We start from the raw sequence: 115,343 nt of genomic DNA, 5'->3' as shown, positions 1-115,343 counted from the left end.
TCCGCAAGGCCGTAGCCGAGGAGGACGCCGAGATCATCTTGATCTCCGCCGGCATCGAGGCCGACATCGCCGAACTGGAAACGAAAGAAGAGCGCGCCGAATTTATCGAGGAGATGGGCCTCACCGAGCCCGGCGTCAACAAGGTGATCCGCGCCAGCTACTCCCTGCTCGATCTGGTCACCTACTTCACCGCCGGCGAGAAGGAGGTCCGCGCCTGGACCATCCGCCGCGGCACCAAGGCCCCGGGAGCGGCCGGCGTGATCCATACCGACTTTGAAAAAGGCTTCATCCGCGCTGAGGTCATTCACTACCCTGACTTCGTGCAGTACGGCTCCGAATCCGGTGCCCGCGACAACGGAAAGCTAAATGTGGAAGGCAAGGAGTACGTTGTGCAGGACGGGGACGTGATGCACTTCCGGTTTAATGTTTAGGTTGTAGCGTGTAGCACGTGCCGTTCCGGACATCGGATGTGGCCTCCTGCGTCGGCGCGCATCCGATGACCTGCGCTACCTGCTACGAACTACCTAACTATACTGCTGGCTTGCGTTCCGGACATCGGATGTGGCCTCCTGCGTCGGCGCGCATCCGATGACCTGCGCTACCTGCTACGAACTACCTAACTATACTGCTGGCTTGCGTTCCGGACATCCGATGTGGCCTCCTGCGTCGGCGCACATCCGATGACCTGCGCTACCTGCTACCTGCTACCTGCTACCTGCTACCTGCTACCTGCTACCTGCTACCTGCTACCTGCTACCTGCTAAACCCTAAATCACCCCGTCCGTTACGTGAGAAACCATAACATCATGTCCAAGCAACTCTACCTCACCGCCAAGTTCAATCTTGACAAGCCCGATGAAGTTGAGCCCATTTTCCGTGAGCACGCAAAGGCCAGCCGCGCCAAGGAAGGCTGCCTGTTCTTTTACCTGATCCGCGACCGCGACAACGACGCCCACTTCGCCACCATGGAGTGCTGGGACACCTACGCCCACTTCGAGCAGCACGTCGCCGATGACGAGCATACCAACTTCCAGAGCAAACTGAAGCCGCACCTCAAGGGCGATCCCGAAGTGATGGAAGGGGACCTGGTCTCCGGCATGGAAGGGTGATAGCGAGTAGCGGGTAGCAAATAGGTTACTTGCTACCCGCTAACTGCTATCTGCTACTGCGCCTTATTAACGATAGCATCTTGGTGGTCGATACTCTCCTGGTGGATCGCCCGCAGGTACCCGTGCATGAATTCTTCGCTCAGGCCGTGGTCCTTTCCGCGCTGGCTGGCTTCCTTGAGAACTTCGTCCCAGCGACTTTCCTGAAGAACGGCAATGTTGCGCTCGGCCTTGAAGTGACCGATCTGGTCGGCGAGCTTCATGCGGCGGCCGATCATGCCGATAAGGTCGCTGTCGATCTCATCGATCTGCCGACGCAGCTCGGTGAGGCGCTCCATTTCTACTTCGTTGGCTGACGGCTTCCGCAGGCGTAAACCTTCGAGCAATTCGCCAAACACGGCGGGGGTGATCTGCTGGGCGGCATCGGACCAGGCCTCGTCCGGGCGCGGGTGTACCTCGGTCATGAGACCGTCGTAGTTGAGGTTCAGGGCTTCCTGGGCCACCTCGGCCAGCATGTGGCGGTTGCCGCAGATGTGGCTGTTATCGACCACCATCTGGAGTTCTGGGAAGCGGCGCTTCATCTCGATGGCCATCTGCCAGCGCGGCACGTTGCGGTATACGGTCTCCCCGTGGTAGCTGAAGCCGCGGTGAATTAGGCCGATCTTGGTTATGCCCGCCTTGTAGATGCGCTCCACGGCGCCGATCCAGAGCCCGAGATCGGGGTTGATGGGATTCTTGATCATTACCGGAATGTCCGTGCCGTTCAGGGCGTCGGCGACTTCCTGCACGCTGAAGGGGTTGACAGTCGTCCGCGCTCCGAGCCAGACGACGTCGATGCCGGCCTTAAGGCAGTCGTATACGTGGCTGGCCTTTGCCACCTCGGTGGTCGTTTTCAGGCCGGTTTCCTCCTTGACCCGCTTGAGCCACTGCAGGCCCTCCTTACCGACGCCCTCAAAGCTGCCGGGACGGGTACGCGGCTTCCAGATGCCGGAGCGGAAGAGGTCGACCTGATTGAGTTTGGCCAGGTCCTTGGCGCACTGCATCACCTGTCCTTCGGTTTCGGCGCTGCAGGGGCCGGCGATCACGATACCGCGGCCGGGAGTAGGTTCGATGACCTTGTCGATTTTCATTTCCATGGTGTACTTCGTTTTAAATTTTTGTGTGCCGGCGCAGGGGTTAGTACCCTTGCCGGCGATTCAGGTTAAGATTTTGGTGATCTGATTGGCTTTCCGGATCCGCTCGTGGAATCCTTCGAAGTCGCGCTTGATCAGCTGGGTACGAAACCGGGACAACTGTTCGATATGCTCGTCGAGTACGTCCAGAACGTGGTCGCGATTCTGCCGGAAGATGGGCACCCACATATCGGGCGAGCTCTTCGCGAGACGCACCGTGGAGCTAAATCCGGAGCTGGCCAGCTCAAAGATGCGCTGTTCGTCCTTTTCCTTTTCCAGCACCGTCAGCGCCAGGGCGAAACTGGCGATGTGGGATATGTGACTCACGTAGGCGCAGTGCAGGTCGTGGGCGCCGCTGTCCAGGTGGGTAAAGCGCATTCCCGCGCTGCTGAAGAGTTGTTTGGCGGTATCCACCGCGTCCGGGGCACTGTCGTGGGCATCCACGATCACGCAGGTCTTGTCACGGAACAGATCGGGTACGGCGGCTTCTGGTCCGCTAAACTCCGTGCCGGCCATCGGGTGGCAGGCCACGTAGCGCGCGCGGTTCGGGTGATCGCGGACGGTAGCGAGGAGCGTTTCCTTGGTGGAGCCTACGTCGACCAGCGTCTGGGCGGGCGTAAGCCGGTCCAGCAGATCGGGGAGCAGGTGCAGCATGGCGTCCATGGGCGTGGCCAGGACCACGACGTCGCACTGCGGTATGCCGGCGTCGAGCGACAGGTCCGCATCGATCAGCCGGCGGCGGACGGCCTTGTCCAGGTTCTCCTGGCTGGCGTCCATACCGATCACCCGGGCACCCAACCCGCTCTCCTTGAGGCTGATGGCCAGCGATCCGCCGATGAGTCCTATGCCTACGATACCGACTACCATGAGGCACTTTCTTGATTGTCCGGAGCAGAGGCCGCGTCTACCACGCCCCCGAAGCGCCGGAGTGCTTCTTCCAGGACGGGGACGGGGCTGCACAGGCTGATGCGGACGTAGTTCGTACCGGCCGGGCCAAAGATGCCCCCCGGGGTAAGGAATACGTCGTGTTCGTAGAGGGCGCGGTCGCAGGTGCGGTAGCCGTCCGTGCCGTCGGCGCAGCGGGCCCAGACAAAGAGGCCCACCTGGTCCGTCCGGTAGCGGCAACCCAGCGCGTCCATGATGCGGTAGGCGGCGGCACGTCGCTCGCGGTATACGGTGTTGAGGTCGTCGTACCATTCCTGTCCTAACCCCAGGGCCACGGTAGCCGCTTGCTGGACCGGCAGGAACATACCACTGTCCATATTCGATTTAAAGCGCAGAACGGTTTCCAGGTAGGGTGCCGCACCCGCCAGTACGCCAACGCGCCAGCCGGCCATATTCTGTGCCTTGCTCAGGCTGGAAAGTTCGAGGGCCACCTCCTTGGCGCCGGGGACGGCCAGTATGCTGCGCACGGCGTCGGTGAGGATGAAGGCGTAGGGATTGTCGTTGACGATCAGAATGCCGTTGCGTCGGGCGAAATCGATCAGCCGCGGGTAGAAGTCTTCGGGTGCCGCGGCGCCGGTGGGCATGTGGGGGTAGTTGATCCACATGATCTTGACGCGGTCCAGCCCCTCCCCTTCCAGACCGTCGAGATCGGGCAGCCAGCCGGCTTCCTCGGTGAGGGCGTAGGAGCGTACGCTGCCGCCCGCCAGCTCGGTGGCCGAACGGTAGGTGGGGTAGCCGGGGTCGGGTACGAGTACTTCGTCCCCCAGGTTCAGAAAGGCCATGCTGACGTGCATGATACCCTCCTTGCTGCCCATGAGCGGAAGCAGTTCACTGTCGGGGTCAAGCTCCGTACGGAAGTAGCGCGCGTACCAGTCGGCAAAGGCCCGCCGCAGTTCCGGCCGGCCCGTATAGGGCTGATACCCGTGGCTACCCGGCCGGGCGGCGCTCTCGGCCAGGGCGTCCAGCACCTCGGGGGCGGGGGGCAGGTCCGGGCTGCCGATGCCCAGGTTGAGAATGTCCTTGCCCGCGGCGCGCAGGGCGGCGATCTCCCGCAGTTTCTTGCTGAAGTAGTACTCCTCGGTCTCACCGAGGCGATCGCTGACGGGAATTATGGGCTGGAATGCGGTGGAGGGCGTCATGGGGATATGCTTAGGGTTTTTCGCCGGCGGGGTACACGCCGAGAATGCGCAGTTCCTGGGTGATGGGCTGGATACCGGCCAGGGCTTCGGCTACGGTAATGTGGCCGTTGAGCAGGAAATCCACGTAGAAGCGATACTGCCACGGCCGCCCCACGATGGGAGTACTCTGGATCTTGGTCAGGTTGATCTTGTAGGCGTCGAGCACCATGAGCACGCGGGAAAGGCTGCCGGCTTCGTGGCTGACGGAGAAACTCATGCTGACCTTGTCGCCGGCCTCGTATTCGACCTCGCGGCCGCGCTCCAGCACGAGAAAGCGAGTATGATTGAGCTTGTTGGTTTCGATGCCCTGGGCGAGGATGTCCAGTCCGTAGAGCTCGGCGGCCAGGGTGTGAGCGACGGCCCCGCGCGTACGGTCGTTGCACTCCATCACGTGGCGGGCACTGAGCGCGGTATCGGCCGACTCGACCAGCTTGATCCGCGGCCAGGCCTTGAAGAACTCCCGCACCTGCATGAGGGCGATGGGATGGGAATACACCTCGCGCAACTCTTCAATGGCCACGCCGGGCAGGGCCATCAGGTTTTGGCGGATACGGAGGTATACCTCGCCGGTAATGCGCAGTTGCGACCGCTGCAGCAGGTCGTAATTTTCCATCAGGCTGCCGGCCAGCGTGTTCTCGATGGCCATTAGGGCTACTTCGCTCTCGCCGCGCTCGACCTGGTCGACGACCTCCGCGAACGTGTGGCCGGGTACGGTGACTACCTCCCGCTCGCTGAAGTGCATCCGCGCGGCGGCCTCGTGGAAGGCGCCGGCGTAGCCCTGAATGCTTACGCGAAGTTGACGGGTGGCGGTGGTTGAGGTCATAAATTGGGAAATAAAAAAAGCGGCTCCCGAATGTGGGGACCGCTATTGCTGTTACTTTCTATTAGTGTGTTCAGCGTCCCCCTACTCGCGTAGGCCATAAAAGCTAAACCAGAAATAGAAGGTGGATCGCATCATCGTGCCACAAACCTACGGCCTTGTTTCTGAAACACAAAATGTTGTTATGGCAACGGCCGCAACTTACTGGCCGCTCAACCATAGGGCGTACCACTCGTTAGTATCCTACCCGGCTTAGTTTCAACTTCCGGTGCCCTAATTTTACCGCATGGATACTTTGATTACCGTTGGGCAATTGGTCCTTAGCCTGTCCATCCTCATCGTGCTACACGAGTTTGGCCACTTTTTGCCGGCCCGGCTCTTCGGTACGCGGGTGGAGAAATTCTACCTATTCTTCGACCCCGGCTTCAGCCTGTTCAAAAAACAGATCGGAGAAACCGAGTACGGCATCGGCTGGCTTCCCCTCGGAGGCTACGTCAAGATCAGCGGCATGATCGACGAAAGCTTCGACACCGACCAGATGGAGCAGGAGCCTCAGCCCTGGGAATTTCGGTCCAAACCGGCCTGGCAACGCCTCATCATCATGCTGGGCGGGGTCACCGTCAACTTCATCCTCGGATTTTTCATCTACGCGATGGTCCTGTTCGCCTACGGCGAGGAGTACTTCCCGGCCGAGAACGTTACCGCGGGTATCGCCGTCGATAGCCTGGGTCAGGAAATCGGCCTGGAAAGCGGCGACCGGATCCTCAGCGTGGGCAACGTACCCTTCGAGCGCTTCAACGACCGGATCGTGCTGCGCGAAATCGCCATCAACAACGCCCGTAGCATCGAGGTCGAACGGCAGGGAAGGGAGGTAACCGTTCCCGTCGACCCGAAGTGGACCGATCTCCTCACTCGCTACGAAAACAAGAACGCCCGACTGTTCACCTACCGGATGCCGCTCGTGATCGGCGAGGTCGCTCCCGACAGTCCCGCCGACGAGGCCGGCCTGCAGAAGGAAGACCGGGTCGTCAGCGTCGACGCTACGCCCACCCCCTATTTCGACCAGTTTACCGAGATCATTCAGGAGCACAAGGGAGAACGGGTCACCCTCGGCATTCAGTCCAAGGGCAGTAGCGACGTACGCCAGGTGCCCCTTACCCTGACCGACGACGGTCGCATCGGCGTGGCCGTGGCCCCACCGGAGTACTTCTACGATACCGAGCGGCAGGAATACACCCTCGGGGAGGCTCTGCCAGCCGGGGTCGACCAGGGAGTAAGTTTCCTGGGTGACCAGTTCAAGGCCTTCGGGCAAATGTTTGCCGGCAACATAAAGGTCACCGAAAGCCTCGGTGGATTCGCCAGCATCGGCTCCATGTTCGGAAGTACCTGGAACTGGGAGCGCTTCTGGTACATGACCGCCTCGCTCTCCCTTATTCTCGCGTTCATGAACCTGTTGCCGATCCCCGCCCTCGACGGGGGACACGTAATGTTTCTTCTCTACGAGGTCGTCACGGGCCGTAAGCCCAGCGACAAGTTTATGGAACGCGCTACTATGGTAGGCTTCGTTATCGTCCTGGGCCTGGTGGTCCTGGCGAACGGACTCGACATCTGGCGCTGGATTAACAACTAATGACTGACTATTTCTCCTTCTTCGGGCTCACCCCCTCCCCTACCGTGGACCGGGCTGCTCTGAAGAAAACCTTTTACGCCAACAGCAAGCGGTACCATCCCGACTTTCATACGCTACAGGACGACGTTACCCAGCAGGACGTCCTGGAAAAGAGCACCCTCAATAACCAGGGCTACAAGGTGCTGGCCGACGACGACCTGCGGCTGCACCACCTGCTGGAACTGAAGGGCGCCCTCGGCGAAGAGGGCACCAACCAGGTACCCCAGGATTTCCTGCTCGAGATCATGGAGGTCAACGAGGCCCTGATGGAACTCGAATTCGAGGACGACCCCAGCGTTCGCCAGAAGGTGACCGGGTTGATCGACCAGTTGGAAGGCGACCTGGACCGGGAAGTAGAGGATACCCTGGCTACTTACGACGACGCTACCGCTGGCGAAGCCGAGCTGGGCGTGCTCAAGGATTACTACCTGAAGCGCCGATATTTGCTGCGCCTCCGCGAAAAAATTTAACCATGCTTGTTCTGTTGTCTCCGGCTAAAACGCTGGACATGTCGCCCGTTGACCGGCCGGCTACTGATCCTCGTCTGCTCGACCATACCCGTCAGCTTGCCGGGGTTCTCAAGAAAAAATCCCCGGCCGACCTCTCGGAGCTGATGTCCATAAGCGACAAGCTGGCGGACCTGAATTTCGAGCGGTTTCAGGCGTTCCAGCCCGCCCCCGTGGGCAAGCCCGCGCTGCTGGCCTTCAAGGGCGATGTCTATCAGGACCTCGAGGCGGCCGACTTCAGCCCGCAGGAGTTTACGTTCGCGAACCAGCAGCTACGCATCCTTTCGGGATTCTACGGCATCCTGCGCCCCGCCGACCTGATGCAGGCCTACCGCCTGGAGATGGGCACCCGCCTGACTACCGTTCGCGGCGCCAACCTCTACGAATTCTGGGGCGACCGCCTTACGCAATTGCTGGACCGGGACCTGCAGGAAGAGGGTTCGGGACTCATGCTCAACCTGGCCAGCAAAGAATACTTTCGCAGCCTCGACCCCGCGGGCATCAACGGGCGCATTCTCAATATAGATTTCCGCGAAAAGCGGAAGGGCAAGTACCGCTTCATCACCTTCAATGCCAAACGGGCCCGGGGCCGCATGGCCCGGCTGATCACGCTCGAAGGTATCCGTACCGCCGAGCCACTCAAAGAACTGGTAGTCAACGACTACGTATACTCGGACGAGCAGAGTGCCGGCGATAACTGGACGTTCGTGAAGGATTAGTCAGCTATCTCGTTCAGGAAGCCCAGCAGTTGCTGGGCACGCCGGGCCGTAGTGTGCTCCGCCAGTACGCGCTCGCGTGCCTTGGTACCGACCCGCCGCCGGAGGCTCTCCTCGGTTCCGTAGAGAATGTCCAGCACGTCGTTTCCTTCGGTGACGCAGAACACTTCGGTCTTGTCTTCGAAGAATTCTTCCAGCCCCGCCCAGTCCTCGGTCAGGATGGGTACCCCGCAGGCCGCCGCGGCGAGGAGTTGCCGGGACGGGGTAAATCCGTGCATGCGGCGCAGGCTGTGGGAGAGGATAAGGGTACAGGACTGCCGGTTGTAGAAATCCACCCGATTGGTTTCGGGGAGGTGGTCCAGGTAGATCAGGTTATCGGGCCACTCCCGCGGCTCGGGGTAAGCGTCGCCGGCCAGTACGAAACGGCGGTTGGGGGTCACGCGGGCCGGCCCAATGAGCAGCTCATCGAGTAGCGGCTGGCGTTCCGGCTTGTGGGTCCCGATGAAGCCCAGATCGTACGTCTTTTCGATGTCCATCCGGTAAAAGGAAAAGGCATCGATACTTTCGTAGAGGGCGCGGGCGCAGCGTACGCCATAGTGTTCACATAGCCGAGCGAGGGCGGGGCCTCCGGTGGTCGACAGGTACAGATTGAATACGCCTACCGAGGCGGTGGAGAGGGTATCGCAGCAGTCGTCATCGGCATCCAGGTGCCGGAGGGTGGTCGTGAGGTCGGTATCGTAGTATAGCTTGATGCCGCGCGCCTCCTTGCCGATCCACTGGGCGATGCGGTCGGTTTCCGGCACTCCCGAACCCAGCATGACCAGGTCGGCCGAAGCGATGGTCGGTGTGTACTCCCGCAGGAGGGTATCGACGTTTTCGTAGGGCCACACTTCGCAGTAGGGAGATCGCAGCATATCGCGGGGACCGGAGGTCGGGGCGGTACCGGACGGCTCAAGGTAGGTAGTGCGATGACCGTAGTGGGACAACTCATTGATCAGTCCACGGTACAGTTGGGCGGCCGGGTTCCCCTGGCTGCTAAGAATGGACTGCCCAATAATGACCAAGTCCAGCGTTTGCTCGGAAAAATTCACCGGTCGAAGGTACGATTACCCACCTCCGGACCAGGTACAAAATCGGTAGACGACCGAAAATTTCGGTCGGATGGCCGTCAGGTGGCGTAAAACAAAACGTCCCCGAATAGTGACATTCGGGGACGTTTCAATGAGGTGTATTACCGGATTAGCGAACCAGGACCGGAATGGTCTTACGACGCCACTCGTCGCCCTGCCGTACCATCACGGTACAGAGGAGGTATTCCGCTCCGCCACCCCGGACGAGGGTGTTGGTGAAAATCTCCAGGCGGTGGGAAGCTCCGTCCAGGTTGTACTCCCGGCGCAGGCGCTCACGGCCCATAAGGTCGGTGACACGCAGCAGCACGTCGCCGCTCAGTTCGGGGGCCAGCTCCACGTAGAGCAGTCCGTTCGCGCTGGGGTTGGGGTATACGGACACCCCGGTCAGTTCGGTGATGGGCAGGCGTACGGCCGTGGAGCTGGTGTCGCTGCCGCAGAGGGTATCGATCTGCAGGGCCGCGACCCGCTCGAACAGGATACGGTGGCCAGCGGCGTTGAGGTGGGTACCGTCACCGCTGCCTAGCTCTTCCCTGATGAAGCCATTCTCGGCGGCGATGCCCGTCCAAAAGTCAATCGCGCGGTCGCCGTAGATCTTCAGGATGCTGTCGCGTACCTCGATCTGGATAGGTATTTTAGTTGCGTCGCTGAAGTTACGGGGTTGGGTGGTGGCGATGTAGATGGGCACCCCGTAGGCGGCTGCGCTATCGGCAATGGTCCGGTAATTGGCTAGCTGCTCCGCGACGGAAATGTTCTTGGCGGCGTCGTTGGACGGCATGTTGACGATGATCGCAATCGGATCGTAGGATAGTGCTTCCGTGATGTTGCGATTCTCGTCGACCTCAATGTTGACATCACTGGGGCGGGAAGCTCCGTCGGGCAGGATTTCGTAGGTCGTGTACCCACCCAGGGCGAGGTTGACGATGCGAATGCTGGTGTCCGAGGCCAGGGATGCCGCGTAGCGGTTGACCCAGGCACTGTCGCGGTTGGTGGGGCCGACACCCTCAGCGGTCGAGGAGCCCAGGACCACGATGGTGCAGCTGGGGTCATCGACGACGATCGGGGGCGGGGGGGTTTCTACCAGCGGGTACGAAATGATCACCGCGCCGAGGTAGTAGAAGCCCTGTGGGGTCGTGTTATTGGGGCCGGTCGTGGCGGAGAGCACGATGGTGCCGTCGGTCGCGGGCCGCAGGGTGACGGTGGCCGTCTGGCTGACGTTGTTCGCCACGTCGAGGTCGGTGGTTTCTTCCGTGGCTCCCGTAGCGGTGTAGACGGTCTGCCGGTTGTCCTGCGGCTCGATCATGCGCGAAGCGAAGATCGTGAAGGTGTAGTCCAGTTCGGGGTCCAGATTGCTGATGGTGACCGCGCCGGTGGGTTCCCGGCGTTGGTTGAAGGTGGTCTGGCTGCCAAAAAAGCTATCGCCGCTGGCACTGGCCGGCAGGTCTATACTGGCCGAGGCCTCCGTGGTCCCGTTGCCGTTCCGGCCACCGAAGGGGTCCGTCACTTCGATGCGGTAGTTGGACATCACCTCGCGTTTGTTGATCAGGGAGTTGATGGCTCCCTCCTGGGTGTCTGTCAACGAGTTCCAGAGGCCGGTGGTGGCGGGCTCACCGAAGTCGATCTGGATGGTATCCATTGCTTCCTGGGCTGCAAGAGACCCCGGTAACAGGCCCAGCGCCACGAGGCCGGCTAGCAGGTAAAGGGTAATGGTTTTGTTCATACATGGTCGGATTAGGGCTGCGGGAAGAAATTCCATCAGCGAAGCAAAACTACGAAATTGTTGAAATTTCTGCCGGATGAGAAGTGTATTCCCACGGACCTGCCCTCGGTCAATCACTGGAGTGCGCGGACGAAGGTGTCGAGCGTAGCGCGTGAAATACTCCAGTCGGGCGGCTTGATCTCTCCCCACGCCTGCGGCAGATCCGACATATTGAAGTAGTTGATCCCTACTATCCGCGGATCGTCCTGCAGCGTTTCCGCCGCGCCGAGCATCCAGTCGGTCTGGTAGGCTTCCGGCCCCTTTACCCCAAATTCGGTAATGAATATTGGTTTGCCTACGAAGCGCATCCGGTACACCTTGCGCTGGAAAATGGTAGCGAACTGCTCCTGCTGCTCGGGATCGGTGATGTTCTTGTCTGGCAGTCCGTATATGGCGATGCTGATGAGGTCTACCGCATCGTCGCCCGGGTACCATTCCAGCGATCCGCGGTCGCCGGCCGGTCCCCAGATCCGCTGCACGCCCTTTGGCAGGCTATCGTGGAGCATAACGTGGCGGAACGACCGGATGTAGACTTGCGGATCCTGGCTCTGCCAGGGGTACCGGTAGATCGGGATCTCCATCTCGTGGGCATAGCGCAGGTATACCGGGTGATCGGCTTCCCCCAGTATGCGATACAACTGCAGCAATACCGCGTCCAGTTCCCCCGCGCCGATCGCGCCGAGCAACTCGCGGTCGGTGCTGTCCACGGGGGGCCGGTAGGGCTCGAAGGTGACGATCGCCGCGTGCCCCCGCTCCATGATGCCGCGGAACTGCGTCTCGAACTCCCCATTCTCCAGTTGGTCCAGATCTAAAAAAATGTGCTCCACCCCGACGTTAGGATCGTCCAACAGGCGCTGGTTGGGATCGTGAAGCCCGAAGACGGTCGGTACAACCGGGAATCCCGCAATGGTTTCCGTAACTTCCGTGAGGGTCGGAGCCCGTCCGTACAGCTCCGGGCCACCAGCGCGCAGCAAGTCCGTTACCGACTCCATGTCGGGCTGCTCCGCCGCGTCCGTAGCTCCCAGCACGTACACGGGTACGCGCAGGAAGCGCAGCCGGTGCAGGCGCCGGTACACTTCATAGTCGGCGGTGTAGTCGGTCGGGTAATCGTCCAGGCGATGCTCCCCGGCGTAAGCGTAGGTGACGGTTGCCGCGTCAACCACGTCGTCGCCGGGATAGTACTCGAGGGCACCCGGGTAGCCCGCCGGCCCCCATACCAGTCGGGCCCGGGGCGCGAGTTCGCGGCAGAGGTCCGCAAAGTGACGATACGAACCGATATAGATACTGGGATACAGTTGCCAGGGGTACTGGTCCACCGGGACTTCCATTTCGGGGTTCAGGCGTAGAAACGTACCCGCACCCGCGTCCGGGAGTTTGGCCAGAAATTGTCGGAGCAACGCATCGTAGCGCCCCTCGATCACGTCGCGCAGCGGATTGTTGTCGTAGGTACGGCCGCCCCCGCTCCACGTCTGCACGGTGATCATGCGCCGGGGGGCCTGCCGCAGTTGTTGCCAGTCATCGGAGTCGGTGTCCAATTCGGAACGGTAATTCAGTTGCAGGGTAAACTGGGCAAGGGCGGGCGCGTCCATACGGGTCAGGGAGTCCGTCCAGTCGACGGCTCCGACGACCCGGTTTTCGGGGGCGGTCGTGAGCTCGCTCGGCCCGCCGAGAAAGGCCCCCAGCCCCCAGCCCAGGTAGGGTGCGGCGAGGTAGATCAGAATACCCGTCACGGCCAGTCCTAAAAACGTGTAACGCCAGGCTACCTTGCTCAATTGAGTTATTTTATCGCGTTGTAAAATGCTTCCTGCTCCTGCACCCAGGCCGCGACCCGCAACCGGGCGGAGTCGATGGCGGCGGAGGAAACGATAGCCGAAAGATCATGTTTTTCCGCGGGGTCATTCTGTAGATCGTAAACCTCTACCGTACCCGCCGTTTCGTTGAAGAGGTACTTCTTATCCTCGCGCCGGTAACCGAAGTAGACCTGGGTATAAGGAGAGAAATAGAAAGCCTCCTGCGACCGCTCGTGCAAAAGGTTGTGCCCCTGCCAGGCGTGAGGGACCGGCTGCCCGAGAAGCGAAAGAATCGTCGGGGCCACGTCCTTGTTGCCCCCCAGCGCTGAACTTCGCTCGCCACTGAAGAGGAGGGGGTTGATCAGGTACATGGGAACGCGGACGCTTTCCTCGTAGAGGGTATTGGCGTGCCCGTTGTGACCGTGCTGTCCGAATGCCTCGCCGTGGTCACCGGTCACCACGACCAGGGTGCTGCTGTCCAGGCCGCGTTCGCGCAGGCCCTGGATCATCCGGTCGACCATTTCCGTGCCGTGGCGTACTGCGTTCAGGTAGCGGTTGAAGTACAAATCCTCTTCCCCGTAGGGGTGCTCCTCCCCGGTGAAATAATAGGGATAGTGACCCTGAATTGTCCAGAGTGTAGAGAAGAAGGGCGACTTCCGGTCTTCGTCCAGCCAGTCCAGGAAGCGTTGTCCCAGACAGTCATCGTCCACGCCATTACCCTCCTCGTAGGTGGCCAGGTCCAGACTGTACTGGATACCGCAGGGCAGGTCGGCAAAGTGCTCGACCGTATCGAACCCCCGGTACCGGATGTACTCCAGGCTCCGTTGCCAGTTGATGTCGCCAGACGTAAAAAATGAGGTCCGGTACCCCTGCTTTTCCAGGACGGACGGCAACGACGGAAAGTCCATGCTCGTCCGTTCACGCGTCACGCTGCCGAAGGAGAGGAGAGGATGCACGCCCGAAAGCAGGGAAACCATCGCTACGTTGCTGGAAGGTATGTGGGCGTAGAAATTGTCGAAAACCAGGCTCTGCTCCTCGTACTTTTTCAGGGGTCCACCGGGACCCGACGCCCCGGGGAACTGTTCAAAATACGTTCCCGCCGCCGATTCCAGCACGACAAACAGCACGTTCCTGACGCGATCGTCCGGCCGGTATTGGCGTTCGGAAGGGGCGATCGGCAGCGATTCCTCCCGGAAAGGAGGCGCACCACCGGGGAGGTCCACCTGACTCATGGCCAGGGTTCGGTCTGCATTGACGGCGGACCGCAGCAGTGCCCATACCGCATTGGTACGACGGGTTGGCCGTACCGAATGATGGGAGGCCGTGGTTGCCGCAGCGGCCGACACCAACAGTCCGGTCAGCAGGAGAGGAAGCAGCAGAGCCGGTCCACGCAAGGACGCGCCACCTACGGCCCGCTCAAGAGCAAGCCCCAGCACTACCGCGCCAAGCAGAAAGCCTGCGGCGTTGGCCAGGTCGAAGAGATCCACCTTGGACGTGACCGCCAGTCTGGCGTCCTTGGCGAGCAAAAAATCAGCGTAATACAGCAATTCGTACGTGATCGGCGCCCCGGTAAAGTCGACTACCTGTACGTTGATCAACGCGCTCAGGGTCAGCATCAGAAGCACTACGTAACCTACCGTTGCCGCGCCCCTGCGCTTTGGGCCCGGCGGAAGGACCACCAGAAGTACAGCCGTCAGCAGTACGACCAGGCCGATCACCGTCAGGTCCTCAGCAGCACTGCTCAGAAGGGTCGTCAGCGTCATCAGTGGCTCGCTGCGCCAGTGTTCCGGGGGAAGGTTAAGTATAGGCCAGCGTACGATCACGTGGACCAGCGCAACGCCGATCCCCAAGCCGACGATCCGCCGAAACGACCGGCTGCGCAAAGCTGCGGAGCTGCGATTGGTGGCGAAGGCCAGTAGGTACAGTGCTTCCGCCAACAGCAGAAAAAGAAGCCCCCAGCCGTACCCGGCCAGTTGCCCGAAGATCAATTCCATCCTTTGGGTACCCGCGACGCTGATCGTCCCGCGGTCCGCTACGGTAATCGTCCTTCCGGTGGCTACGTCCCAGTAGTCCAGGTAGCTGCCGGCCTGGTTCCGGGTGATCCAGAAGCAGTAATAGACCATGGCTCCTTCCGGCAGGCGTACGTCGCTCACGTAGTGATCGTCCTCCCTCCGCATGAGTTGGCGCACCAGTCCCTCGTAGTTTCTCGCCCCGGGATTGGTTGCGGCTACTTCCTCCAGCGTGTACGACAGGGGTTTCAGGACGAGGTACACCTCTCCGGCGTCGACGCCGGTGTATTCTATCCGCTGGGTCAGGGTATCCGTCGCCAGGAGGGGGCGGCCTCCCGCCAGCACGAGCAGCAACAAAAGTGTAAGTGTTCTCATAATCCAGACCTCAAACCCGTCACGACCACGGGTATACGTCCACCCGTGGTCGCCTTAGCATAAGCCTGTCGCTAATATACCAAATGGACTACAGGGCTGCCCGCAGCTACCGCACCCGCACACCGCCGCCCTACCCTTCCGGGGTCAGCGTATAGTCGATCGCGGAGAAACGCATGCGCCCGCCCACCGGCAGGGTGCACATATTTTTGATGTGGCCAATGGGCATGCCGTAGGCTACGGGGATACCCAGGTCGCCCAGTCGGTCGGTCAGGGTTTCGCGGAGAGTGAGCGACCGGTCGTTTGCGTCCGCCTCGCAGTCGGCGAAAGTGCCAAGCACGATGCCCGCCGCCGTTTCGAGTTTCCAGGCCTGCCGGAGCTGGGTGAGCATGCGGTCGATCCGGTAGGGCTTCTCCCCCACTTCCTCGATGAAGAGCAAATTACCCGCCACCGGGGGTGAGTAGCCGGTACCCACCATAGCGGCGAGCAGGCTCAGGTTGCCGCCCCACAGGGCGCCGCTGGCCTCGCCGGGGTGGATGATGTAACCCTCCGGAGCGTCGGCGGGGCGTACGATGGGTTGCCAGCTTTCTCCGGCAAACAGGGCGTTACGGAGGTAGCGTTCGGTGTAGTCGGTAAGTTCGGAACTCCCTACCGGTCCGTGATAGGTCTCCAGGCCAGTGTCGCGGGTGATGACGTTGAGCAGCGCGGTGATGTCGCTGTACCCGATAAAAATTTTAGGGTGGCGGCGGATGATGCCGAGGTTGAGCGCGGGCAGCAGCCGGGCGCTGCCGTAGCCGCCACGGGCGCACCATACCGCGTTCACCTGCCGATCGCCGAACATGGCGTGCAGGTCGCCCAGCCGCTCTTCGTCGGTGCCGGCCAGAAAGCCACGCTCGGCCCGGAGGTAACGGCCTGGCTTGACGACCAGTCCGAGCCCTTCCAACTGGGTGACGGCCCGCTGCAGGGACGAGTCGTCGATGTAGCTGGCGGGGGTGATCAGCCCCACGGTGTCCCCCCGATGCAGACGGGCGGGCGCTTCCGGTCGGCGGCGCGCAGGTGCGGTGTGCAGCGGGAAAGGTAAAGCGAGTCCGGCTGCCAGCCGGGTAGTGAAGGTTCTGCGGTCCATACGGGTAAGGTAAGGCAATGCGCGGATGCGGTGACGGACCGAAGCGCTTAGCGGTCGGGCAGGTAGCCAAGGAGGTAGCCCGCCAGGAAGGCCAGCAGGACGAAAGCTAAAACTAGGGGAATACCGCGGCGGGGGCTCGCGGAAGTTAGCGCCAGGGATAGGGATCGGACGGGGAGCTGCACGGTAAGGGGATTAAGTGAATAGGTCCCGCAAAGTTCCCGGCTCGGTGGCGGAATTCCAGGGACGGATTACCGTGATGCGTTCCGCGACAGTATCGGCATTTGTCGCACCTAAAAATGACGCAACCTATTAGCCTTCAATTAATTAGTTATTTCCGTAAAGAAGTGTCCCGCAGCGTTCGAATTCCGTCTACCTCCGCCCTACGTCCGTCGAGAAAACTTGGCCTGGCGGGCCTGCGGGACGATCTTAGACATACAAAATTTGCCCCACCATGAATGTATTCGGTCGCTACGTAATTTATCTCCTGGACTGCCTGGTCATGCTAGCCGTCATCGGGCTGCAGCTTTTCCTGTTCCGGGGAGAGTTCCCGTTCGGGTACGATTCGGACCAGTGGTTATCTATGCTCCTCGGCGGCCACGGCAGCGTGGCGCTCACCACCCTCATCGGCGGCACCGCCTACTGGTACATCGTGGACTACCACGCCGAACTGCGCGAGCTGAGGCGCTCACGCATCGTCATGGAAGCTACCGGTGAGGCCCCGCCCACGGAAACGCGGTTTCTTCGGTCCTTCCTGAAGGCCTTTTCACTCTTTACGGCTCCCGTGCTTCTCCTGTTCGCGCTCTTCAGCGATCGGCACCGGTTCCTGCACGACTACGTGGCCAAGACCGAGCGGGTGCACTAAAAAAGCCCTCCGCGCGGTGCGCGGAGGGCCACAGAAAGGGACTACAGAATTGTAATCTAGTGCGTCTTGGAGCGGATCAGATGCCGTAGCTGATGCCAAAGCTGATCTCCCGGCCGCGCTCGTAGCTCTGGAAGATGTAGGTCTGCCCGTCAAATTCCGAGTAGCTCTCGAAGGCGGGGTTCAGCAGGTTGCGGGCCCGCAGGCTTAGTTTGAAGTTCTGGATCTTCTTGCTTACACTGGCGTCGAGCTGGCCGCGGCCGCGCTCGAAGATGTCGGGGCTACCGACGGCGCCAATGCTCTGCAGGCGGTCGCCGAAGTAGTTGTAAGCGATGATCATATCCCAGCCCGACTCGGGCGTAGCGTAGCTCAGGTTGGCGTTGGCCACGAAGGGCGACTGGCCGTTGAACGGACGCTCGGCGCTAAACGCGGGATCTACGGCTTGCCCCAGAGCAACCTCGGCGTCGTCTATGCGCTGTTTGGAGCGGATAAGGGCGAGGTTGGTGCTGAGACTGAGGTTCTGAAGCTTTTCGCTTAAGAATCCGAGGGACTTACGCGCCTCCACTTCGAGTCCAAAAAGGTCGGCGCTCTCCGAGTTGGTCCAGGTAAATTGCTGGTCACCGGCCTGTCGGAAGGTGGTCACGATCGGGTTCCTGAAGCGCTTGTAGAACGCACTGAGGGCGAGGACCTCTCCGGCCTCGGGGAAGATTTCGAAGCGGAGGTCGTGGTTGTCGATGCTGCTCAGTTGCAGGTTGGGGTTACCGAAGACGATCGGTTCGCCCAGAAAGCCAAAGGCACCGAAGGGCGCTACCTCCCGCATGTTGGGCCGAGCGGTGGTTTGGGTGAAGCTGCTGCGCAGGTTGGCGTTTTCACCGATCTTCAGGACCAGGTTGAGGGCGGGCATCAACGTCAGGGTATCGATGTCGGCGGTATTGTCGTCAATACGACGCTGGTCGACCGCCCGTCCGTTTTCGGCGGCGTTTCGGTACTCATTGGGGACTACGTCGCTTTCCACCAACACGGTGGTTTGCTCGGCGCGGAGGCCGAAGATGGCCTTGAGCCGGGGGCTGATCTCGTAGGTCATCATGGCGTAGGCGGCACCTACGTCAAAAGATCCCGTATAGCTGTTTTTTAGGTTGCTGTTGTCAAAGACGAAAACACCGATGGTATTCCGCTCCGACACCTGCTCTTCGAGTACGCCGAGGTTGCCGGGGCCGAAGTAGGTATCGAAGTCGCCGTTAGCGTCGGTCAGCGACATGCCTTGGTCGTTGTCGTAGGCGTAGATGGACTCGTTGAAGTCACGCGTTTTAGCCAGGTACTTACCGCCGAGCTTGATAGCGTTACCGCGACTCTTATTCTGCAGGACGGGAATGGTAATGTCGAGCGAGCCCTGGTAGCTATCGTCGTTAAGGTCACGGAAGTAGCGGCTCGGGCGGGTAAATTGGCTGGGGTCGTTAATGTAATTCCCGTTTACCTGGATATACTCCAGGAAGCGCAGGTCGGGCTCGAGCTGTTTGCTGTCGATGTAGTTGGCCGACCATTCGATCTTGGTGTTACCCAGACCGGTGAGGGTGTGCTCGCCCTGAACCACGTAGTCGATCAGCTCCCGCTCCAGGAAGGAAGAGGCTTGGCTGCGGTAGAAATTATCGGCCGTACCGGGGGTACCCTTTTGCTGGTTACTACCTTGCAGGATACGCCCCTCCAGGAAGCCCTGGTGGCTGTAGATAGTGTACAGGCTGATGTTGTTGGCCGGGGAGGGACGCAGGGTCACACCGACCATGCCGCCGAGCTTGCCGGACTCCACGCTCTTGCTGTCGCGCAGATCGTAGATCTCCTGGAGCGTACCCGTGCTGCCGCCGAGGTTGAGGTAGTTGCCGTTGATGCCGCCCTGGTACTGGCTGAAGTCGCGGCTGTAAGATGCCGTGGCGAAGAAGCCAATGGGCATTGTACCTACATTGAATTGGTTGCCAATGTTGGCGCTGATGCTGTAGTCGGGACCGGTACGTTTACGGCCGATGTTGAAGGCGTTGCCAAAATCATTGGCTACGTCCTCAACTGCCTGGGCCAGTTGCGGGTCGCGGCGGGCGCGGCGGTCGGCGTTACTGGTCAGTACGCTCATTTCGCTGAGCCGGGGATCATTGAGGACACCGGGACGGTCAAGCGTACCGTCGTTGTAGCCCAATCCGATCTTGTTCCCCCCGTCGAAGGTGAGAAAGTCGTCGCGAAAGTTGCTCAGGTTGTTGTAGGCGCCGGATACTGAAACACCCCACGTGAAGCGCTCGGGCAGGGCCTTGATCTTGATGTTTACGCTGCCGCCGGTGAAGTCGCCGGGCAGATCGGGCGTAAAGGTTTTACTGGCTACGATATTGTCCAGCACAGTAGTAGGAATGAGGTCCAGTTGCGCCGAGTTGCGGTAGGGGTCGATGCTGGGCAGCTGCAGTCCGTTAAGGGTAGTGGCCGAGTAGCGGTCGCCGAGGCCGCGTACGTAGACGTACTTGCCGTCGACCACCGTCGTACCGGTGACCTTGGTTAGGGCAGCGGCAGCGGTTCCGGCACCGAGGCGCTGGATCTCCTGGCTGGAGATTACGTCCTGTACCTTGTCGCTGTTCTGCCGAAGTTTCATCACGGCGACCTCCCCGCGCTCAAGCGCCTGAGCGGTGACAGTTACGTCGAGCTCCAATTCTACGCCGGCGTCCTCACCGAAGGTGATATCGAGAATGGTAGTTTCATTGGCGGCCACGGTTACGCCCTCAATAGTTTGGGGCGCATAACCGACGTAGGTCGCAACGATATTGTAGGTGCCGGGGTCGACCTGAAACTGGTACTTACCCTCGATGAAATCGGTCTGGGCACCGGTGGTGGTACCCTCCAGGACGACGTTGGCTCCCAGCATGGGAAAGCCGTCTTCGTCGTACACGGTACCGGAAATGGCGCCTTTTTGTGCCAGCGCGGTGGCGGTTACCAACAACAGGGTAACCAGGAAAAACATGCGGTTAAGCATAAGTAAGGGGGTTGTGTGCACTAGATAAAAAGAGGGGGCGGGCGGGGCCCGCCCCCGATAATTCTGTTCGTTAGTGGGCTACCACCATCTTCTGGAGCAGGCGGCTGCCGGCGGCATCCAAAACAATGAGGTAGGTGCCGTTGGGCAGCTGGCTGACGTCCAGGTTCTGGATCTGGGTGCCGGCGGTGTAGTCGCGGGCGATCCGCGTGAGCGGCCGGCCCATCAGGTCGAGCACGGTGAGGTTGACCCGGGCGGCGGTGGGCAGCTCGAAGCTGACAGTAGCATTCTGGTAGGCCGGGTTCGGGACCGGGGCATCCAGGAGGAAGCCGTTCCGCTCCACCTGACCGGTACCGTTGGTAAAGTCACCAATGAGCATGTACTCGGACAGGGCCGTCCAGCCACCGTACCAGCCCATGCTGTTGCCGGAGTAAGCTCCGGGAGCAAAGGCACCGTAGTAATCGGTAGTTTCGAAGCCGTCGATGGCTGCGGGAGCGCCGGTTGCCGCGTCGCCGAAGGCGTACACGCGGGGATCCAGACCTGCACCGTCTTCGTCGCGGTCGGTGATGGAATTCAGTTGCGGGTCGGCAATCAGGTTCCCATTGGCGACGAAGTTGGCGGCTACGACAGCAGTTTCGGCTTCCAGTTTCACCTCGCTCTCGTCGTAGGCGATCCAGATGTCGGTAGGCTCGGAGCCTTCACCAAATCCGAAGAAATAGTTATTGTAGAAAGCGAGGTCCCCGGCCTGCAGGCGGGCGTAGGAGTCTCCTTCGTTGTCGGGGAGCGCCTCAACGGCTACGGCCGCGCCGTTAAAGTCGGTAAAGATGGAGTTGTAGTAGTAGCCGGCCGCGTTGTCGCGGAAGAGAATCGCCACGGCGGGGTTACCGCGCAGGGCGTCGCCACCGGAAGCGGTTGCGTCCTCACCGATACCGATGTAGGTAGCGTTGTAAATGGTGGGCTGGCTGAAGGGGGTTTGCCCATCAGGGCTGGCGCCGTCGTGCTCACCGGCCCGGCCGGTGGAGCTGTTGGGAGCCTGCAGGGAGAACCAGTACTGTCCGCCGCCGCGCCATCCGTAGTCGTAGTCGTAGCCGTCGTCGCCGCAGAAGGATACCGCGGCGTGATCGACGCGCACCGTACCACCGAACCATTCGATACCGTCGTCTAAGTTGGCGAAGACTTCGATGTAGTCGATCTCGGTACCCGATCCGACACCCCCAAGGGTAAGGCCGTTGATCTCGTTGTCCGTGCTAAGCTGGGCACCGGCGTGGCGGATCGAAACGTAGTTGAGAACGCCACTGTCGTCTTCGTCGTCGGTGCCGCCGAAGGTCGCGCGCGTTTCGCTGCTCTCGATGCCCTCGATGTTATCCTCGCCGCCCGGGCGGGCAATGGTGGCGTTACCGAGGATGATGACGCCGCCCCACTCGCCGCGGTCGTTGACGGTAAGGTCATTGGGATCGGACAGGTCGTCTCCGGCGGCGGTAAAGATGATGGGGGCAGCGGCCGTACCGCGGGCAAAGATCTGCGCGTCGCGGGCCACGATGAGGGCGGAGGTGTTGTCTCCGGTAGAGATATCGTTAACGTTGAGGCCTCGGATCACCGTACCCGCCTCGATCGTGAGGGTAGCATCGGCTTCCAGGTATACCAAGCCGTCTAGGTTGTAGCAGTCGCCACCACCCCAGGTGTATGTTTCGCCGGGCGCGAGGTCAGCGTCGGTAATGGTAATGCAGTCGTTGTTGTCGATGGGAGTCGTGAGGTCACCGAGGTAACCACCGGACGAGAGCGCGGTCCAGCCGTTCAGCCACAGGGCCGAATTGCCGAAGGCGCCGCGGTAAGAAACGAGGGTGAAGAAGTCGCCTTCGAGGGTCTCCACCGAGCCGCCGCCGAGGGCCAGCCCACCGGCGTTGATGCGGGGGTCAAGTCCGCCGTCGGCCGTACGGCTGATACCGGCGAGGCCCGGAGTACCGATCTCGTTATTCTCAGTCAGGGCCGTGGCGATCGCGGCCGAGGCAGCTTCGTCAACCTGCTCGGTACCATTATAAGCCAGGAAAAGATCGGCGGCGGTGTTACCCTCACCGAAGTCGTCAAAGATGTTGTTGCGGAAGTCCAGGTCACCCGCCTGAAAACGTGCGTAGGAGTCTACGTCGGAATCGGCGAGGTTCTCAAGGGCGATGGCCGCGCCGTTGAAGCCCGTGAAGATCGAGTTCCAGTAGTAACCCGCGGCGTTGTCGCGGAACAGAACGGCCACGGCCGGGTTGCCACGGAGGGCATCGCCGCCGGCGGGGGTCGCGTCGGAACCGACACCGATAAAGGTTGCGTTCGAGATGGTCGGTTGGCTAAAGGGTTCCTGTTCGTCGGGGCTGGCGCCATCGTGCTCACCCGCGCGGCCGGTTCCGTTGGCCGGCTCCTGAATGGAGAACCAGAACTGGCCGTTGCCGCGCCAGCCGTAGTCGTAGTCGTAGCTGTCGTCGCCGCAGAAGGACACGCTGGCGTGCTTTACGTTTACCGTGCCACCGAACCACTCGATACCGTCGTCCAGGTTGGCGAAAACCTCAATAAAGTCGATCTCGGTACCCGACCCGACCCCACCGAGGGTAAGGCCGTTGATCTCGTTGTCGGTGCTGAGCTGGGCACCCCCGTGGCGGATAGAGACGTAGTTCAAGACGCCGCTGTTGTCTTCGTCGTCGGTGCCCCCGAAGGTGGCACGAGCTTCGCTGCTCTCGATTCCTTCGATGTTATCTTCACCGTTTGGGCGGGCAATGGTAGCGTTACCCAGGATAATAAGACCGCCCCAGTCGCCGCGGTCGGCGGTCGTGAGGTCGCCAGGGTCGTTGACGTCGTCGTCGAAGGCGGTGAAGATAATGGGAGCATCGGCCGTGCCGCGGGCAAAGATCTGCGCGTCGCGCGCAATGATCAGGGCGGAGGTCGGGTCACCGGTGGTGATGTCGGCACTGTTTGCCCCCCGGATCACGGTTCCTGCTTCAATGTTCAATACGCCGCCGGCTTCGAGAAACACCAGGCCATCCAGCACATATTCGTTGTCGCTGGTCCAGTCGTAGGTGGTTTCGCCAACCAGATCGGCGTCGGTGATCGTGATGGTCTCCTGGGCCTGCAGCCAGTGCCCCGTGCAGAGGGCAAAGAGTAAAAGGGTAAAACTTGAGCGCATATAAGTCGAGTTGTTGCGGGTTCTAATCTTACCGCAAAAGTCGATCTGGCGCATTACCTGCCTATTAGGATCAGGTTAAGTTATTGTAAAGGGGACACGATCTAGTTATCCCCTTCCGCCAACAGGGCGTACGCGCGCTCGAGGGCGGCAGCATTGGAGGGGGCCAGTTCATCCGCCTCGGTGACTTTGTCCGTCAGTCCGATCAAGTAGCAACCGGCCGCTTTGGCCGCCACACCACCGGGGCCACTGTCCTCGATCGCGATGCAGTCGCTGGCGGACAGGCCCAGTCGTTCCGCGGCGAGCAGGTAGATGTCGGGCTCCGGCTTCATGTTTTCCACGTCGGAGGCCGTCACGCTGATCGCGGTGAACCGGTCGAGCCGGGTGGACTCGATCATGAGATCGGCGTCCGCCCGTCCGCTATTGGTCGCGATTGCGAGGGGGAAGCGGGCGGATAGCTTCCCCAGCCATTCCGTGACGCCGTCAAAGGTCTTTCCCTCCCGGCGTACGTTGTCGTGAAAGCGTCGCTGCTTGTCGCTCACCAGCGTTTCGGCCTCGGTATCCCAGTCGTGTACGCTGACCAGGTGCTCCGAAACCACCCGGTCACTGGTGCCGATCCACTGTTCGAACCAGTGCGCGTCGTAGTCGCAGCCGTATTCTTCCCGTAGCAGGTCCAGCCAGGCGGCACAGTGCAGGGGTTCGGAATCGGTAAGGGTGCCGTCGAGGTCACAGAGAAGTCCGCGGTACATAGCAAAGGGGATGTGCCGCTCCTCGGGAACGACGCGTGGAAAGCTTAGGGAAGGAGTGGTGGGAATAAAGGTTCAATCCCCGGCGGGGGATACATGAACGGACTAGCGCAGGATGACCCGCCGCACTACATCCATGCCACGGCCTACGGCACTGCCGATGTCGACGATCTGCTCGCCGACGTGGGCCATTTCCTCGAATTTCCCTTCCTGCTGTAACTTGACGGTACGGCCGACCAAAAAGCCGGAACAGGTAGCGCTGGCCACCAAGAGGACCAGAACAGCGGAAAGAAATTTGATTTTGGATGGATGCGTCACGCCGCTAATATAGGGAACGCCGGGATTTCTTACGCAAAAAAATCCCGGCGCTGGTCCCTAATTCGACCTAAGCGGCGTACCGATCGACGAACGACGGCTTACTTGAAGTTTTTCATCACGTTGACGAGGGTTTCCACGCCCTCGTACGGCATACTGTTGTAGATGCTGGCCCGGAACCCGCCTACGCTGCGGTGTCCCGTGATCCCGTCGCATCCTGCGGCCTCCGCCGCCGCCAGGAAGGCATCGGTATCGGCGTCGTCGGTGCAGGTGAAGGTCACGTTCATCAGGCTGCGGCTGTATTCGTTTGCTACGGTGCCTTCGAACCTGGGGTTGCGGTCGATCTCGTCGTAGAGGAGCTTGGCCTTGCGCTCGTTGTGCTTTTCCATGGCTTCGAGTCCGCCCTGCTCCTTGATCCAGCGGAGGGTGAGCATCATGACGTAGATGGGGTACACCGGCGGAGTGTTGAAGGTGCTGCCGCCCTTGATCTGCACGCGGTAGTCGAGCATGCTGGGCAGGGGCCGTTGTACGGTACCGAGCAGGTCCTTACGTACGATCACCAGCGTGACGCCGGCGGGGCCGAGGTTCTTCTGTGCACCGGCGTAGATGATGCCGAACTTCTCCAGCGGAATGCGCCGGCTGAAGATGTCGGAGGACATATCGGCTACCAGGGGGGCGTCCGTTTCCGGAAAGTCCCGGAACTGCGTACCGAAGATGGTATTGTTGCTCGTGAGGTGGACGTACTTCAAGCCCTCCGGTACCGAGTAATCGCGGGGGATGTAATTGTAGTTGGCCGCCTCGCTGCTGGCGATGATGTCGACCTTGCCGAAGAGTTTCGTTTCCTTGATCGCCTTGGCCGACCAGGCGCCGGTGTCGAGAAATCCGGCAGTTTCCTCCGGGTTGAGCAAGTTCATGGCCGTGTAGAAGAACTGCGTGCTGGCACCTCCCGAGAGGAAGAGTACCCCGTACTCGTCGCCTACGTTCATCAGTTCGCGGATGAGGGCCTCGGCTTCCTGGAGTACGGCGTCAAAGGCGTCGGAACGGTGGCTGATCTCGAGGACGGAGAGGCCGCTCCCGTCCAGGTTTTCTACCGCGGCGGCGGCCTGGGTGATGACACTGGCGGGAAGGATGGCCGGGCCGGCGCTGAAATTTATCTTTTTCATTTGGGGTGGTTTGCGGGGGCAAAAGTACCTCCGTTTAGCAGTGTCTGGATAGAATTGTTTACTCCCGCATTAGTTTCGGCGGGACCGCGGGTGCGGAGGCGGTATTTACGATGCCGTGACCCTGGTTTTACCGTCCGTCAACATCCCGGCGGTTTGCATCCTTATAGCAGTATTAATTTTTCACTTACCATGATTCGAATTCTAACCCAGACCCTGGTCCTCGCCGCGACCCTTGCGGTGGTCACCGGATGCTCACCGCAGACGGCCGGCGGCTCCACCCCGCCCACTCCCTCGGCCCCGACGCCGACCACCGCCTCCAAGCCGGCCCAGGCGGACGAAACCCTCAGCCCCTGCCCCAAGTTCAGCGACGCTCCCAGCCCCGACGACGCAGAGACCAATTACGTCATTTACCGTAATGCGCTAAAGGCCAACGAGATGGATCGCGCCATGCAAACCTGGCGCAAGGTATACGCCGTAAGTCCCGCCGCCGATGGCCGCCGCCCCACCGTCTACACCGACGGCGTGGCCTTCTACAACAACCTGATCCAGGAGAATCCAGAAAAGCGTCAGATGTACGGCGATACGATCCTGATGCTCTACGAGCAGGCCCGGGAATGTTATGCCGGAGACGGGTACATGGCCGCCATGCAGGCCTTCGATAGCTACTATACGTACGCGGGGTCGGCGACCGAGGACGAGATCTACGCCCTGTTTAAGGAGAGTATCGACATGGACGGACCCGAAGACCTGCAATACTTCGTCATCAACCCCATGTCGCGGCTGGTTGTCGACCAGCACGAGGCCGGAAAGATCAACGACGCCGAGGCCAAGGAAGTAGTGACCGCCCTGAAGACCCGCCTGGAAAAAGGACTGGCCGAATGCCAGGGCACCGACTGCCAGGCGTGGCAGGCCATCCAGGCCTACGCCCCCAGCAGCCTGCAGTACTTCGAAACCGTGAAGGGGTTTTACGATTGCCAGTACTACGTGGACGAGTACTACCCCGACTTTGAGGCGAACCCCACCGACTGCGACGCCATCACCACCGCCTTCTCCCGCCTGCAGTGGGCCGACTGCGCCCAGGACCTGCCCGAATTTGCCCGCGTCCGCAAGGCCTACGAGGATAACTGCCAGGTTGTTGCCGAAACGAGCTCGGGCGGAAGCACCCTGCGCCAGGCCTACGACGCCCTGAAAAACAACCAGTCGACCGAAGCCATCCGCCTCTTCGAGCAGGCCGCCGAGGAAACCGACGATGCCGAACGCCGCAGCCGCTATCTCCTGACGGCCGCCAAGGTCTATTACGGCAACCTGCGCAACTTCAGCCAGGCCCGCGCACTGGCCCGCCGCGCCATTCAGGCCAACGGCTCGAACGGGGAAGCCTACATGCTGATCGGTACCCTGTACGCCAGCAGCGGTCCGCTTTGCGGCCCCGGCACCGGCTTCGACAGCCAGGTGGTGGTATGGCCCGCCATTGACATGTGGCAGAAGGCCAAATCCGTCGATGGTTCCGTGGCCGGCAAGGCCAACCAGCTCATCGGACGGTACACCCAGTATATGCCGTCGCGGGCCGACGTATTTCAGCGTGGTATCGAGGTGGGATCCACCTACACCGTAGGTTGCTGGATCCAGGAAACTACCCGCGTACGAACCCCGTAGGCATGCACTAAGCGCGGGAACGAATAAGTTATATATTTGCAGAAGGCCGGACTTCGGCCTTCTGCTTAGTATATAAACCTATCAGTACGTGAGATCACCGCTTAATGTTCGGACCCGCCGGATCCTGTCTCCCCTCTTCGCCGCCTGTTTGTTACTCACCGCCGGCACCTTTATTCTTTCCGGCCTCGTCGCCTCCGCTCCCGCCCCCGCCGATACTTCCCGCCGGCCCGTGCTGACGCCGGTAGGGTTTCCGATCGTCGAGCCCACGGTTCGCTACGGACTTGCTCTGGATACCTTTTCCATCGACCAGGACACCATCCTGTTCGGTCAGACGCTAGGCGACATCCTGCTCGGCGAAGGCCTCGCGCCCCAGCAGGCCTACACCGCCTCCAGCAACTTCAACGAAATGCTCGACGTGCGCAACCTCCGCGCTGGCCGTACCTACCAGATCCTGGACGACCCCGATACCGAGGGCCCCGACTTCCTCATCTACTCCCCCACCGTGTACCGGTACCTGCGGCTCGACCTGCAGGGCACCGGCCTGGACGAATACCGGGAGCTGCCCGTGGTCATTCGTGAGGGACTGGCCGCCGGCAAGGTGGAGTCTTCCCTGTGGAATGCCATGGTGGGCGCCGGACACAGTTTCGCGCTTACCGATAAGATGGAAGACGCCCTCCAGTGGTCGGTCGACTTTTACCACGTACAGCAGGGCGACGCCTTCCAGCTCGTCTACGAACAGGAATTTGTGGAAGAAAAAGAAGCGGGCTTCGGCCGCGTACGGGCCGCCCGCTACAGCACCGGCGGCAAGGATATCTACGCCCTCTACTTCGTGAGCGAAGACAGCACCCAGACGGGCTACTTCGGCCTCGACGGGCAACCCATGAAGTCTACCTTCCTGAAGGCTCCCGTTCGCTACAGCCGCATCAGCAGCCGGTACAACCTGCGCCGCTTCCACCCGGTACAGCGCCGCGTCAAGCCGCACCTCGGCACCGACTATGCCGCCCCCTACGGTACGCCGATCGTAGCCGTGGCCGACGGCGTCATCAACCGTTCGGGCCGGACCCGCGGTAACGGCATTTTCGTAAAGATCCACCACGACAAGCGCTTCGATACCCAGTACCTGCACATGCAGAAGCGGGCCCCCGGCATGGTCGTGGGCAAGCGCGTGAGCCAGGGCGAGGTCATCGGCTACGTCGGTTCCACCGGCCTGGCCACCGGCCCCCACGTTTGCTTCCGCTTCTGGGACAACGGCAAACAGGTCGACCACACCAAAATGGACTTCCAGGACGCCGAGCCCATGCCCGAGGAGTACCTGCCCGAGTTCTTTCGCGTCCGAGACGATTACCTGGCCAAGCTGAATAGCGTCGGGTCTCCCATTGAGGAGCTGGAGGCTAAGTAGGGGGAATTAGTGAGTTGGTGGGTGGGTGAATTGCTGCGTTGGTTATTGCTGATGCCGCGCCTGGCTTGCGCTGGGCCGGTGATCCGTTAGCTAGCTTGTCAAAGTACCGGCTTCGCGCATGCCCGCGTGTGCGCAGCGTATGCGACGACGGCGTATGCTTCCGCAGTGACGCCTACCGCGTCATCACACTAAATTACCAACGCACCAATCCTACCTAGAGCAGCAGGTCCATATTGATGTGCTGCTCGATAAGCTCCACCGCCCGGCCGATCTTCCAGGGGGTTTTGAGGTTGATCTTCACCTCCATCTGGCTGATGCGGACGGCCGCCCCGTAGGTATCGAGGGGACAGGCCACAACCGGGATTTTGTGTTGCTGCAGAAATTCGGTGTAGGGCAGCTCGGGTGACTCCTCCGAAATACCCGTGACCACCACGCCCGAGATGGTGGTGCCCGGCAGGTTGCGGTCCTCGAGGATAATCTGCAGGGCGGTCAGGGCCTCGTAAAGCCGGCGGTGACTCACGATCACCAGGAGGTTTTTCAGGTTCTCGACCTCCTCTTGGGCGAGCAGGCTGCCACTGGCAATATTCTCTACCTGGTTATTCAGCCCGTCGCGATTCATGAGGGTACGCCCCTGCAGGCTGTGGCGGATGGAGGACATGATCGGGTTGGAAAGGATCTTCTCGAAGGGCAACACGCCGAGCAGGGGGATTCCCGTCTTCTCCAGGTACTTGCTGACGTAGTGCCGCACCTTTTCCAGCTTGGCGGGCAGGGTCTTGTTGACGATGACCCCCCGCACCGGTACGCGCCGCTCCCGGAACATGGCTAGGTTCATATTCAGTTTATCGATGGTGCTGCCGATGCCGCCTTCGACGATCATGACCACGGGGGCGTCGAGCAGCTGTGCCACCTGAGCGTTGCTTACATCGCATACGCTGCCGACGCCGGGATGCCCGGTACCCTCGTAGATCACGAAGTCGTTGCGCGACTGCAGTTTCCGGCTTGCCTTGGTGATGGCGGAACGAAAGTGGTAGCGGGCGGGGTCGTCGAGGTAGTTGGCCGTTACCCCACTGCCGATGATGACAGGACTGTGCACATCCGCCCGCAGTTCGAAATCCATACCCCGGGCGAAGAGCAACGCGTCCTTGTCTACCTGCAGGTCATTAAGTTCGACCCACTCCTGGCCGACGGGTTTACAATACCCGACCTTGTAGCCCCGCTGGCGGATAGCGGTCATAAGGCCCAGGGTACAGGTGGTCTTACCCACGTGCTGGGAGGTGGCGGCAATGTAGAGGCGGTCGATACTCACGGAATTGTGGGATAGTTGTGGATCGACAAGGTACGTCTACGGGCTGCTTCCACCTATTCCAGGAACAGCGGGCCGGAGGTACTGTACCGTACCCGGTACCCGAATTCCGCCGTCCACTCGGTGCCCGGGGCCAGGTTCAGGCGCCACTGCAACTCACCGGTTTCCGGATCGTAGGCTGCCGAATCGTCGATCTCCGATTCCACGCTCACGCTACCGTCGGCGCTTACGGGCACCTGATCGATTACCGTCAGGTCAACCGGTATACCTTTAGTATTGCGTGCCCGCAGCTCCCAGCCGCGCCATACCTCCCGCTTGTTACCGAACAGGCCGCCCCGTTCGACGAAGCGCTCCGCGGGCTCGCGCCGGATCACAACGTCCGGATCTACGCCCAGGGAGAACACCAGGCTGTCCGCCGTCTGATCGACGTCCAGCCGCGAAGACCCCAGGTAGGTGCCCCCTACGATGAGTTGAACGTCCCCGCTCAATAACTCGTACCGCTCCCAGTCGTGCACGGTGGCCGACAGGTATACCCGGGGGTCAACCTTCGGTACCGTTACGTGCCGGTACGTCGCCGGCACCCGGAAACGTTGTACCTCGACGGAGCGTTCGGATCCCCCGTCGGGGATGGTGTAGGTCAGGTCGATGGTGTAGGTCCGGGTGGTCGGACGTTGCTCCACGGTGACCGGCACCGACGGCGGCGCATTGGCGGACCGCGTAGCAAGGCCGGCAACCTGACCGGAGAGTTGTCCGACAAGATTTTGGCTGCGACCGTACCCTACCACTACTACTTCCTCAAGGGACGAGCTCAACTCGAACAGTTGGATATTCATACGGTCGCCGGTTATGTCCACGGTACGCTCGGTATAGCCCGCGTAGGAAACCCGCAATTGCCGGGCGCCTTCCGAAAGCTTTAGGGTGTAGTTACCGTCCAGATCGGTAACGGTACCGCTGCTGCTTCCGACCACCGCTACGGTAGCACCGATCAGGGCAGTACCGCTATCGTCCGTGACGCGGCCGGTTACCTCCGGCAGACCAGTGACCACCAGTCCCGGATCGCTCAGGTCGTAGGTAGGCGGCTGGAGGTAGGGCGCGAGGTGCCAGGTCTGCAGTTCGGGGGTGCGGTTGGACCGGGCCGGATTTCCGGTAGAAAGCGTGAGGCGTACGCGGTCCCAGTCTTCCCCGGATTGCTGGCGTACTAGCGCCCGGTAGCTGAAGTCGAGGGGCTGATCCAGTTCGCTGACGCGCAGATCGTACACGGGATCCCAGCCGGCCGCGGCAACGAGGTACGTGAGCCGGAGGCTGTCCGACACATCGCGGTTCGCCCGTACTTCCACGACGACCTCACTGCCGGCGGTGGTGGTATCGGCGAGCACCAGTGCACGCGCTTCTGCCAGGCTCCGGCGCTGCTCTTCCAGGGTGCGCAGGCTGTCGGTCAGTGCCAGGCGTTCCAGGCGGATCTCGGTCAGTCGACGCCGGTGGTAGGCTACCCCGCGCTCCAGGTCCTCGGCGGCCAGGCCGGTATCGGTACCGCCGAGGTCGCGGTTGGCCGCGAGCACCGCTTCCTCTTCTTCCCCGATTCCGAGTCGGGTGCGGAGTTGCCGCTCGCGGCCGGCCAGCTCCTCCAGTTGCCCTTCCAGACTCCGGCTCTCCTCGCTGGCCTCCGGGGCGGTGGGCAGGAAGGGGCGGTAGCGGACGCTGAGGATGAGCAGATCCGGGTTGGCGGAACTCACCCGGATGCTCTTTTCCACCAGGTGCTCGGTAAGTCCGGTGAACACCAGCGTCTGGCGACCCGGGGCGCTACGCAAGGCAGCGGCACGCGTGATTTCGGCTCCCTCGCGGTACACCGTCACGTGCTCGATTCGGGAGGGAAGGGAAATTTCCTGGGCGAGGGCGCAGGTGCAGTGAAGCAGCAGGAGAAGGGTAATGAGCGCGGGCATACGGGGATCTTTTCACCCTGGATGCACGGTGCGCGTCAATTACACATCCGATGTCGGGAATTAGTGATCGTGTGCCTCACCCGCTCCGGCCGGGATGCGGATCATCTCGACCATATCCTGTACGTCTTCCGGGGGCGGAGCAGAGAGTCGGCTGATCACAAGGGCAATGACCGTATTGACGATCATCCCTACGGAACCGAAGCCTTCGGGGCTGATACCGAACCACCATTCGCTCTCGGGCGGTACGGTATCGACGAACCAGCCAAGGCGGTACACGGCCATGTATCCGAACATGAGCACCGTACCCACCACCATGCCGGAGATCGCTCCTTCCCGGTTCATCCGCTTGTCGAAGATCCCGAGCACGATGGCCGGGAAGAAGCTGGCCGCGGCGAGTCCGAACGCCAGGGCCACCGTTGCTGCCACGAAACCGGGCGGGTTGACCCCGAAGTAGGCGGCCACCAGTACCGCCGCCGCCGCGCCACCGCGGGCCCACCATAGCTCTTCGGCCTCGCTCATATCGGGCTTGATCTGCTTGCGCATCAGGTCGCGGCTTACGGCGGTGGAGATGACCAGCAGCAGGCCGGCTGCCGTCGAAAGGGCCGCGGCCAGGCCACCGGCGGCAACCAGGGCGATGATCCAGGCGGGGAGCCGGGCAATCTCCGGATTGGCCAGCACCATGATGTCGCGGTCGATGTATACCTCGTTGGCATTGTCGGTCGGTGCGTTGTTGAGAAGGGCCTGTCCGTAGTTCCCCTGCACCCGCGCGCCGCCGCCGTCCCGCTGCTGGTCCACGGGCCCGACGAAGGGCGGGCCGGGGTGGTACTGCAGCCGGCCGTCGTCGTTCTTGTCCACCCAGGCTACCAGGGCGGTTTCCTCCCACTTGCTGAACCAGGGGGGCAGCTCGGTGTAGGGGCGGTCGGAGATCGTAGTGATGAGATTGGTACGAGCGAAGGCCGCGATGGCCGGTGCCGTGGTGTACAGGATAGCGATAAAGAGCAGGGCCCAGCCGGCGCTGATGCGCGCGTCGCGGACCCGCGGCACGGTGAAGAAGCGGACGATCACGTGCGGCAGTCCCGCGGTGCCCGCCATCAGGGCGAGGGTGATGGCGAAAACGTCGATCGTGGTCTTGGTGCCGTCCGTGTATTCCGCGAATCCGAGGTCGCTGTGGAGCTGGTCGAGCTTGTCGAGAAGGGCCAGGCCGGACCCGTCGTTGACCTCCGAAATGAAGCCGAGCTGGGGGAGAATATTGTCGGTCATCTGCAGGGAGATGAAGATGGCCGGCACCATGTAGGCGAAGATGAGGACGCAGTACTGAGCGACCTGGGTGTAGGTGATGCCCTTCATGCCGCCCATGATGGCGTAGAAAAAGACGACCACGGTACCGATGTACACCCCGGTGTTGATCTCTACCTCGAGGAAGCGGGAGAACACCAGGCCGACGCCGCGCATTTGTCCCGCCACGTAGGTGAAGCTGACGATGATGGCACAGATGACGGCCACGGTGCGCGCGACGTTGGAGTAGTAACGGTCGCCGATGAAGTCCGGAACCGTGAATTTGCCGAATTTCCGCAGGTAGGGGGCGAGCAACAGCGCCAGAAGAACGTATCCGCCCGTCCAGCCCATGAGATACACGGCCCCGTCGTAGCCGGCGAAGCTGATGATACCGGCCATGGAGATGAAGCTGGCAGCGCTCATCCAGTCGGCGGCCGTGGCCATACCGTTAGCGACCGGGTGTACGCCGCCGCCGGCAACGTAGAACTCCTGGGTGGAGCCGGCGCGGGCCCAGACGGCAATGCCGATGTAGAGCAGGAAGGTGGCGCCCACGATGAGGTAGGTCCAGGTTTGTACGTCCATCAGTGGTTGCTTGCAGAATTACTCCCCCACCCCATATTTCTCGTCTAGGCGGTTCATGAGGTATACGTAAACGAAGATGAGCACTACGAAAACGTAGATGCTACCCTGCTGGGCGAACCAGAAGCCGAGCTTGGCTCCTCCAATACGCAATCGATTGAGTTCGTCTGCAAAAAGTATGCCGCAGCAGAAGCTGACGGCAAACCATATCGTAAGAAGTATTGCTAAGTACCGTAGATTCGCGCGCCAGTACTGGCGGTATTCTTCCGGTGGGGCCATCTCTAAGGCTTAAATTGGGTGTTTATGGCCCGTCGAAAAGTTGCAGGATCGACTAGGTTTCTTAAACGGTTTATACCGTATTCGTGCCCAAGATAGCCGCAGCTGGCGGAACTTCCAAATCCAAATCTGCCGAACAATCGAAACTTTACTTGGCGGGCGTGCTTACCTACCCGTACTAAAGTTGAATTCGCGTTATGACAAATTGGTTTGAGGGCTGGAAAGACGTCACTTACCCCATCTTCGAAGGTATGACGGGCTGGCCCGGACAGCCCGCTACCGACCTCGAGACGTTGAGCTGTATCCACTGCGGCGACGACGCGATGGTTTCCGTGCTGCACATGAGCTTGCATTCCGGTACCCACATGGACGCGCCGAGCCATTTCCTGGCGCAGGGGACGGACATCTCCACCGCCCCGCTCGAAGTGGGTATAGGACCGGTACGCATCGCCGCCCTCACGCCGAAGGCCGAAGTACTTCCGGAAGACCTCGAGGCCTACGAGGCGCGTACGCGTCCCCTGGAGCCCGGGGAACGCCTGATCCTTCGTACACCCAATAGCGACCACCCCTTCTGGCTACAGGACGACTTCAATAAGGCCTACCACGGGATCGGGCCCGCCGCGGCCCGGCTCATAGCGAAGCGGGAACTCCGCCTGATCGGTGTGGATTACCTCTCCGTGGGCCCCTTCGCATCCGGCAACCCGCAGACGCACCGTGCGCTCATGGGCGGCGGCGTTTGGATCCTGGAAGGCATCGACCTGCGCGAGATCGAGGAAGGGGATTACGAGATGATCGCCCTCCCCCTCCGTATCGCCGGTGGCGATGCCTCACCGATCCGCATCCTGTTGCGGCCAGCCGAATAGCACAACCAACTTTTTGTAGGTTATCGTTTGCTATTTACAACACCATGTTGTAAATTTGCTCTGCGTCACCGTCGTGGCGCGGTTGCAAAAAGTAAACGGTATGTCTCGCTCCTCCACCCCCCCGGCCAGCCGCGCCGGTCAAGAAAAAGTTCTCAACATCAACTGGCGGCTGCTGGGCCGTCGCCTCCGTTCCCGTGCCGGTCAGTACGCATCCTCCGCCCGGCACCGGGCAGGCCAGACCGAATACATCCCCCCGGTGTGGATGTCGCGCCTCCACCTCACCTGGTTCCGCCTCGGGCTGATCGGGCTCACGGTATTTGTCTTTACCCAAAAGCAGATCGACTTCACCTTCACCATCGGCTCCGAGGGCGTCGGCCTCACCGACGAGCGCGCCGCGGCCAGCGCCGTGGCCGTATCCGACCACACCTCCGCCCTCAGTATGTTGCCGGGAGGGTCGCCGGCCGCCGCGCCCGCGCCGGCGTGGTCGGTCGACCGCCTGGACGCGGTCACCGTGCGGGCCTACGTGGACCGCTTCGCCCGGGTCGCCCGGACGGAGGAGGAGAAGTTCGCCATCCCCGCCGCCGCCAAGCTGGCCATGGCTATCCTGGAGAGCGAGGCCGGTGAGTCCCGGTACGCCCGCGAAGACAACAATCACTTCTCCGTGGCTACCCCCCGCCACCGCTTCGATAATGCCTGGAGCAGCTGGCGCGCGCACAGCCAGTCCATTGCCGACCGTTTCCCCGAGCTGGCCGACGAAGCCGTGAACTACCAGCAGTGGATCGCCGCCCTCGCCAAAACGGAATACAGCCGCGACGCCCGCTACCCGGCCAGGCTTCTCCAGATCATCGAGCGCTTTGGCCTCGACCGGATCTGACCGCAAGACTATTTTTCTCTAAGTGGTTTTCTCGGCCGCCCCCGGTTCCCGGAGGGCGGTCCTTTTTTTACCCGGCAACACCGGAACCGCAACTACCACCCGCCCCGGGGGTTGAGTACGCATGGAGGCACAGGATGACGTACTGGAGCAGGAATTCGAGCGGTTCATCGCCTTCGGGCAGCTGCTCGACCGGCGGACACGCCGCTACCTGGTCGCCTACCTGCGCAGTAAACTCTCCGGAACGCCATATGCCGGAGAGCTCCTTAACGATCGTTACGCGGAGTATTTTCAGCGGGCCCTCGATGATATCTTTGCCATCGACGACCTGCTTTTCGTCTGCGAACGGAACGCCAGCATCACCCGGCAGATCGTCCTCGACACCCTGTACTGGATGAAGAAGACCTTTGCCCGCTCGGAAACCCGCCACCCCTACGTGCAGGAAGCGGAGTTGCTGCAGGGCTGGAGTGTCACGCCGGCCCGCGCCTTCCGGCCCCGCTACCCCCACCTCATCCAGTTCCTGAGCTCTACCTACGTGCGGGAAGAGCTCGACACCCGTTTCTACCAGGACCGGCTCGACAAGTTCTTTAGTCGCGAGGTCACCAGCTGGACCGAAGCGGACCACGCCGCCTTCGACCGTATCCTGACCGATCTCCTGAGCCAGTGGGACGCTCTCCTGCAGGCCAAGATCCTGGCCCACCAGTTGCGGTCCTTTAACGACGCCAAGGAGAGCTTCACCGAACTACTGGAGCAGAAGGTGACCGAGTACCGGCGACTGACTACCATCCTCTCGCCCTTCACGGAATACCTGGGATGGGACATGAGCCGCGACCTATGGCAGGCCACCAGTTTCGACACCCTCCAGGAATACGACAACCTGCTGGCCGACGAAGACAGCTTGCGCCGCTTGGCGGACCTGCTCGGCAACCTGCGGGAAGCGGAGATCGAGATGGAAGAAGAAACCTTCGAGAAGACGATCGTCCGCCAGGAATGGGTCACCGATCCCCTAAGTCGCTCGGAGATCGTCGGCGTCCACGAGAGCCAGGACCTGAACCACATCCTCAGTTCGGAAGCGGCACTCCTGAGCCGGCGCGACACCGAAACCGCCTTCCTGAAAAAGTACGCCGACCACGGCCTGCTCACCCTCCGCTACGAGGACCGGCACGCGGTACGCAGCGAAGATCAGGTGATGGAGGTCAACCAGCGGATCAAGCAGCGCGAGAAAGGCCCGTTTATCGTTTGTGTCGACACCAGCCAGTCGATGATGGGCCGCCCCGAGGAAATCGCCAAAGTACTTACGTTGGGTATCCTCAAGATGGCCATTCACGGCAATCGCCGGGCCTACCTGATCAGTTTCAGTACCGGGGTAAAGACCCTGGACCTGTACGATATCGCCAACTCGATCGACGAACTGGCAGCCTTCCTAAATATGTCCTTTTACGGCGGGACGGATGCCACCCTGGCCCTGTACGAAGCCCTGCGCCAGTTGAAGTCACACGATTACCGCGACGCGGACGTGCTGATGATCTCCGACTTCGTGATGTACAAGATCGACCGGGAGATCCTGGCGGAAGTCGCTCACTTTCAGCAAAACAACGGGACGGAATTTCACAGCCTGGCCCTCGCCCGGGAAGCGAATGCGGAACTGCTGGCCCGCTTCGATACCAACTGGATCTACGATCCCGCCCAGCGCGGCATCATCCGGGAGCTCACGCGGGGACTGACAACCATCGCGGACCGCTAGGCCCTGCAGAAACTACTGGGTCGGACGGCGGGTACGGCTGCGTAGCACGAAGAGCGCCGCTACCAGACCGGCCGCCAGCACTACCCATAGCGCGGGGTGATCGTACCAGGCCGGAGAAGGCGTAAAATCAGGATTCTCGTCGACCCCGACGGGTTGGGCCAGCAGCAGAAAGGTCGGAATCTGGAGAAGGAGGATCAGCAGAGAGCGTAACATGGGCGGGTTTTCTCTCATAATAGGGAATCCCCCGCCCGGGTTCGGGACGTACCCCCGTAAACGACGGACGTGCCACCGGAGACTACCGGCGGCACGTTCCGAGGGTTAAGCTTGACGTCGATCAGGCGGACTTGCGACGCGTCACGACGATCAGGATAATGAAGAAGGCGGCGACGCCGATCCACAGAATGGGGTTTTCGTACCATTCGGTCTTGTCAATGTCGATGTCGATGAGGGCGTCCTGGGCCTGGGCAACGGCCGACAGGGCGACGATCACCAGAGTGGTAAGGGAAAATGCTCGCATTATAGGAGGATTGGTATAGCAAGCATAATCCCGTGCGGGTACACCTTGTTCGAGCCGACCAACGCCCCCCTCATACTTTAACGAATATGCCTTTTTTGAACAACAAGACGCCAAGGCCCAGGTATAGCCCGACCAGCACCAGGGCATACAGGAGACTGGACAGTTCGGGCGGCAGGAAATCTTGCACGAAGATCGTCTGATAGAGGTACCCGTGCAGGGAGGTATCCCCCACCCCGATACTCCCGAACACCTTGGCAAAGAAGCTCGACAGAAAATACAGGATCAGGGCATTAGCGCCCGCGTACACGAAGACTCGGCCCCACACAACGCCGCGGCGGTCCGTCAGGTAGTAGGTAGCCGCAAGCACCACCAGCGCCCATCCGGCAGTGACCAGTACGAACGAACTGGTCCAGAGTGCCTTATTGATGGGAAAGACCAGTCCCCACAGGTGGCCCACCAGCAGCAGCCCCGCACCGGCGGACAGCAGTCCCGTGGTTTTGCGGGTCCCCGGCGCCAGCAAGTAGCGCCCCGTCACCACGCCGATGAGACAGGTAGCCACGGAAGGCAGCGTGCTGAGCAGCCCTTCCGGATCGTAGTCCGCCTTGTAGGTATGCGTACCCAGTAACCCCGTGTCGACGTACATAGCCCAGTTGTTGGCTACCCGTTCAAAACTGGGTGCGGTGCCGTCGGGCAGGGGGATGAAGCCCATCCAGACCCAGTAACCGACCAATAGTACGGCGGTAACGATCAGGAGGTTACGCGTTCGCAGGTGAAGTGCCAGCGGAGCCGCCAGCAGAAAGGTAAGTCCGATACGCTGCAGGACGCCGGGCAGGCGAATCTCGCTCCACGGCTTGACGAAGGGCGGGTGAAGCAAAAAGGCCCCCAGAAAGATGCCCAGCGCGATCAGCTTGAGGCTCCGCACGACGATCTTTCGGTAGGTGTCGGGTCCCGGGGTGCGGCCCCGGTAGGCGAAGGCGATCGAGCAGCCGACGATGAAGAGAAAGAACGGGAATACCAGGTCGGTCGGCGTATAGCCGTGCCAGTCGGCGTGCCGCAGGGGCGGGTAAACATCCCTCCAGGTTCCCGGATTATTGACCAGGATCATGGCGGCGATCGTCACCCCCCGCATCAGGTCGACGGAAAGAACACGATTGCTATTGGCCAGGGTCATCGCGTCTACTTGAGAAAGTCCATGGCCTCCTTGACCATCTCGCTGCTGCCGGCGAAGAGGGGCACCCGCTGGTGGATGTCGGTAGGTTTAATGTCGAGGATGCGCCGGTGACCGTCGGTAGCCACGCCACCCGCCTGCTCCACGATGAAGGCCACCGGATTGCATTCGTACACCAGCCGCAGCTTGCCGTCCTCCCGCTCGTTGCTCTTGGGATAGATGTAGATGCCGCCCTGCAGCAGGTTGCGGTGGATGTCGGATACCATGCTGCCGATGTACCGCGAGGTATACGGACGGTCGTCCTCCTCCCGCTGGCAGTATTTGATGTAGTCCTTTACCCCCTGGGGGAAGTGTACGTAATTCCCCTCGTTGATGGAGTACACGTGTCCGCGGCGGGGGATACGGATGTTGGGGTGTGATAGGTAGTAGGTACCGATGGCGGGGTTCAGCGTGAAGCCGTTCACGCCGTTGCCGGTCGTATACACCAGGATGGTCGAGGTACCGTAAATGACGTAGCCGGCCGCGACCTGCAGATTACCGGCCTGGATGAAGTCTTCCTTGGTCACCGGTGTACCCTCCGGAGACACCCGCCGGTAGATGCCGAAGACCGTACCCACCGACACGCCCACGTCGATGTTGGAGCTGCCGTCCAGGGGGTCCATCACTACCACGTACTTGTTACGGTGAGCGTTGTTGGCCCCGCTGATGGTGATGAAGTCTTCGTTTTCCTCGGAGACGATCCCGCAGACGATGTTGCGGTTCGTCAGCGCGTTGATGAATACGTTATTGGCGAACACATCCAGCTTCTTTTGCTCCTCGCCCTGCACGTTGACATTGCCGATGGTACCGGTGATATCCACCAGTCCGGCTTGCCGGATCTCGTGGTTCACCACCTTGGCCGCCAGGCGGATGCAGTTCAGCAGCCGGGTGAGTTCGCCGGAGGAATATTCGAAGTCCTTTTGGTTGCTGATGATGAACTCACCGAGGGTCTGTGGATGCTGTTTCATTGTAAGGATTAAGCGCTTGAGAAAGTAAGAAGGTTAGTGGTAGGCTCCGGGTACGAGGTAACGTCGTACGTAGTCGGCTATGCCCTCCTCGAGGGAGATAAAGGGTTCGTGATAACCGGCTCCACGGAGCTTGTCCATGCCAGCCTCCGTGAAGTACTGGTAATTTTCTCTCAGGTCCGCCGGGGTATCGATAAATGTTATGGAAGGTTCCCGGTCCATGGCGGCGAAGGTGGCAACAACCAGGTCGCGGAAGGTACGGGCGTGGCCGGTGCCGAGGTTGTACAGTCCGTTCTCCGGGGGCTGGTGCTCCATCAGCCAGTGGCACACGCAGCACAGGTCGAGGACATAGATAAAGTCGCGGGACTGCTCACCATCGGCCACGTCGGGGCGGTGGCTGCGGAAGAGCTTCATGCCGCCGGTAGCGAGTACCTGGCGGTAGGTATGCCAGACCACGCTGGCCATGCGGCCCTTGTGGTATTCGTTGGGACCGTAGACGTTGAAGAACTTTAACCCGTACCAGTGCGGCGGCGCGCCGGTGCGGTGCAGCGCCCAGGCGTCGAAGTCGTTCTTGCTGCGTCCGTAGGCATTGAGGGGGGCGAGCTGCTCCGGGGGGGTTCCGTCATCGAAGCCGTGTTCGCCGCCGCCGTAGGTCGCGGCACTGCTGGCGTAGACGAGCGGCAGGCCGTAACGGGTGCAGCGTTCCCAGATTTCCCGCGAATAATCCAGGTTGAGTCGTTCGAAGATTTCGGTGTCCGTCTCCGTAGTATCGGTGCGGGCGCCCAGGTGATAGACGCCGCGGAGGGGCCATTGCTCCTGGTCCCAGACGGCGAAGAGGGTTTCGCGGGCAACGCGGACCAGGTAGTGTTTATCCTGGAGGTTAGGGGTCTTGTCGGGGTAATGAACGAAATCGTCCACAAGGATCAGATCACTGATCCCCAGGGAGTTGAGGTATCCGACCAAAACGCTTCCGATAAATCCGTTCGCGCCGGTGATTAAGTACATGCGGGCGGGTTAGTGGGGTAAAGTACGGTATTCGGCGGAAGCCGGTGTCCGCCCCCGTCCTGGAACCCGCCCCGCACCTGCGGCCGCGCCAAACCGGACGAGCGGGCTACCTTGCGCCCAAACGATATACAATGGCAAAGGAAACGGTAGTAAAAAAGAGCCGCATCACGGTGGACGTAGGGCTAGACGGAAAGAACCTTCCCGTGACGATGACGTGGTCGGCCAGCGACAACCCCGCCGGGCAGCAGCCGCAGCCGGCCAAGGCGATGTTGCTATCCCTCTTTGACGAGAAAACGAAGGAAACCCTCAAGATCGATCTCTGGACCAAGGAGATGCAGGTCGTGGAGATGGACCGCATGTTCTACCAGACGCTCCGGGGACTTGCCGATACGTATTTTCGCGCCACCCAAAACAAGGAGTTGGCCAACCAGCTCCAGCAATTTGTCTTCTACTTCGGGCAGGCGACCGGTGCCATTCCCAAGGACGAAGAATAACCTCGCCGCGCGAAATCGATTGCGTCACCCTGTCGGTTCCCGATTCCGTAATTAACTTGCGGCCACAATTACACCAATCTACCATGGCTACCTACTTCGATTCTATTCCCACCATCCCGTTCGAGGGCCCCGACAGCGACAACCCGCTTGCCTTCAAATACTACCGCAAGGACCAGGTGGTAGCGGGCAAGACCATGGCCGAACACTTCAAGTTCTCAATGGCGTGGTGGCATACCCTGCGCAACACCGGCGGCGACCCCTTCGGCCCCGGCACCGCCAACTACCCCTGGCTCGGCGACAGCGATCCCGTGCAGGAAGCGAAGAACACGGCCGACGCCGGTTTCGAGATCCTGGAGAAGCTGGGCCTGGACTACTTCTGCTTCCACGACGTCGACCTGCTCGAGGAGGCCGGAGCCGACCTGGCCACTTACCAGCAGCGGCTGGACGAGGTCACCGACTACGTGAAGCAGAAAATGGACGCCACCGGTATCAAGTGCCTGTGGGGTACGGCTAACCTCTTCAGCAATCCGCGCTACATGAACGGCGCCAGCACCAATCCCGACTTCGGCGTGGTTGCCTACGCGGGCGCCCAGCTGAAGACGGCCATCGATGCCACCATCAAGCTCAACGGGGAGAATTACGTGTTCTGGGGCGGCCGCGAGGGCTACATGAGCCTGCTCAACACCGACCTGAAGCGGGAGACGGAGCACCTCGCCCGCTTCCTGACCATGGCCCGCGACTACGCCCGCGGCCAGGGCTTCACGGGTACCTTCTTCATCGAGCCCAAGCCCTTCGAGCCGAGCAAGCACCAGTACGACTTCGACAGCGCCACGGTGGCCGGCTTCCTGCGGCAGTACGATCTGCTGGACGATTTCAAACTCAACATCGAGGTCAACCATGCTACCCTGGCCCAGCACACCTTCGAGCACGAGCTGGCCGTAGCGGCGAGCCAGGGACTCCTCGGCAGCATCGACGCTAACCGCGGCGACTACCAGAACGGCTGGGATACCGACCAGTTCCCCAACAGCGTACAGGAGATCACCGAAGCCATGCTCGTGATCCTGCAGGCCGGTGGCCTACAGGGCGGCGGCGTCAATTTCGACGCCAAGTCGCGCCGTAACTCTACCGACCTGGAAGACATCTTCTACGCCCACGTCGGCGGCATGGACGTCTTTGCCCGTGCCCTGCTGGCCGCGGACCGCGTGCTCAGCAAATCCAAGTACAAGGAGATGCGTACCGAGCGCTACGCCAGCTTCGACGGCGGCAACGGCAAGAAGTACGAGGAGGGCCAACTGACGCTCGAGCAGCTGGCCGAGATCGGCCGCTCCCTCGGCGAGCCCGCCCAGACCAGCGGACGGCAGGAACGCTACGAGAACCTGGTCGCGCAGTACCTGTAGGCACTACGCCATACCAGCCTTGATGAACGGTTTCCGGGATTAAGTTCCCGGAAACCGTTATCTTTTTGGAATGGTACTATTCCAAGAAGAACAGAAATTCAACCAGTGGTGGCTCTGGGCGATCCTGCTGGGGTCCGGCGCGGCGACGCTGATCGGTATGTGGCCCCTGCTGGTCGGTGGCGAACTTTGGCCACCGGTTCTCATTCTGGGGATCTATCTGGCCATCCTGATCGGCTTCGCCACGGTAAGTCTGCGGACCACGATCCATCCCGATCGCCTGTCGGTGGGATTTCCGCCCTTCGGGGCCAAGGTGATCCGCAAGGAAGATATTTCCCGTGCCTACGTCCGCACCTACTCCCCGCTCGGCGAGTACGGTGGCTGGGGCTACCGTATGGGCAGGAAGGGCAAAGCCTACAATGTGTCCGGCGACCAGGGCCTGCAACTTGAATTGCGAAACGGAGAGCGCATCCTTATCGGCACCCGGGAGCCGGAACGGCTCAGGATGACTATTGAGCGCTGGGTAAACTGAAGCTCACGCGCCGGCCTGCACGGCACGGCGGATGCGAACTAGTTTCGTAAGGAGTGCCTCGAGTTCGTCGAGCGGCAGCATATTGGCCGCGTCGCTTTTCGCTTCGGTGGGATTAAAGTGGGTTTCCAGGAATAAACCGTCCACGCCCACGGCGACGCCGGCACGCGCGATCGTCTCGATCATTGCCGGGCGCCCCCCGGTTACGCCGCTGCTCTGGTTGGGCTGCTGCAGGCTGTGGGTGCAGTCCAGGATCACGGGGGCGCCGTACGACTGCATCGTGGGGATACCCCGGAAATCCACCACCAGGTCGGTGTAGCCGAAGGTGACGCCCCGCTCGGTCATCCACACCCGGTCGTTGCCGCTGTCGATCACTTTCTGCTGGGCGTGCTGCATGGCGGAGGGACTAAGGAACTGCCCCTTCTTGATGTTGACCACCTTACCGGTTTCCGCGGCGGCGACCAGCAGAGACGTCTGCCGGCAGAGGAAGGCGGGGATCTGTAGCACATCGACGTACTCGGCGGCCATGGCTGCCTCCTCGTCGGCGTGAATGTCGGTGGTCGTCGGCACGCCGAAGCGCTCCCCTACCCCCCGAATGATGCGCAGCGCCCGTTCGTCACCGATGCCGGAGAAACTATCGATACGGCTGCGGTTGGCCTTCCGGTAGCTGCCCTTGAAGATGTAGGGAATGCCGAGACGCGAGGTGATCTCGACCACCCGTTCGGCGATGCGGTAGGCCATATCCTCCCCCTCGATGGCGCAGGGGCCGGCGATCAGGAAGAAGTTATCGGCGGGGAATGTCGGTAGCGGCATGGAGAAGTGCGGTTAATGGGAAAAGATAGCGGTACTAGTTCTTGCCGCCGGTGAGTTCAACAAAGCGCGACTTCACCTCTCCGGCGAGTTCGCGGGCCCGGGCCTGGGTAGCGGCCTCGGCGTAGACCCGTACAATGGGCTCGGTATTGGAGCCGCGCAGGTGGACCCAGCCGTCGGGGAAGTCGAGCTTCAGTCCGTCGATGTTGTTCTTTGGCGTATCGGGGTACAAGCCTTCCATGACCGAGAGGGCGTCCACCAGGTCCAGATCCGGATTCAGCTGGATCTTGTCCTTGACCATTTCGTACTGGGCGTAGCCGTCCCGCAGGTCATTGATGGTTTTTCCGCTGGTAGCCAGGTGGCTCAGCACCAGCGCCAGCCCGATCAGGCTGTCGCGCCCGTAGTGCAGGCGGGGATCGATGATGCCGCCGTTGCCCTCGCCGCCGATGGTGGCACCGACTTCCTTCATCTTGGCGACCACGTTCACCTCACCGACCGCGGAGGCGTGGTATTCCTGTCCGTAGGACCGCGCGATGTCCGCGAGGGCGCGGCTGCTGCTCAGGTTGCTGACCACCGGGCCGGGCTCGCGGCTCAGGACGTAATCGGCCACCGTGACCAGCGTATACTCCTCCCCGATCCACCGGCCTCCGGGGCCGACCAGGGCCAGGCGGTCGACGTCGGGGTCAACGGCGACCCCGAGGCTGATGGCGGAATCGCCCGCCAGCCGATCGATAAGTTCGTGCAGGTGAGCCGGCAGGGGTTCCGGATTGTGGGCGAACTGTCCGTCGAGGGTGCCATTCATCACTTCACAGGCCACCCCCAGCCGCTGGCACAGGGCGGGGATGGCGATGGCGCCTACGCTGTTGACGGCGTCCAGGACGATGCGGTAGCGTGCGCCCCGGATGGCCTCCTTGTCCACGAGCGGGTGGTTGACCACGGCTTCCACGTGCTCGGCGAGGGCGTCCTCGTCCTGACTCAGCCGGCCCAGTTCGTCAACGCCGGCATAGGTGATGTCACCGGACTCCACGGTGTCGATCAGGTCCTGCCCGTCGGCGTGGCTGATGAACTCGCCCTTGCTGTTGAGCAGTTTGAGGGCATTGTATTCCTTGGGGTTGTGGCTGGCGGACAGGATGATACCGCCACCGGCTCCGCGCCAGACCACCGCCATTTCGACGGTGGGCGTGGTAGCCAGTCCGCAGTCGATCACGTCGATGCCCATGGACTGCAGGGTAGCCGCCGTGAGGGATGCCACGACCGATCCGGAGGGGCGACCGTCGCGCCCGATGACCACCAGGGGAGACGCGCCGCTGCGGAGCAGCCAGTCACCGTAGGCGGCCACGCTGGTTACGATGTCTTCCGGAGTGAGGTTGTGTCCGGGGCGGCCGCCGATGGTACCGCGGAAACCGGATATACTTTTTATGAGGGGCATGGAGAGGAGCTGAGCCCTGTGCGGGCAACGGGGTTAGAGAGGGGGCAAGTTTACGACATCCGCAGGGAAGCGGCTACCTTTGGACCATGTCGCACCCCCTCAACGATCCGAAGACGCTCACCGGCTGGGCGCTCTTCGACTGGGCCAACTCCGCCTTTGCCCTCGTGATCACCACCGCGATCTTCCCCCCCTATTTTGAGGAGATGGTCGACCCGGAATTTACGGTCCTCGGGGTGCCCTTCACCAACAGTTCGTGGTTTGCCTACCTTATCACCTTCAGCTACCTGGTGATCGCGGTACTTTCCCCCTTCCTGAGCGGCATCGCCGACGCCGGGGGCCGCCGGAAGACCTTCCTGCGTGCCTTCACGATCATGGGCGGCCTAGGCTGCCTGAGCCTCTTCTTCTTCACCGGCATGGACACGATGTGGATCGGCAGCCTTGGCTTTATCGTCGGCCTGATCGGCTTCGCAGGCGGACTGGTGTTTTACAACAGCTTCCTGCCCGTGATCGCCACGGAGGACCGCTTCGACCGCCTTAGTGCCCGGGGCTTCGCCATGGGCTATATCGGTAGCGTGATCCTGCTCTTGCTCAACCTGGCGATGGTACTGAAGCCCAGCTGGTTTGGCCTTCCGGTCGAAGGTAATCTGGCGGTACGCATGGCCTTCGTCACAGTGGGTGCCTGGTGGCTCATCTTCGCCGCGATCTCACTGGCGCGCCTGCCCGACGACGTACGCCTGCCGGGGACCGGGCTGGCGGACATGGCTAAGCGCGGCGTACGGGAACTGACCGGGGTCTGGCGCCGTATGCGCGACTACCCGCAGGCCAAGCGCTTCCTCGCCGCCTTCTTCAGCTACTCGGCGGGCGTACAGACGGTGATCTTCCTGGCCAGCATCTTCGCGAAGAAGGAGCTGGGGTTTGCGACCCAGGAACTTATCGTGGTCGTCCTGATCCTCCAGGTGGTCGCCATTGCCGGTGCTTACCTGGCCGCACGTATCAGCGAGTGGCGCGGCAACAAGGTCGCCCTCTACTTCGAGTTGACGATCTGGACGCTCATCTGCGTACTGGCATACTTCGTCAACGGTAAGTTGCAGTTTTACCTCATCGCCGGCGCTGTCGGCCTGGTGATGGGGGGGATTCAGTCCCTCAGCCGCTCCACCTACGCCAAGGTGATTCCCCGGCACTCGTCCGATGCCGACGGGCCGGCGGACACCACCTCCTGGTTCAGTTTCTACGACGTGCTGGAGAAGGTCGCCATCGTCGTCGGTACCTTCCTCTTCGGTTTCCTCGATGCACTGACGGGCAGCATGCGACTCAGCATCCTCATCCTGGGCGGCTTTTTCTTGCTGGGTATGTTACTGCTCGCCCGCTTCCACCTGCCGCGGGCGGAACCGGAGTAGAGCAAACCTCGGGAGCCGCAACGGGTTACGGTCAGCATGCAAGAAGGCATGGAAATCATCGCCAGCCGGAAGACCGCGCTGCTCCTCGGCGCTACCGGACTGGTGGGCGGAAAGTTACTCGACCGGCTGCTTGAGCACGGCGCCTACCGCACCGTGGTGGCCCCCACGCGCCGGCCGCTGAATATTCGCCACGACAAACTCGACAACCCGGTTATCAAGTTCGAGCAGCTCGACCGTAAACCCACCATGTTCCGTTGCCAGGATATCTACATCGCCCTCGGCACAACCATCAAAAAAGCCGGTAGCGCCGATGCCTTCCGCCGGGTCGACTACGAGTACGTCGTCCATGCCGCCGCCCTCGCCCAGCGGCAGGGCGCCAACCAGTGCCTGGTGGTCAGTTCGGCCGGGGCTAATTCCGAAAGTCGGTTCCTGTATAGCCGCACCAAGGGCGAGATGGAGGAAGCGGTCTCCCGCCTCGATTTCTGGGCGGTGCACCTGTTCCGGCCGGGGGTGCTGTTGGGCGACCGCGAGGAGCTGAGGTTGGGCGAGAAGGTGGCCGCGGGCCTCACCCGCCTCGTGCGCCAGGTGTCGCCCGATATTCTCGGCGACTACAACCCCACCGAAGCCGACCTGCTGGCCCGCCGCATGATCGAGGCGGCGCAGACCATCTCGCCGGGGGTCCACTTTCACGGGGCGGCCGAGTTGCTGGAAGACTGATCATTCCTCCTCGTCGGGGGGAAGGGGCTCGGCGGCGTCGTCGCGTGCCTGCCCCTTGGCGTCCGGATACGCGATCCGCAGATGGTGGGAGCTCTTCAGGACCGACCGGAAGATCCGGCGCAGCGTCTCGAGTTCGTGGAAGCTCAGCCGGCTCTGTACCAGCTGACCGTTGGTGAGTTTCCCGCGGATGATGGCGTCGATCAGCTCGTAGAGTTCCTCCTGCGTGGGTTGCTTGAGCGACTTCGAGGCCGCCTCCACGCTGTCCGCCAGCATGAGTACCGTCTGCTCCTTCGTGGTGGGTAGCGGTCCGTCGTAACGGAAGTAGGGCTCGTCCACCTCACGTTCCGGGTGGTCCTTGATGTGGTTGCGGTAGAAGTATTCGGTGCGCGTGGTTCCGTGGTGGGTCCGGATGAAGTCGATGATCGTTTCGGGCAGCCCCGCTACCCGCGCTAGCCGCACCCCCTCGTTCACGTGGTCGATGATGATCTTGGCGCTCTCCAGGTCGGTGATCCGGTCATGGGGGTTAGGCCCGTTCTGGTTTTCGATGAAGTACTCGGGGTTCTTGAGCTTGCCGATGTCGTGGTAGAGGGCGGCGGTGCGCACCAGCAGCGAATCGATTCCGATCTCGCTGGCTACCCGCTCGGCCAGGTTGGCCACGTTCAGGCTATGCTGCCACGTGCCGCTGGCCTGCCGGGCCAGCTTTTCCAGCAGGGGACGGTTCATGTCGTTCAGCTCCATGAGCGTGATCGGCGATATAAGACCGAAGAAGCGCTCCAGCATCGGGATCAGCGGATAGGCCAGCAGCACCAGGAATACGTTGAGGCCCAGCCACAGCAGGTCCACGTAGTTAATGCCCGACCAGCCCGACCCCTGCACCAGCTGAATGCCCACGTACCCGAAGAGATAAAAGGCAAACAACAGCAGCAGGCTACTGAAGAACCGGCTCCAGTCGCGGGTGTCGATGTCCATGAAGATTACCACCACCCCGGCCATGATGCTGAGAAAGGTGAAGGGATACCCCAGGGACGTGAGGAAGCTGGCGATCAGTACCACCGCCACGTGTACGAAGAAGGCCAGGCGCTCCGCGAAGAAGATCCGCATCACGATGGGCACGATACAGAAGGGAACCACGTAGGCACTCCAGCCCGGCGCCAGCTCGATGGACCGCACCATGATGGCGTACAGCAGCGGCCACATCAGGATGAAGACCAGGTTTTTGATCCGCACGTACACGAAGGGGAAAAACGTCCGCAGGTACAGGTACAGCAGGAGAATGACCAGGCCCACGATGAGGGTATAGCCCGTGAAGACCGACAGGTAGGTCGTCGAGCCCTGCAGGTTGCTGTTGTATAGCCGGCGGTAGCTGATGAGTTTCTGGTAGACATTGTCCGAGATCACCTCGCCCTGCCGCACGAGGATGTCTCCCTGCTCCACCAGCCCGTCGAAGGGGCTCACGGCCTCCAGCGATTGCTCCCGCAGGCGGTTGGTCAGGCTGTCGTTGTAGAAGACGTTATACTGCAACTTATCCTCCAGCAGGGGCAGCAGGAAGTCCGGCGCCGACAGGCGGGTGTACAGGATGCTGTCGGTAAGCCACTGCCGCGCACGACCGGGCGCGGTGAATACCTGGCCGATGGTACGGGTATTTACCTCGCTGCCGTCCACGATCTGGATGACGGAAGCCATCCCGGCACTGGCCTCATCCTGCGGCCGCAGGTTTACGATGCCCCGCTGATAGATGCGGTCGAGCAGGCGCAGCCCGTACTGCCGGTGCGCCTCGTCCTGCCGGATCAGTCCGGGGTACGTACCCCGGGCCCGGGCCGAATCTAGGGCTACCTGGAAATCGTCGAAATACTGCAGCCGCGCCTCCCGCGCCACCTGGGCGTCGCGGCGATACACCGGGGTCAGGTTGCGGAGCACCGCCTGGCGGTCCGCGGTCAGGCGTTCCTCACGCTTGAGGACCGGCACGGCGTAGGGGGCCGTCAGGTCGGCGTATTGCCACGTCTGGTTGAGCTCGAACTGGTAGGGGAAGGTCAGGTTGTTGGGGTACAACAGGCTGATCAATACCACGGCTACGACCCCCAACAGGATGCGGGGCAGCCTTCTCGTCCAGGTGGAACTGGTCTTAATTCCTTCCATCGCGCGCCAAGTTAGGCTTTATTCCCGCTTCAGCAGCGAACGGCGTCCGTAGCGTGAGCAGATGGGGCAGTCGCGCATCCGGTGGCCGCGGGCCGGACAGTACTCCCGCCCGAAGAAGATGATCTGCAGGTGCAGCTTGTTCCAGCGCTCGCGCGGAAAGAGTCGCTTCAGGTCGGCTTCGGTTTTGGCCACGTTCTTGCCGGTGCTCAGCGCCCAGCGGTACGCCAGGCGGTGGATGTGGGTATCTACGGGGAACGCCGGCACGCCAAAGGCCTGACTCATCACCACGCTGGCCGTCTTGTGCCCCACGCCCGGCAGCGCCTCCAGCGCGGCGAAGGTCTGCGGCACCCGCCCGCCGTGCTCCTCGTCGATGATCCGGCTCAACTCCTTGATGGCCTTGCTCTTCGCCGGGGAGAGGCCGCAGGGTTTGATGATCTCGCGGATGTCCTCCACGGGCAGCGTCTTCATCACCTCGGGGCGGTCGGTGACGGCCCACAGGGATGGCGTCACCTGATTCACGCGTACGTCGGTACACTGGGCGGAGAGCAGCACGGCCACCAGCAGGGTGTAGGGGTCGGTATGGTCCAGGGGCACGGGCACCTCCGGGTACAGGTCGTCGAGGATGCGCTGGATATCCCGGGCTTTCTCCGCTTTGGTCACGTGGGTGGGGTTTGCGGTAAAGGTAGGGCGGGGCCGCCGGTGCAGCGAACTTCGGCCGGTACGGGGAAGTTGGGTAGCAAAACTCCCTCTCCATGGCCGGATTCACCGTCAGCAGCAACCAATTTATGGGCCAGGTCCCCGCCGTCAACGTCTTCAACGGCATGGGTGCCGGCGGCGACAACCTCAGCCCCGACCTGACCTGGCGCGACGCTCCCAAGGGCACCAAGTCCTACATCATCGTCATCCACGACCCCGACGCCCCCACCCCGGCCGGATTTACCCACTGGTGCGCCTTCAACATTCCCGCTTCCGTCACTTCCCTCCCTACGGGTGCCAGCAGCGAAGGGATGCCCGCGGGCACCCTCCAGGGCGCCAACTCATACGGCATGAATGGCTACGGTGGCGCCTGCCCTCCTCCCGGCGACCCGGCCCACGCTTACCACCTCACACTTTATGCGCTTGATACCGAAGCGATCGACCTTCCCGAGGGCGCTCCCATGCCTAAAGTGGTCTTTATGGCTTCCCAGCACATTATCGGCAAGACGGGACTGGTAGCCCACTACGCCCGCTAAACTCAAGCTTCTAGTCGGTTCATCACCCCCGGCGTTGATTATCTTCACGGCAAGACTCACCCCCCCGCCGGGGCCGTTCCGTGGCGGGGTAATCAACGCCCCCATGAACCGCAAGCTTTTCCTACCGTCACTAACATTCCTGTGCCTGTTACTCCCCCTCGGACTGTGGGCCCAGGCCACCACCGCTTCCCTGGCCGGACAGGTTACCGATACCTCCGGTGAGGGCCTTTACGGGGCCACCATCCTTGCCGTACACGGTCCGACCGGCACCCAGTACGGCACCACGGCCCTCGATGACGGATACTACAACCTGAATAACCTGCGGATCGGGGGCCCCTATGTCCTCACCATCAGCTACGTAGGCTACGCTACTGAAACCGTTACGGATGTCCAGTTGAAGCTGGGCGAAAAACGGCTTCTCGACATCAGCCTGGGTGCCGACGGCGAAACGCTGGACGAAGTGGTCGTCAGCGCCGGCCGCAACAACGTCATCAACAGCGACCGCACCGGGGCCGCTACCCAGATCGGCACCGACGAGCTGCAGCGCCTGCCGACCATCAGCCGTTCGGCGAGCGATTTCACCCGCCTCACGCCGAGCGCCGACGGCAACAGCTTCGGGGGCCGCAACGACCAGTACAACAGCTTCACCCTCGACGGCTCCATCTTCAACAACCCCTTCGGACTGGACGCGGCCACCGCCGGCGGCCAGAGCAACGCCCAACCCATCTCGCTGGACGCCATCGAGCAGATCCAGGTCAACATCGCCCCCTACGACGTAACGCAGGCGGGCTTCACCGGTGCCGCCGTTAACGCCGTGACCAAGAGCGGCACCAACGACTTCTCCGGTACGGTCTTCGGGTTCTTCCGCAACCAGGACCTGACCGGCGACCGCGTGGCCGGCGACGATATCTTCGTACCGGACCTGCGGCAGGTGCAGGCCGGGGCCAGCATTGGCGGGCCGATCCTCCGCGACAAGCTCTTCTTCTTCGCCAATGTTGAACTGGAGCGGCGGGAGGATCTCGGCAGCAATTTCCTGGCCGCCCGGGGCGGCCTGTCGGGCAACCAGGTGAGCCGCGTGGAGGCCGCCGACCTGGATGCGATCTCCGCCGCTCTCCTCGATCGCTTCGGATACGTTACCGGCCCGTACGAGGGCTACTTACAGAATACCGACAACGAAAAGGGGTTGCTGAAGCTGGACTGGAACATTGCCCCCGGCAACACCCTCACGGCGACCTATAATTTCCTGAACGCGAGCCGCGACAACAATGCCCACCCCAGCGCGCTCGGCCGCCGCGGTCCGGACGCCACTACCCTGCAGTTCCGCAATTCGGGCTACCGCATCAACAACGAGATCCAGTCAGGTATCGTGGAGTGGCGTAGCCTCTTCGCCAAGCAGTTCAGCAACAAGCTGCAGGTAGGTTACACGACCTACACCGACTACCGCGACCCCTTCAGCACCCCATTTCCCAGCCTGACGGTGCAGCGCGACGGCACCAACTACATCGTACTGGGCCACGAACCCTTCTCCATCAATAACCGGCTCGACCAGAAGGTCATGCAGTTCACCGATAACCTGCAGTACTTCGCGGGCAAGCACACCCTCACGGCCGGCGTCAGCCTGGAGCGCTTCGACTTCGACAACAGCTTTAATCTGGGACTGTACCCCGGAATATTCATCCAGGTCGATGCCGCGGCCCAGGCCAGCCCCGAAGCTTTCCTGGAAGGCATTGCCAACGGGGTGTTTGACGAGGCCGTGGCCGGTGCCGAGGCCGCGTATGGGGCCGGAACCGCCCCCGGCAACGGCTACCAGGGCACCAGTTTCGCCCTGGCGGAAACGAACGTCGGTCAACTGGGGCTTTACGCCCAGGACGAGATCAACGTAACCCCCGACCTTACCCTGACGGTGGGCCTGCGCCTGGATAAGCCGCTCTTCTTCAACACCCCTGAAAAGGCCCAGGAAAACATCGACCGCAAGGGCGGCACCATCGAGGAGGGCGGCACCTACGCCCCCGCGGTGGTCTACTACGACGAAAACAACCAGTCGGTCACCTTCGACCAGACCGAAATGCCGGACAACAGCTTTTTGTTCTCCCCCCGGCTGGGCTTCAACTGGGATGTCCGGGGAGATCAGTCCTTCCAACTGCGCGGCGGCTCCGGGCTCTTCAGCGGTCGCTTTCCCTTTGTGTGGATCGGCAATCAGGTCGCGAACCCCGACTTTTTCTTCTACACCGTCACCGCGCCGAGTTTTCAGTTTCCGCAGGTGTGGCGCAGTAACCTCGGCGCCGACCTGGCACTGGGGGAAGGCTGGACCGTAACGACCGACCTCATCTACACCGCCGACCAGAACGCCATGATGGTTCGCAACTACGGCCTGCGGACGCCCGGAGGCACCCTTCCGGGCGTCGACGACCGGCCGGTGTACCGCGCCGAGGACCGCGTACAGGGTATTGCCGGTACCACGAACGCCTACGTGTTCACGAATACCGATATCGGCCACAGCTTCAATGGCTCCGTTGAGGTGAAGCGGAACTTTGCCAGCGGTCTCTTCACCAGCCTGGCCTATAACTTTCTCGACGCCCGGGAAGCCAGCTCCATCGAGGCGGAGATCAGTGGCGATGCCTACGACCGCAACCCGGCCTTCGGCAACGTGAACCGCGCCGTGCTGAGCCCCAGCCTGTACGGCAACCGCCACCGCGTAGTGGGCAGCGCGCACAAGCGGTTCACCTACGGCGCGGAGGACCGCTGGGCCACCACCCTCGCCGTCTTCCTGCAGTACGCCGAGGGCGGGCGGTTCAGCTACACCTACAGCGGCGACCTCAACAACGACGGCTCGGGCCTCAACGATCTGATCTACATCCCCACGGAGGCCGAACTTACCCAGATGACCTTTGCCGGGGGGGATGCCCAGCGGCAGGCCTACGGCGCCTTCATCGCCCAGGACGATTACCTCAGCGGCCGCCGCGGGCAGTACGCCAAGCGCTACGCCATCCTGAGCCCGTGGTACAGCAACTGGGACGTACGCCTGGCGCAGGACCTGCAGCTCTCCGGCAGTAACCTGGTGCAGCTGACCCTCGACATCCTGAACATCGGTAACCTCATCAACAGCAACTGGGGGATAAGGCAGTTTCCGACGACGACCCAGCCGGTAGGCGTGACGGGCTTCGACGAAGACGGCACGCCGGAGTATAGTTTCGATACGGCCCTGACCTCCACCTTTACCAACGACTTCAGCCTGCTGAGCCGCTGGCAGATGCAGTTGGGCCTGCGGTACAGCTTCTAATCGATATACCTCCGCAGCAGATCTCCGTAGGCGTCGATGCGACGGTCGCGGAAAAAGGGCCAGATGCGGCGCACGTCGGCGGTTCGCTTGCGGTCGACGGCCACCACCTTCACGTCTTCTTCGTCACGGGGCGACCGGTAGAGGTACTCCCCCTGCGGCCCCGCCACGAAGCTGCTGCCCCAGAATCGAATTCCTCCGGTGACCCCGCTGGGGTCCGGCTCGAAGCCCGTCCGGTTGACCGCCACCACGGGCAGGCCGTTGTACACGGCGTGGCCCCGCTGACTGATGATCCAGGCATCGCGCTGCCGCTCCTGCTCCTCCTCGGGGTCGGTGCTTTCGTACCCGATGGCGGTGGGATAGATCAACACCTCGGCACCGGCCAGGGCCATCAGCCGTGCGGCTTCCGGGTACCACTGATCCCAGCACACCAGCACGCCAAGCCGGCCCACGCTCGTGTCGATTGGCCTGAACCCCATATCGCCGGGCGTGAAGTAGAATTTCTCGTAATAGGCCGGGTCGTCGGGGATGTGCATCTTCCGGTACCGTCCGGCAATACTGCCGTCGCGTTCGATAACCACGGCCGTATTGTGGCAGAGGCCGGGCGCACGGCTCTCGAAAAGGCTGAGGACCAGCACGAGATCGAGTTCCCGGGCTAGCGCGCCGAAGTATTCGGTGCTCGGCCCCGGTATCGGCTCGGCCTGGTCAAAGACCTGGGTTTCCTCCGTCTGGCAGAAGTAAAGCCCGGTGTGCAATTCCTGCAACACGACGAGCTCCGCCCCCTCTTCCTTGCACCTGCGGATCCCCGCTGCGCTCTTTGCAATATTAGCCTCCCGGTCGCCGCTGTTCGCCTGCTGGACCATCCCGATATTCAACGTACTCATCCTTCTCGTTTACTGAGCAAACAGTACAAAGCCCAGGCCCGGAAGGATGGATTCGGGGACCACATTTTAATCCTTCAGGCAAAAATGAGGGCTCAAACGGCCATGCCGGCCCGATCACTTCCGCGCTACTCCTCCACTCCGGAAGCGGAGCGACCGGCAGATGCCCGCCACTACAGAACTACAGAACTAAATGACTAACTCCCTTCTCCCTCGTAATCGTAGGGAAGCCGCTTCACGTCCTTTACCGTGGAAAGGGTCATCAGCGTTTTCAGGCGCTCGATTTCATCGATCTGTTGCAGGGTCTTGAAGAGCAGCCGCTCGTAGGTGGGAATATCCTGGCAAACGATCTTCAGCAGGAAGTCGGCTTCGCCGGTAATGATGTAGCACTCGGTGATCTCGTCGATGCTTTGCACCTGCTCGAGAAAGTTTTCCCGGGCCTGGCTCTTGCGCCAGTCCAGCGACACGAGCACGAACGTTTTCACCATCAGGCCGATGGCTTCCGGGCTAACCTTGGCGTGGTAGCTCTCGATCACGTCGTTCTGCTCGAGCTTCTTTACCCGCTCCAGGGTGGGTGCGGGACTCAGTCCGATTCGTTTGGAAAGGTCAAGATTGGTGATCTTGCTGTTGTCCTGCAGAATTTTCAGGATGCTCAGGTCGATCTTGTCGAGTTTGTCGGACATATTTGCTTAGGTGAATTGTTAATTGGTGGTGCGGCAAAGATAGCCGCACCAACAATTATTTCACAATTTCCGGTAGACAAGTATATTATTTGCTACCCTGCCGACTAGGGCCAAATTCCCAGGCTGATGTAGTCATTGGATATCTTACTGATCGCCAGTGCAAAAGCAGCCGTCCGGAGGTCGTTAATGCCTTCCTTCTCCTCGTAAAGACTGAAGATTCCCTGGAAGCCGGTGATCATGGTTTCCTCCAGTCCGGAGCGTACCAGGTCGATCTCGTCGGCACCGTGGATGATCATCTGCCGGTCGCGGTCGCTGATCGCCTTGCCGGTGGTCGTCTCGATCTGCTCCACGATGCGGCGGTAGTTCTGCTCGTCAAATCGTTTCTGCAGGCGACCGAAACGCATGTGGCTGAGGTTCTTGAGCCACTCGAAGTAACTCACCGTTACGCCGCCGGCGTTGAGGTAGATGTCGGGCAGGACGACGATCCCGCGCTCGGCCAGAATCTTGGATCCGGCGGCCGTGATCGGACCGTTGGCGGCCTCGGCAATGAGCTTGGCCTTTACGGCGTGGGCGTTGTCCTCGTCGATCTGGTTTTCCAGGGCGGCGGGCACCAGAATGTCACACTCGAATTCCATGACCGCACGGCGCTCGTCCTTGCCGAAGGCCTGGGCTCCGGGGTAGTCCAGGATGCTGCCGGTCTCGGCACGGTGACGGATCACGTCGTGGATGTCCATGCCTTTCGGATTATAGATCGCGCCTTCGACCTCGGATACGCCGATGATCTTTACGCCACCCTCGTCCTGGCTGATGGTTGCCGTGTGGGACCCCACGTTACCGAGACCCTGCACGACCATGGTCTTGCCTTCGATGCCTACGGTGAGGCCGATCTTGTCCATCAGCTTCTTCTCGTTGCAGGCCTCCCGGATGCCGTAGAAGACGCCCCGCCCCGTAGCTTCGGTGCGGCCGCGCACGCCATTCTGGCTGACCGGCTTGCCGGTGACGCAGCCCGCCGCGTTGATGTCGTCGGGGTGAAAGCTCCGGTAGGTATCGTAGATCCAGGCCATCTCCCGGGGGCCGGTTCCGTAGTCGGGTGCCGGCACGTCGATGGCCGGGCCGATAAACTTGCGGCGGATCAGCTCGGTGGTGTAGCGGCGGGTAATTTTCTCCAGGTCGGCCTCGCTGTACTCCCAGGGGTTGATGCGCACGCCCCCCTTGGCGCCCCCGAAGGGAACGTCGACGATGGCGCACTTGTACGACATCAGGGTAGCGAGGGCCACGACCTCCTCCTGGTTGACGTGGTTGGAGTACCGGATCCCCCCCTTGGTGGGACTGCGGTGGTGGCTGTGCTGGGCCCGGTAGGCCTCGATGACCTTTACCTCGCCGTCGATCTTGACGGGGAAGTAGATCTGATAAACGGAGTTGCAGACCTTGATCTGCCGCAGCAGTCCGTCGGGCAATCCGGTGTGGGGGGCAGCGGCATCAAAGTAGGTGCCTACGCTGTCCAGAAAAGAGGTGTCACGCATGATCTTCAATTTGATTTTCAATATCGGTAAGGCGGCGGTCCAGTCTCCAGAGGTAGAAGGCCAGGCCGATAAACACGACGACGATAACGGCCACTACCACGTATATCTTACCGGTACTCCGCATAAAGTCCGCGGGCGGGGCCGCTTCCGCCTGGGCCAGCAGCGGCAGGGCGGTGACGCAGGTGCAGAGGAGAGCAATCAATCGGGGGTAGCTTGGCATCGTGTCGGCTGGTTAGGCACGGGCGAAGGTAAGCATTGCCGCCACTCCGCACTGCCGGTCGTCCGGTATCTGCCGGCGTTCGTCTACCGGAGTGGCGCCGGGCCGGCCGGGGCCGTAAGTTTACTACATCACCAACCCCTTCCGCTATGCGTATTCTCTCGCTGCCCATCAACGACGACCTCCTCGAAATCCACAACAGCATCTGGACCGGCGAGGAAAAGGTGTACTTCAACGGCGAACTCACCAGCTCCGGCTGCAGCATCTTCGGGCGCAACCACTACTTCACGGTCGACGCTCCCGACGGGGAAAGTATTGACAAGTACCGCGTGGAGATCGGCATGAACTGGTTCGGCTTCATTACCGTCGACGTCTTCCGCAACGACCGCTGCCTACTTGCCAGCAACCGCACGCCCATCACCCGGGTCGACCAACGGCTGCAGCGCGACAACGATTCCAAACCATACCACCTCCGCCGCGATGAGCGGCAGCAGACCGAACTGGATGAGGAGTTCTTTGTGTAGCTTGCTGCGGTACCGATTGAATCGCTCTTGCCCGCTCCGCATCCATCCATCGAAATCATCATCTGTACCGAAAGCGGTCCCCTGGAGGGGATGGCCAAGGTATTGGTTTCGAGCATCAGAGAGTTCGGCGGCCCGATCCGGCACGCGAAGGTCTTCAGCTATAGTCCGCGGCCCGATCGTGTTCCCAGTGCCCCGACCCTCCGGTTCTTCCAGAACCATGGTGTCGAAACGGTAGACTTACCCCTCAATGTAGACTATGTTGATTATGCCTTTGCCAATAAGCCGCTGGCCTGCGCCCACCGGGAGAGAGAAAGCTCGGCCGATATTCTGATGTTCCTGGATACGGATACCGCATTCCTCAACCCCCCGGACTTCCTTTCCGAAGTGGTAGCGGGTGACGTCTGGATCCGTCCGGTTGACATACAATTGATCGGAACTACGCCGAACTTCAACGACCCTAATGGCAAGTACTGGGCTAACCTTTATAAACTGCTCGGGGTGCGGAGAGCAAATCACGTCACCACGACCGTAGATCGGAAGAACATTCTCGAATACTACAATTCCGGCATGGTGATCACCGCGCGCGCCAACGGACTTTTCAACGCCTGGCTGAAAAACTTCGAGAGCGTAATGGAGCAAAATTTGCAGCCGGACTCGGGTCGGGGTTTTGTCGAGCAGAGTGTCCTAAGCGCGACGATCGCAGCACTCGACCTAACTGTGCGCCCGCTTCCCGAGGAATTTAATTACCCGGTACACATTTTGGACCAGTGGGAGGATCCTCCGCAGGATTACCGGGACTTCAGCGGCAAATCGCATTTGCACTACCACCGGGCCTTTACGCTTCCCAGGATGGCGAGAGCGTTGCGTAAGGACTTGTCGCGCTTTCCCGCCGGAGCCAGTCTTGCTGCGCTGATACGGGAGCACGGAGTCGACCACGAAGCATACGATTATTTCGGCATCGCCAAACGGCTCCCCCGCCGCTTGCTTAGAAAGTTGGCCAGGCGTTTCTGGTCCTCCGGCTAGCAAAACTAAATGCATCGGCTACCTTTGCCGGCAAATCACAGCCATGTCCGAGCTTCACGCCATCAGTCCCATTGACGGTCGCTACGCCTCAAAAACCGAACCCCTCGCCCCGTACTTTAGTGAGTACGGCCTCATCCGGTACCGGGTACTGGTAGAGGTGCGTTACCTCCAGGCGCTGCACCGGATGGGACTGCCCCAACTGCGGAACGTCGATGCGGAAGCAGTATCCGGTCTTGCCTCGATCGTCGCAGAATTTAGCACCGAGGACGCCCAATCGATCAAGGCCACCGAGCGGGTTACCAACCACGACGTCAAGGCCGTAGAATACTTCGTCAAAGAAAAGCTTCAGGAGCGGGGACTGGGTGACATCATTGAATTCACTCACTTCGGGCTCACCAGCCAGGACATCAACAATACGGCCGTCCCCCTCAGCCTGCGCGACGGGCTCGACGAAGTCATTTATCCCGCCTTCGAGGGACTGCTGGACCGACTGGATGAGCGCGTCACCGAATGGCGGGATACCCCCATGCTGGCAAAAACGCACGGGCAGCCCGCCTCCCCCACCCTCCTTGGTAAGGAATTCGCCGTCTGGACCGCCCGCCTGCGGGAGCAGCTCCGGCAGCTAAAGGAGGTACCCCTGTCGGCCAAATTCGGTGGCGCCACGGGAAACATGAACGCCCACTACGTCAGCTATCCGGATACCGACTGGCACGCCTTCGCTACGGCCTTCGTCAACAATGACCTCGGCCTGCAGCGGAGCTATCCGACAACCCAGATCGAGCACTACGACAACCTGGGGGCCACCTTTCACGCCCTGACGCGCTTGTGCACCATCCTGATCGACCTGTGCCGCGACGTGTGGACCTACATCAGTATGGAGTATTTCCGGCAGCAGACCGTTGCCGGCGAGATCGGCAGTTCGGCCATGCCCCACAAGGTGAATCCCATCGACTTCGAGAATGCGGAAGGCAACCTCGGTATCGCCCGGGCGCTCTTTACCCATCTGGCTGACAAGCTGCCCGTTAGTCGTCTGCAGCGTGACCTCACCGATTCGACCGTCCTACGTAACCTGGGTGTCCCCCTGGCCCACGTCCTCATTTCGATCCAGGCCATGGAGAAGGGCCTGGGTAAGTTGCTGCTTAATCCCGACAAGCTTGCCGCCGACCTGGAGGCCAACTGGATGGTGACCGCCGAGGCCATCCAGAATGTACTACGCCGGGAAGGCTACCCCAAACCCTACGAGGCCCTGAAGGACCTCACCCGGGGAAAGGCGAAGATCGACGAGACGGTCATCCACGAATTTATCGACGGATTGGACGTAGCGGACGGTCTCAAAGCCGAGTTGCGGCGAATCCGTCCCGAGAATTACGTGGGTCGGTTCTGAGCGCATACGCAACCCCACGCTTACCCAACTAATAACTCTAAGGGGCGTGGAAAGGTCTGCGGCATTCAGGGCGGCGCAACACCGCTACTCCCCGACACTGATGCTTCCCGACGACCAAAGCCTCCGGAGCGCGCGTCGTCCCCGCCATGCTGATACGCAAGGCTCCGCCCCCTGTCCCCTGGGTAACCGGTACCAACGGCTGTCGAATTTCCTGCTGGATATTACCGGTTATCTCGAATTCAGGTACAATGGCTACCTGCCCGGGTACTGGCAAGTGTCGGTAAGGACAAACTTCCCTACGCTATACTTCGATCCTGAGCAGCGTCCGCAGGAGCACCGAAAGGGTGTACGTCCACTCGCGGACGCGGTTGAGTGATCCGAGGTTTATCGATCGACTCAATCCCCAACCTGCGTTCTTCCACTGTCGCTGACGAATGCACTGGCGGGTCCAGTGGAGCCGCTGGTGAATCAGCTTATCGGTATAGGATTGGGATTTGATACGCCGGTTAATCGCTGAATGGGAGGCCAACCGCATGAGGACGGCTTCGCGCGCCAGCAAATCCCTCCGCCGGGTGAGGGTTACCGTCCGGTTTTCCGGATGGGTAACGTATACCACCCCAGCGATACCTAGCGTAGAGCAGCCTACCTGACTTAACAGCGTACACAACCACTCGAAATCCTCGATCGGTGAAGGGATACTGGAGGGGGGCCACCGGCGGGCTACCGTAGCCGGAATGACGAATGGCAGTAAACTCACGGGTTGCTCCCAGTATTGCCGCAACACATCCCGTTGCTCATCGTACTTCCCCCCGAGCCGCCGTTCGCCATTCGGCATTTCCGTTAGCATGGCGGTTACCGTCAGGGCGAGTTGTCCCGTCTGCAACTCCAGGTATTCGGCGAGCTCAGTTAGGTAATGCGGGAGATAATAGTCATCATCATCCAGGAAGCATAGAAATCTGCCGGTGGCAAGCTCGGCACCGATGTGGCGGGAGGCCCCGGGGCCCATATTCGTGCGATTGGTGACCAGGCGAACGCGGGTATCACCACCGCTGACCGAAGCAAGGGAGACTGGCTGCTCCGAGCAATCATCAACCACGATCACCTCCCAATCACCAAAACGTTGAGCTTTCACACTAGCTACTGCCCGAAGTAGCAGATCGGGACGGTCGTGGGTGGGAATGACAACGGTAAACAGGGGTGGCATCGCTTTGTGTTAGTCGATCAGTGCGGCGTTGTAGACCTCCTCCAGTTGTTGCAGAACGCGGTGTTCTCCGTAGCGCTTTACGGCCGTGTCGCGGATGGCTACGGGGGAGAAGTCTGGGTAAGCCGTATGCATACGCTCAAGGGCAGAGACCAGCTGGTCCTCGTTCGCCGCCTCGACCCGGTATCCGTTTAGGCCATCTACGATGAGGTCGTCCCCTATTCCGCTTGCGATGCACGGAAGCCCGACCGCCATGGCTTCGAGCAAGACCACACCCTGCGTCTCCCGGTGACTGAAGAGCACGAATACATCGTGCGTCTGCATTAGCCGGGCAACCTCCGCTTCGGAGTGCGGGCCGGATACGTTCACCTCGGCATCCGTTAGGCCGACCGAGGATATCCGTTCCCGGACTTCCTCTAGGTCTCCGTCGCCCGCCAAGGTAAGCCTGTAGCGATGCGGGTGTCGCTCCGAAAGCCGACGGTACGACCGGAGGAGCCCCGTGATATTTTTTGTTTCCTCCCGAAAGTTGGATACGTGCAACAGGCGCATGCGGGAGTCAGGCGGCTTGGACAAGGCGGGGCGGAACAGGCTAGTATCTACCACATTACTGACGACACGGTAATTGCCGCGGAGATGATGCTTGCTCTGCATACTGTCCGCGAGCTGGGCAGAAACCGGTAATACCAAGGCGGCACGACGGCACGCCCACTTCGCAAGGACGCTACGCAGGATTGGCAACGGCCGAGCTTGAGTATAGCGGCTGGCGTGCTCCGAGACTACGAACGGAACCCGGCTCTCAAGCGCATACAAGCCCGCGATCACCCCTGCATCAAGCAGCAGGTTGGCGTGCACCACGTCAGGTCGCCCGTCCAGCCGTTCTGCCAGTTTGATGCCGCGGCGATACGCCAGGAAGCGGGCCTTCAGCCGCCCGAATTGGCCCTGCGCATCACGTTTACCGAAGTAGACAATGATCTCGCGGAATCCTTCGCGTACGGTTTCCATGATCTCCCGTGTGCCCAGGGGTAATTCGTAGTCCTCCTGCACCGCCACCACGGTAAGCTGGTGCCGCCGGGCCACGACCCGCGCGTGCTTTTCCACGAAGTTGCCGTGGGTGGGAAAAACGCGGGTAGGCCACCAGGCGCTAAGGAAAAGAACGTTCATCGCACCTGCGTTCCCCGCCCTAAAAGTCGGGGCTGTTACCGAAGGGATCGTCGGGTAGCAGTTGTCCGTCCTCGAAGAGGTCGTCGTTGCCGCCGTTATAGGCGTCGCAATTCATCTCGATGCCTACTTCGCCGGCGGGCTTGATCCAGTCCTTCTGGGTGTCCCAGGCGATGGTCTCGTTGTCCTGGGCCGCGCTGACGAAGCGGCGGAAGAAGGGCTTGGCCATGTTGGAGCCGGCCCCCAGTGCGAGGCTGCGGAAGCGGATCCAGCGGTCGTCGCCGCCGACCCAGGTACCTACAATCAGCTCGGGGGTGATGCCCATGTACCAGCCGTCCGTCTGGTCGTTGGTGGTACCGGTCTTGCCGCCCACCGGGCCCTTCACGCCGCCGAGGTTACCGACCGAGGCGCGGGAGAGCATGTTGACCATGACGTAGTTGGCCTGCGGACTGATGGCCGGCTGCTCTTCCGGCAGGTACTCGTAGATGACGCGGCCCGTGCGGTCCTCGATGCGCGTCAGGAAGACCGGCCGGATGAATACGCCGTTGTTGCCGAAGGTGGTGTACGCACCGGTGAGTTGCTGCACCGTCAGGTCGACCGATCCGAGGGCGATGGAGGGCGCGTCGGGAATCTGTTCCTTGGGGATACCCATATTGGCGACCATGTTGCGCACGGGCTCGGTCGAAGCCAGCTCCTTCATGAGGTAGGCGGAGATGGAGTTGACGGAGTTCTTCAGCCCCTGGTAGAGGGTAAAATCCTGGTAGCTATAGCCGCCGTTGGAGTTGCGGGGCGTCCACTCCTTTTGCAGGTGGAAATTGCCGTCGCCGGGACCGATGGTCACCGGCTGGTCGAGTACCCGGAGGCAGGGGGTGATGCCGCGCAGGTCGATGCTGGCCGCGTAGACGAAGGGCTTGAAGGTGGAGCCGACCTGCCGCTTGGTCGTGACGTGGTCGAACTTGAACCACTTGAAGTTGCTGCCCCCGATCCAGGTACGGACGAATCCAGTGCTCGGCTCGACGGAGATGCTGCCGATCTGGAGGATCATCTTGTGGTAGCGGATGCTGTCGAGCGGGGTCATGAGCGTATCGGTCTGCATCCGGTCGTTGTCGTAGGTGAAGACCCGCATGTTGGTTTCCTTGTCGAATTCGCTCCGGACGGTCGACTGCAGCTTTTCCCAGGCGGCCTTCAGGTCCGACCACTCTTCGAGATTCATCACCTGCCGGTGCTTGGCGGCGAAGTCTTCGGAAATCATGTTGGTGCGGACGGCCTCGGTGATTACGCCGGGGTTTTCCTCTTCCTCCACCATCCGCTGGATTTCGCGGTCGTTGCGGGAGAAGCGAAACTCCATCCGCTCGGAGATGCGGTCGATGACCGGGATCAGGATCGATCCGCGGTAGGCCTGATAGCGGTCGGACTGTCGCACGGCATTCTCCAGGCTCTCCCGGCGGCGCTCGACGCGCACCTCCGTTTCGCTGCCGGGGTTGGTGTAGGTCCAGGGGTCAAGATTCTTCCAGTGGCGGAAGAATTCCTTCTGCAGGGCCTGCATGTGAACGCGCGCCTGCTCCTCGGCGATGCGCTGCATCTCGGGGTCTATGGTCGTATAGAAGGTAAGGCCGTCGCGGTAGATATCGTAGGGCTGACCGTCGGACTTGAGGTAGGGTTCCTGGCTCAGGATCTGCTTGGCTTCCTTGGCCAGGACCATGCGGAAGTAGGGCGCCAGTCCGTCGTCGTGCTGCTGGCGGGTAAAGCTGATGCCCAGCGGCAGGGCGGAAAGGGAATCGTATTCGGTCCGGGAGATGCGGTTGTTGCGTACCATCTGGACCAGCACCTGGTTGCGGCGCTGCGTGACCCGCTCGGGGTACTGCAGGGGGTTGTAGAAGGAGGCGTTCTTGAGCATCCCGATCAGCATGGCGGCCTGCTCGACGGTGAGCTCATCGGGTCGCTTACCGTCAAAGTAGTTCTCGGCCGCGGCTCGGATGCCCTGGGCGCCGTTGATGAAGTCGTAGCGGTTGAGGTACATCGCGATGATCTCCTCCTTGGTGTACTTGCGCTCGAGGCGGACGGCGATGATCCATTCCTTCAGTTTCTGGAAGCCGCGCTCCATCAGGTTGGCGCTCACCTGCTTGGTGAAGAGGAGCTTGGCCAGCTGCTGGGAGATGGTCGAACCACCGCCGGAGGATTCCTGCCCCAGAATGGCGGTTTTAATTACGACCCGCGGCAGGGACTGCCAGTCGATGCCGCTGTGGTCGTAGTAGCGTTCGTCTTCCGTGCTGACGAGGGCGGCTTCGAGGTGGGGTCCGAGGTCCTTGAAATCGACCATAACCCGGTTCTCGACGAAGTAACGTCCGAGGACACTGCCGTCGCTGGCAAGGACGGGACTTGCCTCATTGTTCTTCGGGTTCTCCAGCTCGGTGACCGAGGGCAGGTCGGTGAAACTGAGGCCGACGAACAGCAGCACGATACCGATGGGAATAGCGAAGGCAAAGAACCAGACCAGGTTGAGGGCCAGGCGGCGCCAGCCCGTGGTGTCGGAAAAGAGGAAAGATTTAAGCTTGGACATCGCGGTGAGGTCTTGTCAGGTAGTCTGTCAAAAAAGAAAGCCGTACTGCTAACGTACCACGCAGGGCGCGTGGTACCGGAAGGTACGCGCCCCGGCCGACGTCAGTCGAGTTTCAGTACGTCGAGGAAGGCCTTCTGCGGCACTTCCACTTTCCCGAACTGCCGCATCTTGCGCTTACCGGCCTTCTGCTTCTCGAGCAGTTTGCGCTTGCGGGAGATATCGCCGCCGTAACATTTGGCGGTCACGTCCTTGCGCATCGCGGAGAGCGTCTCCCGGGCGATCACCTTGGCACCGATGGCGGCCTGGATGGCGATCATGAACTGCTGCCGGGGCAGAAGCTCGCGCAGTTTCTTGCACATGCCCCGTCCGATGTACTCGGCCTTGGTGCGGTGGACGAGTGCCGATAGTGCATCGACGTTCTCGCCGTTGAGCTTGATGTCCATGCGGACCAGGTCCGTTTCCTGGTACCCCTTGGGCTGGTAGTCGAAGCTGGCGTAGCCGCGGCTGATGGACTTGAGGCGGTCGTAGAAATCGAAGACGATCTCGGCCAGCGGCAGCTCGAAGTGGAGCTCGACCCGTTGCGGACTCAGGTAGGTTTGTTTAGTGAGCGTACCGCGCTTGTCGATGCACAGGGTCATGATGGCCCCGATGTAGTCGGTGGTCGTAATGATCTGGGCGTAGATCATCGGCTCCTCCACCATGGAGCGGTGGTTGACGTCGGGGAGCTCGGCGGGGTTGCGGATCTCGGAGACGTTGCCCTTGGTGTCGGTGACGCGGTAGGTCACGTTGGGCACCGTGGTGATCACGTCCATGTTGAACTCCCGGAACAGGCGCTCCTGAACGATCTCCAGGTGCAGCATCCCGAGGAAGCCGCAGCGGAAGCCGTAGCCGAGGGCCGCCGAGGTCTCAGGTTCGAAGACGAGGCTGGCATCGTTAAGCTGCAGTTTTTCGAGGCTGTCGCGCAAGGGTTCGAAGTCGTCGTTATCGAGGGGGAAGATGCCCGCGAAGACCATGGGCTTTACCTCCTCGAAGCCGGAGAGGCGCGGCCCGGGGCGGTCGTCGAGGGTGACCGTGTCCCCCACCTTGATCTCCGAGGAAGTCTTCAGGCCGGTGACGATGTAGCCTACGTTGCCGCAGCTGATCTTGTCCTGGGGCTTGGGCGTGATCTCCATGGCTCCCACCTCATTGGCCTCGTAGACGGAGCCCGTAGCGATGAAGCGAAGGTTGTCGTTCTTGTTTAGCTCGCCGTTCATGACCCGCACGTAGGCGATGACGCCGCGGAAGGGGTTGAACACCGAGTCGAAGATCAGGGCCTGCAGGGGGGCCTTGGGATCGCCGCTGGGGGGCGGCACGCGCTCGACCACGGCCTTCATGATCTCGGGTACGCCGATACCGGTCTTTCCACTCGCGAGGATGATGTCTTCGCGGGCACAGCCGGTCAGCTCGATCATCTGATCGGCCATCTCCTCGATCATGGCCGTTTCCATGTCGACCTTATTCAGTACCGGGATGATCTCCAGCTCGTGCTCGAGGGCCAGGAAAAGGTTGGAGATCGTCTGGGCCTGGATCCCCTGGGTGGCGTCGACGAGCAAGAGGGCGCCCTCGCAGGCGGCGATGGAGCGGGAAACCTCGTAGCTGAAGTCGACGTGGCCCGGCGTGTCGATCATGTTGAAGGTGTACATCTCCCCGTCGGTGTGGGGGTAGTGCATCTGGATGGCGTGGCTCTTGATGGTGATGCCACGCTCGCGCTCGAGGTCCATGTCGTCGAGCTGCTGATCCATTCGCTCGCGTTCGGCGACGGACTGGGTGAAGTCGAGCAGGCGGTCCGACAGGGTCGATTTACCGTGATCGATGTGGGCGATGACGCAGAAATTGCGGATATTCTTCAAGGCAGGGCTGACTTACGGGGTATGAAACGCAAAGATAGCTAACGCCGGGCCGCTGCCTGCGGTTTTCGTCGGCTACCGGTCCCCGGGGCTCCCAGCCGACGGATCTCGCGGTGAATCCGGTATCTTATCGGCATGAACGCCGTTGCCGACCTTCGCGCTGTACTGCAAACTACCCTGCTTATCCTGCTGGTGGCCGTCACGCCTACGGCCCTGGCAGCCCAGTCGGACGAGGTAGTCCTGACCGACGGCAGCGTACTTCAGGTGAACGTGCGGCGGGTGGCTACCGTCGACGGCGCACGGCAACTGACGTACCGCGGACCAGACGGCAAAACGCGCACCCTGGCCCCCGCAAACGTAGAAAGCTACCACCTGGAAGGCGGTGACCGCCACTTCCGTACGGTGGAGGTAAGCCTGCCCGACCCCGAAACCGGCCGGATCACCCGGCAGCGCCGCTTCGGAGAAGTGCTGGCGAGTGGCGACGTTGAACTCGTGAAAGTGGCCCTGTCCGTCAGCGAATATCCGGCGGAGGCCGCCGACAGCCGCCCCTACCTCTACCTGTTACGGCGCGACGACGTGGAACTCGTGCTGAAGCTCACCTCGATCCGGGTGTACGACCGACCGCACGCCAACCCGTCGCGTTTCCGCAACCTGCTGAAGTTCTTCGTCGGCGACTGCTACACCGCCACCGAACTGGCCCGCGACGCCCGCTTTTACGACAGCGACATACTGCAGGTCATCGACGCCTACGCCGGTTGCGGGGCGGGTCGGGAAGTAGCGCTGGACCGCAACCGGTTATCGGGTACGTTGGAGATCGAGCACCACGTCCGGGCGAGTTACCTCGACAGCCGCGACGGCGACTTCAGCGATCAGCAATTCAGTGCGGGACTGGGTTACCAGGCGAGTACCCACTTCGTGGATCGCTTCCGGTGGCTCTCCATCCTGGCCTCGGTCGACTACATCTACCAATCCTTCCGGTGGCAGGAGGCGTCCGACGTGCAGCAGACGATGCTGCGGGGCAACCTCTCGGTGGGCTTCATCCCGCTCGACATCCCGGGCGTACGCCTTCAAGTTACCGGAGGACTCAGCAACTATAATGCCCTGACGTCGAGCTTTCGCAGCTTCTTTTCTAACAACTATTTCCTGCTGAACGGGGGGCTGACCGTGGACCACGGTAATTTTCGGCTGAGCCTGCAGTACGAGCACCTCCCGGGGCAGATACAGCGCCGGCCCGGCAGTCAGCTGCTGACCTCCCTGGGGTACCGACTGCGGTGGTGAAGCCCGGCCGTTCTGGGCTTGCGTACGCTACCTTACACCCGCGCGCCGCCGCCGCCAAAACCCCCGGCCGGGGCGGGGCGTTAAGCGTACGCCAGTACAGTCCATGGAAGAATCCCACGATGCCCTCCCCCCCGAGCAGCCACGGCGGCAGAAACGCCGGTGGTGGCAGCGGGTACGTAAGCTGTTCGTGTGGGTCGTGCTACTGGTCGTCTTTCTGCTCGGCCTGTTGCAGTTGCCCGCCTTCCAGAACTGGCTGGTCGACCGCGCCACGTCCACCCTCAGCGACGTGCTGGAAAGCGAAGTTTCGATCGACTACGCCCGCCTCTCCTGGTTCGACGAACTGACGTTGCAGGGCGTATTCGTAGAGGATAAATACGGCGACACCCTCCTCTACGGCCGCTCGCTGGAGACCAACTTCAACCTGCTCAGCCTGCTGAACAACAGCCTGGAGATCGAGGAGGTGACCATCGCCGACGCCCGCTTCAAGATCCGCCGCGACCTGGGCGACCCCGAGAGCAACCTTGAAACGGCCCTGACACGCCTCTTCCCCCCCCGGGAAACCCCGGGCCGCCCCCTGAATCTGGACCTCGACCGGGTCGACCTCGAGCACATCACCTTCGTACAGAACGACAGCGTGCGGGGGCAGCGCATGGACTTCTACCTGGAATCCGGAGTTATCTTCCTGGACGAACTGGACCTGCCTAACAAGTTGGTTTCCATAGGATCAGCCGAGATCGTCAATCCGGTAGTTAATCAGACCACCTTCCCCCCCACCCCCCTGGCCGCGGTACCCGGGCTGGACGAGGCCATCCGGCAACTAGACAGTACGGCCGCCGAGAGTACGCCCGTGAGCCTGCACGTGATGGCGGGCAGCATCGAGATCATCGGCGGGGCGTTCACGCTCAACAACCTGCGCAAGGACCCCATCGAAGACAGCGACCTGTCCGCGGTGGACTTCGCCCGCCTCGACGTAGCCGACATCGGGCTGGAGCTGACGGACCTGGATTTCGCCAGCGATACCTTCTCGGGCACCCTGCAGCACCTCAGCCTGGAGGAGGGCAGCGGCTTTATCCTCAACCGGCTCAGCGTGCGTGACCTGCTGGCTACCCCCACCAGCCTGGTCCTGAACGACCTCGTACTCACCACGCCCCAGAGCAGCCTGTCGGACTCGCTCAGCTTCACCTTCCCCGGCGGGTGGGAGTCGTGGTCCGAGTTCAACGACCGGGTACGGATGGAGATCAACCTGGAGCCCAGTACGCTGGCCGTGCGGGACCTGCTGTACTTCGCCCGTAAGCTGCGGTTCAACCCCTTCTTCCGCGACAACCGCGACCGCAACATCCAGCTGGGCGGCAACTTCCGCGGCCGCGTCAACAACCTGCGGGCCGAGGACGTGACCCTCGGTCTGGACGACCGCAACGTACTGGCCGGCAGCTTCAGCAGCCGTAACCTCGCGCAGCCGGGCTCGGAGGCGCTGAACCTGAAACTCGACCGGCTGCGGACGAGCGTGGCCACGCTGCGGCGGCTCTTCCCCCGCATGAACCTGCCGCCGAACTTCAGCAAGCTCGGGCGGCTGGCCTTCAGCGGGCAGTTTGACGGCTTCTTTACCGACTTCGCGGCGAAGGGCGACCTGCGTACCGACATCGGCCGGGCCCTGCTCGATATGCGGATGAACATCGAAGGGGGCGTAGCGCGGGCTGAATACAGCGGAACGCTGTCGCTCGACGACTTCGACCTGGGCCAGTGGACGGACAACACCCAGCTGGGAACGGTAGACTTCAGCGCGGCCATCAACGACGGCGAAGGCTTACTGGCGGAAACCGCCAGCGCCAACCTGACGGCCACGGTGGAGCAGCTGGGCTTCCGCGACTACGTGTACGAAAACGCGGTGATCAGCGGCCGGCTGGAGCAGCAATTCTTTAACGGAAGCTTCGAGATCGGCGACGACAACATTGATCTGTACTTCCTGGGGGAGCTGGACTTCCGCGATAGCGTACCCGTCTTCGACTTCGCCGCCAACATCCGCGAGATGGACCTGCAGGCGCTGAATCTGAGCGAGCGACTGATCGTGCTATCGGGCAACGTGGACCTCAACCTGCGCAACACCGTCTTCAGCGACATGGAGGGCCGGGTAGAGCTGGACAGCTTCCGCGTGATCCGGGACACCGCCGACATCGAGATCGGCCAGCTACTGGCGTACTCCATTTTCAACCCGGAGGGACAAAAGGTGGTGAAGCTGGAGAGTGACATTGCCCGGGGCGAGATCATCGGCCGCTTCGATCTCAATGACCTCTCCACCAGCCTTACCCGCTACCTCGTTACCTACTACCCCGGCTGGGCCGACCGACTGAAGATCCGTCCCCCGCGCGTGGTGCCGGAGGCCAACCGCTTCAGTTTCGACCTGACGGTAGTAGACTCCCGGGGACTCAACCGCCTGATCGATCCCAAGCTCGGACCGGTGCGCGACGTACACCTGACGGGCAGCTACGACGGATTCGCCGACGAGTTGCGCGCCGAGCTGGTCGCGCCCCGCTTCCGCTACGACAATATCGAGCTCGTCGACCTCATCGTGCGCACCAAGGGCGACGGCTCCGAGGGGGAGCTCGACCTGGTGATCGACACGACGCTGGTCAACAACAAGCCCCTGCTTGACCAGCTCACGTTGCTCAGCCTGATCGACCGCGACACCCTGACCTTCGGCATCAACTACGGTGGCGCGGGCGGCCTGTTCCTCGACAAGCTCAACCTCAACGGGGAGATCACCCTGCCGGACAGCGCCAATTATGCCATCCGCTTCGACGATTCGGACCTCGTGCTTTTCCAGGAGCCGTGGGCCATCCGCCGCGACAACCGGATCGTCATCGGGCCGCAGTACATCGACACGCGGAACTTCAGCCTCCGCAGCGGCGACCGCAGCATTCAGTTGTCGAAACGGGGCAGCAAAGGCCTCGACCTTAACTTTCGCAACATGGCTCTGGGACTGATCGATTCGGTCTGGGCCTACCAGCCGCTCGACTTCGACGGCCGGGTAAATGTGCACGTCGGCGTGGACGATGCCTTCCTGCTCACGGGCCTCAGTGCCGACATCCGCAGCGATACCTTCCTCATCAACGGCGACGACTACGGGTACCTGCGCGTTGACCTGCGCGCACCCGACCCTAAGGGCCGTCTGACCGCCTACCTAAACCTGAACCGCGATACCTCCCAGCTGATCGCCGAGGCGACCTTCAACCTGGGCCAGCTGGCACCCAATCCCCGGACGGACCAGGAAAAGAACTACCTCGACCTCACGGTCGACGTCAACGGCTACCCCCTCGACCTGGCCAGCTACTGGGTCGGCGGCTCGGTATCCGATATCGTGGGCAAGATCGACGGGCGGCTCAACGTGGTGGGACCAGCCGGGCAACCGGACGTACAGGGCTACATCGACGCCTCGGCCGGGGCCTTTACCCTGGACTACCTGCAAACACGCTACCACTTCAACGAGTCACGCGTACGCATCACGAACACCCTCTTCGACCTGGCGGGCACACGCCTGCTCGATCGCAACAACAACGCGGCGCGACTCACGGGGGGCATCACCCACGACCGGCTCAAGAACCTCGGCATCAGCGCCCGGCTGACCACCGACCGCTTTCTCGCCCTCGACCTGTCGCCGGGGCAGAACCCCAACTTTTACGGGCGGGCCATCGGCAGCGGAACGGTGGACTTCTCCGGTGATTTCCGGCAGACGGACATCTACGTCCGCGCTACCGTAGGCCGGGATTCGCGGCTGTCCATTCCCGTCACCCCGGGCACCGGAGCCGGGCCCATCGACAACGTCCGTTTCGTGGACCGGCAGGTCTACCAGGAGGAAGAAACCCGGACGGCCGCCGAGGACCCCACCGGGGTGAGCCTGGAAATGCAGATCGAGGTGACCGACGAGGCCCTGGGCGAGATCATCTTCGACGAGGAAGTCGGTGACGTACTGCGCGGGCAGGGCAACGGCAACCTGACCATCCGGATCCCGCGCGACGGCGACCTGCAGATGTACGGCACGATCACGCTCACCGACGGGGACTACCTCTTCACGCTGTACAAGGTGGTCAATAAGGAGTTTTCGGTCCGCCCCGGCGGCACCGTAAGCTGGTCGGGCGACCCCTTCGCCGCGCGGATCGACATCGCCGCCGACTACCAGAACCTGAAAACGCCCATCATCAATTTCGTGCGCGAATACCTACCGGTAGATGCCGGCACGCCCGTCATCCAGACGGCCTCCCAGGCCACGGACGTGGAGCTCACGCTCAAGCTGGACGGTATCCTTACCCAGCCCAACATCAATTTCGACATCGCCTTCCCGAGTCTCGACGGCCAGCTCGAAAATTACGCCAACAATAAAAGGCGGCAGCTACTCCTCGACCAGAACGAACTGAACCGCCAGGTATTCGGCCTCATTGCCGTGGGACAGTTCCTGCCCGCCGACCTGAGCTTCAACGTGGCCGACGTTGCGGTCAACACCGTTAGCGAATGGCTCTCGACCTACCTGAGCCTACTGCTCAACGACCTGCTGCGCGATGCCTTCGGCGAGGAGGCCTTCATCAGCGGTTTCGATTTCGACATCGCCTACAACAACTACTCCACCTCCACCAACTTCAGCAACCAGGGTACGATCGGTCGGGGGCAGGCCGTGGAATTCTCCTTCCGCCGTGACTTCAATAACCGCCTGAGCCTGAGCGGCGACGTGAACGTACTGAACAACCAGTTTGCCGGCGGCGGTAATACCGGCACCTTTATCGGCAACGACATCGTACTGGAGTACGTCCTCAACGACAGCCGGTCCCTCAAGCTGCGCGTCTACCAGCGGCGCCAGCCCGACATCGCCAACGGCCGGCGCCTGCAGCTGGGCACGGGCCTGAGCTGGAAGCGGGAGTTCGACTCGCTCTCCGAGTTTTTCGACGGCTTCCGAAGCGACGCTACCCTGCGCCGCTAGTCCCGGCGGCCGAGGCTCCGGAAGTTCTCCCAGATCAGCCGCAGGTCATCGCGGAGGCGGTAGTCACGCGCGTACAGCAGGTTAAGGTGGTGAAGCGTTTCGGAGTCTTCGGCCGCCAGGTTAAGGCCCGGATACACCACGCCGCGGCGCAGGGCGGGCAACAGCTTACGATCGGGATCACCGGGATGGTAGGCCACCCACGTCCGTCGGGTGAAGAGCACCGCCACGAGATTATGCAGGTAGCCCGCCGTGTCGCGTACCGGCCAGACCGTGAGCGGCAGGGTCAGGATCAGTAGCAGGGCCACGCCCCGGTCGAGCAGCCATTTGCCCCGGCGGAGTACGGGATCGTCGATGCGCAGATTGACATCGATGGTGTAGAGGGTTCCCCGCTGGTCGGGCCGGTGGCTGCCGATGATGCTTCGGCTGGCTTCGGGCAGGATGCGGTACTGCACCCGCGGTCCGATCTCACGCATCCACCGCTGGATATCGCTGATGTCCAGGTCGGCACTGCAAAAAATTATTTCCTCGGCCCGGTACAGGGAGGCCAGGGAGGTCAGTCGATCGGTGGTGCCGATGCCTTCGGCTTCCACGTCCGCTTCGGGGCGCGGGGCGCGGGTGCCGGGGTCGACCCGTCCGATGTAGTGGGCGGTGGTTCCGGCCCGCTGGAGCAGACTGAGGGTACGCTGCGCTTCCGCGGCACGCCCGACGATGAGCAGGCGTCGCTCGTCGTGGGCTCCCAGCCTGCCGGTCAGCAGGGCGCGAAACACCACCCTGACGGCCAGCGCATAGCCCGTTGCCCAGGCGGCCCCGAGCACCAGCAGGGCACGGCTCGGCCGCAGGTCTTCCGGGAGGAGTCCGTAGACCGATAACAGAAGGAGGGTCCCCACTCCCAGGCTCCGAAGGAGTCGCCCGTAATCGAAGGGACGGTCGTAGCCCCCACCGAGGAAGATACTGGCCACCCACAGCAGCGAGTAGGCGGGAAAGTGCAGGTAGTCGATGTAGTCCGGAAAGTAGCCCGGATCGTCGAAGTGGTACGCCGACCAGAGTCGCTTGAGCAGCCGCAGGCCCAGGTACATCCCGGCCGCGTCGAGCAGCGGAAAGCGGAGCCGCGCCCACAGGTTGGCCCCGACCGTCAGCACGGCGCGTACGTAGATCGCCAGGCGCATCATGAGCACCAGCCCCCGGGCGCCGGATCCTACGAAGTGCTTTTGGGCGAAGATGACCATGGCCTGGTAGAACACCCGGACGTAATTCAGGCTCCCCCGCTTGGTACTCTCGCCCTTGTAGTGGATGATACTGGTACCGGGATAGTAGTAGTTGCGGTAGCCGCCCTGGGTCAGGCGGTACGACAAGTCGATATCCTCCCCGTACATGAAGAAGGTCTCGTCCAGCAAGCCTACCTGCTCCAGGGCCGCGGCCCGCATCCACATGTAGGCACCGGCGAGGACCTCCACCGCGTGCGTCTCGTCCTCGGCCAGGTAGCCCAGGTGATAGTGCCCGAAGCGCCGGGAGCGGGGAAACAGCCGCGCCAGCCCGAAGGCCTTGGTGAAGGCAACCCAGGGGGTGGGCAGGCCGCGCTTGCTTTCGGGCAGGTACCGGCCGCTGCCGTCGATCATGCGCACGCCGAGCCCCCCGAGATCGGGGTGGGCCTCGGCAAAGGCGTAGCAGCGGTGGAAGGTGTCTTCCTCCACCAGCGTATCGGGATTGAGCAGCAGCACGTAGCGGCCCCGCGCCTGCCGGAGGGCCTGATTATTCGCCACCGAGAAGCCCGGGTTGTGCGGGTTGGCGATGACCTTCACCCAGGGGAAGCGGCGGCGCACCATCTCGACCGAGCCATCGGCGGAATTGTTATCGACCACCCACGTTTCGGCAGTCAACCCCTCCGTGGCGCGGGCAACGCTGAGCAGGCACTGCTCGAGGAAGTACCGCACGTTGTAGCTGACAATGACGATGGAGAGCTGCACGCCCCAAAGGTAGAACGCAAACTTATGGCGGCTGCGGGGTTATATAGGCGCAACCGCAACTATGAATGCTCTTCCCGCCGTCGGGCCGCTACGCCTCCTGCTCATCACGCTGCTCTCTTTTGTGGGCTTCCTTGTCCTGACCAGTTTCTGCGTAGCCGCCCTGAGCGTGCACTACGACCTTTCCCTGGCCACCGCGGACGCAAGCTTCGCCACCATCGCCGAGCGACAACACCTCCGCTTCGTGCTGCTGCTGAATAACCTCGGCACCTGGGGCCTGTCGGCGATCGCAGCGCTGGCCGTCGCCTACGGCAACTACTGGCCCCGCGCCGCCGGCCTGGTGGCTCCCCGACGGCCAGAGCTGATCGGCACGGCCGTGCTGGCTTTCGTCGTGGGTATGCCCCTGATCGCCCTGGCCGCCTACCTGAACCTGCAGCTCGACCTACCCGACTGGATGCTCCGCAGCGAAGACGCGGGCAACGCCATGCTCGCCGGGGTACTCACCTTCGAGCGGGTGCCCGAGCTCCTGCTCGCCCTCCTCACTGTGGCCCTGGTGCCCGCCTTCGCGGAGGAAATTATGTTCCGGGGCCTGCTCCAGGGCCGTCTCCTCCCGCACGTTATGTCGGGGCACGTGGCCGTCTGGGTCGGCGCCTTCATCTTTTCGGGCATCCACGTGGAGTTTGCCGGCTTTCTTCCGAGACTGCTCCTGGGCGCACTGCTGGGCTACGCCTACCGCTGGACGGGTACGCTCTGGATCCCCATCGCCCTGCACTTCCTGTTCAACGGCAGCCAGGTGGTCGCCACCTACCTGAGCGGGGAATTCACCCCGGATACGGAAATGGATTCGGACCTGTTGCCGCTGCTGATCGCGGGAGGCCTCAGCTTGGCGGGTACGGCTTACCTCGGGTGGAAAGCGGAGCGGCAGCTGGGGGCCGGGGCCGCGGCGGACTGATTCTCCCGCCCGCTCATCGGCCACCGGGCAGATCTTCTCTACTTTCGCCCTTCCGGGGACCTGACTTTTGCCCCGTAAGGGCCAATAAGCCAGCAAGCGTACCAGTTAAATCAGGCGTTGGAGGCCCCATCTGGGTTGCCTACGCCGTATTCCCCCGGACTTCCCTCACCTATTACCCTATCGCCTTGAAACACTTTTTCCTCTTTTTCCAGTTGTTGCTGGCCACAGGCCTATCGGCCCAGCATGCGAATCCGGACTTGCTGTACGGCGGGCAACTTCGGGTGATCCTGCCGGGAATCAGTCCCTACCTCGAACTACCTATCGCCGGAGATCTGGTCCTGCATACCGAACTCAGCGCCAATTTCGGATACGCGATGACCACCTTCGGAGGGAGAAATGAGGGTATAGGCGTACCCCTGTCGGGTACCGTAGCGCCGCGCTGGTATTACAACTACGGTCGCCGGTTGGCGCGCGAAAAACCGGTCTACCGCAACAGCGCCAATTTCCTGTCCCTGCGCGCGACCTACCTGCCGGGAATCCTGGTGGTCAAAAGCACTTCCGCCCTGTATGCCCGCTCGGGCTTCACCATCATCCCGACCTACGGCCTCCGCCGCCCGGTGGGAAAACTCGTATTCGAGGCTTCCGCCGGGGTGGGCTTTCGCCGCACCGGTCCGGAGAACGGCGCTAAGTCATCCGGTGGCGCCCTGGATTTGGCCCTGGGGATCGGGTTTTAAGCGGTCGGGAGGGTATCGCTCCTCTCGCAGCCGGAGGCAGTCTGCTACTAGCGGAAGCGGGCGGTATCCTCGAAGATGCGGGTGAACACGGCGCGTTCCCGTTCCCCAAATATCCGACCGCGGCGGGCGATCATCCGCTCGGCGGTATCCAACGCCCGGTCCAGTCGGTACTCGGCACGGGACTCCGCCCCGCCCCAGGTGAAGGATGGCAAAAAGGAGGGGGGGAATCCCGCGCCAAACACGTTGCAGGAGTAGCCGACTACCGTACCGGTATTGAACATCGTGTTGATGCCGACCTTGGAGTGATCGCCCAGAATCAGGCCGTGGAATTGAAGGCCGCTGGGGATCATTGCCTCTTCGGCGTACGACCAGACCTTCACCTCCCCGTAATCATTCTTCAGGTTACTCGCATTGGTATCGGCGCCGATGTTGCACCACTCCCCCACCACGGCGTTGCCCAGGAAGCCTTCGTGCCCCTTGTTGCTGTGGGCCTGAAAGACCACGTTGTTGATCTCTCCACCGACCTTACAGGACGGGCCGAGGGTCGTAGCCCCGTATACCTTGGTTCCCATCTTAAGCACCGCACCCGCGCCCGCCGCCACCGGACCGCGCAGCAGGCAACCTTCCAGGACCACGGCCTCCCGGCCCAGGTAGACCGGTCCGCTGCTGACGTTGATCGTACAGGCCTCGAGGGTCACCCCCGGCTCGAGGAACAGCTGGTCACGTGGACCGATGATCGTATTGGTAGCGGAGACCTCCGTAGACGTACGCCCCGCGGTAAGCAGCTCGAAGTCTTCGCGCAGGGCACGGTCGTTGTTCAAAAACAGGTCGGCGGGTCGGGTAAACCGCAGCAACGGGAGGTGCGGCAACGGCTCGGTAGTGCAATGGTCCGGCGCAGTGCCCTCGCTGATAAAATGACCGGCGGTGGAACGATCGGCACGTAGTAAGACCAGCTCTCCGGAAAGCGTGTAGCCGCTATTGGGCTCCAGCTGCGGGAGCAGGGATAGCAGCTCGACCGTCGGGCGCAGGCTGCCGTCGACAAACAGGTTGTCGTCGCCAGCCGCCAGGGGAAAGTCGGGTTGCAGGTAATCCTGGGTAAGCACGGCGACCTCACTGTCCGTCCGCCGCCGCCAGCACTCGGCGGTGGTGAGCATACCACAGCGTAGTCCCGCTACGGGGCGGGCGTAGGTCAGCGGAAGCAGGGCGGTACGTACGGTGGGGGAATCGAAAAGAATAATCTGCATAAGCCTATAGGTCAAAACCGATGTCTTCGCGGTAAGTCACCCCCTCGAAGTGAATCTTCTTCGCGTTGGCGTAGGAGGTGGCCAGTGCGTCTTCGAAGGTGTCGCCGTAGCTGGTCACCGACAGGACGCGGCCGCCGTTGGTCACTACTTCCCCCTTGGCGTTACGGGTAGTTCCTGCGTGAAAAACCATACTGTCGGTCACTTCCTCGAGGCCCGTGATCACCTTCCCCTTCTCGTAGCTACCGGGGTAGCCGCCGCTCACCAGCACTACGGTGGCGGCCTGGCGAGGGTCCATCCGCACGACGGCGGTGCTCAGGTCCCCCTCGACCGTTTCGAGCAGCAGTTGCATCAGGTCGCTCTGCAGGCGGGCCATGACCGATTGGGTTTCCGGGTCCCCGAGCCGGCAGTTGTACTCGATCACCTGCGGCTCGCCGTCCACGACGATGAGGCCGAGAAAAATGAATCCGCGGTAGTCGAGCTTGCGGGCCTGAATACCCTGCAGGGTAGGCTGTACGATACGCTGTTCGACCATGCGCATCATGTCGGGGTCCACGAAGGGCGGATGACTCACGCTGCCCATGCCGCCGGTGTTGGGGCCGGTATCCCCCGCCCCGATCCGTTTGTAGTCCTTGGCGACCGGTAGCAGGCGGTAGCTTTTGCCGTCCGTGAGTACGAATACGGAAAACTCGATGCCGTCGAGGAAGTCCTCGACGACCACGGTAGATCCGGCCTCCCCGAACTTACCCTCCAGCATGGCGCGTAACTCGGTTTTGGCCTCCGCCACGCTGTCTACGATCACCACGCCCTTCCCGGCGGCCAGGCCGTCGGCCTTGAGTACGATCGGCGGCGTGCGGGTTTCCAGGTAGGCCTCCCCCTCCGCGCGGTCGTCCACGGTAAAGCGGCGGTAGCCCGCCGTCGGGATGCCGTACTCGCTCATGAATGCCTTGGCGTAGGCCTTGCTGCCCTCCAGGCGGGCGGCCTTGCGGCTGGGGCCGATGAAGTAGACGGATTTCAGCTCCTCGTCGGTGCTGAAGTAATCCTGCAAGCCCCGTACCAGGGGCTCTTCGGGACCGCACACGACCAACCGGACGTTGTGGGCCACTACGGCGGAGCGGACCGCATCGAAGTCGGTCAGGTCAAGCGCAAGATTGGTCCCGTACTGATCGGTACCGGCATTGCCGGGAGCGATGAAAAGTTCGGCGCAAAGGGGGCTATCGGCGAGCCGCCACGCCAGGGCGTGTTCGCGGGCACCGCTGCCAAGAAGTAGTACGTTCATGCTGGATACTTTGGGGCTAATTAACGATTACGGAGCGCGACCTGGTAAAGTACTCCGACTGGACACTCGCCCGCAGGGTGCGGATCTGGTCCTTGAAGAGGCGTTGTTTCACGAGGTAGACCTCGTAGTTGCCGGGAGCAATGTCATCGACCGCGGAAGACGGCAGGGACACCGTTCCGCCCTCCGTTGGTCCGGTCACCAGGATACGCTTGGGCGTACTGCGGTCGGCGGGTTCAAAGAAAACGACCAGGCTTTCCAGTTCGGTCAGCCCGCGGTCGGTTACGGGAAAGTTCACGGCGCGGTCCCGGTACAGGGTATCGGGAAGGCTGTCTACGAACACCCGGTGGGTGGCGAAATTGAAGTTCGTGTTACCGTCCGGCTCGTCCACCTGGAACCGCACCACGGGGGGCAGCGATCCCCTGGCGTTGTACCGGAACCGGCGGGCGGGCAGGGTGCCCAGGGGCTCCATGGCGCTGCCCAAAAAGCTCGGAATCAACGTGGTGCTGTCGGGCAGCTCGAGATCGGCCTGCAGGCTGCTGTCGCCCTCCTGGTAGCGGAAGTATCCGCTTACCGTTTCCACCTCCTCGATCGGGGTGGGCTCGGAACTCCCGCAGGCCCACGCCACGCACAGCACAATGAAAGAGAGGTAGCGCAAGCCGGATTTTTTTGCAAAGGTAGCTTGTGACGGTTTAGTCCAGGCTCCAGTCGATCGGTTCCTTCCCGTGCTCGGTCAGGTAGGCGTTGGCCTGCTTGAAGTGGTTGTTGCCGAAGAAGCCCTTATCGGCGGAGAAGGGCGACGGGTGGGCGCTTTCCAGGATCAGGTGCCGGCTGCCGTCTATCAGTTCGGCTTTTTTACGGGCGAAAGCCCCCCAGAGCATGAATACAGTATGCTCCGTACGTTCGCTCACCGCCTTGATGCTTGCGTCGGTGAAATATTGCCAGCCCGACCGCTTGTGGCTTCCGGGCTGGTTGCGCTCGACCGTGAGCATGGAGTTCAGCAGGAATACCCCCTGCTCCGCCCACTTGGTCAGGTCGCCGTGCTGCGGCGACTCGACCTGCAGGCTGTCACCGATCTCCTTGTAGACGTTGCGGAGACTGGGCGGGGGCGTCACGCCCCGCGGCACGCTAAAGCTCAGCCCCATGGCCTGCCCGGGGTTGTGGTAGGGGTCCTGACCTAAGATGACCACCTTCACCTGGTCGAGCGGCGTGGTGTTGTAGGCGTTGAAGATCAGGGAGCCGGGGGGGTAGATCGTCTTGCCGTCGGCCTTTTCCTGCTTCAGGAACCCGATCAAGGTCTTGAAGTAGGGTTTGCTGAATTCCTCGCTGAGGGCTTCTTTCCAGGAGGGCTCGATCTGTACGTTGGTCGCGGGCATGCGTGCGGTTTATGTGATGCTAACTAAATCGGGGCGACGGGAATTTGTTCCCGCCGCCCCGCGCTAGTTGGTGTTCAGTATTCCCTACACCTTCACCAGTTCGTCAAGGCGCACGCGGCGGCCCTCGGCGATGCTCTTGCGGGCGGCGATGCCGATCAGCACTGAGTAGGCGCCGTCGGTGGTGCCGGCCATGTGGCCGAGCGGGTCGGCCGCGTCGGGGTTGACGAAGAGGTAATCGAGCATTCGCTGGTCGCCGCCGCCGTGGCCGTAGCGGAACTTGGGCACCTTGATGCTCTCGAACTCCGGCTCAAAGTTCTTGTGCACGATGATCTCGTGGAACTCCGTGGGCACCTCGTCGGTCTTGAAGGTCATCTCATCGCTGTGCATGGCGCCCTGCTCGGCTTCGGTGTACTCCCCGCGCTGGTAGGGAATGTCCTCCCACGAATCCAGCCGGCCGTCGTGGCCGTTGAAGGCGATCCGGTAGCCCTCATAGGGGGAGTAGGTAGTGAGGCTGTAGTTGACCACCACGTCGTTGTCGTATTCAATCTGGGCGCTCATCTTGTCCCAGATGTCGATGTCCTCGCGGAACACGCAGGAGTCCCGGATGTAGCCGTCGTATTCCTCGTTGTCCACGTAGAGGTCCATAAGGTACTCGTCCTTGGTGATGTCCCAGTAGTAGGGGCATTCGTTCTTGTGCGGACAGGTACGGCACGATTCGCCCCGGTAGGGGCCGTTCTTGCCGTAGTGCTCCAGGGCGCCGAGCGCGGTCACCGCCACGGGTTTGGCGTCGATCCACCAGTTGAGGAGGTCGAAGTGGTGGGTGGCCTTGTGCACCCAAAGGGAGCCGCTGTTCTTGACGTAGCCGTGCCAGCGGCGGAAGTAGCTGGCCCCGTGGTATACGTTCAGGTACCAGTGAAAGTCCACGCTGGTCATCTTGCCCACGGCGCCGTCGTGCAACTGTTGCTTTATGGCGGTGTTGTGGGGGGAGTGGCGGTAGTTGAAGGTCACGAGCACTTCCTTGCCGTGGCGGTCCTGGGCGTCGAGTATGGCCTGGGTCTTTTCGGCGGTGGTGGTCATCGGTTTCTCCGTGATCACGTGGGCCCCGAGCTCCATGGCGCGGATGATGTAGATGTCGTGGGTGGAGTCCATGGTGGTCACGATCACCCACTCGGGCTGCTGCTCGTTCATCATCTTGTCGAAGTCCGTGTAGGCCGGGCAGTCGACGCCCATGGCCCCCTTCACGAATTCCACCCGGCCGGGGTTGATGTCACACAGCCCCACGAACTCGACCTGCTCCCCGTAGTTCTCCACTAGATTGCGGCCCCAGAGGGAGCTGCCGCGGATGCCGGTGCCCACCAGGGCGATACGCTTGCGGGCGGTGTTTTTCCAGAGATCGAAGGCCCGCGCCTGGCGGGTGGCAAAGGCGGCACCGACGAGGGAGCCGGCTTTAAGGAAGGTTCTTCTGTGCATGACGGGTTTTTATGTGTCAATGTAACACATTTATATCTCCATTTGGCGCTTCCGCAGGTGCGGGGTAGTTAATTTGGCCGCATGGCACAGGTACGAGACATTGAGCTGAATGCGGACCTCGGGGAATCGTGGTACGATCGCCGGATTGGTGACGACGCGGCGCTTATGCCCTTTCTCGACGCCTGCAACATAGCGTGCGGCTTTCACGGAGGCGACGCACTGACGCAAGTGGTGACCATCCGGTTGGCGCTCGACCATGGGGTAGCCATCGGGGCCCACCCCAGTTTTCCGGACCGCAAGCATTTCGGGCGCCGGACCCCCGAACTGCCCCCCGACCGACTCTACGCCCTGCTGCTCTACCAGGTCAGCGCCCTGCAGGGCATGACGCGGGCCGCCGGCGGTCAGCTGCACCACCTCAAACCCCACGGCGCGTTGTACCACTTCGCCGACGGGGACCCGGTGGCCGCCGCCGCCGTCGTACGGGTGATGCGGGAGCTTGATATTGCCATCCTGTACGGCCCGCCCGGTGGTCGGCTGGAGGAGGCCGCCCGGACCAGTGGGCGCACCTTTTACGCGGAGGGATTCGCGGATCGGAGGTACGAGCCATCTCTGCACCTGCGGTCGCGGCAGCTACCCGGGGCTTCGCTGGACGATCCGCAGGAGGCGGCCGATCAGGCACGGCAATTGGCGACGACCGGCACGGTCACCGCCAGCGACGGGCAATCCTACCCCCTCGAGTTACGCACCCTTTGCCTGCACGGCGATCACCCCGGGGCCGTGGCGCGGGCCCGGGCCGTACGCGCCGCCCTCCATGCCTGACCCCCCGACATCGGATGTCGATGACATCCGATGTCGGGGCAAAAGCGGCCGATTACCGCCTTCCTGACCCCACATCCGATGTCGCGGACATCGGATGTGAGTAACCCGCTCGACGATCCGTAGCGGGCGGCCGATCAGGCCCGGCGATTGAAGACGACCGGCACGGTCACCGCCAGCGACGGGCAACCCTACCCCCTCGAGATACGCACCAGCTGCCTGCACGGCGATCACCCCGGGGCCCTAGCCCGGGCCCGGGCCGTACGCGCCGCCCTCCATGCCTGACCCCCCCGACATCGGATGTCGATGACATCCGATGTCGGGCCAGAAGCGGCCGATTAGCACCTTCCTGACCCCACATCCGATGTCGATGACATCGGATGTGGGTACCTTTGTCGACGAAACACCCCCCGGATGCTCCGTAACCTGCTTCTTCTTACCCTGCCCCTCCTGATTACCGCCTGCTCCGGCACCGAATTTTCGGCAGACGACCAGTCAGGCATCACCATCACCGTAGCTGGCGCGGCCCCGGGCAAGGTGGTGCTCGTGTCGCAGTACGTCGAACAGCAGTACCAAGCCGATACCGCCACCGCCGATGCCTCCGGTACCGTGCGGTTTCAGCCAGAGGAGCCCTACGAACCCGGCTACTATTTTGCCTTCTACAACGACCAGTCGATCGTCCCCCTCCTGCTGGACGAGGATCAGTCTTTCGCCGTGGTGACTACTGCGGAAGACGTCATCGGCGACGCCCGGGTCGAGGGCAGCCTCGACAATCAGTTGCTCTACGAGGGACTGAAAATGGAGGAAGTCCTGGGCCCCGCCCTGGCCACGCTGGTGACCCACCTGCAGCGTACCGATGCCACGGACGACGAGGAGGCCGCCGAGGCGGGCGCGCAGCGCGACAAACTCATTGCCCAGCGCCGGGACTTCTACGAAAAGCAATTTGCCGAGCACCCGAAAACCTTTTACACCGCCTACATGCGGGCGGACCTGGACCCGGCCATCGAGGACCTGCGTACCGCCAGCGGGCAGCCGGACAAGGCGGCACAGGTTCGCACCTACCGCCGGCAATTTTGGGACGGGATCGACTTCAGCGACGTACGCCTGCTCCATACCCCCGTTCTGCACGACAAGGTGAATACCTACTTCGATGAATTGACCGTACAGCGCTCCGACTCCGTAATCGCCGCGATCGACGAGCTGCTCGGTCGCGTGGAGGCCTACCCCGCTTACCAGCGGGCTCTCGCCCAGGCGTTGACGCTGCATTTCCGTCCCGGGCAGTCGGAACTGATGGATCCCGAGGCCGTCTTCGTGCACATGGTACGCACCTACTACACCCGCGAACGGGCGGACTATATGGACAGTATGCAGGTGTACAGCCTGCAGAACCAGGCGGCCATGATGGAGAAAAGCCTGCTTGGCGAGCCGGGTCCCCGTATCTCCGTTCCGGGCCTCAACGGGCAGCCCCAGGCGGTCTACGCCGAGCGCGATCCCTACCTCATCGTATATATCTACAATCCGGAGTGCGACCACTGCATCGAAGAAACCCCTAAGCTTCTAGAGTGGTCGCAGGAGCGTCCCGATGCGGGTGTCTACGCCCTGGCGCTGGGAACGACCGACGAAAAGTGGCGGGCCTTCGTAAAGGAGTTTGGCTTGCAGTCGTGGACGAATGTCCACGATCCGTCCGACCAGGCGATCTATCGTACTTACTACGTGGATTCGACCCCGGAGATGTACGTTTTGGGCCCCGATCGCACGATCATCGGGAAGAACCTGACCACGGAGGAACTGAATGACATCCTGCCCCCGCGGTAGGTTATTCTTCCTCATCGAGTACGGCGTCGTCGATGAGGCTATCGCCGTCGTTATCGTTGTCTTCGAAGCCGGCGATCAGGTCGCTTTTCTTGCGGGGCCGGTAGTCGGGGTCGTCTTGAATGCGCATATCCTTGCCTCCCTCGTTGTGGTAATCGCCCCGGGCGAAGCGATCGGCGCGGTCGAAGAAAGAATCCGTCCCACTGAGGGTGGATGCGTCGGTATCCCGCTCCGTCTCCCGATCGTCGAATGCGCGGGCGCGAGCCTCGGCCTGCTCCGCCGCACGCTTAGCCTTCTCGATGGCCTCTTCGTCACGGATGCGGTTGGCTTCCCGGGTGGCGTGATCGAGGAATTCGTCCGCTCTGCCCTTCAGGGTGGCACCGGTACGGGCGGCGCGGTCGAGCAGCTCCTCGCCGGCACGGTTGGCGGCGTCTTTTGCTTTCAGGCCGGCACGTGCCGCGGCGTCGAGGCCCGAATCGGCCGCCTGCCGGAAGGCAGAAGGCTCCCGCGGGGTAGGTGGCCCGTCTTCCACCAGGTCGTCCTCGAAATTGATGCTGCCTGATTTGGGTGCTTCCGCTTCCTTTGACAAGTCCAGGTTGCCGAAGTTCAGCTCGTCATCCACCTCATCCATGGCTTTCTTTTTTTCGGTAGGTTGGGGGTTGGGTTCCCGAAATACGGCATCGCCCAGGTCGCTGAGCGCCGAGCGGCCCCGGTCGATGTACCCGGGCGCCCGGTCGGCAACTTCCCGCGCGGCTTTTCTGGTTAGGTCCAAAAGTTCCTCCCCCTGGGTGGAGAGCTCGTCACCGGCCTCACGGGCAACGTCGCCGGCGCGGGAAGCCTGGTGCTTGGCGACCGACTTGGCACCGAAGAATATTTTCTTTAAATCGTTGAATAGGGGCATGGCGGATAGAGTCTGCTAGGTAGGTAAAATACGACCCCGCCGCCGATGTTCGTGGTTAGACCACCACGTTGCGCCGGTTCTTCCGTTCCGCGGGCACCTCCCGGGATCCTTCTGCCTCGGGTGATTCGGCGGGGGGAAGTTCGCCGTCCTTGTACTTGTAGAATCCATAGTAGCGCTCCTTATCAAGGGTACAGCCGGGACCGTGAAACATGATCCGCCACCAGGCTTTAGGATGGCGGTAGGTGCGCATATCGCGCAGCATGTCCATGTGCTCGTGAAAGACCAGCGTCACAGGATTGTAGCTGTTGACCGGCTTCAGAATTCCGTAATTCGGGGTTTCTTCCTCCGGGCAGAAGGTGCCGAACATGCGGTCCCAGATGATGAGGCTGGAGCCGTAGTTCTTATCCAGGTACTTCTCTTCCGTAGCGTGGTGTACGCGGTGGTGGCTGGGCGTGACCCAGAAAAACTCAATCGGCGCCCACATCCGGTCGATCAGCTCGGTATGGATCCAGAACTGGTACAGGACACCGATCTGCATGCAGATGAAGAACACGAAGGGGTCAAAGCCGAGCAGGGCGGCGGGGATAAAAAAAATCACCTTAATGTGCTGCGTCCAGCTGAGGCGGAACGACACGGTGAAGTTGTACTGCTCGGAGCTGTGGTGGGTAACGTGCGTAGCCCACCAGAAGCGTTGCTCGTGGCTGATCCGGTGCGCCCAGTAGCGGCAGAAGTCGACCACCACGAAGCAGGCGATAAAGCTCCACCAGGTCGTGGGGATGTAGAGCGGGCTCAGGTTATAGAAAAACAGGATGATACCGAAGGTAACGGCCTTCACCAGCGCGGTGCTGATCAGGTTGCCGATGCCGACGCCCGCCGCGGCGAGCCCGTCCTTGATATCGTAGTTGTGCTTCTCGGCACGGCTGCTCCCGGCGTTATCCGCGATGTACTCCTTCAGCGTCTCGGCGTACAGGTTACGGTCGCGGGTATAAGTGATGGGGTTATATCCGGCCGTGCGCAGGCTTGGTGCGGCGTCCACCGTAAAACCGAGTTCGGTGGCCGCTTCCTCCAGTTCGTGGATGTACTCCCTCCGGCGAAGGAACCACTCGATAATGGTGAGGGCCACCATGACCGGCACGGCGTAGACGATGACCGGAGGAAACTCCAGGTTCTGGATGTCGTCGAAGGTATATAGGGGCTTGGTCATGGGCGGTTACTTTCCGTAGAGGGCACGGCCGGCGGTTTCGTATTTGTCTCCCTCCTTCCAGAAGGGAACCGTGGGTCGGTTGGCAATTAGGCGGGCGGCCAGGGTGAACACCTGGCAGTACCGCTTGAGGTAATCGAGGTCGACCGTTTCGGGATTGTCGGTGACCTGGTGATAGTACTTGGCAATAGCGTCGTCGAAGCCGGTCATGCCCGGTGAGAACGTGAGGGCGGGTATCCCCTTGGCGGCAAAGCTTACGTTGTCCGAACGATCGAATAGCCCCTGTTCGGGGGCCGGGTTGGAGATCACGTTTGTCGCAAAGGCAGCGGCGGCGGTTTCGATCTGCTCGTCGATGCCCGTCCGTCCCATACCGATGAGACTGATGGCCGAGGTATCGTTGTATCCGGCCCCGTCGGTGTTGAAATTAAACACGGTCTGGTCGAGCGGCACCAGCGGGTGCTCCGAGTAGTACTGGCTGCCCAGGAGGCCGAGCTCTTCCCCCGTGACCGCGAGGATGATCACGGAGCGCTCGGGAGGTGCCTCGGCGAAGGCCCGGGCCGCCGCCAGCAGGCTGACGGTACCGAAGGCATTGTCGCGGGCGCCATTGAAGATGCTGTCCTCTGCGGAGTAGTATCCCCCACCCTGCTTGCCGACCCCGACGTGGTCGAAGTGGGCGGTCATCAGGAGGTACTCATCGGCCAGGTCGGGGTTGCTGCCGCGCAGGATCCCACCGACGTTCCGGCTGGCCATGTCAGTGATTCGCATACCGCTGCTGGTAACTTTCCCCGGAAAACCTTCCGGTGCACCGCGGAGGGCCGCCACTTTATCATCCTCCAGGCGGATGAAGCCGTAGGGAATGGTGGCGGGTGCCGAATCCTCGTTCATCGAGATTCGTTCCCCGCCGAGGTAACTGCGAAACCGCTGCCAAGGGAAGGGTAAGGTGTAAAGCTCGAAGATGGCCACGGCTCCGGCCGCCGCGGCCATCTCCGCCTTGCGGCTTATGCCGCGGAAGACCGCCTGCTGGCTCTGGTCGTCGGGGGTGCCGGGACGGGTGATCACGATCTTACCCTTTACGTCGAGGTCGGCGTAGTCGTCGCGTCCGTTTTCGGCGTCCACCCAACCGAAGTTGGCAAAAACCACCGGGCCGCTGGCCGTCGCTTCGGGGCCGCGGGCAACGAGCAGATCGCCTCCGCTGCGGTAGGTGTCGCTGCCGATGGTCAGTTCCGCGGATTCCGGCGAGCCCACCTGCCGCAGCGGTACCGTCTGGAAGTAGCTGCTGTCGGCCGCGTCCAGCGGAGCGTACCCGAAGGCCCGCAGCTGAGCGGCGATGTATTCGGCCGCTACCTCGTTACCCGCCGATCCGGTCCGCCGCCCCTGCAGGTAATCGGAGGAGAGAAAAAACAGCTCACCCGCCAGGTCCAGCCGGTCAAAGGTGAATTCCGGCAGCGACCGGTCAACGGTGCCACCGGCAGTCTGGGCACCCAGGGTACCGGCGAAAAGAGACAGGAAAATCAGGCAATACTTCATACCGCAAAAATAGCGATTAGCCCGGTACCCGGCCCCTAGGCCACCAGGTGCTCGAACGCCTCGGCAACTTCACGGTAGACGATCTCGCCCCGTACAATGTTCAAGCCCTCCTTGAGTCCGGCATTTTCTTCCGTCGCGCGCTCCCATCCCTTCTCGGCAATTTGCAGCAGGTAGGGGAAGGTGGCGTTCGTAAGGGCCAGCGTACTGGTGAAGGGTACGGCACCGGGCATGTTGGCCACGCAGTAGTGGATCACGCCGTCGATGGTATAGGTAGGATCTTCGTGGGTGGTCGGGTGACAGGTCTCAATGCAGCCGCCCTGGTCGACGGCCACGTCGATAACGACCGTTCCCTCACGCATCTCCGACAGCATCTGCCGGGTGATGAGGTGGGGGGCCTTCGCGCCGGGGATCAGGACCGCCCCGATGATGAGGTCGGTACGGGGCAACTCCCGGCGGATGTTGTACTCGTTGCTGAAGACCAGGGTGACGTTGGCCGGAAGTACGTTCGCCAGGTGGCGCAGCCGCTCCAGGTTGATGTCCATGATCGTGACGTTGGCGTGCAGGCCCGCGGCCATCTTCGCCGCTTCGGTGCCGACAATTCCCGCACCGAGGATGAGCACCCGGGCGGGCGGTACACCGGGTACGCCACCCAGCAGGATACCCCGGCCGCCGGCGGGCTTCTCCAGGTACTTGGCCCCTTCCTGTACCGACATGCGGCCCGCGACCTCGCTCATCGGCACGAGCAGGGGGAGGCTCCCGTTAGGCCCCAACACCGTTTCGTACGCCAGACAGACGGCCTTACTCTTGACCATAGCTTCCGTCAGCGCCTGTGAACTGGCAAAGTGGAAGTAGGTGAAGACCAGTTGGTTCTCACGAATCAGCGAATACTCCGCTTCAATCGGTTCCTTTACCTTCACGATGGTTTCCGCGCGGGCGTACACCGACTCGATGTCCGATTGGATCTCGGCGCCGGCTTCCACGTATTCTTCGTCGGTGTAGCCGCTGTTGCGGCCCGCGCCGGTCTGCACGAGCACGGTGTGGCCGCGCCGGACGAGCTCCAGGGCACCACCGGGCGTCAGGGCCACACGGTTTTCGTTATTCTTGATTTCCTTGGGACATCCAATGATCATGGGAGGGGAATTTGGTAGGCTATGGTTAGGGATAAAGGGTAGGGACGCTTACTCGGCGACCAGGGCAAGCTGCCCCCGGCTGTTCAGGGACAGGCGGGAAATGTCGCGCAAGCCGTAGTACGTGAGGTCGACGACCTGCCGCCACTCCTGCGAGTCGGCGGGCTGCAAACGGTACAGTTTGCTGTCGACGGCGGCCAGATAGCTGCCGTCGGGCAAGGTGGTGAAATCTTCTGTGCCTTCCGGCATATCGGCAATCACGGTGGGGGGTTCTTCCTGCCGGTACAGGTTGCGCTCCACCAGGCGGCCGGGGGAAACGGATTTGTCTACGTACACCAGATTCCCGTTAGGCAGCCGGCGGAAGGTGCGGCCGGTGTTGGTGGCCAGGGTACGCGGCGCGTCGCCGTTCGAGGAAGCCAGGACGAGGCGGTTCGGTTGCTCGACGACAAAGAGCGCGAGTTGCACGTTGTTTAGCCATTCGTAGTATCCGACGCCGGCGAAATTGGACAGTACGGGCTGTCCGTTATCCGAGCGGTCGGTGGGGAATTCCCAGAGGCGCAGGACCGTATCCTGTCCTACGATTTCCTGTCGGACGGCGGAGAAGCGCCCGGAAGTACCCCGCGGTTTGGGGCTGTATTCGCCCGATGCCGTCTGCGTCAACCGGGTGCGCGTACGGGCGGCCAGGTCGAAGAGGTACACGTCCGGTTCCGTCATATCGGGGGTCTTCACCGAGGCGTACAGCCGGTCGGCATCGATCCAGTTCGGATGATTGTTGTAGCCGTCCGGATTGAAGGCCGTCAGGTACCGGGGATTGGTCAGCACCACGGAGGAGTCGTTGGCCTGCAGGTCAAAGACGTACAGCTGGGTGGCGGGAGCCTGCGCACCCAGTGACAGTGCGAACGACAGGAAGAGGATACCGGAAAGCAAGCGGAACATGGCGGTAGTTTATAGCGGCGTAAAGATAGCGCAAGGTCCTAGGCGGTCCCAAGGAAATCAGACATGGTAAATACCCCCCGCCGGTCGACCATCCAGTGGGCGGCCGCCAGCGCGCCGCGGGCAAATCCCTCCCGCGACTTGGCCGTATGGGTCAGCTCGATCTCGTCGATCTCCGAAACGAACTGCAGGCGGTGGGTACCGGGCACGTCCGGTTCGCGAAAGGAGGTAATGGGTACCCCCGAATCGCCCATGGCGGGTGCCACCTCACTTTGCAGCGTCAGGGCGGTCCCCGAGGGCGCGTCCAGCTTCTCGGTGTGGTGGGTTTCCTCGATCCGGGCGGTGTATCCCGCCTCACCGAGGTGGCGCGCCAGATCGCGCGCCGCGGCAAAGAACAGGTTGACCCCGATGCTAAAATTGGAGGCATAAAAGAGCGCCCCGTCGACGGCGGCAACCCGCTTGCGGACCTCGGGCAGGCGATCGAGCCAGCCCGTGGTACCGACCACTACCGGGATCCCTGCGGCAAGCGCGAGGTCAATATTAGCTTCGGCGGCGTCGGGTCGCGAGAAATCAATGGCCACGTCCGCGGCTCGCAGGTCGTCGGCAGTGACGTCGCCGCGGTTGTGTTCGTCGACGGTTAGGACCACCGTGTCACCGTCGGCGGTCGCCAGTCGTTCGATGTAGTGGCCCATCTTGCCGTAGCCGAGCAGTACGATTTTCATGTAATCTTAAATTCAGACCAGCGAAAGAACGCCGTTTAACGGAATTCCCAGCCACGCCGGCCGGCTGTTAAGTTCGTAGGCTACCTCGTAGACCGCCTTCTCCAGGATGAATAGTTCAAGCAGCGCCCGGCGATCGTCGGGGTCCGCGGGCAGGAAGTCCGCCCCGTTGCAGGCGGCGAAGTACGCGTCGAGGTAAGCTTCCGAGACGGTCCGGTACCAGTGCTCCGCCCGCTCGGCCAGATCGCGGCCGGCGTAGCGGTCGGGGTTGAGCAGCAGCTGCCCCTGCGCGGCGTAGTGAAAGGAACGTACCATGCCCCCCACATCCTTCAGCGGCGGCCGCTTCCGGCGACGCTCGGGGATACTCAGCAGTGGCTCCCCCTCAAAGTCAATGATGTAGAAGTCGTCGTCGGTGTAGAGTACCTGCCCCAGGTGGTAGTCGCCGTGGATACGGGTTAGTTTTGCCGCCAGCGGTCGGTCCCGGAGGCGCGACAGTCGCTCGTTCAGGGCGGTCCGGGCGTTGAGTACCCGTTCGGCCAGGGCGCGGTTCTCCCCCGTCAACCCCGGCAGCTTTTGCTTCAGCTGGGCAAACTGCCGGTCCAGCAGGCGCACCGCAGCGTCGGATATCTCACCGCGGTAATCGCCCGTGAGGGGCTCCGGCTCGAGGTCGGGCCGGTCGGGTCCGGCGGAAGCGAGTCCCTGGTGCATTTGGGCCGTCCGTTCCCCCAGCAGGCGGGCCCGCCCGCGGGTTTCCTCGTCGACGTCCCCCTCGCCGGCAAAATAGCGGGCGGTAAGGTCCTGGAACAAGGACCACGCATCACCGTGGTTATCCACCTTGCCGCTCATCAGTCCCAGGTTCAGGTAATCCGGGTCATCCATTTCGCCGACCCCCAGACTGCCCCCGTAGGGTGGACAATACGCGAAGCCCGTCCGCTCGGAAAGAAAGCGCACCAACTCCAGGTCCGGATTCAGACCGGGATCCAGCTTCCGGAAGAGCTTGAAGAAAAAGCGGTCGTTGTAAATGATGGCGGTGTTGCTCGTATCGATCGCGGGCACCACGCTGCTCACCTCCGCCGGTGCTTCGCCCAGCGCACGCCCCGCCTCGGCGTTGAGCCCGTTGTCCAGGCGCTCACCCCCGTGGATGAGACTGTAGAGGCGGGCGCGGAAGTCCTCCCGGGCCACCGCGTCGACCAGCATGCCCGTACCGGTGATCTCGCCCAGAATGAGGCCCGGATGGTGCTCCTGATAGGCTGCCCGCAGCGCCGGGGTCCCGTTGATGGCCAGGGGCATCTGGAACCGCTCCGTACTCCCGTCGCCGAAGGCCACGTCGATCAGCACGATACCGGCATCCTCCTGAACGGAGAACGCCTCGGCGATCCAGCATTCCGAAATTTCCTTTCCCTTACTCGTGAACCACCGCTGTTTGGGGAGGTATCCGGGCAGCAGGACATCGGTAAACGCTTCCCGGAAATCCCGGTCCTGAAAGAGCTGTTGAAAAGTGGCGGTCGGTGGCATAACATGGCTTGGGTGATCGGTCTTCGTATAGCGCGGAGGGGCCGGCAATGTTTACCCGCTTCCCCGGGCGTTACCCGTTAGGCGCGCAAAGTACGCCGCGCTACCGTTGGTTATACTCCCGCAATAGCCCGTACATCCGCTTGATGTCGTAGCGATCACCCGGGAACACCCAATTGCGCCGGTCCCGCGTCTGCACCAGCAGGACTTGCTGGTCCTGATTGACCCCGCGACCGACGTTCTCCAGCCGTACGCTGCCCAGGGGCGGCAGAGGAAGTTCGTCGTCACCGACCACGAAGGCGGTCGGGGTGACGGTCACGTCGGGGTACTTGAAGCTGCTCCACAGAGCGCCCAGAAAAGCCATGAGAAACAACAGCCCACCGAAGTAGGCCAGCATCGGCAATAATACCCGGCGGCGTGGATCGGGATGCTGCGCGCGACCGGCCTTGACGGCCAGAAAAAGCATGACGGCCACCCCGGCGGCACAAAAGGCCAGGGTCGCGTACAGGTCGGTGCGTACGGGAATGAATTGCTCGGGATCCATCTACTTACCCGCGGCGCTGGCGGCCTGGCGGCGCAGGTTATCGATGATGTCGCCGAGCTGGTCGGCCGCGATCCGTTTGCTTACGATCGTTTTATCCTTATCCAGCAGGAAGATGGTGGGCGTGGACTTGATGTCGTAGTCGCGGTAGTACCGCTGGTACGGGTCGGCTACCTGTACCCAGTCACCGGTTCCCTGCTCGTCCACGTAGTCCCAGCAGTTGCCCAGGTCCTCGACGCCCTTGGTGCAGATCGAGAAAATGGTGACGCCCTGGTCGCGGTACTTCTCGTAGAATTCCTTCATCTGGGGAGTGGAGCGCTTGCAGGCCGGACAGTCGTAGCGCCAAAAATAAAGCACCGTGTAGTCGGAGTCGATCGCGTAGAGGGAAGTGTCTTTACCCTCCCGCGTAACCATCTGGAGGTCGGGGGCGGTCTTGCCGATCAGCAGCGGCCGTAGCTCGTCGGCGGTTTCCACCATCTTATCCAGCTGCTCGCCGTCCGACCAGTACGCGCGGCCGGTGCGGTAGTAGGTGTCGACCATATGGACGTATAGGGCATCCATGCCGACGATATTGCTGGTTGCCGCCTCGTTGGTGTAGTGGACCGTGAAGTACTTGAAAGCTTCCGATTGGGGCTCGAAGCGGGAAAGAACCCGGTCGACGGCGGCGGCCAGGCTATCGGGGTGCTTCACCTGCAGCGTATTAATGTAGTAGTCGATGCGCTGAAACAGGAAGGGCGTACGCACCAGCCGGCGGTCGGTCAGGTCGAGGCCGTCGAAGTAGTGGTCCTGCAGCCACCGCCACTGCCGGGTACGGCGCGCTTCCTCATCGGTCATCTCCGCAAAGTCGGGCGGGGTGGCGGGCTGGTTGCTCCGGATGATGGCGGAAACGAAAGCGTCCGGGTGGTCGGCTACTACCTTGTCCTGGTGTGCCCGTACCTGTTCGTCCAGTTCTTCCAGCTTTACCTCTGCTTCGGCGACGAGCGCAGGTGCGGTGGTTGTATCGGTAATGAGGGCGCGCAGGCCGGCACTCTCCCGCTGCCGCTCCGCCAGGTAAGAAAGGTAATCGTAGAACAATGCGTTCTCCTTGCTGCCCTCGGCCCGTACCTCGTTCAGCGTGTTCATACTGGTAGAGAGGGTAAAGGTCTGATCGCCGTCCTCGCCGATGAGGAACTGAAAGTAGTTGTTGTCGGGCGAGAGTACGACCAGGTAGATGCCCGGGTCCAGGGCAGCGGAGTCGCCCGCGAAGGTGTAATCCCCCGCTTCGCTGCGGTAGGCGGTATCGACGATGTACTGCTTGTCCAGCAGGTAGTACCCAAGGGTAAGGATTTCGGCATCGTAGCCGTCGATGTCTACGGTGATGCGGTACCGGTCGTCCTGGGCGGTGAGGCCGGCGGCAAGAAAAAGGAAGAGGACGAGAAGGCGATAATACATCGGTCGGAATTCTGGAGTAGTAAAGGTAACGCACGGGCGGGCGGGCGGCGTGCACGGCAGGGCGTGCAACGAACACGGCCGCCGGCCCATTCGTTGCAAAAGTGTCCGCACCCCCGGACGTTTTTTCAAATCTTTAACCATCGCCCGCTATGAAAAGCTTCTCATCCTTCACCGGAATCTCCCCCGAAAATTCAAAATACCGCAACTCCGATCACCTCTTCGATATTCAGCGCAAACGCCTCTACGGCAACCAGACCATCGACGGAGATTACGAGTTCTCGGTCCCCCGCGCCAATATCACGGAGCTTGACGAGGAAAACCGCCGTGGCTACCTCGTAGAACTGGCCGCCCCGGGTTACGAGCGGGAAGACTTCGATATCTCCATCCACAATAGTGTGATGACCATCAAAGCGGAGCCCCACGACGACCGGCTGCGGGACCACGACTCCTACACCCAGCGCGAGCATATGTACCACACCTTCCGCCGCCGGTTCTCCCTGCCCGAACAGGCCGATGAGGAAAACATCACGGCAGGCTATACCCGGGGTATCCTGGAAGTTTTCGTGCCCGTACTGGGTCCAGTCAGTAAAACCCGCGAACCGCGCCGCATCACGATCAGCCAGTAAGGAGCTACCCTTATTTGGCCAGAGAATTATAGTACCGCAGCGACTCCAGGATGACTTCCGGGGTCGCTGCCTGGTTTACGACCGCCCTACCAGGACTTTCTAACAGGGTGAAGTTAATTTCGTCGCCTTCGTTCTTCTTATCCTGCCGCATCAGTTCGATCAACTGAATAAAGGAGGCCCGCGGTACCTCCTGGTGGCCGTACAGCTCTGTACAGTAGTCCGCAATCGCCTCCAGATCGGCGGTGCCCAGGAGGCCCTGCTGCCGACTGATCCAGGACTCCGTGATCATACCGATGGCGACCGCTTCGCCGTGAAAGAGGCGCTCGGGGCGGGGCAGAAAGAAGCTTTCCACCGCGTGTCCGATCGTGTGCCCGAAGTTCAGGGCCTTCCGCCGATCGCGCTCGTAGGGATCTTCCTCCACTATTTCCCGCTTGAGGGCGACGCTGTGCGTAATTACTTTCTCCCAGTCGATTGACCGCAGTTCTGTCCCGCGGCGCAGGGTCTCCCACTCCGCCCCGTCGGCAATGAGGGCGTGCTTGATCACTTCGGCGTAGCCCGAGCGCAGTTCCCGCTCCGGGAGGGTGCGTAAAAAAGCCGGATCTATCCATACGGAGCGCGGATTGGCGAACAGGCCGATGCTGTTCTTTACCTCGTGAAAATCGATCCCGAGTTTGCCCCCGACGCTGGCGTCCACCTGACTGAGCAGCGTGGTCGGTATCTGGACGAAGTCGATGCCCCGCTTGAAGGTAGCCGCGGCGAAGCCCCCCATGTCCCCGATCACGCCTCCGCCGAGGTTGAGGCAGCACCAGCGCCGCCCTACCCCACCGGCAAACATGGCCTCCCAGATGTGGCGGCAGGTATCCAGGTGCTTGAAGCGCTCACCGGCCGGGACGTCGATGTAGACCACCTTCTTTCCGGTCAGGAAAGGGGCAAGCAGGGGCAGGCAATGGGTGCGGGTATGCTCGTCGGACAGTACCACCCAACCGGCGTAGCCGCGTTCTTCGAGCCATGAAAAGTGGGAGGCGCCGATGGGCGCGATACGGATATCGTAATCCGAGGCAACGGTAAGGGTCATGAAGCGGGGTTTACCAGCGCTTGCCGATCTGAACGTTGATGAACAGGCTCAGGTATAGCGGGGGGTTGGTTACGCCGGGGGTCAGGTCGCTCTCGATCATGATGTCGGTGTTGCCGAGGAAGTAGTCGGCCATGATGCCGGCTTCCAGCGACTTGGCGGTCTCGTCGTAGGCCCCGAAGCCGAAGTGGGTGGCGAAGCGGGCGTGTACGCCGGGGCGGATCCCGACCTCATCCAGGCCCACGGTCCAGGCACTGGCCCCGAACACGTTGACCTGGTTGTCCAGAAAGACGTCGGCGTTGTCGCCGGTGTAGCGCACGTCCTCCGGGGCGGCATCGGCGCGCTCGATTTCCAGGTAGTAAGGCTTTACGAAGCCAAGGGAAGGACCAAATTCGTAGGAGTACCCGATGGCTACACCACGCTCCGGTGCTTTCTCGGAGAGAAAACGCTTCTTCCCGAAACCGAGGCGCAGGGCATACAGCTGATTTTGCTTACCGAACACGTATGCCCGGCTGACGCGATTGCTGACCACGTTGACGCGGTCGGGATTTTCGCGGCGCTCGCGGCTGTGGCGGATGTCCCCGAAGGTCAGCGTCCAGAAGCGCGTCTTGTCGTAAGTGACCAGCTTTCCGGAACGAACCCCCACGAAAAAGTTACGCGGGGTCGCAATGGCTACGTTGAAGGTCAATTCATGGTCGTACACCACGCCGATGGGGTTGGCGTCGTAGATATTCCGGTCACCGGGGAGCTGGGTCTGGGCCGTAACGACGACTGAGACCAGCAACAGGCAACACGTGAAGAGCATGCGGGACGGTAGGGACATACACCGAAAGTACAGCATTTGCCCCTGCTTTGTTGTGGGGGGGTACCTTTAGCCGCATCAATTGTCGCCCGCCGTGTCTTCGCCCCCAGAAATCCGGGTCATCACTCCCATCCGCCACCCCCGCTTGCGCTACGTGCTGGACCTGATCGGCAATGATCTCGGGTATCGTTTCCTGTTTTACAACGACCGGTCGGTGTTTGGCCCCGTGGAGGCCCGGTACGCCGTTCACTACGGAGGAACCGGCCCCCGCAGCCTACCCCGCCACCCCCTGCTGTCCGGGCGCGACCCCGCACCTGCGGATCTCGCCCCCGAAACCGGCCCTGACGGTTTGCCGCTTTTCTTTCCTACTCCCGGGGGACATGATCTGCTGGCCTGTATTTTCTGGACGGTGAGCCGCTACGAGGAATACGCCGATTTCACGCCCGACCGCCACGGCCGGTTTTCCGCCTCCGCCGCCCACGCCCACCGGCACGGATACCTGCAGCGTCCGGTGGTGCGGGAGTGGACGGCCGCCCTGGAGCGCCGGCTGCGCGCGTGGTTTCCCGACCTGCCCCCGCCCCGGGCCCGCCCCCTGGCCGTGCGCCCGACCTACGACATCGACTTGCTGTGGGCGTGGCAGCACCGCGGCTGGCGCGGCCGGGCCGGGCTGCTGAAGGATACCTTCCAGGGCCGGTTTTCCCGGGCGGTGGCCCGGCTGCGGTCGGGTCCGCAAACCGACCCCTACTATACCATCGGGCGGCTCGAGGAATTTCACCGGCAACACGGACTGCTGGGCACCTACTTTTGGCTGCTGGCCGGCGGTACTTCCCGGGTAGACCCCAACCCCTACCCTATCCCCGATGCCCAGCGACAGCTCATGCGACGGCTGGAAGCCCACGCCCGTATCGGGCTGCACCCGAGCTACCGCAGTCCGGATCGCCCGGAACTGGTGACCGAGGAGCGGGAACGCATCGAGGAGATACTGGACCACGGTGTTTGCTGTTCGCGGCAGCATTTCCTACGGTTTCGGCTGCCCGCTACCTACCGGTTCCTGCTTGAGGCGGGCATCCGCGAGGACCACAGCATGGGCTACAGCGACGCAGTCGGATGGCGGGCCGGGACCAACCTGCCCTTCTTTTGGTACGACCTGTCCCGCGAGACCGCGACGCCGCTGGTCGTCCACCCCTTTGCGGCCATGGACGTCACCCTGCGGAACTACCTGGGGATGGACGCGGCGCAGGCGGGGACCACCATACGGTCGCTCGCCGCGGCGGTGCTGCCGGTCGGTGGTCCCTTCCCGCTGTTGTGGCACAACAGCAGCTTTGCCGCGGAGTACGGCTGGGAAGGCTGGTGGGAGATGTACACGACTACGCTGGCCGACCTGCTGGCCGGAGAGGCCGTGCCGTGGAGCCCAGAGACGGATTAGTCCAGGTCGAACAGGTTACCGACGCCCGGGTAGCGCACCGCGTTGAAGCCCTCCGCCAGGTCGTACCCGGCCTCCCGTCCCAGACTGCGCGCCTTGGCGTGCAGAAATTCCATAAAGTCCCGTCCGCTGATCGGCGTGGTCGGCTCCTTGCTGTAGACGCTGGCCACGTCGTCGTTGAATTGGGAAGCAAAGCAGGCCACCGCCTCCATTTTGCGGGAGAAGTGCTTGGTAATATCGACCACGAAATCGGGAGCCCGGTTACGGTCCTGAATGTAGTGGTATACGGCCTCCGGGCGCCACGGTTCCTGCATCACGCCGCTGTAATCCTTGGTTTCGATCTTCAGCAGTCCGCTGTAGTAGCAGGCATCGGCCACCAACCGACCGCTTCTTCCGTGGTCGGGGTGGCGATCGGAGAGCGCGTTGGCCAGTACGATATCGGGCTGGCAGTCGCGGATGGCGGTGATGATCTTGCGGACGGTCGCTTCGTCGGCGGTCACGAAGCCGTCCGGCAAGTCGAGGTTCTCGCGGAACTTGGCGCCCAGTTTTTCGGCCGCGGCGAATGCTTCCCGGGAGCGTATTTCAGGGGTACCGCGGGTGCCGAGCTCCCCCCGGGTAAGGTCAAGCAGGCCGAAGGTGTAACCCAGCTCGGCGTGGCGGAGCAAGGTGCCGGCGCAGCTCAGCTCGATATCGTCGGGGTGTACGCCAACGGCGAGGATGTTGACCTTAATCATGTAGCTATATTAATTGCGGTGGGATGAATTACGAACTAACCCGCCAACATCGCGACGGTTGACTTGAAACAAGCAGGCAAAGCCGAATAAACGTGCCGGATCGATACTACAAAGCTTCCGGCGGGGGTTCTCACTGAGTATCACGACGGTATGGTCGGATATCCCTTTCCCGGCGGACCTTCGGCCGGGTACACCGCCCGGTAACGCAACCCAACTGACGAACTTAGTTTGCTGGCCCCCAGTTATAGCCCCAACATTATCCATACGATGCGTAAGATTATATTCCGCTATGCCATTTTGCTGGCGGCCTTCTTTTTGCTGGCCCGCTGCGCAAACTTTAAAGCTCACGAAGCCGAAATCGAAGACCTCACCAGCGACGCGGCCCCTACCGGCACCCTGGAGTATTCCAGCTTCCTGGTAGGTGACCTGGGGTACGACTACGGGCGAGGACTGACCACGCTGGAAACGATGATCGACAAGATGCCGCGCGGCGAGAAGGAAAGCTCACTGCTGCTGCTCGGAGACATCGTCGGCAAGGAAGGACTGGAGAAGAATCCCGACGATAAGGACCAAGCCTACCTCGACGCCCTGATCCAGCGCCTACAGCGGGTACCCGGTGAGGTATACTACACCCCGGGAGAGAACGAACTGGCCCGCGACGGTCAGTTCAGCCGGCTTGACCGGCTGGAAGACTACTTCGACGACAACAGCGAAAAGGACATCCGCTTCATGCCCAACCGCGCCTGCTCGGGCCCGGACGACGAGGAACTCTTCGAAGGCGTCGGACTTATCGGCATCAACAGCGCCTGGTATCTCTCCGACTGGAACCGCGACGAGGAGGTCAGCGAGGGCTGCGACTATACCAACCGCGACGCCATGACCTTTGCCCTGGCCGACGAGATCAAGGGCTACCGCGACCAGGTGAAGATCGTCATGATGCACCACCCCCTGCAGGCCAACGGAAACCGCGGCGGCCAGTACAGCCTGCGGCAACACCTCTTCCCGTTGGCCGACGCCATTCCCGGCGCCTACGTGCCGCTCCCCGTCGTCGGCAGCATCTACCGCCTGATCCAGGGGGTTGGCGGAGGAACGCAGGACATCCACAGCCTACGCTACCAGCAACTGGTGCGTAAGATCGAAGCCGGCATCGACGATGAGGTCAACGTCATCTTCGTCAGTGGCCACGAGCACAATATGATGGTCGCCCACGAGGACGAGTACGTCAAGATCGTCGCGGGATCCGGTAGCGAGCGCGGCCCGGCCGTCCCGGGCAATGATGCCAACTACGTCCAGGGAGCCGTCGGCTACGGCCGGCTGGATTTCTACGACGACGGGGCGGTCTACGTAGGCTTCTACACCGTCGACGAAGACGGCACCGAGCAGCAAACATTCTATCGCCGCATCATCGAGGACCGTAACAAGCCTCAGGACGTCGGCGTCGAGGCCATCCCGGCGGAGGTCGTCAACGACGATACCGTGCGGTCAGCCATCTACGCGGGTGATCCCGACGAGCGGGGAACGGCCTACAACACCACCTTCGGTCGCCACTACCGCCGGCTGTACTACCTGCCGATCAAGGTGCCGGTACTGAACGTCGATACCATCTTCGGCGGCCTCGACCCGTACCGCCGCGGCGGGGGGATGACGACCATGAGCCTCCACACCGAGGGCGGCGACGGCCACCTCTACCAGTTGCGTTCGGTCCGTAAGAACCCCGCCCAGCTGCTGCCCAGCCTCCTGGAAAACAGCTTCGCGGCCGACGTGGCCAAGGACCAGTTCACGGCGATCCACCCCTACGCGCCGCTGGCCCTGCCCCCGCTGCAGAAAAAACTCGGCCTCTACGCGGCCGACCCCTTCCTGTACTACGTACCCAAGCAACCGGGACTGGACGGATTCAACACCAACTTCGGCGGTGAGATGTACTGGCTCGAACAGCGCCCCGACGAGGACTGGAGCGACACCGACTTCTTCGGCAGCAGCGACGACATCATCAGCAACAGCAGCATGCGCGAAGAGCTGTGGGACGACTGGAAGAACTTCGCCGACCAGGAAAATTACGCCCGCGCCCGGCTGTTCGACTTCTTCATCGGCGACTGGGACCGCCACCGCGACCAGTGGCGCTGGGCCGCCTTCGACGAGCCCGACGGCCGCACCCGCTACGTCGGCATCGGCCGCGACCGCGACCAGGTGTTCAGCAACTTCGACGGTACCCTGCTCGGCATCGCGCGCCTCTTTATCCCCGAGGCCCGCAAGCTGCGCCCCTTCGGCTACGACCTGGACCACGCCCGGTGGCGGGCCCTCAACGGCAAGTGGAACGACCGCGTGTTCCTGAATAAGATCACCCGCGAACAGATGATCGCCGAGGCGAAGTTCATGCAGGAGACCATCAGCGACGAGGATATCGACGATGCGCTGCAGCAGATGCCTCCCGAGGTTCTCCCCTTCAGCCTGGAAGAGATGGACATCGACGGCAAGCTGAAGTCGCGCCTGCGGCAGCTGGACGAATTTGCCGACGATTACTACGCAACCCTGGCCGAGAGCGTTAACGTGCTCGGAACCGATAAAGAAGACGTCTTCGTAGCCGAAGGGCTCGATAACGGCGACCTGCACGTCCGGGTGTACGACGCCGACAGCGAAGGCGAGATCGACGAGCTCTACTACGACCGCGTGTTCCACCCCGGCGAGACCCAATCGGTAATCCTGTACGGCCTCGGGGACGACGACCGCTTCGACCTCGAAGGTACGACCAGCGGCATAACGCTGCGCGTGATCGGGGGCGACGGCGACGACGTGATCAATGCCAAGGGACGCCTACGGGCCCGCGCTTACGACGAGAAGGAGGGCATGTCCTTTACGGGAAATACCGGCCGGATCGGCAAGCGCCTCAGCGACAACCACCCCGACCTCAACACCTACGACTTCGAGGAGTACTACCCGAGTTACACCACCCCGACGCCCGCCCTCGGCTACAACGTTGACGACGGACTCTTTATCGGCGCCGGCCTTTCGCGGACGGTGATGGGCTGGAAACCCGATCCCTACGCCCAGCGGCACAGCATCCTGGGGACCTACAGCACCAACGAGTTCTATAAGTTCAACTACAACGGGGAAATAAATGACCTCTTCCGCCGCCGCAACGACCTGACGATCGAGGCGCATTACTTCAGCCCGGGCTACGTAGCGAACTTCTTCACGCTGGGCAACGACGGCGCCGGACGGCCCGACGAAGAAGACTTCTCCGCGCTGGGCATTACCGACGATCAGCGGCTGGAATACAACCGCGCCCGCCGGGAGGAAATCTTCATTAACCCCATGTTGCGCCTCCGCGGCAGCCGCAACCGCTTCAGCTTTTCGGTGGGTCCCTTCTTTCATAGCTATCAGCTCAAGGAAGCCCCCGATTTCTCGCTCATCAACCGGTCCGTATACGACGAGAACATCATTCCCGACCTCGTCTTCGACCGCCAACCCTTTGCCGGTATCGCGGCGCGGATCACCTCCAACAACCTGGCCATACCGCTACTTGCCGATAACGGCGTCAAGTACGAGGTATTTGCCCGCCAGAGCTGGAACCTCAAGGACTCGGGCCTGTCTACCACCAAGTACGGCGGCAACCTCAGTTTCTACCGAATGATCACCAAGGCAATCAACTTTGCCACCCGCATCGGTGTCGAATTCAACGACGGTGACCCGCTCTTCTACCAGCTGGCCTCGATGGGCGGCCGGTCGAATTACCGCGCTGCGCGGGTAGATCGTTACCTTGGCAACAATATGGTCTACCAAAACATCGATCTCCGCTTCATGGGCTTCGGCTTCGGAAAGGGAGAGGTGCCCACCATTGGTGGCTTTATTCTCGGTCTGGACCATGGCCGCGTATGGCTGGAGGGTGATAACAGCAGCACCTGGCACGTTGGCTACGGCGGTGGGGTATGGATCGCTCCGCTGGGCGCGACCATCCTCAGTCTTACCTACTTTCTCGACGGGGACCAGGAGCGCCTTAATTTTGCTGCCGGATTCCCCTTCTAACCGTAGCACATGAACAAACTCTGGGAAAAACCCAACCTGATTAGCGTCGTCATCTTGGTAGTCGTACTCGGTATCGGAGTGGCCTACGTGGCGTTCACCGTCAGGCAGCGCCCGGAGACCGAAAGCTTCTCTACCCCGGGTTACTTTTTCCCCTACAACTTCGATCGCCTGACCCGGGTCGTCACCCTACCCGAAGAACTCGAAGAGATCAGTGGACTGTGCCGGGGTGTGAAGGCCGGTGAGGTCTTCGCCATCCAGGATGAGGCGGGTGAGCTGTTCGTAGTCAATGCCTTCACCGGAATACCCTCCAGCCGGGTGGCCTTCGACAAGGATCGCGATTACGAGGGCGTGGCCCGCCACGCCTCCGAGGTTTACGTTCTTGAGAAAGACGGGGACCTCCACTACTTCGTTTACCAGGAAGGGGAGGAAGAAATTCCGGCCCGCAAGCTGGAAACCGATTTCAGCTACCGCAACGATACCGAAGGCATCTGCTACGATTCCCTTACCAATACCCTGCTGATCGTACCCAAAGAGCAGGAACTCAACGGCGGCTTCGACGAAGAGGACACGCGCCGGGGCGTATACTCGTACGACATCAACGATGGCCGCCTGAATCCCCAGCCCACCTACTACATCGACCAGCTGGAGGTGGGCCGTATCGTCTTCGGGAGCAACCGGGAATACATCGTAAAGCCCAGCGGCATCGCGGTAGACCCCTTCACCCACGACTTGTACATCCTTTCCTCGGTGGGCAACGTACTGGTTGTCATCGACCGCGAAAGTAATATCCTTCACGTGGAATTACTGGAGAAAAAGACCTTTGCCCAACCCGAAGGCATCACCTTCGCCGAAAACGGCGATCTATACATCAGCAGCGAGGGCCGTGGCAACAACGGCATCATCGCTACCCTCACCCGCATGCAGCAACCTTCCCCCAATGAGCAATGATCCGAAACCCAAGGTCGAAACCAAGGAGCAGACCGTCCTCTCACGGGCCCGGGCCTTTGTGCGGGAGCGGTTCAACGACGACCTCGACCCCAAATTCCTCTTTCACAACTACGCCTACTCGGAAGAGATCGCCGATAAAGCCGCGGAATTGGCCGAAGCCGCCGGCTTAAACGAGGAAGAAACCGACCGCCTGATCGTTGCCGGCCTGTTCTATCCCGTTGGCTATACGGGCGGCGCCGACAACTTCACCGAACGGTCCGCCGCCGACCTGCGCGCCTTCGCCCAGAAAACGAACTACGACGCCGGCCAGGCACCCGAGTGGATCACCGCCGTACCCGACGCTACCTCCAACAGCCCCTTCGAGGTCCGGTTGATCCACGACGCGGTCTGGAACTGGCTGGGACGCAAGCGGTACGACCGGCGCTCCGACCTACTGCAACTGGAACGGGAGGCCATCGAGGGCAAACACGGCGACCCGGTTGCCTTCGGGGAGCATATGCAGGACTTCCTCCTCAGGTTCAACTACCTCACCGACGTTGGCAAGAAGGAATTCGATGGCCGGCGCCGCAAGAACGTCAGCAAACAGCAGAGCAACAACTACAAGATCCAGCAGAAGGAGGTCAAAGCCAAAACCGGCAAGAACTTCGGTCGGGGCATCGATACCATGTACCGCACCGCCTTCCGCAACCACATCAACCTGAGCCGGATCGCCGACGACAAGGCCAACATGATGATTTCCATCAACACGATCATCCTGTCCATCCTGATCGCCATTTCCGGTGCCGGTCTGAGCTTCTTCGAAGAACTGTTCTTCGACAGCCCCGAGTTTCTCGCGCCGATTATCATCCTGCTGCTGAGCTCGCTGACGGCCGTCATTTTCGCCGTGTTTTCCGCGCGGCCCAAGGTGACGGAGTACCGCATCAAGAAGCGCAAACTACTCGAAAGCAAGGAGGCCAGCCTGCTTTACTTCGGCAACTTCCTTAAGATCGAGAAGTCCGACTTTATCCGCTACCTGTCGGAAATGAAGATGGACCAGGACAGCCTCTACGACGACCTGGCGCGCGACCTCTACGACCTCGGTCAGGTACTCCACCGCAAGTACCTGCTCCTCACCATCAGTTACAATACCTTCATCGGAGGCCTGGCCCTGGCCGTACTGACCTTCCTGACCGTGTACGTCTGGAACCTCACAAATATGCAGTAGGGGAAATCAGTCCAGCACCTGCAGCTTGGCGAACTTGAGCATGATGCGCTTCTCCGGCTGCGGCAGATCGCTGAAGTGTATGGTGGCGATGCGGTTGTCGGTACCCCCGTCGATGTTGAGCACCTTCCCCTCTCCGAATTTCAGGTGCAGGACCCTCCGCCCGGTCTCTACTTCGCTTACCGGACTCGGCTTGAACGTATCGGGATCCACCTTGGGCGTGGCGAAGCGGGCCGTGCCCCGGCGGTTGCGGGGCGTAACCCCGGTCACCCGGGCGCGGTGCTCGCGCTGCTGGGCTACCTTATCGTACTCGTGATCGGCGCTCCGGCGGTTTGAAGAGGTATTCTCCACGGCGTCGGCGGGTACCTCCGCCAGGAAGCGACTTGGCTCGTTCATGACCATTTTCCCGTAGCGGTAACGCGTGTTGGCGTAGCTCAGGGTGAGGTAAAGCTCGGCGCGGGTGATGGCTACGTAGAAAAGCCGCCGCTCCTCGTCGAGGCCCTCCATACTGTCCATGCTCATCCAGCTGGGAAACAGCTTTTCTTCGAGACCGACCACGAAGATGGATTTGTACTCCAGCCCCTTGGCGGCGTGTACCGACATCAGCGTCACCACGTCGCCGGACTGGTTTTCCTCGTTGCTGTCAAAGTCGGTCAGCAGGGCGATATTCTGCAGGTAGGTAGCCAGCGACTTGTCGGGCAGGGTATCCGTGTCGATGACCGTATCCTCCTCGACGAAGGACTTGATGCCGTCCAGCAGGGACTCGTGGTTCTCGAGGCGGCCCATGCCCTCGATCGACTTGTCGTTGCGGAGCATGTCGGTCAGGCCGGAGCCCTTGGCGATCTGGTCAGCCAGCTCGTAGGCGTTGGCGGTGTCGACCTTCTTCTGTGCCTGCTCGATGATGTGGATGTAGCCGTCCGCCGCGTGCCGCGTCCGCTTCGGCAGGGCAACGTGCTTCAGGGCTTCGAACAGGGTCATACCTTCCTGCCGCGCCAGGGTGGCCACCTTGGCCACGCTGGTATTTCCGATGCCGCGCTTCGGAAAGTTGATCGACCGGCGGAAGGCCTCTTCGTCGTTGGGGTTGACGACCATCCGCAGGTACGCGATCAGGTCCTTCACTTCCTTACGCTGGTAGAAGCTCTGTCCGCCATAGACCCGGTACAGGATGTTGAAGCGGCGCAGGTATTCCTCGAAGATCCGGGACTGGCTGTTGGTGCGGTACAGGATCGCAATGTCGCTGTTCTGCAGGTGGAAGCGGTTCTTCTGTTCGAGGATGGTGTCCGCCACCCGCCGGCCTTCCTCGTTGTCGTCGACGGCCTTGATGACGCGGATCTTGTCCCCTACCCCCTTGTCGCTCCAGATCTCTTTCTGGATCTGCCGCTTGTTGTAGCTGATGACGGCGTTGGCGGTATTGACGATGTTCTCGGTACTGCGGTAGTTCTGCTCCAGCTTGAAGGTGCGGATCCCGTACTGCCCGAAGTCGCTCTCGTAGTCCAGGATGTTCTGGATCGTCGCCCCCCGGAAGGCGTAGATCGATTGGGCGTCGTCGCCCACCACGCAGATGTTGCGGGGGCTGTCGGGGTACTGTACGAGCCGCTTGATGATCGCGTACTGCAGGGTATTGGTATCCTGGAACTCGTCTACGAGCACGTATTTGAATTTCTCCCGGTACTTCTGCACCACTTCCGGGTGATTCTGCAGCAATTCGTACAGGCGGAAGAGCAGGTCGTCGAAGTCCATGGCCCCCGCCTGCTTGCAGCGCGCCACGTAGGCGGCGTAGATGCGGTAGACGAGCGGCATGTTGGCCATCTTGTCCTGGGCCAGCAGTTCCTCGTTCTTCTCGTAGAGCTTGGGGGTGATCAGGCTGCTCTTGGCGGAGCTGATGCGGTTCTTTATGGCATTGGCCTGGTAGACCTGCTTGTCGAGGTTCATCTCCCGGATGATCGACCCGATCAGGCTCTTGGTATCGTCCGTATCGTAGATCGTGAAGTTGCTCGGGTAGCCGATGTGCTGGGCCTCCACGCGCAGGATTCGTGCGAACAGGCTGTGGAAGGTGCCCGCCCAGATGTAGCTGGCCCGCTTGCCGACCACCGTTTCGATCCGCTCCTTCATTTCCCGTGCCGCCTTGTTGGTGAAGGTCAGGGCCAGGATCTCCCAGGGAGCCGTTCCCTGCTCGATGATGTAGGCGATGCGGTAGGTCAGCACCCGGGTTTTACCCGATCCCGGCCCGGCTACGACCAGCACTGGACCGTCAATGGTGGTCACCGCCTGCCGTTGCACGTCGTTGAGGGAGTCGAGGTAGCTGCTGGTTTTCGGGTCGGACATCGGAATACTGGATTGAGCGGGGCGGCCAAGATAAGCAACAAATTGTTGGGCGCGGACGCGGGTGCGGTGTATACCGGTAAAAAAGTGGCCGCACCGGTTTGCCCCCGGCTATTGTACGATCACCTGCTCCTTGATGCGCAAACCATCGGTTTCCAGTACGATCACGTACATCCCGGAGGCCAGTCCCGCGACGCTCCCCCGGTATTCGCTTACGATCTCCCCGCCAAGGTCCTCCCGCCAGACTAGCCGACCGAGCACGTCGTACAGCGTAATCCTGTGGACCGCGATGGCCCGCTCCGGCCGCACGGTGAAGCCCTCCCGCGCGGGATTGGGCAATACGGCCACCCGGATAGCGGGCACCGGTATGTGGGCTTCCCCGTCGTCCTTGACGTAGTCTCCCAGGCAGTGGGTCAGTTGCCGGGAAAATCCGGACAGGGGAACGGAATTTACTTCCTCGGCGATCGTGCCCCTTATTTGGCTATTGACCACTTTTAGTACCGACGGCCCGCAGCCCGGCAGGTCAAAAATGGGATAGGGGTTGTCGACGTCGCTGTCGTTGTAGTAAGTCATGTGCCGGTCCGGCGTATTCGGAAAAAACACGATGTACTCTTCCCCGATGCGGTGATCGCGGATGGTACCGTTGCAGTTGCCACCATCTTGCCCCAGCAGACTTACCCGGTCGCCCACCGACGCATCGCCGGCGTATACCTCCAACAATTCCATATCGTAGAGGGGGAAGTAGCCCTGCCGCGAAGCGTTGGCGAACTTCAGGAGCCGTACCCGTGCCACGACGGCCTTCCCCTCCGTCCATGCGAAGTAATCCGCGCTATAGGCACAAAAGGTTTCCATAAAAAAACACGAGCAAGCGTTGCCCGCCACGGGAGCCAGCAAAAGAAGGAAGATGAGTATTCGCACGGGGAAGGTCCTTGTATCCCGTCAGACGCGGTACGTACGGAAGACGTTGGTGGGTGACCGTAATTAGTTAACGGACCCGCATCGTACCGGGCCTGGCAGATCAGAAATCGCTGCTGGGCACCTCTTCGTCACCCGCGTCCGGCATCCACTTTCCGTGCAGCCGCAGCGTACGCTCGATCACGTCCCGCGCCGCACCCGCGCCCCCGCAGCGATCGCTGACGAACTTCGAGATCGACAGAATCTCAGGACAGGCATCCTTCGGGCAGGCCGGGAAGCCCACGAGCCGCATCACCTCGTAATCCGGCACGTCGTCCCCCATATAGAGTACGTTCTCATCGTCGAGCTCGTGCAGGTCCATAAATTCGCGGTAGGCCTCCACCTTGTCCCCCACCCCGTAGTAGACGTCGACGACCCCGAGGCCCTGCAGCCGCTCCACCACGCCCAGGCTTTTACCCCCCGTGATCACCGCCACCCGGTACCCCACCTCCAGCGCCCGCTTGATGGCGTAGCCGTCACGAACGTTCATCTGCCGCAGCAACTGCCCGTCCTCCGTAACCAGCAACTGGGAATTGGTAAGCACCCCATCCACGTCGAAGATGAAGGTGGTTATTTCCTGGAAGCGTTCTAGCTCGTTCATCGGTAGTTCGGTAGTTCGGTAGTTCGGTAGTTCGGTAGTTCGGTAGTTCGGTAGTTCGGTAGTTCGGTAGTTCGGTAGTTCGGTAGTTCGGTAGTTCGGTAGTTCGGTAGTTCGGTAGTTCGGTGACGGAGGTTGCCGATTATAGCAGGGTTCAATGCCTTACAGATATTTTGCCAGCCAATCACACACCGCGTGACCACAGAACCAAAGAACGACCGCAGGGAGCGCAACTACAGAACTACAGAACTAACAGCGACCGCAGGAAGCGTGACCACAGAACTAAAAGCGACCGCAGGGAGCGTGACTACAGAACTAAAAGCGACCGCAGGGAGCAAGACCACCTACTGATTCTCCCGCCACTCATACACCCACTTGGCCTGAACCTGCTCCAGGTGTTCCTCAGTGGATTGTTCGCGGGTACCGGTGAACTGGGGGATCTCCAGGATCCATTCCAGCAGATCGGTAAAGCGGATGCGGTAGATCTTGTCCTGACCGAAGTCGTCGCCGAAGCGGTCGTAGAGGGCAATGGCGATGTCCTCATGGTCGGCCCAGCCAAAGGGAAAATCGTCGAAGTCTTTGAAACTCATCTATATATAATTGAAAATATACCAATTACAATGTACAATTTGCTGGGATGCTCGCTGCCCTCGTTGCCGCAGTGAACGTGCAAAACAACTGGTGAGTAGTATCTCCGTAATTGTAACTGGTAGATTCTAGTGTTCGTGGCCGATGATCCGGCTCTGGTCGGGAATTTCTACCTCGATGACGGCATCCTTGTCCAGAATGACGGCCTGGCAGCCCAGGCGGCTCTCGATGCGTGGATTGATCGCCCGGTCGATGAAGTCTTCTTCCTTGTCGCTGATCTCTTCCAGCGAGTCCTCGCCGCTGAGCACGTAGACGTGACAGGTTGAGCAGGCGCAGACTTCGCCACAGTTATGATTGAGGTGAATGCCGTTCTCCTCCGTGACCTCGAGGATGCTCATATCGGTCTCGACATCCTCCACCGTTTTGGGGGAGATGTTCTTGTCTTCGAAGGTGAATTTTACGGTGGCCATGGGGGGAAATCTTTAACGGGGGGCGAAACTAAACATATTTAACGACCGCACTGCACAGCAGTTCTAAGTCCGCGTCACTTATTACGTAGGGCGGCATCAGGTACACGAGCCGGCCGAAGGGGCGCACCCACACCCCGGCCTCCACAAACCGCGCCTGAATCTCCGCGACGTTCACCGGTTCGTGGCGTTCCACCACGCCAATCGCTCCGAGTACCCGCACCTCCTTCACGCTGTCCTTCCGGGCGGCGGGGCGCAGGTGCCGGGTCAGTGCCTTTTCAATGCGGGCCACGTCGGCTGCCCACCCCCGCGCCAGCAGCAGGTCGATGCTCGCCATACCTACCGCGCAGGCCAGGGGGTTGGCCATGAAGGTGGGTCCGTGCATCAGTACGGAGACGTCGCTGTGTCCGATGGTATCAGCCACGTGACGGGTGCACAGGGTGGCCGCGAGCGTCATATATCCGCCGGTCAGGGCCTTGCCCAGGGTCATGATGTCGGGGAGCCGGTCGGCATCCCCCGCCGGAGTGAGCGTTGCACCCGCGGCCCCGCCCACGAAGAGGGGGCCCGTGCGTCCGAAGCCCGTAGCGATCTCGTCGTAGATAAGCAGCAGCCCGTGGGCCGTGCACAACCGCCGGAACACCGCGAGGTATTCAGGACTGTAGAAGTGCATGCCCCCCGCCCCCTGCACCACCGGCTCCACGATGAAGGCGGCGGCGCGTTCGGCGTGGACGGCAAACCACTCCACTAGTCCCGCCACGTAGTTCGGGTCGGGCGCGGCGTCGTAACCGCCGGGGGGCCGCGCGTAGAACTCGTGCCGGGGCAGGAAGCCGCCGAAGAGCTGGTGCATGCCGGTGACCGGATCGCAGACCGACATCGGTCCGGTGGTGTCACCGTGGTATCCCCCGCGCAGGGTGAGGAAGGTGGTGCGGCCCCGCTGGCCGCGGGCGTACTGGTACTGCACGGCCATCTTCATGGCTACCTCCACGCTGACGGATCCACTGTCGGCCAGAAACACGCATTCAATCCCGTCGGGGGTAATGTCGACCAAGCGACGGCCCAGCTCCGCGGCGGGGGCGTGGGTGAGCCCGCCGAACATGACGTGGCTCATCTTTACCAACTGGGCCGTAGCGGCGGCGTTCAGTTCCGGCACGTTGTAGCCGTGGATTGCACACCACCAGCTGGACATGCCGTCCACCAGCTCCCGTCCGTCGGCCAGCCGCAGGCGGCTACCGGAGGCGGAAACTACCGGGTAGGCGGGCAGCGGATCGGTAAGGCTCGTATAGGGGTGCCAGAGGTGGTCGCGGTCGAAGGCGAGCTGTGAGGGGGTCATGCGGTGGAAAACTACCTAAATGGTAAGCGGGACGATCCGTGAGGACCGTCCCGCCGTAACCTTCGTATTTCGTAAAGGGTACGTCAGCGGAGGCTTCCTAGCCCATCTCCTGGACGACCTCTTTGACCTGGGGCATCATCCGCTTCAGCATCTGCTCGATGCCGGACTTAAGGGTGACGGTCGAGCTGGGGCAGCCGGAGCAGGCGCCTTGCATGATGACGGTCACCACGCCGTCCTGGTACTTCTTGAACTCGATGTTGCCACCGTCCATTTCCACGGCGGGCTTCACGTAGGTATCGATGAGTTCCTTGATCTGGGTAACCGTTTCGGCCTCGTCCTCGGTGTATTCGTAGCTGACGCCGCGCTCGGCCTCGATCTCGGCTACCTTTTCGGCAAAGCCGTCGTTGATGATCGGCTTATTCTCTTCCAGGTAGCCCTTTACGTACTCCTTCAGCTTGAGCATGATGTCATCCCAGCTGTAGTTGAATTCCTTCGTGATGGTCACGTAGTTATTGGCGATGTACACTTTCTGGACATAGGGAAAGTCGTACAGCTCGGCGGCCAGCGGCGACCACTCCCGGGCGAAATCCTCTTCGCGAAATTCGGCGGTGCCGTTGTACAGCATCCGGTTGGTGACGAATTTCAGGGTTTCGGGGTTCGGAGTTTGCTCGGTATAGAGGAGGACGGGGCGCTTGGTGGCGGTGGTAGCTTCGCTCATGGTGATCTTTTGTTTGATAACGCCTGTGAACCGACAGGGTTGACCCGTAGGTGCCTTGCCGCTCCCGGCTTAGTCCACGTCCCACCATACCCGGCCGTCCAGCGGGTCCTCGTCGCCGCCGAATTGCCGCCGCAGGGCTTCCAGGTAGTTGAGGTTGTTGAAGGCAAATTCTTCCCCGGGGTAACCGCGGCGGGTGGGGATGGTCGGTACGCTGATGGCCGCCGGTGCCGGCTGCAGTTCCGGGTATCCGAGGCGCCGCCAGGCGGACCAGGCCTCTACCCCCTGGAAGTACAGGGAGATCCATTTTTGCTCGCCGATCAGCTGGGTGGACCGGCCGGGTTCGTACGCCACTTTCTCGTGGGCCAGGTAGTTTGCGATCAATGCCTCGTCCGTGATCCCGTGTTGTTGCATACTTGCCTTGATGGCCTGCCGGTACAGCTGTCCGGGGTTGCCCTCCGCCCACCCGCGGGCGGCGGCTTCGGCGCGGTTGAAGAGTACTTCGCTGTACGTGAGCAGCACCGCCGGGGCCGTCTCCATCGTAAAGGCCGGGCCGGGAAAACTGACCTCGTCCAGGGGAATGTCGGCGGCCTCCTCTGGGGTGATCCCGTACGGCATGCCCGCATATTCTTCCTTCCCGAATACCAGGCCCGCCCAGGTAGGCTGGGCGTAGACGGGCAGGCGCGGATCGTCGCGAACGAGCAGGAAGTCGACCAGGGCTTCACTGGTAGCAAAATTGTAGTCGTAGAGCGCGTCGAGCGTGAAGCTGTTGGTGGTGGTCTCCGTCCCCGTAAACACCAAGGCAGCGGTTCCGCTGGAGTCCGTAATTACCCCGCGCTTCAGCGCCAGTTTCACCCACTCCTTGCTCAGTTGATCGTTGACCCCGGATACGCGGAGTCCGGCCCGGAGAATCAGGCTGTTCGCGAAGCGCCGCCAGCGTTTGGGGTCGCCGTGGTAGATCACGTCGCCTTCGATAGGCTCGTCGTTCAGGGCCTCGCCGGCCGCCGCCAGACTGCTTACTACGCCCCGGTAAATGGTTTGCTGATCATCGTAGACGGGTGTCGGCGCATCCTGTCCCCGCAGCGCCTCGGTGTAGGGCAGGTCGCCCCAGACATCCGTCATGGACAGGTACGCCCATTCCTGCAGAATGCGGGCCACGGCGGCCTGGTTACCGGATACGGTTACCGCCCCCTCCGCGCCGGCGGCGTGACCGTCGATCACGGTTTGGAGATTCCGCAGCCCCCCCGTGTAGAGGGAATAGAAGGAGGATTGCGCCTCGTCGTACCGGGTAACGTCCGTACGCCGGGTCTGCGACAGGTGCTGTACGTAATGCAGACCGTACGGTCCGAGACCTTCGAACCCGGAGCCGAGGAGCTGATCGACCAGACTGTATTCCGCCTCGGTGATGAGTTCCGCGGCCGTAATTTCCGTCCGGGCCAGCGGATCCGTATTCAGGGTTTCGAAATTGTCGGTACAGGCCGACAATCCGGTGACGATCAGGGCAAAAAGGGAAACGAAACGACGCATAGGTAGCTCGGTAAATGGTTGGAAGGAAGCGGCGGGGATGGAATTAAAATTCAATGTGGGCCTGAAGTCCAACCGTGCGTACGGTCGGGTTCTGGCCGTTCTCGAAGCCCTGTACGTTGGTGTTCGTAATGGCGGCTTCGGGGTCGATATTGGGCGTATTCTTCTGAAGGATGGCCACGTTGCGGGCGTACAGGTTGACCCGCACCCCGTCGATAAAGCTCTGCTTGAACCACACCTCCGGCAGCTGGTACCCCACGGTCACCTCGCGCAGCTTTACGAAACTGCCGTCGTAGACGTAGGCCTCATCGATGTCGAGTAGGTGGGTGAAATATTCCCGGGCATCAACGTAGGAAGTATTCGGTGTCCCGTCTTCGTTCACCCCCGCAACCAGGATGCCACCGCCGGCCTCCACTGGGCTGCGGACGTCCATTCCGTTTTCGTTGGTGCCTACCGTATTGCTGAGTTGGCCGGTGTATGACCCGTTGCGGTTGGAGAGGGAGTAGACGGCCCCACCCCGCCGGAAATCGATCAGGGTACCCAGGTTGAAATTGCGGTACTGCCACTGGTTGACCAACCCGCCCGTCAGGTCAGGAAAGGCACTGCCGAAGGCCACCCCCTCCTCTATTAGCGGAAATCCACTTCCGTCAACCA

General features: G+C 61.8%; 95 protein-coding genes and 1 pseudogene (2 of these 96 running past the window's edge). 33 read left to right on the top strand and 63 right to left on the bottom strand.

What is annotated here, in order from left to right; translation table 11 throughout:
• Positions 1-431, top strand: partial view of a redox-regulated ATPase YchF gene (ychF, locus tag DQG19_RS17115; protein WP_116127512.1) — the 3' end only. 667 nt of this gene lie to the left of the window's left edge; the window shows 431 of its 1,098 coding nt (coding positions 668-1,098); the start codon falls outside the window, past its left edge; its stop codon occupies positions 429-431.
• Positions 432-806: 375 nt separating this feature from the next.
• Positions 807-1,109 carry a putative quinol monooxygenase gene (locus DQG19_RS17110; protein ID WP_116127511.1) on the top strand — a complete coding sequence of 101 codons (303 nt, stop codon included), beginning with the start codon at positions 807-809 and terminating at the stop codon, positions 1,107-1,109.
• 53 nt (positions 1,110-1,162) lie between these two features.
• Here DQG19_RS17110 and DQG19_RS17105 read toward each other — a convergent pair whose 3' ends face one another.
• The 4 genes from DQG19_RS17105 to DQG19_RS17090 are packed head-to-tail and all read right to left on the bottom strand — an operon-like array spanning position 1,163 to position 5,224.
• Positions 1,163-2,242 (bottom strand): bifunctional 3-deoxy-7-phosphoheptulonate synthase/chorismate mutase type II, encoded by a 1,080-nt coding sequence (locus DQG19_RS17105; protein ID WP_116127510.1) that lies wholly within the window; start codon positions 2,240-2,242, stop codon positions 1,163-1,165.
• Positions 2,243-2,302: 60 nt separating this feature from the next.
• Entirely contained in the window at positions 2,303-3,145 is an 843-nt protein-coding gene (locus tag DQG19_RS17100) for a prephenate dehydrogenase (protein ID WP_116127509.1), read from the bottom strand.
• Complete coding sequence (locus DQG19_RS17095) at positions 3,139-4,362, bottom strand: pyridoxal phosphate-dependent aminotransferase (RefSeq protein WP_198661784.1); 1,224 nt, start codon at positions 4,360-4,362, stop codon at positions 3,139-3,141. The genes DQG19_RS17100 and DQG19_RS17095 overlap by 7 nt, the downstream gene beginning before the upstream one ends.
• 10 nt (positions 4,363-4,372) lie before the next feature.
• Positions 4,373-5,224: a prephenate dehydratase gene (locus DQG19_RS17090; RefSeq protein WP_116127508.1), complete on the bottom strand. Its 852-nt coding sequence runs from the start codon at positions 5,222-5,224 to the stop codon at positions 4,373-4,375.
• 283 nt (positions 5,225-5,507) lie between these two features.
• Between DQG19_RS17090 and rseP the strand changes: the two genes are divergently transcribed.
• From rseP to yaaA, 3 genes are read left to right on the top strand one after another with little or no spacing between them, the layout of a single operon-like run.
• Positions 5,508-6,851: an RIP metalloprotease RseP gene (gene rseP / locus DQG19_RS17085; protein WP_116127507.1), complete on the top strand. Its 1,344-nt coding sequence runs from the start codon at positions 5,508-5,510 to the stop codon at positions 6,849-6,851.
• On the top strand, positions 6,851-7,360 hold the full coding sequence (locus tag DQG19_RS17080; protein ID WP_116127506.1) for an iron-sulfur cluster co-chaperone HscB C-terminal domain-containing protein: 510 nt from the start codon (positions 6,851-6,853) through the stop codon (positions 7,358-7,360). Before rseP ends, DQG19_RS17080 begins: the two co-directional genes overlap by 1 nt.
• A gap of 2 nt (positions 7,361-7,362) precedes the next feature.
• Positions 7,363-8,115 (top strand): peroxide stress protein YaaA, encoded by a 753-nt coding sequence (gene yaaA / locus DQG19_RS17075; protein WP_116127505.1) that lies wholly within the window; start codon positions 7,363-7,365, stop codon positions 8,113-8,115.
• Here yaaA and DQG19_RS17070 read toward each other — a convergent pair.
• The 6 genes from DQG19_RS17070 to DQG19_RS21505 all read right to left on the bottom strand — a co-directional run bounded on the left by DQG19_RS17070 (position 8,112) and on the right by DQG19_RS21505 (position 16,477).
• Entirely contained in the window at positions 8,112-9,203 is a 1,092-nt protein-coding gene (locus tag DQG19_RS17070) for a glycosyltransferase (protein ID WP_116127504.1), read from the bottom strand. The two genes, yaaA and DQG19_RS17070, sit on opposite strands and share 4 nt — an antisense overlap.
• 148 nt (positions 9,204-9,351) lie before the next feature.
• On the bottom strand, positions 9,352-10,959 hold the full coding sequence (locus tag DQG19_RS17065; RefSeq protein WP_157974570.1) for an SGNH/GDSL hydrolase family protein: 1,608 nt from the start codon (positions 10,957-10,959) through the stop codon (positions 9,352-9,354).
• Positions 10,960-11,072: 113 nt separating this feature from the next.
• Complete coding sequence (locus tag DQG19_RS20980) at positions 11,073-12,770, bottom strand: hypothetical protein (RefSeq protein ID WP_157974569.1); 1,698 nt, start codon at positions 12,768-12,770, stop codon at positions 11,073-11,075.
• A gap of 5 nt (positions 12,771-12,775) precedes the next feature.
• Positions 12,776-15,172, bottom strand: coding sequence for an LTA synthase family protein (locus DQG19_RS17045; protein ID WP_116127499.1), 2,397 nt, complete (start codon positions 15,170-15,172; stop codon positions 12,776-12,778).
• A gap of 130 nt (positions 15,173-15,302) precedes the next feature.
• Complete coding sequence (locus tag DQG19_RS17040; protein ID WP_116127498.1) at positions 15,303-16,295, bottom strand: LD-carboxypeptidase; 993 nt, start codon at positions 16,293-16,295, stop codon at positions 15,303-15,305.
• Between the two features lie 47 nt (positions 16,296-16,342).
• Entirely contained in the window at positions 16,343-16,477 is a 135-nt protein-coding gene (locus DQG19_RS21505) for a hypothetical protein (RefSeq protein ID WP_255418774.1), read from the bottom strand.
• Between the two features lie 269 nt (positions 16,478-16,746).
• Here DQG19_RS21505 and DQG19_RS17035 point away from each other — a divergent pair, with 269 nt between their 5' ends.
• Positions 16,747-17,157 carry a hypothetical protein gene (locus DQG19_RS17035; RefSeq protein ID WP_116127497.1) on the top strand — a complete coding sequence of 137 codons (411 nt, stop codon included), beginning with the start codon at positions 16,747-16,749 and terminating at the stop codon, positions 17,155-17,157.
• A 76-nt stretch (positions 17,158-17,233) separates the two neighbouring features.
• Here the strand turns inward: DQG19_RS17035 and DQG19_RS17030 are convergent, their stop codons facing one another.
• The 5 genes from DQG19_RS17030 to serC all read right to left on the bottom strand — a co-directional run bounded on the left by DQG19_RS17030 (position 17,234) and on the right by serC (position 25,536).
• The gene (locus DQG19_RS17030) at positions 17,234-20,155 is read right to left on the bottom strand and encodes a TonB-dependent receptor (protein WP_116127496.1); all 2,922 of its coding nucleotides are present in this window, start codon (positions 20,153-20,155) and stop codon (positions 17,234-17,236) included.
• 70 nt (positions 20,156-20,225) lie between these two features.
• Positions 20,226-23,315 (bottom strand): T9SS type A sorting domain-containing protein, encoded by a 3,090-nt coding sequence (locus tag DQG19_RS17025; RefSeq protein ID WP_116127543.1) that lies wholly within the window; start codon positions 23,313-23,315, stop codon positions 20,226-20,228.
• A 101-nt stretch (positions 23,316-23,416) separates the two neighbouring features.
• Complete coding sequence (locus DQG19_RS17020) at positions 23,417-24,061, bottom strand: HAD family hydrolase (RefSeq protein WP_116127495.1); 645 nt, start codon at positions 24,059-24,061, stop codon at positions 23,417-23,419.
• Positions 24,062-24,163: 102 nt separating this feature from the next.
• Complete coding sequence (locus DQG19_RS20975) at positions 24,164-24,376, bottom strand: hypothetical protein (RefSeq protein WP_157974568.1); 213 nt, start codon at positions 24,374-24,376, stop codon at positions 24,164-24,166.
• 98 nt (positions 24,377-24,474) lie between these two features.
• Positions 24,475-25,536, bottom strand: coding sequence for a 3-phosphoserine/phosphohydroxythreonine transaminase (gene serC / locus DQG19_RS17015; RefSeq protein ID WP_116127494.1), 1,062 nt, complete (start codon positions 25,534-25,536; stop codon positions 24,475-24,477).
• A gap of 189 nt (positions 25,537-25,725) precedes the next feature.
• Here serC and DQG19_RS17010 point away from each other — a divergent pair, with 189 nt between their 5' ends.
• Both DQG19_RS17010 and DQG19_RS17005 read left to right on the top strand, forming a co-directional pair.
• Entirely contained in the window at positions 25,726-27,189 is a 1,464-nt protein-coding gene (locus tag DQG19_RS17010) for a tetratricopeptide repeat protein (RefSeq protein WP_116127493.1), read from the top strand.
• An 88-nt stretch (positions 27,190-27,277) separates the two neighbouring features.
• Positions 27,278-28,588: a peptidoglycan DD-metalloendopeptidase family protein gene (locus tag DQG19_RS17005; protein ID WP_157974567.1), complete on the top strand. Its 1,311-nt coding sequence runs from the start codon at positions 27,278-27,280 to the stop codon at positions 28,586-28,588.
• 214 nt (positions 28,589-28,802) lie between these two features.
• Here DQG19_RS17005 and DQG19_RS17000 read toward each other — a convergent pair whose 3' ends face one another.
• Genes DQG19_RS17000 through DQG19_RS16985 form a run of 4 tightly spaced genes read right to left on the bottom strand, consistent with a single transcriptional unit; the run spans position 28,803 to position 33,964 of the window.
• Positions 28,803-29,894 carry an AAA family ATPase gene (locus DQG19_RS17000; protein WP_232826548.1) on the bottom strand — a complete coding sequence of 364 codons (1,092 nt, stop codon included), beginning with the start codon at positions 29,892-29,894 and terminating at the stop codon, positions 28,803-28,805.
• Between the two features lie 53 nt (positions 29,895-29,947).
• Positions 29,948-31,831: a DUF4139 domain-containing protein gene (locus DQG19_RS16995; RefSeq protein WP_116127491.1), complete on the bottom strand. Its 1,884-nt coding sequence runs from the start codon at positions 31,829-31,831 to the stop codon at positions 29,948-29,950.
• Positions 31,832-31,891: 60 nt separating this feature from the next.
• On the bottom strand, positions 31,892-33,688 hold the full coding sequence (locus tag DQG19_RS16990; protein ID WP_116127490.1) for a sodium:solute symporter family protein: 1,797 nt from the start codon (positions 33,686-33,688) through the stop codon (positions 31,892-31,894).
• 18 nt (positions 33,689-33,706) lie between these two features.
• Positions 33,707-33,964 (bottom strand): DUF4212 domain-containing protein, encoded by a 258-nt coding sequence (locus DQG19_RS16985; protein WP_116127489.1) that lies wholly within the window; start codon positions 33,962-33,964, stop codon positions 33,707-33,709.
• A gap of 194 nt (positions 33,965-34,158) precedes the next feature.
• Between DQG19_RS16985 and DQG19_RS16980 the strand changes: the two genes are divergently transcribed.
• The 3 genes from DQG19_RS16980 (at position 34,159) to DQG19_RS16970 (ending at position 37,439) form a co-directional block, all read left to right on the top strand.
• Positions 34,159-34,824, top strand: a complete 666-nt coding sequence (locus DQG19_RS16980) for a cyclase family protein (RefSeq protein WP_116127488.1) — start codon at positions 34,159-34,161, stop codon at positions 34,822-34,824.
• Between the two features lie 100 nt (positions 34,825-34,924).
• Positions 34,925-35,698: a glucosaminidase domain-containing protein gene (locus DQG19_RS16975; RefSeq protein ID WP_157974566.1), complete on the top strand. Its 774-nt coding sequence runs from the start codon at positions 34,925-34,927 to the stop codon at positions 35,696-35,698.
• A 121-nt stretch (positions 35,699-35,819) separates the two neighbouring features.
• On the top strand, positions 35,820-37,439 hold the full coding sequence (locus DQG19_RS16970; protein WP_116127486.1) for a VWA domain-containing protein: 1,620 nt from the start codon (positions 35,820-35,822) through the stop codon (positions 37,437-37,439).
• Between the two features lie 12 nt (positions 37,440-37,451).
• Here DQG19_RS16970 and DQG19_RS16965 read toward each other — a convergent pair whose 3' ends face one another.
• From DQG19_RS16965 to rfaD, 5 genes are all read right to left on the bottom strand, one after another.
• Positions 37,452-37,652: a hypothetical protein gene (locus tag DQG19_RS16965; protein ID WP_116127485.1), complete on the bottom strand. Its 201-nt coding sequence runs from the start codon at positions 37,650-37,652 to the stop codon at positions 37,452-37,454.
• A gap of 121 nt (positions 37,653-37,773) precedes the next feature.
• Entirely contained in the window at positions 37,774-37,956 is a 183-nt protein-coding gene (locus DQG19_RS16960; protein WP_116127484.1) for a hypothetical protein, read from the bottom strand.
• Between the two features lie 70 nt (positions 37,957-38,026).
• Positions 38,027-39,127, bottom strand: a complete 1,101-nt coding sequence (locus DQG19_RS16955; protein WP_116127483.1) for an acyltransferase family protein — start codon at positions 39,125-39,127, stop codon at positions 38,027-38,029.
• A 5-nt stretch (positions 39,128-39,132) separates the two neighbouring features.
• Positions 39,133-40,131 carry a class 1 fructose-bisphosphatase gene (fbp, locus tag DQG19_RS16950; RefSeq protein WP_116127482.1) on the bottom strand — a complete coding sequence of 333 codons (999 nt, stop codon included), beginning with the start codon at positions 40,129-40,131 and terminating at the stop codon, positions 39,133-39,135.
• 33 nt (positions 40,132-40,164) lie between these two features.
• Complete coding sequence (gene rfaD, locus DQG19_RS16945; RefSeq protein WP_116127481.1) at positions 40,165-41,133, bottom strand: ADP-glyceromanno-heptose 6-epimerase; 969 nt, start codon at positions 41,131-41,133, stop codon at positions 40,165-40,167.
• 131 nt (positions 41,134-41,264) lie between these two features.
• On the opposite strand from rfaD, the gene gldC reads away from it, so the two are divergent.
• From gldC to DQG19_RS16930, 3 genes are all read left to right on the top strand, one after another.
• Entirely contained in the window at positions 41,265-41,627 is a 363-nt protein-coding gene (gene gldC, locus DQG19_RS16940; protein WP_116127480.1) for a gliding motility protein GldC, read from the top strand.
• An 83-nt stretch (positions 41,628-41,710) separates the two neighbouring features.
• Positions 41,711-43,024, top strand: a complete 1,314-nt coding sequence (gene xylA, locus DQG19_RS16935; protein ID WP_116127479.1) for a xylose isomerase — start codon at positions 41,711-41,713, stop codon at positions 43,022-43,024.
• Between the two features lie 70 nt (positions 43,025-43,094).
• Positions 43,095-43,553: a hypothetical protein gene (locus tag DQG19_RS16930; protein ID WP_116127478.1), complete on the top strand. Its 459-nt coding sequence runs from the start codon at positions 43,095-43,097 to the stop codon at positions 43,551-43,553.
• Positions 43,554-43,556: 3 nt separating this feature from the next.
• Here DQG19_RS16930 and kdsA read toward each other — a convergent pair whose 3' ends face one another.
• Both kdsA and glmM read right to left on the bottom strand, forming a co-directional pair.
• Positions 43,557-44,363 (bottom strand): 3-deoxy-8-phosphooctulonate synthase, encoded by an 807-nt coding sequence (gene kdsA / locus DQG19_RS16925; protein WP_116127477.1) that lies wholly within the window; start codon positions 44,361-44,363, stop codon positions 43,557-43,559.
• Positions 44,364-44,397: 34 nt separating this feature from the next.
• Complete coding sequence (gene glmM / locus DQG19_RS16920; RefSeq protein ID WP_116127476.1) at positions 44,398-45,789, bottom strand: phosphoglucosamine mutase; 1,392 nt, start codon at positions 45,787-45,789, stop codon at positions 44,398-44,400.
• A gap of 86 nt (positions 45,790-45,875) precedes the next feature.
• On the opposite strand from glmM, the gene DQG19_RS16915 reads away from it, so the two are divergent.
• Positions 45,876-47,186, top strand: coding sequence for an MFS transporter (locus DQG19_RS16915; RefSeq protein ID WP_116127475.1), 1,311 nt, complete (start codon positions 45,876-45,878; stop codon positions 47,184-47,186).
• A gap of 36 nt (positions 47,187-47,222) precedes the next feature.
• Positions 47,223-47,903 (top strand): NAD-dependent epimerase/dehydratase family protein, encoded by a 681-nt coding sequence (locus DQG19_RS16910; RefSeq protein WP_116127474.1) that lies wholly within the window; start codon positions 47,223-47,225, stop codon positions 47,901-47,903.
• Here the strand turns inward: DQG19_RS16910 and DQG19_RS16905 are convergent, their stop codons facing one another.
• On the bottom strand, positions 47,904-50,039 hold the full coding sequence (locus DQG19_RS16905) for an HD family phosphohydrolase (RefSeq protein WP_116127473.1): 2,136 nt from the start codon (positions 50,037-50,039) through the stop codon (positions 47,904-47,906).
• Between the two features lie 18 nt (positions 50,040-50,057).
• Positions 50,058-50,699, bottom strand: coding sequence for an endonuclease III (gene nth, locus DQG19_RS16900; RefSeq protein WP_116127472.1), 642 nt, complete (start codon positions 50,697-50,699; stop codon positions 50,058-50,060).
• A 92-nt stretch (positions 50,700-50,791) separates the two neighbouring features.
• On the opposite strand from nth, the gene DQG19_RS16895 reads away from it, so the two are divergent.
• Together DQG19_RS16895 and DQG19_RS16890 are read left to right on the top strand one after the other, a co-directional pair.
• Entirely contained in the window at positions 50,792-51,271 is a 480-nt protein-coding gene (locus tag DQG19_RS16895; protein WP_116127471.1) for a YbhB/YbcL family Raf kinase inhibitor-like protein, read from the top strand.
• 103 nt (positions 51,272-51,374) lie between these two features.
• Positions 51,375-54,551 (top strand): TonB-dependent receptor domain-containing protein, encoded by a 3,177-nt coding sequence (locus tag DQG19_RS16890; RefSeq protein ID WP_116127470.1) that lies wholly within the window; start codon positions 51,375-51,377, stop codon positions 54,549-54,551.
• On the opposite strand, the gene DQG19_RS16885 is transcribed toward DQG19_RS16890, so the two are convergent.
• The 4 genes from DQG19_RS16885 to DQG19_RS16870 form a co-directional block, all read right to left on the bottom strand.
• Positions 54,548-55,432: a carbon-nitrogen hydrolase gene (locus DQG19_RS16885; RefSeq protein WP_198661783.1), complete on the bottom strand. Its 885-nt coding sequence runs from the start codon at positions 55,430-55,432 to the stop codon at positions 54,548-54,550. The two genes, DQG19_RS16890 and DQG19_RS16885, sit on opposite strands and share 4 nt — an antisense overlap.
• A 194-nt stretch (positions 55,433-55,626) precedes the next feature.
• On the bottom strand, positions 55,627-56,112 hold the full coding sequence (locus DQG19_RS16880) for an Lrp/AsnC family transcriptional regulator (protein ID WP_116127469.1): 486 nt from the start codon (positions 56,110-56,112) through the stop codon (positions 55,627-55,629).
• Positions 56,113-56,216: 104 nt separating this feature from the next.
• On the bottom strand, positions 56,217-57,635 hold the full coding sequence (locus DQG19_RS16875; RefSeq protein WP_116127468.1) for a Glu/Leu/Phe/Val family dehydrogenase: 1,419 nt from the start codon (positions 57,633-57,635) through the stop codon (positions 56,217-56,219).
• A complete protein-coding gene (locus DQG19_RS16870) occupies positions 57,628-57,855 on the bottom strand; it encodes a CcmD family protein (protein WP_116127467.1) in 228 nt (75 codons plus the stop codon). The genes DQG19_RS16875 and DQG19_RS16870 overlap by 8 nt, the downstream gene beginning before the upstream one ends.
• Before the next feature lie 146 nt (positions 57,856-58,001).
• Between DQG19_RS16870 and DQG19_RS16865 the strand changes: the two genes are divergently transcribed.
• From DQG19_RS16865 to purB, 3 genes are all read left to right on the top strand, one after another.
• Complete coding sequence (locus DQG19_RS16865) at positions 58,002-58,376, top strand: hypothetical protein (RefSeq protein ID WP_116127466.1); 375 nt, start codon at positions 58,002-58,004, stop codon at positions 58,374-58,376.
• Positions 58,377-58,466: 90 nt separating this feature from the next.
• Entirely contained in the window at positions 58,467-59,399 is a 933-nt protein-coding gene (locus DQG19_RS16860; RefSeq protein WP_198661782.1) for a hypothetical protein, read from the top strand.
• A 43-nt stretch (positions 59,400-59,442) separates the two neighbouring features.
• Entirely contained in the window at positions 59,443-60,783 is a 1,341-nt protein-coding gene (gene purB, locus DQG19_RS16855) for an adenylosuccinate lyase (protein ID WP_198661781.1), read from the top strand.
• Between the two features lie 301 nt (positions 60,784-61,084).
• On the opposite strand, the gene DQG19_RS16850 is transcribed toward purB, so the two are convergent.
• From DQG19_RS16850 to lepA, 4 genes are all read right to left on the bottom strand, one after another.
• A complete protein-coding gene (locus tag DQG19_RS16850; protein WP_116127463.1) occupies positions 61,085-61,987 on the bottom strand; it encodes a glycosyltransferase family 2 protein in 903 nt (300 codons plus the stop codon).
• Positions 61,988-61,996: 9 nt separating this feature from the next.
• Positions 61,997-63,145, bottom strand: a complete 1,149-nt coding sequence (locus DQG19_RS16845) for a glycosyltransferase (RefSeq protein WP_116127462.1) — start codon at positions 63,143-63,145, stop codon at positions 61,997-61,999.
• 19 nt (positions 63,146-63,164) lie between these two features.
• Positions 63,165-65,702, bottom strand: a complete 2,538-nt coding sequence (locus DQG19_RS16840; RefSeq protein ID WP_116127461.1) for a transglycosylase domain-containing protein — start codon at positions 65,700-65,702, stop codon at positions 63,165-63,167.
• 101 nt (positions 65,703-65,803) lie between these two features.
• Positions 65,804-67,591, bottom strand: coding sequence for a translation elongation factor 4 (lepA, locus tag DQG19_RS16835; RefSeq protein WP_116127460.1), 1,788 nt, complete (start codon positions 67,589-67,591; stop codon positions 65,804-65,806).
• Between the two features lie 132 nt (positions 67,592-67,723).
• Here lepA and DQG19_RS16830 point away from each other — a divergent pair, with 132 nt between their 5' ends.
• Both DQG19_RS16830 and DQG19_RS16825 read left to right on the top strand, forming a co-directional pair.
• The gene (locus DQG19_RS16830; protein WP_116127459.1) at positions 67,724-68,866 is read left to right on the top strand and encodes a hypothetical protein; all 1,143 of its coding nucleotides are present in this window, start codon (positions 67,724-67,726) and stop codon (positions 68,864-68,866) included.
• A 103-nt stretch (positions 68,867-68,969) separates the two neighbouring features.
• Entirely contained in the window at positions 68,970-73,832 is a 4,863-nt protein-coding gene (locus DQG19_RS16825; protein WP_116127458.1) for a translocation/assembly module TamB domain-containing protein, read from the top strand.
• Here DQG19_RS16825 and DQG19_RS16820 read toward each other — a convergent pair.
• Positions 73,829-75,796, bottom strand: coding sequence for a glycosyltransferase family 2 protein (locus DQG19_RS16820; RefSeq protein WP_116127457.1), 1,968 nt, complete (start codon positions 75,794-75,796; stop codon positions 73,829-73,831). The genes DQG19_RS16825 and DQG19_RS16820 overlap by 4 nt on opposite strands.
• A gap of 61 nt (positions 75,797-75,857) precedes the next feature.
• On the opposite strand from DQG19_RS16820, the gene DQG19_RS16815 reads away from it, so the two are divergent.
• The gene (locus DQG19_RS16815) at positions 75,858-76,745 is read left to right on the top strand and encodes a CPBP family intramembrane glutamic endopeptidase (protein WP_116127456.1); all 888 of its coding nucleotides are present in this window, start codon (positions 75,858-75,860) and stop codon (positions 76,743-76,745) included.
• Between the two features lie 185 nt (positions 76,746-76,930).
• Positions 76,931-77,479, top strand: coding sequence for a hypothetical protein (locus DQG19_RS16810; protein WP_116127455.1), 549 nt, complete (start codon positions 76,931-76,933; stop codon positions 77,477-77,479).
• Positions 77,480-77,526: 47 nt separating this feature from the next.
• On the opposite strand, the gene DQG19_RS16805 is transcribed toward DQG19_RS16810, so the two are convergent.
• The 5 genes from DQG19_RS16805 to DQG19_RS16785 form a co-directional block, all read right to left on the bottom strand.
• Positions 77,527-78,723 (bottom strand): putative sugar nucleotidyl transferase, encoded by a 1,197-nt coding sequence (locus DQG19_RS16805; protein ID WP_116127454.1) that lies wholly within the window; start codon positions 78,721-78,723, stop codon positions 77,527-77,529.
• A gap of 4 nt (positions 78,724-78,727) precedes the next feature.
• Complete coding sequence (purD, locus tag DQG19_RS16800; RefSeq protein ID WP_116127453.1) at positions 78,728-79,999, bottom strand: phosphoribosylamine--glycine ligase; 1,272 nt, start codon at positions 79,997-79,999, stop codon at positions 78,728-78,730.
• 16 nt (positions 80,000-80,015) lie between these two features.
• Entirely contained in the window at positions 80,016-80,654 is a 639-nt protein-coding gene (locus DQG19_RS16795; protein ID WP_116127452.1) for a hypothetical protein, read from the bottom strand.
• Positions 80,655-80,688: 34 nt separating this feature from the next.
• Positions 80,689-81,372 carry a uracil-DNA glycosylase gene (gene ung / locus DQG19_RS16790; protein ID WP_116127451.1) on the bottom strand — a complete coding sequence of 228 codons (684 nt, stop codon included), beginning with the start codon at positions 81,370-81,372 and terminating at the stop codon, positions 80,689-80,691.
• Positions 81,373-81,456: 84 nt separating this feature from the next.
• Positions 81,457-82,842 carry a Gfo/Idh/MocA family oxidoreductase gene (locus DQG19_RS16785; RefSeq protein WP_116127450.1) on the bottom strand — a complete coding sequence of 462 codons (1,386 nt, stop codon included), beginning with the start codon at positions 82,840-82,842 and terminating at the stop codon, positions 81,457-81,459.
• An 81-nt stretch (positions 82,843-82,923) separates the two neighbouring features.
• On the opposite strand from DQG19_RS16785, the gene DQG19_RS16780 reads away from it, so the two are divergent.
• The 3 genes and pseudogenes from DQG19_RS16780 to DQG19_RS16770 all read left to right on the top strand — a co-directional run bounded on the left by DQG19_RS16780 (position 82,924) and on the right by DQG19_RS16770 (position 85,473).
• Positions 82,924-83,661: a 5-oxoprolinase subunit PxpA gene (locus DQG19_RS16780; protein ID WP_116127449.1), complete on the top strand. Its 738-nt coding sequence runs from the start codon at positions 82,924-82,926 to the stop codon at positions 83,659-83,661.
• A gap of 138 nt (positions 83,662-83,799) precedes the next feature.
• A pseudogene (locus DQG19_RS16775) lies at positions 83,800-83,943 on the top strand (LamB/YcsF family protein); the annotation flags it as partial.
• Between the two features lie 129 nt (positions 83,944-84,072).
• On the top strand, positions 84,073-85,473 hold the full coding sequence (locus DQG19_RS16770) for a DUF5106 domain-containing protein (RefSeq protein WP_116127447.1): 1,401 nt from the start codon (positions 84,073-84,075) through the stop codon (positions 85,471-85,473).
• Position 85,474: 1 nt separating this feature from the next.
• On the opposite strand, the gene DQG19_RS16765 is transcribed toward DQG19_RS16770, so the two are convergent.
• From DQG19_RS16765 to DQG19_RS16725, 9 genes are all read right to left on the bottom strand, one after another.
• Positions 85,475-86,371 carry a hypothetical protein gene (locus tag DQG19_RS16765; protein WP_116127446.1) on the bottom strand — a complete coding sequence of 299 codons (897 nt, stop codon included), beginning with the start codon at positions 86,369-86,371 and terminating at the stop codon, positions 85,475-85,477.
• 55 nt (positions 86,372-86,426) lie between these two features.
• On the bottom strand, positions 86,427-87,575 hold the full coding sequence (locus DQG19_RS16760; protein ID WP_232826547.1) for a sterol desaturase family protein: 1,149 nt from the start codon (positions 87,573-87,575) through the stop codon (positions 86,427-86,429).
• Positions 87,576-87,581: 6 nt separating this feature from the next.
• Positions 87,582-89,099 carry a M28 family peptidase gene (locus tag DQG19_RS16755; RefSeq protein ID WP_116127445.1) on the bottom strand — a complete coding sequence of 506 codons (1,518 nt, stop codon included), beginning with the start codon at positions 89,097-89,099 and terminating at the stop codon, positions 87,582-87,584.
• A 35-nt stretch (positions 89,100-89,134) separates the two neighbouring features.
• Entirely contained in the window at positions 89,135-90,229 is a 1,095-nt protein-coding gene (ald, locus tag DQG19_RS16750; RefSeq protein ID WP_116127444.1) for an alanine dehydrogenase, read from the bottom strand.
• A 48-nt stretch (positions 90,230-90,277) separates the two neighbouring features.
• Positions 90,278-91,162, bottom strand: coding sequence for a hypothetical protein (locus DQG19_RS16745; RefSeq protein WP_116127443.1), 885 nt, complete (start codon positions 91,160-91,162; stop codon positions 90,278-90,280).
• 38 nt (positions 91,163-91,200) lie between these two features.
• Complete coding sequence (gene dapB, locus DQG19_RS16740; RefSeq protein WP_116127442.1) at positions 91,201-91,881, bottom strand: 4-hydroxy-tetrahydrodipicolinate reductase; 681 nt, start codon at positions 91,879-91,881, stop codon at positions 91,201-91,203.
• Positions 91,882-91,893: 12 nt separating this feature from the next.
• Positions 91,894-93,393, bottom strand: coding sequence for a putative maltokinase (locus DQG19_RS16735; RefSeq protein WP_116127441.1), 1,500 nt, complete (start codon positions 93,391-93,393; stop codon positions 91,894-91,896).
• Between the two features lie 100 nt (positions 93,394-93,493).
• Positions 93,494-93,934 (bottom strand): hypothetical protein, encoded by a 441-nt coding sequence (locus DQG19_RS16730; protein WP_116127440.1) that lies wholly within the window; start codon positions 93,932-93,934, stop codon positions 93,494-93,496.
• The gene (locus tag DQG19_RS16725; protein ID WP_198661780.1) at positions 93,935-95,362 is read right to left on the bottom strand and encodes a TlpA family protein disulfide reductase; all 1,428 of its coding nucleotides are present in this window, start codon (positions 95,360-95,362) and stop codon (positions 93,935-93,937) included.
• 149 nt (positions 95,363-95,511) lie between these two features.
• Here DQG19_RS16725 and DQG19_RS16720 point away from each other — a divergent pair, with 149 nt between their 5' ends.
• Positions 95,512-95,988, top strand: coding sequence for an Hsp20/alpha crystallin family protein (locus tag DQG19_RS16720; RefSeq protein WP_116127438.1), 477 nt, complete (start codon positions 95,512-95,514; stop codon positions 95,986-95,988).
• Positions 95,989-95,998: 10 nt separating this feature from the next.
• Here the strand turns inward: DQG19_RS16720 and aroB are convergent, their stop codons facing one another.
• Positions 95,999-97,063, bottom strand: coding sequence for a 3-dehydroquinate synthase (gene aroB, locus DQG19_RS16715; RefSeq protein WP_116127437.1), 1,065 nt, complete (start codon positions 97,061-97,063; stop codon positions 95,999-96,001).
• Between the two features lie 10 nt (positions 97,064-97,073).
• Entirely contained in the window at positions 97,074-97,883 is an 810-nt protein-coding gene (locus DQG19_RS16710; protein WP_157974564.1) for a hypothetical protein, read from the bottom strand.
• A gap of 73 nt (positions 97,884-97,956) precedes the next feature.
• Here DQG19_RS16710 and DQG19_RS16705 point away from each other — a divergent pair, with 73 nt between their 5' ends.
• Entirely contained in the window at positions 97,957-99,288 is a 1,332-nt protein-coding gene (locus tag DQG19_RS16705; protein ID WP_157974563.1) for a polysaccharide deacetylase family protein, read from the top strand.
• Here DQG19_RS16705 and bshB1 read toward each other — a convergent pair.
• Positions 99,285-100,016 (bottom strand): bacillithiol biosynthesis deacetylase BshB1, encoded by a 732-nt coding sequence (gene bshB1 / locus DQG19_RS16700; protein WP_116127539.1) that lies wholly within the window; start codon positions 100,014-100,016, stop codon positions 99,285-99,287. The two genes, DQG19_RS16705 and bshB1, sit on opposite strands and share 4 nt — an antisense overlap.
• A 270-nt stretch (positions 100,017-100,286) precedes the next feature.
• Between bshB1 and DQG19_RS16695 the strand changes: the two genes are divergently transcribed.
• The 3 genes from DQG19_RS16695 to DQG19_RS16685 are packed head-to-tail and all read left to right on the top strand — an operon-like array spanning position 100,287 to position 106,194.
• Positions 100,287-104,042: a metallophosphoesterase gene (locus tag DQG19_RS16695; RefSeq protein ID WP_116127434.1), complete on the top strand. Its 3,756-nt coding sequence runs from the start codon at positions 100,287-100,289 to the stop codon at positions 104,040-104,042.
• 9 nt (positions 104,043-104,051) lie between these two features.
• Positions 104,052-104,990, top strand: coding sequence for an SdiA-regulated domain-containing protein (locus tag DQG19_RS16690; protein ID WP_116127433.1), 939 nt, complete (start codon positions 104,052-104,054; stop codon positions 104,988-104,990).
• Positions 104,980-106,194: a Pycsar system effector family protein gene (locus tag DQG19_RS16685; protein WP_116127432.1), complete on the top strand. Its 1,215-nt coding sequence runs from the start codon at positions 104,980-104,982 to the stop codon at positions 106,192-106,194. The genes DQG19_RS16690 and DQG19_RS16685 overlap by 11 nt, the downstream gene beginning before the upstream one ends.
• Positions 106,195-106,200: 6 nt before the next feature.
• Here the strand turns inward: DQG19_RS16685 and DQG19_RS16680 are convergent, their stop codons facing one another.
• The 9 genes from DQG19_RS16680 to DQG19_RS16635 all read right to left on the bottom strand — a co-directional run.
• Complete coding sequence (locus tag DQG19_RS16680) at positions 106,201-108,516, bottom strand: ATP-dependent helicase (RefSeq protein ID WP_116127431.1); 2,316 nt, start codon at positions 108,514-108,516, stop codon at positions 106,201-106,203.
• Between the two features lie 108 nt (positions 108,517-108,624).
• A complete protein-coding gene (locus tag DQG19_RS16675) occupies positions 108,625-109,365 on the bottom strand; it encodes a T9SS type A sorting domain-containing protein (RefSeq protein WP_116127430.1) in 741 nt (246 codons plus the stop codon).
• 166 nt (positions 109,366-109,531) lie between these two features.
• Positions 109,532-110,068 (bottom strand): KdsC family phosphatase, encoded by a 537-nt coding sequence (locus DQG19_RS16670; RefSeq protein WP_116127429.1) that lies wholly within the window; start codon positions 110,066-110,068, stop codon positions 109,532-109,534.
• A gap of 341 nt (positions 110,069-110,409) precedes the next feature.
• On the bottom strand, positions 110,410-110,655 hold the full coding sequence (iscX, locus tag DQG19_RS16660; RefSeq protein ID WP_116127427.1) for a Fe-S cluster assembly protein IscX: 246 nt from the start codon (positions 110,653-110,655) through the stop codon (positions 110,410-110,412).
• Positions 110,656-110,781: 126 nt separating this feature from the next.
• Positions 110,782-111,123: a 2Fe-2S iron-sulfur cluster-binding protein gene (locus DQG19_RS16655; RefSeq protein WP_116127426.1), complete on the bottom strand. Its 342-nt coding sequence runs from the start codon at positions 111,121-111,123 to the stop codon at positions 110,782-110,784.
• A gap of 28 nt (positions 111,124-111,151) precedes the next feature.
• Positions 111,152-112,450 carry an adenosylmethionine--8-amino-7-oxononanoate transaminase gene (gene bioA, locus DQG19_RS16650; RefSeq protein WP_116127425.1) on the bottom strand — a complete coding sequence of 433 codons (1,299 nt, stop codon included), beginning with the start codon at positions 112,448-112,450 and terminating at the stop codon, positions 111,152-111,154.
• A 97-nt stretch (positions 112,451-112,547) separates the two neighbouring features.
• Complete coding sequence (locus tag DQG19_RS16645; RefSeq protein ID WP_116127424.1) at positions 112,548-113,168, bottom strand: NifU family protein; 621 nt, start codon at positions 113,166-113,168, stop codon at positions 112,548-112,550.
• Between the two features lie 69 nt (positions 113,169-113,237).
• Positions 113,238-114,692: a SusD/RagB family nutrient-binding outer membrane lipoprotein gene (locus DQG19_RS16640; protein ID WP_116127423.1), complete on the bottom strand. Its 1,455-nt coding sequence runs from the start codon at positions 114,690-114,692 to the stop codon at positions 113,238-113,240.
• A gap of 43 nt (positions 114,693-114,735) precedes the next feature.
• A protein-coding gene (locus DQG19_RS16635; protein ID WP_116127422.1) for a SusC/RagA family TonB-linked outer membrane protein crosses the window boundary here: on the bottom strand, positions 114,736-115,343 show its 3' portion. Its footprint extends 2,587 nt past the window's final position; the window shows 608 of its 3,195 coding nt (coding positions 2,588-3,195); the start codon falls outside the window, past its right edge — the gene reads right to left on this strand; the stop codon is at positions 114,736-114,738.

The organism is Lewinella sp. IMCC34183 (assembly GCF_003390915.1).
GTDB lineage: Bacteria > Bacteroidota > Bacteroidia > Chitinophagales > Saprospiraceae > Neolewinella.
This window is presented reverse-complemented; position numbering and strand designations above follow the sequence as displayed.

Coding starts and splice junctions, on each gene's coding strand:
- DQG19_RS16735 (WP_116127441.1), bottom strand. CDS start 93,393: ATGCCACCGACCGCCACTTTTCAACAGCTCTTTCAGGACCGGGATTTC.
- DQG19_RS16640 (WP_116127423.1), bottom strand. CDS start 114,692: ATGCGTCGTTTCGTTTCCCTTTTTGCCCTGATCGTCACCGGATTGTCG.
- DQG19_RS16910 (WP_116127474.1), top strand. CDS start 47,223: ATGCAAGAAGGCATGGAAATCATCGCCAGCCGGAAGACCGCGCTGCTC.
- glmM (WP_116127476.1), bottom strand. CDS start 45,789: ATGCCCCTCATAAAAAGTATATCCGGTTTCCGCGGTACCATCGGCGGC.
- DQG19_RS16780 (WP_116127449.1), top strand. CDS start 82,924: ATGGCACAGGTACGAGACATTGAGCTGAATGCGGACCTCGGGGAATCG.
- DQG19_RS16980 (WP_116127488.1), top strand. CDS start 34,159: ATGACAAATTGGTTTGAGGGCTGGAAAGACGTCACTTACCCCATCTTC.
- DQG19_RS16955 (WP_116127483.1), bottom strand. CDS start 39,127: ATGACCCTGGCCAATAGCAATCGTGTTCTTTCCGTCGACCTGATGCGG.
- DQG19_RS16850 (WP_116127463.1), bottom strand. CDS start 61,987: ATGCCACCCCTGTTTACCGTTGTCATTCCCACCCACGACCGTCCCGAT.
- gldC (WP_116127480.1), top strand. CDS start 41,265: ATGGCAAAGGAAACGGTAGTAAAAAAGAGCCGCATCACGGTGGACGTA.
- DQG19_RS16870 (WP_116127467.1), bottom strand. CDS start 57,855: ATGCCAAGCTACCCCCGATTGATTGCTCTCCTCTGCACCTGCGTCACC.
- yaaA (WP_116127505.1), top strand. CDS start 7,363: ATGCTTGTTCTGTTGTCTCCGGCTAAAACGCTGGACATGTCGCCCGTT.
- DQG19_RS17025 (WP_116127543.1), bottom strand. CDS start 23,315: ATGCGCTCAAGTTTTACCCTTTTACTCTTTGCCCTCTGCACGGGGCAC.
- DQG19_RS17045 (WP_116127499.1), bottom strand. CDS start 15,172: ATGAGAACACTTACACTTTTGTTGCTGCTCGTGCTGGCGGGAGGCCGC.
- bioA (WP_116127425.1), bottom strand. CDS start 112,450: ATGACCCCCTCACAGCTCGCCTTCGACCGCGACCACCTCTGGCACCCC.
- DQG19_RS16970 (WP_116127486.1), top strand. CDS start 35,820: ATGGAGGCACAGGATGACGTACTGGAGCAGGAATTCGAGCGGTTCATC.
- DQG19_RS16885 (WP_198661783.1), bottom strand. CDS start 55,432: ATGAGTACGTTGAATATCGGGATGGTCCAGCAGGCGAACAGCGGCGAC.
- rseP (WP_116127507.1), top strand. CDS start 5,508: ATGGATACTTTGATTACCGTTGGGCAATTGGTCCTTAGCCTGTCCATC.
- DQG19_RS17090 (WP_116127508.1), bottom strand. CDS start 5,224: ATGACCTCAACCACCGCCACCCGTCAACTTCGCGTAAGCATTCAGGGC.
- DQG19_RS16965 (WP_116127485.1), bottom strand. CDS start 37,652: ATGTTACGCTCTCTGCTGATCCTCCTTCTCCAGATTCCGACCTTTCTG.
- DQG19_RS16990 (WP_116127490.1), bottom strand. CDS start 33,688: ATGGACGTACAAACCTGGACCTACCTCATCGTGGGCGCCACCTTCCTG.
- DQG19_RS17105 (WP_116127510.1), bottom strand. CDS start 2,242: ATGGAAATGAAAATCGACAAGGTCATCGAACCTACTCCCGGCCGCGGT.
- fbp (WP_116127482.1), bottom strand. CDS start 40,131: ATGAAACAGCATCCACAGACCCTCGGTGAGTTCATCATCAGCAACCAA.
- aroB (WP_116127437.1), bottom strand. CDS start 97,063: ATGACCCTTACCGTTGCCTCGGATTACGATATCCGTATCGCGCCCATC.
- DQG19_RS16865 (WP_116127466.1), top strand. CDS start 58,002: ATGCGTATTCTCTCGCTGCCCATCAACGACGACCTCCTCGAAATCCAC.
- DQG19_RS16880 (WP_116127469.1), bottom strand. CDS start 56,112: ATGTCCGACAAACTCGACAAGATCGACCTGAGCATCCTGAAAATTCTG.
- DQG19_RS17020 (WP_116127495.1), bottom strand. CDS start 24,061: ATGTACCGCGGACTTCTCTGTGACCTCGACGGCACCCTTACCGATTCC.
- DQG19_RS16720 (WP_116127438.1), top strand. CDS start 95,512: ATGAAAAGCTTCTCATCCTTCACCGGAATCTCCCCCGAAAATTCAAAA.
- iscX (WP_116127427.1), bottom strand. CDS start 110,655: ATGAGTTTCAAAGACTTCGACGATTTTCCCTTTGGCTGGGCCGACCAT.
- DQG19_RS16755 (WP_116127445.1), bottom strand. CDS start 89,099: ATGAAGTATTGCCTGATTTTCCTGTCTCTTTTCGCCGGTACCCTGGGT.
- DQG19_RS16815 (WP_116127456.1), top strand. CDS start 75,858: ATGAATGCTCTTCCCGCCGTCGGGCCGCTACGCCTCCTGCTCATCACG.
- DQG19_RS16915 (WP_116127475.1), top strand. CDS start 45,876: ATGTCGCACCCCCTCAACGATCCGAAGACGCTCACCGGCTGGGCGCTC.
- DQG19_RS17035 (WP_116127497.1), top strand. CDS start 16,747: ATGAATGTATTCGGTCGCTACGTAATTTATCTCCTGGACTGCCTGGTC.
- DQG19_RS16745 (WP_116127443.1), bottom strand. CDS start 91,162: ATGTTCCGCTTGCTTTCCGGTATCCTCTTCCTGTCGTTCGCACTGTCA.
- serC (WP_116127494.1), bottom strand. CDS start 25,536: ATGAAAAAGATAAATTTCAGCGCCGGCCCGGCCATCCTTCCCGCCAGT.
- DQG19_RS17040 (WP_116127498.1), bottom strand. CDS start 16,295: ATGGACCGCAGAACCTTCACTACCCGGCTGGCAGCCGGACTCGCTTTA.
- DQG19_RS16760 (WP_232826547.1), bottom strand. CDS start 87,575: ATGACCAAGCCCCTATATACCTTCGACGACATCCAGAACCTGGAGTTT.
- DQG19_RS16895 (WP_116127471.1), top strand. CDS start 50,792: ATGGCCGGATTCACCGTCAGCAGCAACCAATTTATGGGCCAGGTCCCC.
- DQG19_RS16655 (WP_116127426.1), bottom strand. CDS start 111,123: ATGGCCACCGTAAAATTCACCTTCGAAGACAAGAACATCTCCCCCAAA.
- DQG19_RS16845 (WP_116127462.1), bottom strand. CDS start 63,145: ATGAACGTTCTTTTCCTTAGCGCCTGGTGGCCTACCCGCGTTTTTCCC.
- kdsA (WP_116127477.1), bottom strand. CDS start 44,363: ATGCCGCTACCGACATTCCCCGCCGATAACTTCTTCCTGATCGCCGGC.
- DQG19_RS16890 (WP_116127470.1), top strand. CDS start 51,375: ATGAACCGCAAGCTTTTCCTACCGTCACTAACATTCCTGTGCCTGTTA.
- DQG19_RS16770 (WP_116127447.1), top strand. CDS start 84,073: ATGCTCCGTAACCTGCTTCTTCTTACCCTGCCCCTCCTGATTACCGCC.
- DQG19_RS16975 (WP_157974566.1), top strand. CDS start 34,925: ATGTCTCGCTCCTCCACCCCCCCGGCCAGCCGCGCCGGTCAAGAAAAA.
- DQG19_RS16905 (WP_116127473.1), bottom strand. CDS start 50,039: ATGGAAGGAATTAAGACCAGTTCCACCTGGACGAGAAGGCTGCCCCGC.
- ung (WP_116127451.1), bottom strand. CDS start 81,372: ATGCCCGCGACCAACGTACAGATCGAGCCCTCCTGGAAAGAAGCCCTC.
- DQG19_RS16930 (WP_116127478.1), top strand. CDS start 43,095: ATGGTACTATTCCAAGAAGAACAGAAATTCAACCAGTGGTGGCTCTGG.
- DQG19_RS16860 (WP_198661782.1), top strand. CDS start 58,467: ATGGCCAAGGTATTGGTTTCGAGCATCAGAGAGTTCGGCGGCCCGATC.
- rfaD (WP_116127481.1), bottom strand. CDS start 41,133: ATGTACTTAATCACCGGCGCGAACGGATTTATCGGAAGCGTTTTGGTC.
- xylA (WP_116127479.1), top strand. CDS start 41,711: ATGGCTACCTACTTCGATTCTATTCCCACCATCCCGTTCGAGGGCCCC.
- DQG19_RS17095 (WP_198661784.1), bottom strand. CDS start 4,362: ATGACGCCCTCCACCGCATTCCAGCCCATAATTCCCGTCAGCGATCGC.
- purD (WP_116127453.1), bottom strand. CDS start 79,999: ATGAACGTACTACTTCTTGGCAGCGGTGCCCGCGAACACGCCCTGGCG.
- DQG19_RS17110 (WP_116127511.1), top strand. CDS start 807: ATGTCCAAGCAACTCTACCTCACCGCCAAGTTCAATCTTGACAAGCCC.
- DQG19_RS17065 (WP_157974570.1), bottom strand. CDS start 10,959: ATGAACAAAACCATTACCCTTTACCTGCTAGCCGGCCTCGTGGCGCTG.
- DQG19_RS16785 (WP_116127450.1), bottom strand. CDS start 82,842: ATGCACAGAAGAACCTTCCTTAAAGCCGGCTCCCTCGTCGGTGCCGCC.
- DQG19_RS16645 (WP_116127424.1), bottom strand. CDS start 113,168: ATGAGCGAAGCTACCACCGCCACCAAGCGCCCCGTCCTCCTCTATACC.
- DQG19_RS17100 (WP_116127509.1), bottom strand. CDS start 3,145: ATGGTAGTCGGTATCGTAGGCATAGGACTCATCGGCGGATCGCTGGCC.
- DQG19_RS16675 (WP_116127430.1), bottom strand. CDS start 109,365: ATGGAAACCTTTTGTGCCTATAGCGCGGATTACTTCGCATGGACGGAG.
- DQG19_RS16985 (WP_116127489.1), bottom strand. CDS start 33,964: ATGGCCCCACCGGAAGAATACCGCCAGTACTGGCGCGCGAATCTACGG.
- DQG19_RS16875 (WP_116127468.1), bottom strand. CDS start 57,635: ATGCGTGACACCTCTTTTCTGGACAGCGTAGGCACCTACTTTGATGCC.
- dapB (WP_116127442.1), bottom strand. CDS start 91,881: ATGAAAATCGTACTGCTCGGCTACGGCAAGATGGGCCACTACATCGAA.
- DQG19_RS16725 (WP_198661780.1), bottom strand. CDS start 95,362: ATGTATTATCGCCTTCTCGTCCTCTTCCTTTTTCTTGCCGCCGGCCTC.
- DQG19_RS16690 (WP_116127433.1), top strand. CDS start 104,052: ATGAACAAACTCTGGGAAAAACCCAACCTGATTAGCGTCGTCATCTTG.
- purB (WP_198661781.1), top strand. CDS start 59,443: ATGTCCGAGCTTCACGCCATCAGTCCCATTGACGGTCGCTACGCCTCA.
- DQG19_RS16825 (WP_116127458.1), top strand. CDS start 68,970: ATGGAAGAATCCCACGATGCCCTCCCCCCCGAGCAGCCACGGCGGCAG.
- DQG19_RS16695 (WP_116127434.1), top strand. CDS start 100,287: ATGCGTAAGATTATATTCCGCTATGCCATTTTGCTGGCGGCCTTCTTT.
- DQG19_RS17010 (WP_116127493.1), top strand. CDS start 25,726: ATGATTCGAATTCTAACCCAGACCCTGGTCCTCGCCGCGACCCTTGCG.
- DQG19_RS16730 (WP_116127440.1), bottom strand. CDS start 93,934: ATGGATCCCGAGCAATTCATTCCCGTACGCACCGACCTGTACGCGACC.
- ald (WP_116127444.1), bottom strand. CDS start 90,229: ATGATCATTGGATGTCCCAAGGAAATCAAGAATAACGAAAACCGTGTG.
- DQG19_RS17080 (WP_116127506.1), top strand. CDS start 6,851: ATGACTGACTATTTCTCCTTCTTCGGGCTCACCCCCTCCCCTACCGTG.
- DQG19_RS16805 (WP_116127454.1), bottom strand. CDS start 78,723: ATGCAGATTATTCTTTTCGATTCCCCCACCGTACGTACCGCCCTGCTT.
- DQG19_RS16960 (WP_116127484.1), bottom strand. CDS start 37,956: ATGCGAGCATTTTCCCTTACCACTCTGGTGATCGTCGCCCTGTCGGCC.
- DQG19_RS16670 (WP_116127429.1), bottom strand. CDS start 110,068: ATGAACGAGCTAGAACGCTTCCAGGAAATAACCACCTTCATCTTCGAC.
- DQG19_RS17030 (WP_116127496.1), bottom strand. CDS start 20,155: ATGCTTAACCGCATGTTTTTCCTGGTTACCCTGTTGTTGGTAACCGCC.
- DQG19_RS16830 (WP_116127459.1), top strand. CDS start 67,724: ATGAACGCCGTTGCCGACCTTCGCGCTGTACTGCAAACTACCCTGCTT.
- DQG19_RS16840 (WP_116127461.1), bottom strand. CDS start 65,702: ATGTCCAAGCTTAAATCTTTCCTCTTTTCCGACACCACGGGCTGGCGC.
- DQG19_RS16710 (WP_157974564.1), bottom strand. CDS start 97,883: ATGTCCCTACCGTCCCGCATGCTCTTCACGTGTTGCCTGTTGCTGGTC.
- DQG19_RS16995 (WP_116127491.1), bottom strand. CDS start 31,831: ATGCCCGCGCTCATTACCCTTCTCCTGCTGCTTCACTGCACCTGCGCC.
- DQG19_RS16765 (WP_116127446.1), bottom strand. CDS start 86,371: ATGCCCCTATTCAACGATTTAAAGAAAATATTCTTCGGTGCCAAGTCG.
- DQG19_RS16680 (WP_116127431.1), bottom strand. CDS start 108,516: ATGTCCGACCCGAAAACCAGCAGCTACCTCGACTCCCTCAACGACGTG.
- DQG19_RS16685 (WP_116127432.1), top strand. CDS start 104,980: ATGAGCAATGATCCGAAACCCAAGGTCGAAACCAAGGAGCAGACCGTC.